At 68.1% G+C, this 112,794-nt stretch carries 100 protein-coding genes, 1 tRNA gene and 2 pseudogenes (1 of these 103 running past the window's edge); 62 read left to right on the top strand and 41 right to left on the bottom strand.

What is annotated here, in order from left to right:
* The 6 genes from miaB to modA form a co-directional block, all read right to left on the bottom strand.
* Window positions 1–1,282, bottom strand: partial view of a tRNA (N6-isopentenyl adenosine(37)-C2)-methylthiotransferase MiaB gene (gene miaB / locus A4F85_RS16605; RefSeq protein WP_012203445.1) — the 5' portion only. It extends 47 nt beyond the left edge of the window; the window shows 1,282 of its 1,329 coding nt (coding positions 1–1,282); its start codon is at window positions 1,280–1,282; its stop codon lies off the left edge, out of view.
* 167 nt (window positions 1,283–1,449) lie between these two features.
* A complete protein-coding gene (locus A4F85_RS16600; protein WP_063328008.1) occupies window positions 1,450–1,848 on the bottom strand; it encodes a hypothetical protein in 399 nt (132 codons plus the stop codon).
* A gap of 73 nt (window positions 1,849–1,921) precedes the next feature.
* Window positions 1,922–2,854: a formate dehydrogenase accessory sulfurtransferase FdhD gene (gene fdhD, locus A4F85_RS16595; RefSeq protein WP_063327202.1), complete on the bottom strand. Its 933-nt coding sequence runs from the start codon at window positions 2,852–2,854 to the stop codon at window positions 1,922–1,924.
* Between the two features lie 52 nt (window positions 2,855–2,906).
* On the bottom strand, window positions 2,907–4,037 hold the full coding sequence (gene modC / locus A4F85_RS16590; protein WP_063327201.1) for a molybdenum ABC transporter ATP-binding protein: 1,131 nt from the start codon (window positions 4,035–4,037) through the stop codon (window positions 2,907–2,909).
* On the bottom strand, window positions 4,034–4,714 hold the full coding sequence (gene modB / locus A4F85_RS16585; protein WP_013804076.1) for a molybdate ABC transporter permease subunit: 681 nt from the start codon (window positions 4,712–4,714) through the stop codon (window positions 4,034–4,036). Before modB ends, modC begins: the two co-directional genes overlap by 4 nt.
* Before the next feature lie 151 nt (window positions 4,715–4,865).
* Complete coding sequence (modA, locus tag A4F85_RS16580; RefSeq protein WP_063327200.1) at window positions 4,866–5,627, bottom strand: molybdate ABC transporter substrate-binding protein; 762 nt, start codon at window positions 5,625–5,627, stop codon at window positions 4,866–4,868.
* Between the two features lie 103 nt (window positions 5,628–5,730).
* Here modA and A4F85_RS16575 point away from each other — a divergent pair, with 103 nt between their 5' ends.
* The 3 genes from A4F85_RS16575 to A4F85_RS16565 all read left to right on the top strand — a co-directional run bounded on the left by A4F85_RS16575 (window position 5,731) and on the right by A4F85_RS16565 (window position 7,560).
* Complete coding sequence (locus A4F85_RS16575; protein ID WP_063327199.1) at window positions 5,731–6,558, top strand: TOBE domain-containing protein; 828 nt, start codon at window positions 5,731–5,733, stop codon at window positions 6,556–6,558.
* Between the two features lie 199 nt (window positions 6,559–6,757).
* Window positions 6,758–7,033 carry a hypothetical protein gene (locus tag A4F85_RS16570; protein ID WP_063327198.1) on the top strand — a complete coding sequence of 92 codons (276 nt, stop codon included), beginning with the start codon at window positions 6,758–6,760 and terminating at the stop codon, window positions 7,031–7,033.
* A 116-nt stretch (window positions 7,034–7,149) separates the two neighbouring features.
* Window positions 7,150–7,560: a hypothetical protein gene (locus A4F85_RS16565; RefSeq protein ID WP_063327197.1), complete on the top strand. Its 411-nt coding sequence runs from the start codon at window positions 7,150–7,152 to the stop codon at window positions 7,558–7,560.
* 94 nt (window positions 7,561–7,654) lie between these two features.
* On the opposite strand, the gene A4F85_RS16560 is transcribed toward A4F85_RS16565, so the two are convergent.
* On the bottom strand, window positions 7,655–8,812 hold the full coding sequence (locus A4F85_RS16560) for an MFS transporter (protein WP_224986381.1): 1,158 nt from the start codon (window positions 8,810–8,812) through the stop codon (window positions 7,655–7,657).
* Window positions 8,813–9,539: 727 nt separating this feature from the next.
* On the opposite strand from A4F85_RS16560, the gene A4F85_RS16555 reads away from it, so the two are divergent.
* The 4 genes from A4F85_RS16555 to A4F85_RS16540 all read left to right on the top strand — a co-directional run bounded on the left by A4F85_RS16555 (window position 9,540) and on the right by A4F85_RS16540 (window position 14,620).
* Window positions 9,540–10,736 carry an imelysin family protein gene (locus A4F85_RS16555; protein ID WP_013804069.1) on the top strand — a complete coding sequence of 399 codons (1,197 nt, stop codon included), beginning with the start codon at window positions 9,540–9,542 and terminating at the stop codon, window positions 10,734–10,736.
* Window positions 10,737–10,840: 104 nt separating this feature from the next.
* Complete coding sequence (locus A4F85_RS16550) at window positions 10,841–12,352, top strand: di-heme oxidoreductase family protein (protein ID WP_063327196.1); 1,512 nt, start codon at window positions 10,841–10,843, stop codon at window positions 12,350–12,352.
* A complete protein-coding gene (locus tag A4F85_RS16545; RefSeq protein ID WP_063327195.1) occupies window positions 12,352–13,437 on the top strand; it encodes an imelysin family protein in 1,086 nt (361 codons plus the stop codon). Before A4F85_RS16550 ends, A4F85_RS16545 begins: the two co-directional genes overlap by 1 nt.
* Window positions 13,421–14,620 carry a DUF1513 domain-containing protein gene (locus A4F85_RS16540; protein ID WP_063327194.1) on the top strand — a complete coding sequence of 400 codons (1,200 nt, stop codon included), beginning with the start codon at window positions 13,421–13,423 and terminating at the stop codon, window positions 14,618–14,620. The genes A4F85_RS16545 and A4F85_RS16540 overlap by 17 nt, the downstream gene beginning before the upstream one ends.
* Window positions 14,621–14,910: 290 nt before the next feature.
* Here A4F85_RS16540 and A4F85_RS29775 read toward each other — a convergent pair whose 3' ends face one another.
* From A4F85_RS29775 to A4F85_RS16515, 6 genes are all read right to left on the bottom strand, one after another.
* Window positions 14,911–15,075: a hypothetical protein gene (locus A4F85_RS29775; RefSeq protein ID WP_162269877.1), complete on the bottom strand. Its 165-nt coding sequence runs from the start codon at window positions 15,073–15,075 to the stop codon at window positions 14,911–14,913.
* A gap of 482 nt (window positions 15,076–15,557) precedes the next feature.
* Window positions 15,558–15,634: transfer RNA gene (locus A4F85_RS16535), tRNA-Met, on the bottom strand.
* A gap of 129 nt (window positions 15,635–15,763) precedes the next feature.
* Window positions 15,764–16,543: an enoyl-CoA hydratase gene (locus tag A4F85_RS16530; RefSeq protein WP_012203459.1), complete on the bottom strand. Its 780-nt coding sequence runs from the start codon at window positions 16,541–16,543 to the stop codon at window positions 15,764–15,766.
* 74 nt (window positions 16,544–16,617) lie between these two features.
* On the bottom strand, window positions 16,618–18,567 hold the full coding sequence (locus A4F85_RS16525) for a M61 family metallopeptidase (RefSeq protein ID WP_063327193.1): 1,950 nt from the start codon (window positions 18,565–18,567) through the stop codon (window positions 16,618–16,620).
* 130 nt (window positions 18,568–18,697) lie between these two features.
* Window positions 18,698–19,414 (bottom strand): DsbC family protein, encoded by a 717-nt coding sequence (locus A4F85_RS16520; protein WP_034390564.1) that lies wholly within the window; start codon window positions 19,412–19,414, stop codon window positions 18,698–18,700.
* A 146-nt stretch (window positions 19,415–19,560) separates the two neighbouring features.
* Window positions 19,561–20,706, bottom strand: coding sequence for an FAD-dependent monooxygenase (locus A4F85_RS16515; RefSeq protein WP_172642969.1), 1,146 nt, complete (start codon window positions 20,704–20,706; stop codon window positions 19,561–19,563).
* Window positions 20,707–20,881: 175 nt separating this feature from the next.
* Here A4F85_RS16515 and A4F85_RS16510 point away from each other — a divergent pair, with 175 nt between their 5' ends.
* From A4F85_RS16510 to A4F85_RS16495, 4 genes are all read left to right on the top strand, one after another.
* Window positions 20,882–21,748: an MOSC domain-containing protein gene (locus A4F85_RS16510; protein WP_063327192.1), complete on the top strand. Its 867-nt coding sequence runs from the start codon at window positions 20,882–20,884 to the stop codon at window positions 21,746–21,748.
* Window positions 21,749–21,817: 69 nt separating this feature from the next.
* On the top strand, window positions 21,818–22,912 hold the full coding sequence (gene ychF, locus A4F85_RS16505; protein WP_012203464.1) for a redox-regulated ATPase YchF: 1,095 nt from the start codon (window positions 21,818–21,820) through the stop codon (window positions 22,910–22,912).
* Window positions 22,913–23,071: 159 nt separating this feature from the next.
* Complete coding sequence (locus A4F85_RS16500; RefSeq protein WP_063327191.1) at window positions 23,072–23,614, top strand: CbrC family protein; 543 nt, start codon at window positions 23,072–23,074, stop codon at window positions 23,612–23,614.
* A gap of 5 nt (window positions 23,615–23,619) precedes the next feature.
* On the top strand, window positions 23,620–24,495 hold the full coding sequence (locus A4F85_RS16495; protein ID WP_063327190.1) for an SMI1/KNR4 family protein: 876 nt from the start codon (window positions 23,620–23,622) through the stop codon (window positions 24,493–24,495).
* 142 nt (window positions 24,496–24,637) lie between these two features.
* Here A4F85_RS16495 and A4F85_RS16490 read toward each other — a convergent pair whose 3' ends face one another.
* From A4F85_RS16490 to A4F85_RS16480, 3 genes are all read right to left on the bottom strand, one after another.
* Window positions 24,638–25,408: an IclR family transcriptional regulator gene (locus tag A4F85_RS16490; RefSeq protein ID WP_063327189.1), complete on the bottom strand. Its 771-nt coding sequence runs from the start codon at window positions 25,406–25,408 to the stop codon at window positions 24,638–24,640.
* A gap of 97 nt (window positions 25,409–25,505) precedes the next feature.
* A complete protein-coding gene (locus A4F85_RS16485) occupies window positions 25,506–27,038 on the bottom strand; it encodes an FAD/NAD(P)-binding protein (protein ID WP_269447123.1) in 1,533 nt (510 codons plus the stop codon).
* Between the two features lie 25 nt (window positions 27,039–27,063).
* Entirely contained in the window at window positions 27,064–28,029 is a 966-nt protein-coding gene (locus A4F85_RS16480; RefSeq protein ID WP_063327187.1) for a Bug family tripartite tricarboxylate transporter substrate binding protein, read from the bottom strand.
* A 212-nt stretch (window positions 28,030–28,241) separates the two neighbouring features.
* On the opposite strand from A4F85_RS16480, the gene A4F85_RS16475 reads away from it, so the two are divergent.
* The 8 genes from A4F85_RS16475 (at window position 28,242) to A4F85_RS16440 (ending at window position 36,289) form a co-directional block, all read left to right on the top strand.
* Complete coding sequence (locus A4F85_RS16475; RefSeq protein WP_063327186.1) at window positions 28,242–29,408, top strand: CaiB/BaiF CoA transferase family protein; 1,167 nt, start codon at window positions 28,242–28,244, stop codon at window positions 29,406–29,408.
* Window positions 29,405–30,124 (top strand): enoyl-CoA hydratase/isomerase family protein, encoded by a 720-nt coding sequence (locus tag A4F85_RS16470; RefSeq protein WP_063327185.1) that lies wholly within the window; start codon window positions 29,405–29,407, stop codon window positions 30,122–30,124. Before A4F85_RS16475 ends, A4F85_RS16470 begins: the two co-directional genes overlap by 4 nt.
* A gap of 27 nt (window positions 30,125–30,151) precedes the next feature.
* The gene (locus A4F85_RS16465) at window positions 30,152–30,991 is read left to right on the top strand and encodes a CoA transferase subunit A (protein ID WP_063327184.1); all 840 of its coding nucleotides are present in this window, start codon (window positions 30,152–30,154) and stop codon (window positions 30,989–30,991) included.
* Window positions 30,988–31,722, top strand: coding sequence for a CoA-transferase subunit beta (locus A4F85_RS16460; RefSeq protein WP_063327183.1), 735 nt, complete (start codon window positions 30,988–30,990; stop codon window positions 31,720–31,722). The genes A4F85_RS16465 and A4F85_RS16460 overlap by 4 nt, the downstream gene beginning before the upstream one ends.
* A gap of 23 nt (window positions 31,723–31,745) precedes the next feature.
* On the top strand, window positions 31,746–33,239 hold the full coding sequence (locus tag A4F85_RS16455) for a class I adenylate-forming enzyme family protein (protein ID WP_063327182.1): 1,494 nt from the start codon (window positions 31,746–31,748) through the stop codon (window positions 33,237–33,239).
* Window positions 33,240–33,326: 87 nt separating this feature from the next.
* Window positions 33,327–34,277 (top strand): NUDIX hydrolase, encoded by a 951-nt coding sequence (locus A4F85_RS16450; RefSeq protein ID WP_034390572.1) that lies wholly within the window; start codon window positions 33,327–33,329, stop codon window positions 34,275–34,277.
* A 124-nt stretch (window positions 34,278–34,401) separates the two neighbouring features.
* Window positions 34,402–35,283, top strand: coding sequence for a carboxylating nicotinate-nucleotide diphosphorylase (nadC, locus tag A4F85_RS16445; RefSeq protein ID WP_016447964.1), 882 nt, complete (start codon window positions 34,402–34,404; stop codon window positions 35,281–35,283).
* A gap of 10 nt (window positions 35,284–35,293) precedes the next feature.
* Window positions 35,294–36,289, top strand: a complete 996-nt coding sequence (locus A4F85_RS16440; protein WP_063327181.1) for a tripartite tricarboxylate transporter substrate-binding protein — start codon at window positions 35,294–35,296, stop codon at window positions 36,287–36,289.
* Between the two features lie 49 nt (window positions 36,290–36,338).
* On the opposite strand, the gene A4F85_RS16435 is transcribed toward A4F85_RS16440, so the two are convergent.
* A complete protein-coding gene (locus A4F85_RS16435) occupies window positions 36,339–37,121 on the bottom strand; it encodes a 3-hydroxybutyrate dehydrogenase (RefSeq protein WP_012203473.1) in 783 nt (260 codons plus the stop codon).
* 157 nt (window positions 37,122–37,278) lie between these two features.
* Window positions 37,279–38,208, bottom strand: coding sequence for a LysR family transcriptional regulator (locus tag A4F85_RS16430; RefSeq protein WP_063327180.1), 930 nt, complete (start codon window positions 38,206–38,208; stop codon window positions 37,279–37,281).
* A 130-nt stretch (window positions 38,209–38,338) separates the two neighbouring features.
* Between A4F85_RS16430 and mdlC the strand changes: the two genes are divergently transcribed.
* The 9 genes from mdlC (at window position 38,339) to A4F85_RS16385 (ending at window position 50,992) form a co-directional block, all read left to right on the top strand.
* The gene (gene mdlC / locus A4F85_RS16425; protein ID WP_197485496.1) at window positions 38,339–39,973 is read left to right on the top strand and encodes a benzoylformate decarboxylase; all 1,635 of its coding nucleotides are present in this window, start codon (window positions 38,339–38,341) and stop codon (window positions 39,971–39,973) included.
* Between the two features lie 28 nt (window positions 39,974–40,001).
* Window positions 40,002–40,940, top strand: coding sequence for a ketopantoate reductase family protein (locus A4F85_RS16420; RefSeq protein ID WP_063327179.1), 939 nt, complete (start codon window positions 40,002–40,004; stop codon window positions 40,938–40,940).
* 42 nt (window positions 40,941–40,982) lie between these two features.
* Window positions 40,983–41,957, top strand: a complete 975-nt coding sequence (locus tag A4F85_RS16415; RefSeq protein WP_063327178.1) for a Bug family tripartite tricarboxylate transporter substrate binding protein — start codon at window positions 40,983–40,985, stop codon at window positions 41,955–41,957.
* A 70-nt stretch (window positions 41,958–42,027) separates the two neighbouring features.
* A complete protein-coding gene (locus A4F85_RS16410; RefSeq protein WP_012203478.1) occupies window positions 42,028–43,026 on the top strand; it encodes a Bug family tripartite tricarboxylate transporter substrate binding protein in 999 nt (332 codons plus the stop codon).
* Between the two features lie 447 nt (window positions 43,027–43,473).
* Window positions 43,474–44,697, top strand: a complete 1,224-nt coding sequence (locus A4F85_RS16405) for an efflux RND transporter periplasmic adaptor subunit (protein WP_063327177.1) — start codon at window positions 43,474–43,476, stop codon at window positions 44,695–44,697.
* Window positions 44,694–47,867 (top strand): efflux RND transporter permease subunit, encoded by a 3,174-nt coding sequence (locus A4F85_RS16400; RefSeq protein WP_063327176.1) that lies wholly within the window; start codon window positions 44,694–44,696, stop codon window positions 47,865–47,867. Before A4F85_RS16405 ends, A4F85_RS16400 begins: the two co-directional genes overlap by 4 nt.
* A gap of 11 nt (window positions 47,868–47,878) precedes the next feature.
* Window positions 47,879–49,198, top strand: coding sequence for a TolC family protein (locus tag A4F85_RS16395; RefSeq protein WP_063327175.1), 1,320 nt, complete (start codon window positions 47,879–47,881; stop codon window positions 49,196–49,198).
* A 62-nt stretch (window positions 49,199–49,260) separates the two neighbouring features.
* A complete protein-coding gene (locus A4F85_RS16390) occupies window positions 49,261–50,361 on the top strand; it encodes a sensor histidine kinase (RefSeq protein ID WP_063327174.1) in 1,101 nt (366 codons plus the stop codon).
* Window positions 50,354–50,992, top strand: a complete 639-nt coding sequence (locus A4F85_RS16385; protein WP_013804046.1) for a response regulator transcription factor — start codon at window positions 50,354–50,356, stop codon at window positions 50,990–50,992. The genes A4F85_RS16390 and A4F85_RS16385 overlap by 8 nt, the downstream gene beginning before the upstream one ends.
* A gap of 50 nt (window positions 50,993–51,042) precedes the next feature.
* Here the strand turns inward: A4F85_RS16385 and A4F85_RS16380 are convergent, their stop codons facing one another.
* The 6 genes from A4F85_RS16380 to A4F85_RS16355 form a co-directional block, all read right to left on the bottom strand.
* On the bottom strand, window positions 51,043–52,704 hold the full coding sequence (locus A4F85_RS16380) for an MFS transporter (protein WP_063328006.1): 1,662 nt from the start codon (window positions 52,702–52,704) through the stop codon (window positions 51,043–51,045).
* Window positions 52,694–53,137 (bottom strand): DoxX family protein, encoded by a 444-nt coding sequence (locus A4F85_RS16375; RefSeq protein WP_174549386.1) that lies wholly within the window; start codon window positions 53,135–53,137, stop codon window positions 52,694–52,696. The genes A4F85_RS16380 and A4F85_RS16375 overlap by 11 nt, the downstream gene beginning before the upstream one ends.
* A 23-nt stretch (window positions 53,138–53,160) precedes the next feature.
* The gene (locus A4F85_RS16370; protein WP_063327173.1) at window positions 53,161–55,059 is read right to left on the bottom strand and encodes an amidohydrolase; all 1,899 of its coding nucleotides are present in this window, start codon (window positions 55,057–55,059) and stop codon (window positions 53,161–53,163) included.
* A 124-nt stretch (window positions 55,060–55,183) separates the two neighbouring features.
* Window positions 55,184–55,456, bottom strand: a complete 273-nt coding sequence (locus tag A4F85_RS16365) for a XapX domain-containing protein (RefSeq protein WP_012203487.1) — start codon at window positions 55,454–55,456, stop codon at window positions 55,184–55,186.
* Window positions 55,457–55,492: 36 nt separating this feature from the next.
* Window positions 55,493–56,191, bottom strand: a complete 699-nt coding sequence (locus A4F85_RS16360; RefSeq protein ID WP_063327172.1) for a hydrolase — start codon at window positions 56,189–56,191, stop codon at window positions 55,493–55,495.
* Between the two features lie 69 nt (window positions 56,192–56,260).
* Window positions 56,261–56,965: a pirin family protein gene (locus A4F85_RS16355; protein ID WP_063327171.1), complete on the bottom strand. Its 705-nt coding sequence runs from the start codon at window positions 56,963–56,965 to the stop codon at window positions 56,261–56,263.
* A 102-nt stretch (window positions 56,966–57,067) separates the two neighbouring features.
* Here A4F85_RS16355 and A4F85_RS16350 point away from each other — a divergent pair, with 102 nt between their 5' ends.
* The gene (locus A4F85_RS16350) at window positions 57,068–57,991 is read left to right on the top strand and encodes a LysR family transcriptional regulator (RefSeq protein WP_063327170.1); all 924 of its coding nucleotides are present in this window, start codon (window positions 57,068–57,070) and stop codon (window positions 57,989–57,991) included.
* Window positions 57,992–58,031: 40 nt separating this feature from the next.
* Here A4F85_RS16350 and A4F85_RS16345 read toward each other — a convergent pair whose 3' ends face one another.
* Window positions 58,032–58,556, bottom strand: a complete 525-nt coding sequence (locus A4F85_RS16345; RefSeq protein WP_013804040.1) for a YqaA family protein — start codon at window positions 58,554–58,556, stop codon at window positions 58,032–58,034.
* A 105-nt stretch (window positions 58,557–58,661) separates the two neighbouring features.
* Here A4F85_RS16345 and A4F85_RS16340 point away from each other — a divergent pair, with 105 nt between their 5' ends.
* The 7 genes from A4F85_RS16340 to A4F85_RS16310 all read left to right on the top strand — a co-directional run bounded on the left by A4F85_RS16340 (window position 58,662) and on the right by A4F85_RS16310 (window position 64,555).
* Window positions 58,662–59,276 (top strand): hypothetical protein, encoded by a 615-nt coding sequence (locus A4F85_RS16340; RefSeq protein ID WP_063327169.1) that lies wholly within the window; start codon window positions 58,662–58,664, stop codon window positions 59,274–59,276.
* Window positions 59,277–59,419: 143 nt separating this feature from the next.
* Entirely contained in the window at window positions 59,420–60,490 is a 1,071-nt protein-coding gene (dusB, locus tag A4F85_RS16335) for a tRNA dihydrouridine synthase DusB (RefSeq protein ID WP_013804038.1), read from the top strand.
* Complete coding sequence (locus tag A4F85_RS16330) at window positions 60,487–60,720, top strand: Fis family transcriptional regulator (protein ID WP_013804037.1); 234 nt, start codon at window positions 60,487–60,489, stop codon at window positions 60,718–60,720. Before dusB ends, A4F85_RS16330 begins: the two co-directional genes overlap by 4 nt.
* Window positions 60,721–60,764: 44 nt before the next feature.
* Window positions 60,765–62,363: a bifunctional phosphoribosylaminoimidazolecarboxamide formyltransferase/IMP cyclohydrolase gene (gene purH / locus A4F85_RS16325; RefSeq protein ID WP_063327168.1), complete on the top strand. Its 1,599-nt coding sequence runs from the start codon at window positions 60,765–60,767 to the stop codon at window positions 62,361–62,363.
* On the top strand, window positions 62,363–62,908 hold the full coding sequence (locus A4F85_RS16320; RefSeq protein ID WP_063327167.1) for a c-type cytochrome: 546 nt from the start codon (window positions 62,363–62,365) through the stop codon (window positions 62,906–62,908). Before purH ends, A4F85_RS16320 begins: the two co-directional genes overlap by 1 nt.
* A 2-nt stretch (window positions 62,909–62,910) precedes the next feature.
* Window positions 62,911–63,510, top strand: a complete 600-nt coding sequence (locus A4F85_RS16315; protein WP_063327166.1) for a DNA-3-methyladenine glycosylase I — start codon at window positions 62,911–62,913, stop codon at window positions 63,508–63,510.
* Between the two features lie 646 nt (window positions 63,511–64,156).
* Entirely contained in the window at window positions 64,157–64,555 is a 399-nt protein-coding gene (locus A4F85_RS16310; RefSeq protein WP_063327165.1) for a hypothetical protein, read from the top strand.
* 71 nt (window positions 64,556–64,626) lie between these two features.
* Here the strand turns inward: A4F85_RS16310 and hemL are convergent, their stop codons facing one another.
* On the bottom strand, window positions 64,627–65,943 hold the full coding sequence (gene hemL, locus A4F85_RS16305) for a glutamate-1-semialdehyde 2,1-aminomutase (protein ID WP_373681038.1): 1,317 nt from the start codon (window positions 65,941–65,943) through the stop codon (window positions 64,627–64,629).
* Window positions 65,944–66,002: 59 nt separating this feature from the next.
* Window positions 66,003–66,959, bottom strand: coding sequence for a bifunctional hydroxymethylpyrimidine kinase/phosphomethylpyrimidine kinase (gene thiD, locus A4F85_RS16300; RefSeq protein WP_012203499.1), 957 nt, complete (start codon window positions 66,957–66,959; stop codon window positions 66,003–66,005).
* 115 nt (window positions 66,960–67,074) lie between these two features.
* On the opposite strand from thiD, the gene A4F85_RS29770 reads away from it, so the two are divergent.
* Genes A4F85_RS29770 through A4F85_RS16275 form a run of 6 tightly spaced genes read left to right on the top strand, consistent with a single transcriptional unit; the run spans window position 67,075 to window position 77,274 of the window.
* Window positions 67,075–67,227: a rubredoxin gene (locus A4F85_RS29770; protein ID WP_013804031.1), complete on the top strand. Its 153-nt coding sequence runs from the start codon at window positions 67,075–67,077 to the stop codon at window positions 67,225–67,227.
* Window positions 67,228–67,274: 47 nt separating this feature from the next.
* On the top strand, window positions 67,275–67,673 hold the full coding sequence (locus A4F85_RS16295; protein WP_012203501.1) for a response regulator: 399 nt from the start codon (window positions 67,275–67,277) through the stop codon (window positions 67,671–67,673).
* A complete protein-coding gene (locus A4F85_RS16290) occupies window positions 67,673–68,038 on the top strand; it encodes a response regulator (RefSeq protein WP_012203502.1) in 366 nt (121 codons plus the stop codon). Before A4F85_RS16295 ends, A4F85_RS16290 begins: the two co-directional genes overlap by 1 nt.
* 15 nt (window positions 68,039–68,053) lie before the next feature.
* Window positions 68,054–68,581: a chemotaxis protein CheW gene (locus A4F85_RS16285; RefSeq protein WP_012203503.1), complete on the top strand. Its 528-nt coding sequence runs from the start codon at window positions 68,054–68,056 to the stop codon at window positions 68,579–68,581.
* A gap of 18 nt (window positions 68,582–68,599) precedes the next feature.
* Entirely contained in the window at window positions 68,600–70,849 is a 2,250-nt protein-coding gene (locus tag A4F85_RS16280) for a methyl-accepting chemotaxis protein (protein WP_012203504.1), read from the top strand.
* Window positions 70,850–70,899: 50 nt separating this feature from the next.
* Window positions 70,900–77,274: an Hpt domain-containing protein gene (locus tag A4F85_RS16275; protein ID WP_063327164.1), complete on the top strand. Its 6,375-nt coding sequence runs from the start codon at window positions 70,900–70,902 to the stop codon at window positions 77,272–77,274.
* Between the two features lie 63 nt (window positions 77,275–77,337).
* Here A4F85_RS16275 and A4F85_RS16270 read toward each other — a convergent pair whose 3' ends face one another.
* Entirely contained in the window at window positions 77,338–78,819 is a 1,482-nt protein-coding gene (locus A4F85_RS16270; RefSeq protein ID WP_063327163.1) for a cryptochrome/photolyase family protein, read from the bottom strand.
* A gap of 24 nt (window positions 78,820–78,843) precedes the next feature.
* Here A4F85_RS16270 and A4F85_RS16265 point away from each other — a divergent pair, with 24 nt between their 5' ends.
* From A4F85_RS16265 to A4F85_RS16235, 7 genes are all read left to right on the top strand, one after another.
* A complete protein-coding gene (locus tag A4F85_RS16265; protein WP_012203507.1) occupies window positions 78,844–79,443 on the top strand; it encodes a YqgE/AlgH family protein in 600 nt (199 codons plus the stop codon).
* The gene (gene ruvX, locus A4F85_RS16260; protein WP_012203508.1) at window positions 79,440–79,898 is read left to right on the top strand and encodes a Holliday junction resolvase RuvX; all 459 of its coding nucleotides are present in this window, start codon (window positions 79,440–79,442) and stop codon (window positions 79,896–79,898) included. Before A4F85_RS16265 ends, ruvX begins: the two co-directional genes overlap by 4 nt.
* Window positions 79,895–80,413 carry a bifunctional pyr operon transcriptional regulator/uracil phosphoribosyltransferase PyrR gene (pyrR, locus tag A4F85_RS16255; RefSeq protein WP_013804027.1) on the top strand — a complete coding sequence of 173 codons (519 nt, stop codon included), beginning with the start codon at window positions 79,895–79,897 and terminating at the stop codon, window positions 80,411–80,413. The genes ruvX and pyrR overlap by 4 nt, the downstream gene beginning before the upstream one ends.
* A 2-nt stretch (window positions 80,414–80,415) precedes the next feature.
* Window positions 80,416–81,378, top strand: a complete 963-nt coding sequence (locus A4F85_RS16250; RefSeq protein ID WP_012203510.1) for an aspartate carbamoyltransferase catalytic subunit — start codon at window positions 80,416–80,418, stop codon at window positions 81,376–81,378.
* A 243-nt stretch (window positions 81,379–81,621) separates the two neighbouring features.
* Window positions 81,622–82,917: a dihydroorotase gene (locus A4F85_RS16245; RefSeq protein WP_063327162.1), complete on the top strand. Its 1,296-nt coding sequence runs from the start codon at window positions 81,622–81,624 to the stop codon at window positions 82,915–82,917.
* Between the two features lie 2 nt (window positions 82,918–82,919).
* Window positions 82,920–83,669, top strand: a complete 750-nt coding sequence (locus tag A4F85_RS16240) for a lysophospholipid acyltransferase family protein (RefSeq protein ID WP_063327161.1) — start codon at window positions 82,920–82,922, stop codon at window positions 83,667–83,669.
* A 14-nt stretch (window positions 83,670–83,683) separates the two neighbouring features.
* Entirely contained in the window at window positions 83,684–84,172 is a 489-nt protein-coding gene (locus A4F85_RS16235; RefSeq protein WP_063327160.1) for a GNAT family N-acetyltransferase, read from the top strand.
* 25 nt (window positions 84,173–84,197) lie between these two features.
* Here A4F85_RS16235 and A4F85_RS16230 read toward each other — a convergent pair whose 3' ends face one another.
* The 4 genes from A4F85_RS16230 to A4F85_RS16215 form a co-directional block, all read right to left on the bottom strand.
* Entirely contained in the window at window positions 84,198–84,584 is a 387-nt protein-coding gene (locus A4F85_RS16230) for a DUF1987 domain-containing protein (protein ID WP_012203514.1), read from the bottom strand.
* A 37-nt stretch (window positions 84,585–84,621) separates the two neighbouring features.
* Entirely contained in the window at window positions 84,622–85,254 is a 633-nt protein-coding gene (locus tag A4F85_RS16225; RefSeq protein WP_063327159.1) for a DUF6272 family protein, read from the bottom strand.
* Complete coding sequence (locus tag A4F85_RS16220) at window positions 85,251–86,630, bottom strand: SpoIIE family protein phosphatase (RefSeq protein WP_063327158.1); 1,380 nt, start codon at window positions 86,628–86,630, stop codon at window positions 85,251–85,253. Before A4F85_RS16220 ends, A4F85_RS16225 begins: the two co-directional genes overlap by 4 nt.
* 97 nt (window positions 86,631–86,727) lie before the next feature.
* Window positions 86,728–87,825, bottom strand: a complete 1,098-nt coding sequence (locus A4F85_RS16215) for an ABC transporter ATP-binding protein (RefSeq protein WP_013804019.1) — start codon at window positions 87,823–87,825, stop codon at window positions 86,728–86,730.
* A gap of 212 nt (window positions 87,826–88,037) precedes the next feature.
* Between A4F85_RS16215 and A4F85_RS16210 the strand changes: the two genes are divergently transcribed.
* The 5 genes from A4F85_RS16210 (at window position 88,038) to arsC (ending at window position 94,071) form a co-directional block, all read left to right on the top strand.
* Complete coding sequence (locus tag A4F85_RS16210) at window positions 88,038–89,684, top strand: ABC transporter permease (RefSeq protein WP_063327157.1); 1,647 nt, start codon at window positions 88,038–88,040, stop codon at window positions 89,682–89,684.
* Window positions 89,685–89,741: 57 nt separating this feature from the next.
* On the top strand, window positions 89,742–90,650 hold the full coding sequence (locus tag A4F85_RS16205) for a LysR family transcriptional regulator (RefSeq protein ID WP_012203519.1): 909 nt from the start codon (window positions 89,742–89,744) through the stop codon (window positions 90,648–90,650).
* 112 nt (window positions 90,651–90,762) lie between these two features.
* The gene (locus A4F85_RS16200; RefSeq protein ID WP_063327156.1) at window positions 90,763–92,148 is read left to right on the top strand and encodes an 8-oxoguanine deaminase; all 1,386 of its coding nucleotides are present in this window, start codon (window positions 90,763–90,765) and stop codon (window positions 92,146–92,148) included.
* Window positions 92,149–92,354: 206 nt separating this feature from the next.
* Window positions 92,355–93,671, top strand: a complete 1,317-nt coding sequence (locus A4F85_RS16195) for a nucleobase:cation symporter-2 family protein (RefSeq protein WP_013804016.1) — start codon at window positions 92,355–92,357, stop codon at window positions 93,669–93,671.
* 31 nt (window positions 93,672–93,702) lie between these two features.
* Complete coding sequence (gene arsC, locus A4F85_RS16190; protein ID WP_063327155.1) at window positions 93,703–94,071, top strand: arsenate reductase (glutaredoxin); 369 nt, start codon at window positions 93,703–93,705, stop codon at window positions 94,069–94,071.
* Window positions 94,072–94,100: 29 nt separating this feature from the next.
* On the opposite strand, the pseudogene iaaH reads toward arsC, so the two are convergent.
* From iaaH to A4F85_RS16165, 6 genes and pseudogenes are all read right to left on the bottom strand, one after another.
* Window positions 94,101–95,585: pseudogene (iaaH, locus tag A4F85_RS16185) on the bottom strand (indoleacetamide hydrolase).
* A gap of 8 nt (window positions 95,586–95,593) precedes the next feature.
* Window positions 95,594–96,985, bottom strand: a complete 1,392-nt coding sequence (locus A4F85_RS16180) for a purine-cytosine permease family protein (protein ID WP_063327154.1) — start codon at window positions 96,983–96,985, stop codon at window positions 95,594–95,596.
* A gap of 118 nt (window positions 96,986–97,103) precedes the next feature.
* Complete coding sequence (argE, locus tag A4F85_RS16175) at window positions 97,104–98,321, bottom strand: acetylornithine deacetylase (protein ID WP_063328005.1); 1,218 nt, start codon at window positions 98,319–98,321, stop codon at window positions 97,104–97,106.
* Window positions 98,314–98,410, bottom strand: a pseudogene (locus A4F85_RS30675) (DUF1028 domain-containing protein); the annotation flags it as partial. The pseudogene A4F85_RS30675 and the gene argE, both read right to left, overlap by 8 nt.
* Before the next feature lie 25 nt (window positions 98,411–98,435).
* Window positions 98,436–98,885 carry a RidA family protein gene (locus A4F85_RS16170; RefSeq protein ID WP_063328004.1) on the bottom strand — a complete coding sequence of 150 codons (450 nt, stop codon included), beginning with the start codon at window positions 98,883–98,885 and terminating at the stop codon, window positions 98,436–98,438.
* Window positions 98,885–100,201, bottom strand: coding sequence for a flavin-containing monooxygenase (locus A4F85_RS16165; protein WP_063327153.1), 1,317 nt, complete (start codon window positions 100,199–100,201; stop codon window positions 98,885–98,887). Before A4F85_RS16165 ends, A4F85_RS16170 begins: the two co-directional genes overlap by 1 nt.
* A 202-nt stretch (window positions 100,202–100,403) precedes the next feature.
* On the opposite strand from A4F85_RS16165, the gene A4F85_RS16160 reads away from it, so the two are divergent.
* The 7 genes from A4F85_RS16160 to A4F85_RS16130 all read left to right on the top strand — a co-directional run bounded on the left by A4F85_RS16160 (window position 100,404) and on the right by A4F85_RS16130 (window position 108,747).
* Window positions 100,404–101,339, top strand: a complete 936-nt coding sequence (locus tag A4F85_RS16160; RefSeq protein WP_063327152.1) for a LysR family transcriptional regulator — start codon at window positions 100,404–100,406, stop codon at window positions 101,337–101,339.
* Window positions 101,340–101,402: 63 nt separating this feature from the next.
* Window positions 101,403–102,956 carry a Do family serine endopeptidase gene (locus A4F85_RS16155; protein WP_063327151.1) on the top strand — a complete coding sequence of 518 codons (1,554 nt, stop codon included), beginning with the start codon at window positions 101,403–101,405 and terminating at the stop codon, window positions 102,954–102,956.
* A gap of 307 nt (window positions 102,957–103,263) precedes the next feature.
* A complete protein-coding gene (locus tag A4F85_RS16150) occupies window positions 103,264–104,769 on the top strand; it encodes a phosphatase domain-containing putative toxin (protein WP_063327150.1) in 1,506 nt (501 codons plus the stop codon).
* A gap of 36 nt (window positions 104,770–104,805) precedes the next feature.
* The gene (locus A4F85_RS16145) at window positions 104,806–105,210 is read left to right on the top strand and encodes a hypothetical protein (protein ID WP_012203525.1); all 405 of its coding nucleotides are present in this window, start codon (window positions 104,806–104,808) and stop codon (window positions 105,208–105,210) included.
* 182 nt (window positions 105,211–105,392) lie between these two features.
* Window positions 105,393–106,067: a response regulator gene (locus A4F85_RS16140; protein ID WP_012203526.1), complete on the top strand. Its 675-nt coding sequence runs from the start codon at window positions 105,393–105,395 to the stop codon at window positions 106,065–106,067.
* A complete protein-coding gene (locus A4F85_RS16135) occupies window positions 106,064–107,545 on the top strand; it encodes an ATP-binding protein (RefSeq protein ID WP_063327149.1) in 1,482 nt (493 codons plus the stop codon). The genes A4F85_RS16140 and A4F85_RS16135 overlap by 4 nt, the downstream gene beginning before the upstream one ends.
* Before the next feature lie 170 nt (window positions 107,546–107,715).
* Entirely contained in the window at window positions 107,716–108,747 is a 1,032-nt protein-coding gene (locus tag A4F85_RS16130) for a GGDEF domain-containing protein (RefSeq protein ID WP_063327148.1), read from the top strand.
* A gap of 95 nt (window positions 108,748–108,842) precedes the next feature.
* Here A4F85_RS16130 and A4F85_RS16125 read toward each other — a convergent pair whose 3' ends face one another.
* A complete protein-coding gene (locus A4F85_RS16125) occupies window positions 108,843–110,450 on the bottom strand; it encodes a methyl-accepting chemotaxis protein (RefSeq protein ID WP_063327147.1) in 1,608 nt (535 codons plus the stop codon).
* Window positions 110,451–110,926: 476 nt separating this feature from the next.
* Between A4F85_RS16125 and A4F85_RS16120 the strand changes: the two genes are divergently transcribed.
* Complete coding sequence (locus tag A4F85_RS16120; RefSeq protein ID WP_063327146.1) at window positions 110,927–111,460, top strand: DUF2939 domain-containing protein; 534 nt, start codon at window positions 110,927–110,929, stop codon at window positions 111,458–111,460.
* A 33-nt stretch (window positions 111,461–111,493) separates the two neighbouring features.
* Here the strand turns inward: A4F85_RS16120 and A4F85_RS16115 are convergent, their stop codons facing one another.
* Together A4F85_RS16115 and yfcF are read right to left on the bottom strand one after the other, a co-directional pair.
* A complete protein-coding gene (locus tag A4F85_RS16115; RefSeq protein WP_063327145.1) occupies window positions 111,494–111,718 on the bottom strand; it encodes a hypothetical protein in 225 nt (74 codons plus the stop codon).
* Window positions 111,719–111,739: 21 nt separating this feature from the next.
* On the bottom strand, window positions 111,740–112,363 hold the full coding sequence (yfcF, locus tag A4F85_RS16110; RefSeq protein WP_063327144.1) for a glutathione transferase: 624 nt from the start codon (window positions 112,361–112,363) through the stop codon (window positions 111,740–111,742).
* Window positions 112,364–112,794 lie beyond the last annotated feature (431 nt).

Below are 112,794 nucleotides of genomic sequence, written 5' to 3'. Positions count from 1 at the left end.
CGGTGATCTTCACATCGATCATCTGGCCGATCAGGCGTTCGTTGCCCGGGAAGTTGACCACGCGGTTGCACTCGGTGCGGCCCATGAGTTCGCTGCCATCGCGCTTGGACAGGCCTTCCACCAGCAGGCGCTGCACCGTGCCCACGCGCTCGTCGCTGATGTCCTTGATGTTGTTGTTGATCACGGCCTGCAGCTCCTGCAGGCGGCGCAGCTTGACTTCGTGCGGCGTGTCGTCGTGCAGGTTGGCGGCCGGCGTGCCGGGGCGGGGGCTGAAGATGAAGCTGAAGCTGTTGTCGAAGCGCACGTCGTGGATGAGCTTCATCATCTTCTGGAAGTCTTCCTCGGTCTCGCCGGGGAAGCCCACGATGAAGTCGCTGCTCATGGCCATCTCGGGCCGGATGGCACGCAGCTTGCGGATGGTGCTCTTGTATTCCATGGCCGTGTAGCCGCGCTTCATGGCCATGAGGATCTTGTCGCTGCCGTGCTGCACGGGCAGGTGCAGGTGGCTGACCAGCTTGGGCAGCCGAGCGTAGGCCTCGATCAGGCGCGGCGTGAACTCGTTGGGGTGGCTGGTGGTGTAGCGGATGCGCTCGATGCCGGGGATCTCGGACACGTATTCCAGCAGCAGGGCAAAGTCGGCGATCTCGGCCGTGTCACCCATCTTGCCCAGGTAGGCGTTGACGTTCTGGCCCAGCAGCGTGACTTCCTTCACGCCCTGATCGGCCAGGCCGGCGACCTCGATCAGCACGTCCTCGAACGGGCGGCTGACTTCCTCGCCGCGCGTATAGGGCACGACGCAGTAGCTGCAGTACTTGGAGCAGCCTTCCATGATGGAGACGAAGGCCGAGGAGCCTTCCACGCGCGCGGGCGGCAGGTGGTCGAATTTCTCGATCTCGGGAAAGCTGATATCGACCTGGGGCTTGTGCTTGGCGGCGCGTGCATTGAGCAGCTCGGGCAGGCGGTGCAGGGTCTGCGGGCCGAAGACCACGTCCACATAGGGCGCGCGCTTGATGATTTCCTCGCCCTCCTGGCTGGCCACGCAGCCGCCCACGCCGATGAGCACGCCGCGTTCCTTCAGGTGCTTGTAGCGGCCCAGGTCGCTGAATACCTTCTCCTGCGCCTTCTCGCGCACCGAGCAGGTGTTGAACAGGATCAGGTCGGCCTGCTCCGGGTCATCGGTGGATTCGTAGCCCTGGGCTGCGCCCAGCACATCGGCCATCTTGTCCGAGTCGTACTCGTTCATCTGGCAGCCGAAGGTTTTGATAAAGACTTTCTTGGACATGGTGGGGTTCCGTCAGGCAGCCGCCGCACTGCAAGCGGCGGTCTGCAAAAAATGAAGGTGGCTCGGCCAGGCGGCGGCATGCCCCATGGCCGGGCCGCTGCGCCCTGCGAGGCGCGGGCCGCGTCAGCCGTGTACGTGCTGTGCGCTTGCTGTGGTGTGCGCGGTGCTCAGTTGAAGATGCGCTGCAGCATCGACTTGGGCTTGTAGTGCTTGTCGGCCTCGGCCTTGGTCAGGATCCAGGCCTGGTGCAGCCACTGCGTCTGCGGCTCGATCACATAGCCCACCACGAGCTTGCTGCCCTGGTAATTGATGGCCTGCACCAGCGTGCGTTCAGGGCTGAACAGGCGAAAGCCCGGACTGGTGCGAATGGTCTTGCCGTCGATCTCCACCTCGGGGAACTGGGTCACGACCAGCTCGCCGAACTGGGCCTGCGGCGGGAAATTGCGCGTCTCGTTGGACGGCAGGCCCTGCGCGGCCACGCCCAGGCTGGCGCAGGCCAGGCCGGCGAGCAGGGCGCCGGCACACAGGCGACGGACGGTAGAGAAATGGGGCTTGCAGCGGTTCATGGTGTACATCCAGGGGCTGAACCCGCGATTCTACGAACTTGCCGCCGCGCAGGCGCGGCACTCGGGCATTGGGTCAGGTGCGGCCCGGCGCATACAGCACCGCCTTGGGCGGGCGGCACAGGCCCCAGAAGCGCAGGCCGATCAGTTCGGCCATCTGCACGCCCATGGCCGTGGGCGCGGAGATGGTGGCCAGGGCGGCGATGCCGACCTTGGCGCATTTGCGCACCAGCTCATGGCTGCCGCGGCTGGAGAGCACGACAAAGCCGGCCTCGCCCAGGCGGCCCGAGCGGGAGAGGCGGCCGACCAGCTTGTCCAGTGCGTTGTGGCGGCCCACGTCTTCGAGTACATCCGTCAGTTGCCCGTCCAGCCCTGCCCAGCCTGCGGCATGCACGGCGCCGGCTTCGGCGTTGAGCAACTGCAGCGGCGGCAGTGCCGCGATGGCTGCGCAGACGGTGTCGGCATCGACACGGGCGATCCAGTCGTGCGCGGGCAGGGGGTCGAAGGACAGGTCCAGCGCCGCGAAGCTGTCCACGCCGCAGACACCGCAGCCCGTGCGCCCGCTCATGCTGCGGCGCCGGTCCTTGAGGCGGGCGAAGCAGCGCGAGGCCACGTCCAGCTGCACCTCGATGCCGTCCATGCCGGACGGAAGGCCTGCGGCCTGTGCAGCCACGGTGCGCACCTCGATGCCGTAGCAGTCGGCAGCGCTGTCCAGAATGCCTTCGGTGAGCGCAAAGCCCAGCGCAAAGTCTTCCAGGTCCGAGGGCGTGCCCATCATCACGGCGTGAGAGATGCCATTGAACACCAGGGCGATGGGGACTTCGCTGGCCAGCACCTGCGGCTCGGCCTGGATGCTGACGGAGCCGCCTTCACCGAGCCGATGGCGCGCCACCGCATGCGTGCGCAGCGCGGCAATGGCAGGCGGGGCGGCGCATGCAGCATCTGCTGCGCCGGGGCCTTCGTCTGGGGCGGGGACGGGGGCGGGGGCGTGTTCGGTGGTGGCGTTCATGGCGTGGGCCGCGCAGGCGGCTTCCGCATGATATCGGCGCCGCCGCGCGTGCTCAGTCCAGCAATGCCATGCCCTTGATCTGGGCGAAGACATGCATGCCCGGCGCAATGCCCAGTTGCCGGGCGGAATGCAGGGTGATGCGCGCCAGCAGGCGGGACGGGCCCAGCTGCAGCGAGACCATGACCTGGCCCGGGCCGTCCTCGCGCAGCTCCTGCACGGTGGCCGGGAGGATGTTGAGGATGCTGCTGTCTTGCGGGTGCTGCAGGCTCAGGCTCACATCGCGTGCCTGCACGCGCAACTGCACGGTTTCGCCGACGGGGCGCGGGGAGGCCATGACAAGGCGCAGGCGCCCGCCATCGAAGCACAGCGTGCTCAGGTGTGCATCGGGATCGTGCTGCTGGACCTGTGCGCTGACCATGGCCGCTGCCGTGTCGCCCATGCTCAGGGGCAGGTCCAGCCGTGCCAGCAGCTCGCTGGTGGCGCCGGCCGCGACGATGCCGCCGGCCTTGAGCAGCACCAGGTGCTGGGCCAGGCGAGCGACCTCGTCGATGGAGTGGCTGACGTAGAGGACGGGAATGTCGAGTTCACGGCGCAGCTGGTCCAGGTAGGGCAGGACCTCGGCCTTGCGCTGGGCGTCCAGCGCGGCCAGGGGCTCGTCCATCAGCAGCACCCGCGGGCTGGTGGCCAGCGCCCGCGCAATGGCCACGCGCTGGCGCTCGCCGCCCGACAGGGTGGAGGGCATGCGGTCCATCAGGTGGCCTATGCCCAGCAGGGACACGGCCTGGTCCTGGGATACCTTGCGCCGCGCGGCCGGCGTGCGCCGCATGCCGTAGTCGATGTTGCGCCGCACGGTCAGGTGCGGGAACAGGCTGGCTTCCTGGAACACATAGCCCAGCGCACGGCGGTGCGTGGGCAGCCATTGGCTGGCCGCATCGTCCTGCCAGACCTCGCCGTTGACGGCGACGCGGCCGCGCGCGCGCTCCAGTCCTGCCAGGGCGCGCAGGCAGGTGGTCTTGCCGCAGCCCGAGGGGCCGAACAGGGCGGTGACGCCGCGCCCGGGCAACTGCAGCTGCACATCAAGGCGGAAGTCTGCACGCTCCAGCGCCAGGTTTGCGATGATTTCCGAGGAGGGAAGGGAGTGCGCGGCGTCGGACATCAGGGAGGGAGAGAAGGCGGTCATCATGCGCGGCGCTCCTCACGCGGCTGCAACAGGTGCAGGGCCAGAAGAACCAGGAAAGAGAACACCACCATGCCACCCGCCAGCCAGTGGGCGTGGGCGTACTCCATGGCCTCCACATGGTCGTAGATCTGTACCGAGACCACGCGAGTCACGCCGGGAATATTGCCGCCCAGCATCAGCACCACGCCGAACTCGCCCACGGTGTGCGCAAAGGTCAGCACGGCCGCCGTGATGAAGCCCGGGCGCGCCAGCGGCAGCGCCACGGTGAAGAAGCGGTCCAGCGGCCCCGCGCCCAGGCTGGCCGCAGCCTCCATGGGCCGCGTGCCCAGGGATTCGAAGGCGCGCTGCAGCGGCTGCACCGTGAACGGCATGGAATAGACCAGCGAACCGATGACCAGGCCCGGAAAAGTGAAGGGCAGGGTGCTCAGCCCCAGCGCCTGCGTCAGCTGCCCCACGGGGCCGTTGGGACCCATGGTCACCAGCAGGTAAAAACCGATCACCGTGGGCGGCAGCACCAGGGGCAGCGCCACCACGGCGCCAATCGGGCCGCGCCAGCGCGAGCGCGTATGCGCCAGCCACCAGGCCAGCGGCGTGCACAGCGTCAGCAGCAGCACCGTGGTCACGCTGGCAAGTTTCAGCGTCAGCCGTATGGCGGCGTAGTCGTCGGCGGTAAGAATCATGCGGGAAGAATTCAGTGGTTCGCAGCGCTGTTGGATCTCACTCAACGCACGAAACCGGCGCGGCCCGGCTCAGCGACGCTGAGCACGGGCCCATGCCGGCCGCCCCCTCCCCAGGAGAGAGGGAAGGCGCGCAAGCGCGCCTCAACAGGTGTCAGAAGCTATAGCCGTAGGAGCGGATGATGGCACGGGCCTTGTCGGCGCGCAGGTACTTCATCAGCTCGGCGGCGGCTTCGTTGTCCTTGCCGCTGTTGAGCACGATGGCGTCCTGGCGGATGGGCTCGTGCATGGAGCCGGGCACCTGCCATGCCGAGCCTTCGCGCAGCTTGCCGTTTTCCATCACCTGCGACAGGGCCACGAAGCCCAGCTGGGCATTGCCCGTGGCCGCGAACTGGTAGGTCTGGGCAATGTTCTCGCCCATGACGATGCGCGGCTGCACCTGGGCCGTGATGCCCAGCTTGTTCAGCACTTCCATGGCGGCCGTGCCGTAGGGCGCCAGCTTGGGATTGGCCACGGCGATGTGCTTGTAGTCGCCGGTCTTGAGGACCTCGCCCTTGTCGTCCACATAACCGGCCTTGGGGCTCCACAGCACCAGCTGGCCGATGGCGTAGGTGAAGCGCGAATCGGGCAGGCCGCGGCCTTCCTTGGCGATCTTCTCGGGCGTGGTGTCGTCGGCGGCCAGCAGGATCTGGAAGGGCGCGCCGTTGACGATCTGCGCATAGAACTTGCCCGTGGCGCCGAAGGACAGCAGGGCCTTGTGGCCGGTGTCCTTCTCGAACTCGGCGGCGATCTTCTGCATGGGCGCCGTGAAGTTGGCGGCGACGGCCACCGACACTTCGGCGGCCTGCGCGGCGGCCCAGCCGAACAGGGCAAGGGCGGCGAAGGCGGTGGCACGCAGGGGCTGGTTCACGTTCATGGGTCTCTCGCTATTCCGTTGGTGAATAGCGCAGTGTAACGACCTGAAAATGCGCATGCAGGGTGCAGGCGTTTTGCTTGGCGGGAAATAACGCTTGGCGGGCATGATGCTGCGCATGACAGCCGCAACCCCCGCTTCTCCCTCAGACCTGGTGCCCGCGCTGGGCCATGACCTGGCCGACCGGCGCATCGCCATCCTGCGGCATATCGCGGCAGGGCATTCGATTTCCCAGGCCGCGCGCGAGGCGGGTGTCAGCTACAAGGCGGCCTGGCAGGCGCTGGATGTGCTGACCAATCTGGCGGGCCGTGCCCTGGTGGAGCGCTCGGTGGGCGGTGCCGGCGGTGGTGGCGCGCGCATCACCGAGGCCGGGCAGTCCCTGCTGGCCATGGCCGATGCGCTGGAGCAGGCGCGCGCGCAGGTGCTGCAGCGCTTTGGCAGGCCCGCCGGCGTTTCTTCGACGCCTCCCGGGCTGGGGCTGGGCCTGCGCACCAGCATGCGCAATCTGTGGCCTTGCCGGGTTGGTGCCCTGCAGGCGCAGGGCGCCCAGGTCCGCGTCTGGCTGCTGCCCGATGGCGGCGGGGATGCATCAGGCATTGCCGCACGCATCACCGAAGAAAGCGCCCAGTTGCTGGGCCTGGCGCCGGGCCTGCCCCTGATGGCGCTGTGCAAGGCCGCAGCCGTGCAGGTGCTGCCTTCAGCGCCACGCTCCGATGTGCATGCCCAGGCCAATGCCTGGCCCGCCCAGGTGCAGCGCGTGGCCCGGGCCGACAGGGCGGGGCCGCGTGAAGTAGTGGCACAACTGCCTTGGGGCGGTAGCGGCGTGGGCTACGCGGCCGAGCCGGCCGAGGGCGAGTCCTGGACCTTGCGCGCAGGGCGCAAGGTCTGGCTGACGGTGCCGGAGGCCGCCGTGGTGCTGGCCGTGGCCGATTGAGCGGATGGAGCGGGTGGAGCGGATGGAGCGTTGAAGGAGCAGCAGCGCGTTGCGCATGCGCAGCAGTGGCTGCAGATTCGGACGGGTCTGATGGCGCATTCAGGGCGGTATACGAAGAATTGCGCCGCTGTGAAACCTGCGCGCTCTGGCGGCGCGGGCTTTTCTGGCGACCGAATCATCGAAACCTCCCTGGCCCTCCATGAGCATCCTGAAATTGCGCAGGCAAGAGAAAGTGGCGGTCTACACCGCCCTGCTGTGTTCCTTCATTGCAGCGTTCATCTTCTTCGCGTCAGAAGGTGTTGCTGACAGTTTTCAGCAGCGGTTGGATGCGCTGGCCATCTGCGCCGTCATCGGTGCGCTGGTGACCTGGTTCAATCACTGGTGGTTCCGGATCTGGGGCTGGCATCTGGTGCCTGTGACCCTGCTGCTGTTTTATGCCGGCACGCTGGCCGCAGGGTGGCTGTTTGGCGGATGAAGGCGGTGAAAGCGGTGAAAGCGGTGAAAGCGGTGGTGTGGGAACCTGCTGCCACGCTTTGCATCGAAGATCCTTTTCGACTGCCTCACCAGGCCATCCACGGCCTTGCCCCTGCCATGAAGACCACCCTGTCCGCCGCCCTGATCTGCCTGTTCCTGTCCACCCCGGCCATGTCCCGTCCGCTGGACCCGGCGCCGCTGGACGCCTCGCAGTTCAACCTGGGGCTGGTCGGGTTCGCGGGCGAGATCTCGCCTGCGGAGCGGCACCTGGAGGCCATGCTCAGGCGGCCCGAGGCCAATGCCGTCCTGCTGTCGGTGATCGACGATCCGCGCCGATCTCCCGTGGCCAAGCTCTATGCGCTGTGCGGGCTCAAGCGCATGGGCAGCGGCGGCTACGAGGCAGCGCTGGTCAAGCTGCGCGGCTTTGAGGGCCAGGTCTCCGTGATGCTGGGAGACCAGATGTTCCAGGAAGACATCCGCGAGGCGGCAGACCGCATCGAAAACCTGGAGTGCAGCGAAGGCGGCTGAGCCTGGGCACGCCGGTTGCCGGACAAAAAAAGAGCTGCCATCGGCAGCTCTTTGCATTGTGGGGCATCGTTCCGAGCCGGAGGATCTGAGCCGCTCAGGACAGCTCGCGTCCCTTGAGTTCGGGGATCAGGAAGGCCGTGGCCAGCATGTCCAGCACATAGATGGCCGCCAGCAGGGCGATCGCCACCTGGAACGAATAGCTCATGGCCAGTGCACCGATCACCACCGGGCCCAGTCCGCCCACGGCGCGGCCGATGTTGAACAGCACGTTCTGCGCGGTGGCGCGCGCCTCGGTGGGGTAGGCCTCGCTCATCACGGCGCCGTAGCCGCCCATCATGCCGTTGACGAACAGGCCCATGAGGGCCCCCGCCCAGAGCATGGCCGTGGGGTCGGACAGCTGCGAATAGAGCACGACCATGATGACCGAGCCCAGCTGGAAGATCAGGAAGCTGGGCTTGCGGCCGATGCGGTCGGCCAGCTGGCCGAAGACCCAGATGCCGACCATCATTCCCACCACGGTCACGGCAGTCCAGATCGAAGACTTGGTCAGGCTGAAGCCCAGTTGCTTGGACAGGAAGCTGGGCATCCAGATCATGATGCCGTAGTAGCCGAAGTTCTGGACCGAGGTCAGCACGATCACGCCCAGGCTGACCTTGGTCGTGGCGCGGTCCTTCACCAGCAGCTTCAGGCTTTGCAGCACCGGCACGCGGGCCGAGGGCGTGGCGGACTGCTGGCGCTTCACGAAGACTTCGGGCTCGTGCAGCTTGTTGCGGATCACCCAGGCCACCACGGCCGGTATCACGCCCACCAGGAACATGCCGCGCCAGCCGATGAGGGGCAGCAGCAGCGGCGTCAGCAGCGCCGCACCCAGCACGCCCATTTGCCAGCCCAAGGCCACGTAGGACGAGACGCGGGCGCGGTGGCGTGCGGGCCAGGCCTCGGCGGCCAGTGCCATGCCGATGCCGAACTCGCCGCCCAGGCCGATGCCCGCAATCGTGCGGTAGGCCAGCAGATCCCAGTAGCCCTGCGCGAAGGCGCACAGGCCCGTGAAGACTGCGAACAGCATGATGGTCCAGGTCAGCACGCGGATGCGCCCGTAGCGGTCGCTGAGCAGGCCGAAGAAGATGCCGCCGAACACGGCACCGATCAGCGTCCAGGTCACCAGCGAGCCGGCCTGGCCCGGCGTGAGGTGCAGGTCGGCCGAAATGGCCGACAGCATGAAGCCCAGGATCAGCAGGTCGAAGCCGTCCATGGCATAGCCCACGGCCGAGCCGGCCAGGGCCTTCCAGCTGTAGCCATTGACCTGGGTGGCATGTGTGCCGACATGCGTGTCTGTGCTGGCGCCGGCAGCAGTGGCTGCGAGCGCCCCGGAGGAAGTGGTGGTCACGTGAAAATCCTTGAAAGCCAGGACGGCGCGCGCTCTCGCTGGGGTGCGGCACCACGCAAAACGCCTGCGCCGCCGGCTGGGCCGGCGTGCGGGCACGCTGCGCGTGTGCGGCATCCTGGAGTGGCGATGGGCACGGGAAATCCTGGTGGGAAAACAAGCTGGGCGGCCGGCATGCCGGAGCATGGCAGGGGCTGCGCGCAAAGACAGAGCGCAAGGTGCAGCGCCAAAAGACCGCTTCTGCAAAAAGCGAAAGCCCTGAAATCGGCCGGGCGATCAGGGCTTGGAGGCGGTGGGCAGGCCCTGCGAGGAGAGGGCGGCCCATGCGAGCGGGCGCAATGGTAAGGCAAGTCGCCAGCCAAGGCAAGTTGCGGGGCTTATGCCAGGGCGCTGGGTCTTTGGCCGGGGCGCCAAGGGTGCTCGTGCTAGGCTGGCGCCCGCTGCGGCCATTGCGCCGCTGGCGCGCCCCATTACTGCCCGGGTCCGTCTATGACCTTGCGGTGCAGTGCGGCGATATCTCGCAGGTTTTGCCAATAAAAACAATTCTCATTACAGTTTGGCATTCCGAGTTCTCCAACCTCCGATCCTTTCTGCCATGCATCCCATCCTGATTGCAGCCGCCCTGGCCCTGGGCGCGGCCGCCCCGATGAGCCAGGCCGCAGCCGCCGGCACCGTTCAACAGCCCGTGAAGAAGAGCCTCTCCGTTGCGGAGGTGGTCAAGCATTACGGCACCCTGGTGCACGCCAATTACTCGGACTCCATCAGCTCCGCCAAGACCATGCAGAAAGCCATTGCGGCCTTTCTGGCGGCGCCCAGCGAGCAGGGCCTGAACCAGGCACGCAAGGCCTGGCTGGATGCCCGGGAGTACTACGGCCAGACCGAGGCCTTCCGCTTCTACGCCGGTCCCATCGACAACGATGAAGGACCCGAAGGCCAGATCAACGCCTGGCCCATGGACGAGTCCTATGTGGACTATGTGGAAGGCAATCCCAACGCCGGCATCATCAACAACCGCAAGGAAGCCATCACCAAGAAGCGCCTGGCCGAGCTCAACGAGCATGACGGCGAGGAGAACGTTTCCACCGGCTGGCACGCCATCGAGTTCATGCTCTGGGGCCAGGACCTGAACGACAAGGGGCCGGGCGCGCGTCCGTACACCGACTTTGTCGATGGCAAGAAGTCCAATGCCGACCGCCGCCGCGAGTACCTGAAGGTGGTGACCGCTCTGCTGATCGAGGACCTGCAATCCGTGGCCGACCAGTGGAAGCCCGGCTCGCCCAAGAACTTCCGCGCCCAGTTCGAGAAAAAGCCCGATGACGCGCTGCGCCGCATCTTCGTGGGCCTGGGTTCGCTGTCGCGCGGCGAGCTGGCCGGCGAGCGCCTGGAAGTGGCCCTGGCCAGCCGCGACCAGGAAGACGAGCACTCCTGCTTCTCGGACAACACGCACCGCGATGCGGTGACCAATGCCCAGGGCATCCTCAACGTCTGGCAGGGCAGCTACAAGCGCCTGGATGGCAGCGAGCTGCAAGGCCCGGGCATCAAGGACTGGGTGGCCTCCAAGGACAGCGCGCTGGCCGACAGGACCACGCGCCAGATCACGCAGTCGGTGCAGGCGGCCCAGGCCATTCCCGCGCCGTTCGACCAGGCCATACAGGGCGCGCGCGACTCGGCCTCGCGCGCCAAGATCCAGGCCACCATCGACAGCCTGGTCCAGCAGAGCAAGGATCTGGTGGAGGCGGCCAATGCCGTCGGCATCACCCAGCTCAACCTGGTGGACCCCAAGGCCAACTAAAAGAACATCCACGCCAGCGTCCATCCATTCCTGCGCCCATGTGCCAAGGCCGCCGCCCCCGAAAGGGTTCGGCGGCCCTGGCTTTTCCAGGGACGTCCCCACCCATGAATCTCTCCCCCTCGCTGCTGGTCGCTGCCTCCCTGGTCCTGATGGGCTGCTCGGCCCAACAGCAGGACACGGTGGCTGCCGCTCCAGCGCGCGCGCCAGTACCGCAGCCTGCTCCCGATCCAGCTCCCGATCCAGCTCTTTTGTTCGCGGCACCCGGCGAGCCCCTGCCCCCGGGCGGCCAGACCACGGTCCACGCCACGGGCCGCAACGCCTTCTCGCTGCCCGCCGCCAACCTGGAGGATGCAGAGCGCACGCGCTTCGTCATCGGCAACTCCTTCTTCAAGCGCAACTGGGTGCAGGCGCCGGCCTCCACAACGGCGCGCGATGGCCTGGGCCCGCACTTCCTGGCGCGCTCCTGCGGCGGCTGCCATGTGCAGGACGGCCGTGCCCAGCCGCCCGACTTCCACAACCCGCTCAAGCCCCAGCCCTTCGCGGGCCTGCTCATGCGGCTGTCCATTCCGGGCGAAGGCCCGCACGGCAGCCCGGTGCCGGACCCGGTCTATGGCGACCAGTTCAATACCGAGGGCGTGCTGGGCGTCAAGGGCGAGGGCCAGCTGCGCATCCGCTATGAACAGGTGCACGGCCGCTTTGCCGACGGCACGGCCTACACACTGGAAAAGCCGGTCTACGAGCTGGCTGCGCTCAACTACGGCCCCCTGGCTGTCAACCTGATGACCAGCCCGCGCATTGCGCCCCAGGTCATCGGCCTGGGCCTGCTGGAGCACATCCCGGAGTCCGAGATCCTGGCCAACGCTGCCGCCCAGGCGGCCCTGGGCGGCCCCATCAAGGGCCAGCCCAACTATGTCTGGGATGCCTACGGCGAACGCATGATGCTGGGCCGCTTCGGCTGGAAGGCCAACGTGGCCTCCATTGCCCACCAGACGGCCTCGGCCTTCCTGGGCGATATCGGCATCACATCGAAGCGTTTCCCGCACCAGACCTGCACGCCCGCACAAAAGGACTGCCTGGCCGCGCCCGACGGCAACGGCGCCGAGGGCGTGGAGATCGAGGACCGCGTGCTGGACGACGTGATCTTCTACCAGGCCACGCTGGCGCCGCCTGCACGGCGCAACGCCAGCGACCTGGCCGTGCGCCGTGGCGAGGCACTGTTCCACCAGGCCCAGTGCGCACAGTGCCACCGGCCCTCGTACAAGACCGGCGGTGAGCTGTTCCCCGCGCTGTCGCCGGCACTCAGCAGCAAGGGGTTGTCGGGCCAGACCATTGCGCCCTACACCGACCTGCTGCTGCACGACATGGGCGATGCGCTGGCCGATGGCCGGCCCGACTTCAAGGCCTCAGGCCGCCAGTGGCGCACGCCGCCGCTGTGGGGCATAGGCCTGCTGCCCGATGTCAACAACCACCAGCGCCTGCTGCACGACGGCCGTGCGCGCGGCGTGCTCGAAGCCATCCTCTGGCACGGCGGCGAGGCCGAAGCCGCGCGCGAACAGGTGCGCCAGTTCAGCGCCGAAGACCGTGAAGCCCTGGTCAAATTTGTGGAGTCCCTCTGATGCAAGACATGCGCATGACCCCTCGCCAAATCCTTTGCGCCGCAGCCCTGGCGCTGCTGGCCGCCGCCCCGGTCCATGCCCAGGAAGTGGATGCCAACATGGCCATTCCCTTCTACAACACGGCCCACGCCGTGCAGGGGCTGTACGGTCAATGGTTCTCGCCCCAGGCCAAGGCCGCGCAGGCATCCGCCCAGGCGCTGAGCCAGGCGCTGCGCGCGCACTGCACGGCACCTGCGGCACCTGCGGGATCGGCTGCCGCCACGCTGCAGACGGCGCGCCAGGCCTATGTGCAATCGTCGCGGCAGTGGAGCAGCCTCTCGGCCGTGGCCCTGGGGCCGCTGGTGGAGCGCCGCTCGGCACGTCTGGTGGACTTTCGCCCCATGCGCCCGGCCCTGCTCAAGAAGGCCATACAGTCGGCCCCCGCCGACTTGGCTGCCATGGAGCGCATCGGCGCACCCGCCAAGGGATACCCGGCGCTCGAGAACCTGCTGTGGACCCAGCCCGTGGAGCCGCAGACGCCGGCCTGCGCCTATGCCACCCTGGTGGCCGAGGAAATCGGCGCCGAGATGGGCATTCTCAGCAACGGCTTTGCCAAGCTCGCGGCCCAGGATTGGTCCGAGGACGGCGATGCCACCACCGAAGCCATGGCCGAGTTCATCAACCAGTGGGTGGGCGGCCTGGAGCGCCTGCGCTGGGCGGACATGGAAAAGCCTTTGCGCAGTGCGGGCAGCAAACCGCCTGCCTGGGAGCATCTCGCCAGCGGCAGCACCCTGGAGATCTGGCGCGCGCACTGGCAGGGCCTGCGCACGTTGGCCGTGAGCGTGGACCGCAAGGTGCCCCAGCCCGGCGTGGACATCGTGCCCATCGAGTCCTACCTGCGCGGCCGTGGCCTCAACCCGCTGGCCGACCGCTGGCTCAAGGCCGTCAACGAGGCCGATGCCGGCATGCGCGCCCTGACCGAGCCGACCGCCAAGGCCGTCGATGCCGCGACCAAGCCGCTGTCGCGCCTCAAGCGCCTCATGGAAGGCGAGGTGGCGCCTGCGCTGGAAGTCAACATCGGGTTCTCGGATGCCGACGGGGATTGAGCAGGCGCTGAATCGCCGCCGCTGGCTGCAGGGCATGGGGCTGCTGGCTGCCATGCCGCTGGCAACTTCCCATGCGGCCAGGCCGTCCGGACCGGCACGGTCGCTGGCTGCGGCCTGGATGCAGGGCGAGCAGATGCGTGTCGGTATCGTGCAGGCCAGTGCGCAGGTGGACAGGCCGCTGCAGGTGCTGCAGGCCCTGGATGTGCCCACGCGCGCCCATGGCATGGCCGCGCTGCGCGACGGCTCCGTGGTCTTCGCCAGCCGCCGCCCCGGTGACTGGCTGGTGCGCCTGAAGCCGGGACAGGCCACCGAGGATGCGCAGTGGCAGTGGATAGAGCCCGACCGCTTCTTCAACGGCCATGTCATCGAAAGCGCCGATGGCCGCCATCTCTACACCACCGAGACCGACCTGGAAGATGCCCAGGGCCTGATCGGCGTGCGCGATGCCATCACCTTGGAGAAGATCGCCGAATGGCGCACGGGCGGCATGGACCCGCACCAGTTGCTGCTGGACGCCGACGGCACGCTGATGGTCGCCAACGGCGGCATTCCCACGCAGTCCGAAACCGGCCGACGCAAGCTGCAGCTGGACCACATGGATTCGTCCATCGCACGGCTGCTGCCGGCCGAAGGCGGCGCCCGTGCCGGCCTGTGGAAGCTGGACGACAACCGCCTGAGCCTGCGCCACCTGGCCTGGGGCCCGCAGGTCGCCCACGCGCCCGCGCGCCGCTGGCTGGGCATTGCGCTGCAGGCCGAGCACCGCGACACCGAAGCGCGCGCCGCTGCGCCCGTGCTGGCCCTGTTCGATGGCCACCGTTTGCATGCCGTGCCCCTGCCCGAAGGGCGCGAGCCCCTGGCAGGCTATGGCGGCGATATCGGTTGCGACGGCCAGCTCTTCGCCGTCAGCTGCCCGCGCGTGAACACCGTCACCTGGTGGCAGGTGCCCGACAGCAGCCAGGCCAGCGGACGCTGGCTGCGTGGCGATGCCATGCCGGGCGTGTACTGCGTGGCCAACGCAAGTGTCTCGCTGGATGCCAAGGGCCGGCCCCTGCCTGCCGAGCCCGCGCTGTGGATGGGCGGTGCACGCCAGGCCCAATTGCGCCAGCGCGGCCAGGTGCTGCGCACGGTGCCGGTGCCTGGAATGGCGTTGGATAATCACTGGATTGCGCTCATGCGTCATTGACGCAGTTTGGTGCAATCTCATATTTGATATTCAAGCGGGCGTCACATGACGGCCGCTTGAATTTTACTATGCCTGGATATCTTGCAAGAATTCACGGATTCCATGCTTCATCCTGTTTTTCAGATGCCGATCCTGTTGAAATCAACTTCTGGTTGATATTCAATGAATGTGGGCTCAGCTCCCGGTACTGAATCCCTATGAAATTGATTCAAGTCCATTGAATCAATTTCCTGATCGTCGCTGCCATGACTACTGCCATGACTACTGCCATGGCAGCGTGCCAGATGGCCTCAGGTCTTCTGGATCAACTTCCATGTGACAGCATGACCATTGTGCGGTGGCATGGTGTTGCCCTTTGCAATGGGTGCTGTGGTCGAAGGTTTGTCCTGGGACTCCCAGGTGCCACTTTCTGGACAATTTTCACCTGTTTTGGCGAGTGTGCCGATTTCTGCCATTGAAATACTCCTTGAAAAAGCAGCAAAAGACTGCATTGAGATTAGATCAAATTAATGCGTGCCGCACAAAGGAGGTTAATTTTGTGGCTAGGAATGATCTTAGTGATATTTTCTGATTTCTGGGAATAGTCCGATGGATTTTTCGCGTTGCTCGAAAAATACGAGTGCCTGGCATGTTTTTCCGTTGAAAATCACAGTGAATCCATATTTCTAGGATTTTTCTGATTTTTGGGGAGAGTGCAGCGCAGCACAGGTTGTGCTTGTTGCGACCGCCGAGCCACGCAGTTGCGTGGGGCCTGGCTGGGCTGGTGCAAGTGCCGAAAGAAATGTTGTTCATCCCGCGTTGCTGGCTGGCAGCAGGCATCCCGGGATGCGCTGCTGACCGGGGGCAAGAGGGCGTGTCGTCGCAGTTGTCCGGCGCGGACGCATGCGATGGGCAAGAAAAAAGGGTCTACGTTTGCACGTAGACCCTTTTCTTTGTTTGGTGGCGCTTCACGGATTCGAACCGCGGACCTGTGGATTATGATTCCATCGCTCTAACCGACTGAGCTAAAGCGCCGTAAGACCTAAATTATATGCAGAATTTTCGGCCCGTCCGGCAAGTTGTGCAAATTTCTCGAAATTTCTTTGCGAGAGGCTTGCTGCGCCTTGCCGGAAGACGCGCATTGTAGCGCGACTTTCAGCCCGCTCAGAGATGCTTGAAGCTGGCGGGACGCTTGTTGACGAAGGCGTCCATGCCTTCCTTCTGGTCCTGGGTGGCGAACAGCGCGTGGAACAGGCGGCGCTCGAACATGACGCCGTCGGCCAGCGAGCCCTCGAAGGCGCGGTTCACCGATTCCTTGGCCGCCATGACGGCAATCTGCGAGAAGCCGCTGATGATGATGGCGGCGCCCAGCGCCTCGTCCATGAGCTTGTCGAAGGGCACGACACGGCTGACCAGGCCGGCGCGCTCGGCCTCGGTGGCGTCCATCATGCGGGCCGTGAGGGCCATGTCCATGGCCTTGGACTTGCCCACGGCGCGCGGCAGGCGTTGCGTGCCGCCGGCGCCGGGGATCACGCCCAGCTTGATTTCCGGCTGGCCGAACTTCGCGTTGTCGGCGGCGATGATGAAGTCGCACATCATGGCCAGCTCGCAGCCGCCGCCGAGGGCAAAGCCGCTGACGGCGGCGATCACGGGCTTGCGGATGGAACGGATGGCTTCCCAGTTGCGCGTGATGTAGTCGCCCTTGTAGGCGTCGGCAAAGCTGTACTTGGCCATGGCGCCGATGTCGGCGCCAGCCGCAAAGGCTTTCTCGCTGCCGGTGATGATCATGCAGCCGATGGCCTCATCGGCATCGAAGGCCTGCAGGGCCTGGCCCAGCTCGTCCATGAGCTGGTCATTGAGCGCGTTGAGCTGCTTGGGGCGGTTGAGCGTGATGATGCCGACCTTGTCGGCTTCGACGCGAACTTCAATCATTTCGTAGGCCAAGGGAGTCTCCTGCTGGGGTTGTCGTCGTGATCCTCAAGAATAACCGGCCGGCGGCGCGGGGCGGCCTGCGCCGTTCAGGGCATGGCGGGCGCCTGCGCGCTGCCCGTGTGCCCGGCCAGCCAGCGTCCAGCGGTCTCCTCGTCCGTGATTTCCAGTCCGAGATTGCTGGGGGCGGGCGCCGCCAGGGTGCCGGATGTGGCAGCTTTTGCATCGCCGTTGTCCGTTTTCTCCACCATGGCGGCGGCCTCGGACAGCAGGCCCGAGCCCCAGGGCAGGGTCAAGGCCAGGATCTGCCGGTCGCGGGCCACCCAGGCGACGATGTCCAGGGCCGTGCCTGCATAAAGCGCCACGTCGTCCAGCCGGGTGATGCGCCAGCGCGCGGGCTGTGAATCCTCGGCGCCGGTGGGCAGCTCGATGGCCAGCCATTCGTCGCCCGCCATGAAGCCTGCGCGCTCGGCCATGCTGCCGCGCAGCACGGTCTTGATGGTGATGCCCTGGCTTTCCTGCACGCGCAGGCCCAGGCGCTGGGCAGTCTGCGCCGGTTCGGCCTTGGCCTGCACGCCGTGCGCGGCCAGCAGCTCGGCCAGTGGCAGGTCGTCGGTGCCGTGCACCCATTGCGTGATCTCGGGCGCGAAGCTGCGCCCGCCCAGGTCCTGCAGCACGGCCAGCACGTCGGCCTCGCGCATGGGGCCGCCCTGGCAGCGCTGCCACAGCGCGCGCATCACGTCGTCCAGCGTGCTGCGGCCTTCGCGGCGCAGTTGCAGGTCCAGGGCCAGTGCGACCAGGCAGCCCTTGGTGTAGTAGCTGACGGTCTGGTTGGGCGTGTTCTCGTCCTGGCGGTAGTACTTGACCCAGGCGTCATAGCTGGCCTGGGCCACGGACTGCAGGTGTCGGCCCGGCGTCTGCAGCACCTGGTTGATGGTGCGCGTGATGAGCTTGAGGTACTGGGCGTTGTCGATCAGGCCGGCGCGGCGCAGCAGCAGGTCGTCGTAGTAGCTGGTGAAGCCCTCGAAGAACCACAGCAGCTCGGTGTAGTTCTCCTGCCCGTAGTCGTAGCGCGCGAATTCGGCCGGGCGCAGGCGCTTGACGTTCCAGGTGTGGAAGTACTCGTGGCTGATCAGGCCCAGCAAGGTGGTGTAGCCCTCGGCGGCCTTGCGCTCGCCCACGCGCGGCAGGTCGCGCCGGCCGCAGATCAGGGCCGTGGAATTGCGGTGCTCCAGGCCCCCATAGCCGTCATCGACCACGTTGAGCATGAACACGTAGCGCTGCATGGGCGCGGGCGTGGCCTGCTCGCCCGTACCGTGCCAGAAGGCCAGCACGGTCTCGCAGATCCTGCGTGCATCGGCAATCAGGCGCGCGCCGTCGAAGCTGGGCGCGGCGCCCGCCACGATGAAGCTGTGCGGCACGCCCGCGGCCACGAAGTCGCCACGCCAGAAGCTGCCCATCTCCACGGGGCAGTCCACCAATTCGTCGTAGTGGGCGGCGCGGTACAGGCCCCAGCCGCGCGCATCGGTGTCCACGGCGTCCAGGCCGGTCGCCACCTGCCACGATGCGGTGGCGTCCGACGCAAGCAGCTGCAGCGTGTGCGGCGTGTCTTCCTGGCCGTGCACGCGCAGGCACAGGCTGGTGCCGTTGAAAAAGCCGCGGCGGCGGTCCAGCCAGGCCGTGCGCACGGAGCTGTCATAGGCGCAGAACTGGTAGCTGAGCACCAGGGGCGTGTTGGCGTCGCAATCGGCCTGCCAGAGGTTCTTGCCCTGCTGGGCCAGCGCGACGGGGCGGCCGTCCTGCTCGGCAGACAGGCCCTGGAGGTTCTTGGAGAATTCCCGCACCAGATAGCTGCCGGGAATCCAGACCGGCAGCGACAGGGTCTGGCCAGCGGCCGGACGGGCGATGTGCAGTTGCACGCTGAACAGGTGCGCGTCCACATCAAGGGCCTGCACGCGGTAGTGGATGTCCGCTGCGGCAGTGGCAGCGGCAGCGGCAGCGGCGGTGGCGGTGGCGGTGGCGGCGAGGGGAGAGGTCATTCGGGCTCCTGCAGGTGTGGCCTGGAGGCTGCCCGGGCCCGCTGCGGCGGGCTGGAGCCGGGAAGCTCCGGCTAAGGGGGATCAGGTGGGCGGGCCCGGCGTCCATGGCGCCGGGCCCGCCCGGTGGCGGTCAGCGCGCGGCTGCGGCTGCGGCCAGGTTCTTCTCGACTTCCTGGGCGCTGATGGCGCCAGGCACGCGGGTGTTGTTGGTGAAGATGACGGTGGGCGTTCCCGTGATCTTGTACTTGCGCCCAAAGGCCAGGTTGCGCTGCACGGCCGAGGTGTCGCACTGGGCGGCGGCCGGCACCTTGTCGCGCAGCATGTGGTCAGCCCATGCACCGGCCTGGTCCTTGGCGCACCAGATGTTGCGCGACTTCTCGGCCGAGTCGGGGCTCAGGATGGGGTACAGGAACAGGTAGATGGTGACGTTGTCCACGGTCTGCAGGTCGCGCTCGAAACGCTTGCAGTAGCCGCAGTTGGGGTCTTCGAACACGGCCATCTTGCGCTCGCCCTTGCCGTGGACGATGGTCACGGCGTCCTTGAGCGGCAGCTGCTTGAAGTCCACCGCCGTCAGCTGGTTCATGCGGTCTTCGGTGAGATTGCGGCGCGCCTTGGTGTCGATCAGCTCGCCCTGGATCAGGTAGTTGCCCTTGGCGTCCGTATAGAACAGGTCCGTGCCGATGCGCACCTCGAAGAGGCCGGACATGGGCGTGGGGCGGATTTCGTCGATCTTTTCCAGCTGGGGAATGCGCTCGGTCAGCGTCTTGCGCAGGTTGGCGTCCTGGGCATGGACACCGAGGCTCCAGGTCAGGCTGGCGGCCGTCAGCAGGCAGGCGAAGAGTTTCATGGCAATGCGATGGGTGGGCGGGGCCGCGTTCAGGCCGGCCGCGCCGTGGTTGAGGGGGATTGCGCGGCGCGGGGCGCCACGGAGCAGGGGTACGAGTCGCAAAACGGCAAAGGGTTCAACGGCACGGAATCGGCTTGGCTCCAGGCTCAGGCGCCGCTGCGCGGGTCCAGGCCCATGGCCTGGCGCGCCATCCAGTCCTTGAGCGGGCCGAAGCGCTCGAAGCCCTTCATGCCCCAGTTGCGCAGCATCTGCACCGGAACCTCGGAGCGGCTGAACAGCTGCTGCAGCCCGTCCATGGCCAGGCCCATGGGCGCCAGCGCGGCCTTGCGCTCGCGTTCATAGCGGCGCAGCAGGCGCAGATCGCCGGTGCTGCGCCAGTAGCCGCGCTCCTGCAGCACGCGTGCCAGCGCCTGCACATCGCCCAGGCCCAGGTTCAGGCCCTGGCCTGCCAGCGGATGCACGTTGTGGGCGGCGTCGCCCACCAGCACCCAGCTGCGGGCCGAGCGTGCATCGCCGTCGGGCATGGAGCCGCACCAGTGGTCGGCCACGGCCTGCTGCAGCGGCCACGCCATGCGCGGTGCGCTCAGCTCCAGCCGCCCCAGCGCTCCCTGGCTGATGGCTTCCAGCCGCGCGGTGAAATCCTGTGTGTCGGCGGCCAGCCAGCCGTCGGCCAGTTCACGGGCGATGGACCAGACCACGGCCACGCTGTGGCCTTGCGGGCCGTCCAGTGGCAGCAGGGCCAGGATGCCTTCGGGCGTGAACCACTGTCGCGCCACCTGTCCGTGCGGCAGCTCGCAGTGCAGCCGGGTGGCGATGGCGTGCTGTGCATAGGGCGTGACGGCGAAGTCCACGCCGAACTCGCTGCGCGTGCGGCTGGCGCGGCCCTCGCAGATGGCCGTCAGCGGCGCGGCCACCGGCTGGTCCACCACCTCGACCATGGGCTGGTAGCGCACGGCCTCGGCCAGGCGCTGCTCCAGCGCGGGCACATCGACGATCCAGGTCAGGGCCTCGACATCCTGGCTGGCTGCGTCGAACAGCACATGGCCGTCCAGGTCGCCAAAGACCTCCATTTGCGTCACGGGCGTGGCGTGCTGGTCATCGGGCCAGCAACGCAGGCTGTCCAGCAGGCCGCGTGCGCTGGCATTGAGCGCGTAGGCGCGCACATCGGGCGCGTTGCCGGTCGGCGCGGCCACCACCAGGGCCACGCGCAGCCGTTCCCGGGCCAGCAGGAGAGCCAGGGTCCGGCCTGCAATGCCGGCCCCGCGTATACATACATCAAAGGTTTGCGCCATGGCCGGCATTGTAGGAGTCCGGGCCATGCCGGGGATTCCAACTGGCGCAAACTCCGGCATTGGCATGACCTGCCGCAGCCTGCGTCGCCATCTGGCATATTGCCGCCCATCGCATGGCGCCATTCGCACCATGGATGGCATACACACTCCAGATTTCCCCAAAAAGAGCTATCCGATGTTTGACCAAGAAAGAGACGTGCAGGGCCGCATTGCCCAGTTGTGGGTATATCCCGTCAAATCCTGCGCGGGCATCGCGCTGCAAAGCAGCGGCGTCGGCGCCACCGGCCTGGCCTGGGACCGCCACTGGATGGTGGTCGATGCGCAGGGCGAATTCCTGACCCAGCGCGACCATCCGCGCATGGCCTGGGTACGCCCCGAGCTGGAGGCCGGGCACCTGGTGCTGCACTTTCCCCAGCAGCCGCCGCTGCGCATCGCGCTGCAGGCCACGGGGCCGGAGCGCCGGGCGCGCGTCTGGTCGGACTGGGTGCAGGCCTGGGACATGGGCCCCGAGGCCGCCCACTGGCTGACGCAGGCCCTGGGCGCGGATTGCGCCCTGGTGCGCTTCGACCCGGCGGCGCCGCGCCGCACCAGCGAGCGCTGGACCGGGGGTGAGGCAGCGCCCGTGCACTTTGCGGACGGCTATCCGCTGCTGGTACTGAGCCAGGCGGCCGTGGATGAACTCAACCAGCGCCTGCAGGCGGCCGGCCACGCCGCGGTGGACGCACGGCGCTTTCGCCCCAACATCGTGATCGAAGGCCTGGAGGCCCATGACGAGGACCGGGTCGACGGGCTCGACGTGCTCGATGCCCAGGGCCTGCGGCTGCGCATGGCCAAGCCCTGCACACGCTGCCCCATTCCCGACATCGACCCCGTCACGGCCGTGCAGGGCACCGCCGTGGGTGACGCCATCCGTACCTACCGCCAGGACGACCGTGTCGATGGCGCCATCACCTTCGGCATGAATGCCGTGCTGGAAGGCCTGCACGACGGGGCCGAACTGGTCGTTGGCCAGTCCGTGGCCGGCGACTGGCAGTTCGCCTGAAACGACAGGAAATGCCCGGTTGACTAAAATACGGGGTTTGTCCCCAGAATCCCTGTAGAAAGCCCTGCCATGAGCCTCAAATGCGGCATCGTGGGCCTGCCCAATGTGGGCAAGTCCACTCTCTTCAACGCGCTGACGAAGGCCGGCATCGCCGCCGAGAACTATCCCTTCTGCACCATCGAGCCGAACACCGGCGTGGTGGAAGTGCCCGATCCGCGCCTGCAGAAGCTGGCCGACATCATCACGCCCGAGCGCATCGTCCCGGCCATCGTCGAATTCGTGGACATCGCCGGCCTGGTGGCCGGCGCCTCCAAGGGTGAAGGCCTGGGCAACCAGTTCCTGGCCCACATCCGCGAGACCGACGCCATCGTCAACGTGGTGCGCTGCTTCGAAGACCCGAACGTCATCCACGTGGCCAACAAGGTGGACCCCATCGCCGACATCGAGGTCATCCAGACCGAGCTGTGCCTGGCCGACCTGGCCACCGTCGAGAAGGCGCTGAACCGCTACAGCAAGGCCGCCAAGTCGGGCAACGACAAGGAAGCCGCCAAGGTGGTGGCGCTGCTGACCCCCATCCAGGCTGCCCTGGACCAGGGCAAGCCCGCACGCACGGTGCCCGTCTCCAAGGAAGACGCGCCCCTGCTCAAGCAGTTCTGCCTGATCACCGCCAAGCCCGCCATGTTCGTGGGCAACGTCAGCGAAGACGGCTTCGAGAACAACCCGCTGCTCGACAGCCTCAAGGCCTATGCCGAGGCACAAGGCGCTCCCGTCGTGGCCATCTGCGCCAAGATCGAGGCTGAAATGGCCGAGATGAGCGACGAGGACCGCGACATGTTCCTGCAGGAACTGGGCCTGGAAGAACCCGGCCTGAACCGCCTGATCCGCGCCGGCTTCGGCCTGCTGGGCCTGCAGACCTACTTCACGGCCGGCGTCAAGGAAGTGCGTGCCTGGACCATCAAGGTCGGCGACACCGCCCCCCAGGCCGCAGGCGTCATCCACGGCGACTTCGAGCGCGGCTTCATCCGTGCCCAGACCATCGCCTTCGACGACTTCATCGCCTTCAAGGGCGAGCAAGGCGCCAAGGACGCGGGCAAGATGCGCGCCGAAGGCAAGGAATATGTCGTCAAGGATGGCGACGTGATGAACTTCCTGTTCAACGTCTGAGGCAACGGATGCCGCGGCAGAACTGCTGAAAAGCAGTTCTCGCCCACCTCAGGAAACCGCGCTTGTGCGCGGTTTTTTCATGCCTGGATCGATTCGGTCCCGCGCACCGAACGTCCATGGACAATGGCGCCTTTCCATTGGGGAAAGAGAGACCTTGAAATGGACCGCCCGCATTTCAGATTCCATCCCGGCGCCTACGAAACCGTCTTCGAGCAGGAAGAGGGTGTGTGTTCCTGCTGCGGACAAAACCGCAGCCTCAAGTACGAGGGCCCGTTCTACAGCCAGCAAAGCCCCGACTACCTGTGTCCCTGGTGCATTGCCAGCGGGCAGGCTTGCGAGACATACGACGGCGAACTTGTGGGATACACCGATATCGAAGGCGTGTCGCCTGATCCGGCCGACCCCGAGCCCACCATCGCCAGGGAACTGCTGCTGGAAATAGCGCAGCGCACGCCCGGCTACAGGGCCTGGCAGCAGCCCGTGTGGCTCACGCACTGCAACGCACCCTGTGTCTTCCTGGGTCACGCCGACAGGCAGGCCGTCGAGCCTTTCCTCGCTGAAGTCCTGCCCGACATCGAAGGCAGCTACAGGAACGATGCGCAGTGGATGCTGGAGCGCATGTCCACGGACGGCATGATTTCCGGCTGCCTTTTCCGGTGCGTGCATTGCGGCAGGCATCGGCTGCATATGGACGTGGGATGAATCCAATGACTACCTACGCCGACCTCTCCACCCAGACCGGCATTGCGCTGCCGCCGCTGTTGAGCGACCTCCTGGCATCGGGAAAGACCGTCTACGGTCCGGATTGGGCTGCCACCTGGCGCCAGCGCTGCCTGCAGGACCCGCCCCTGTTCATGAGTTGGCAGGACTTCGAATGGATAGACGCCGAAGCCAGCCGGGAAATCATCGAGGGCTGGCTTCATCCTGGCGCACAGAACGGCCGGAGCTTTCTGCCATTCGCCCAGTCGGGCGCCGGCGATGCCTGGTGCCTGACGCCGCTGGACACGCATGGCGTGGGCGTGGCGCTGGTGTTGCACGATGACGAGGCCAGCAGTCTTTCGCACGCCTGCTTCGATGACTTTGTCTGCGCGGGATTTCTGCAGGCCTTTGCGGACCTGAGCGATCAGCTGGATGACTTCTCGCAGCCGGAGGCCTTGCAACTGTTGCGGGCCGATGTCGCACAGACCGCGCGCTTCATGACGCAGGAGTTGGGCGACTATCTGCAGGATTTCTGCCGGCGTCCCTTGGAGATCAGGCCTTGGCGCGACGGGCCCCGGGCGCGTGTTCGCCAGGTGGCTTCATTGATTTCACAGGATGAATTGGCGGCCGAACTGGGCCGGCTGCCTGCCGTGGACCTTTCCTTTCCCGTCGTGGCGCGCTGGGAGGTGCGTTCGGTGGAGGAGGGAGACGCGCTGCACGGCCCTGCGCCAGAGCCCGCAAAGATCGACTGGCGCACCCTTGCCGCCGACCCCCTGCAGAAGATGGCGGCCATCAGGGCCTGCCAGAGCGAGCATGGCTGCAGCCTGGGACAGGCCAAGGCCATGGTGGACCAGTACATCGGAAGCTTGGACCGCCATGCCTGAACGCGGGCGGACCGGCCCCTGCAACCCACCATAATCACCCATCCCGCCAACCGACCGCCCCGACCTCGAGCGTGAACTGGGATGCAGGGATGATCAAACGGCCAAGCCTCCAGGCCACGGGTCAGTGGATCTATGAGTCCGTTCAGACCGATTCGCCGAAATACCCGCGCGTATACCCCAGGGCCTTCGAGAGTTGCGCGGCGGCGTCGATGACGCGCGGCGCCATCTCCTTCATGCGGGCCACGCTCAGGCGGTCCAGCGGTCCCGAAATGCCGATGGCGGCCACGGGACGCTCGAAGGCGTCGTAAACGGCTGCGGCCAGGCCGCCAACGCCTTCGCGCCATTCCCCGCGATTGACCGCATATCCGACGCGAAGCGCCTTGGCGCATTCGGCCTTCAGAAGCTCCTTGCTCACGATCGTGTTTGGCGTGAACCTCGGCAAAGGGTCAGGTAGCCGGTCAAGGTACTGCGCGGGCTGCGCCGCCAGCAGGGCCTTGCCCGTGGCCACGGCGTAGGCGGGAGCGCGGCCACCGATCATCGAGTAGGCGCGTATGGGCTGGATGCTGTCTATCTTGTCCACGTAGATGACATCCTGCCCTTCAAGCACCGACAGATGGACCGTCTCCGCGCTTTCCTCGGCCAGTACCGCCATGAAAGAGGGAGCGATCTTGCGCAGGTCGAGCTGCCCCAGCTGGCGCACGCCCAGTGCATACATCTTGGTCGTGCTGCGAAAGCCCCCGCCTGCCGGGTCGCGCTCCACGTATCCGGCGTGGATGAGGGTCTGCAGTGTCCTGTGCGCATTGCTTCGGGTGAGGCCCACGCGGGCCGCCACGTCGTCGATGACGCGTGCCTCGCCCTGCATCTCGGCAATGGCCTCCAGCACTGCCAGGCCCTTGAGTAGCGTTTTGTCCATGCAATGAATCCCAAATGTTGGGATGAGCTTAGCACGCATGGCGTCGCTCACGGCCCGGACAGCATCTTTGCGAGCCCGCTCGCGCCGTGCCCGGGGATCAGATGGGGCAGGTTCGCTCGGCCCGAGTTTCCGATGCGCACAACTCCTGGACCAGTCGGCCGGCCACTCCCCGTGCGAGCCGTGCGTTGACATCCATGGAGTTGGTCCAGAAGTAGGTTCCTGCCGCCATGGTGCCCAGCACGCTGATGTCCGCATTGATGCTGCCGTCGGACCGCATCAGATTTCCGGTCGCGAAATCCACGCACAAGCCGCCGAAGCGGTGAGGGCAGGCTTCGCCCCGGTCCAGCAGGTTGCGCAGCAATGGCAGGTCCGAGTGCCTGGCGTCCGCGGAAAAGCTCGTGGCATTGATGACCACGTCCGCTTGCAGCTCGGCCCTGTCCCGGGCCTGAATGCGGAACCGGTGGTGCTGGCCGGGGACCGGGTCGACGGACTGCAGGCCCGGCATCACCTGCAGGCGCCCCGCACGAAGCAGTGCCTGCAGCCTGCGTGCATTCTCGATGGGGAAGGTCACGCGGCGAGCCATCCAGATGCTGCGCAGCGTGGCGTCGAAGCGCTCGCGCCCGGCGTCGTCGAGCTGCTGCCAGATGGCGTCCACGACGGCGTTGAGCGCATTGCCCAGCGACTGCCATTGCCGTGGACGCGATGAGGACAGCGTGATTTCCTCTTGCAGATAGTCCGTGGCAGGGGGCGGTGCAGCCTGCAGGTCCAGGAGTTCGTCGAACGCTATGCCCTGGTGCGCCAGTTCGTCTGCGAGCAGACCCATTGCCTCTCGCAGTGTCAGGCGGCGGCCTTGGGCGACCCCTTCGGCAAGGGTGGCCACAAGGCGCGGACTCAGTGTGACGGGCTGGTTCTTCAGGCCCCTGACCGACGGAAGTCTGCCGTTGCGGGACATGCAGTACATCGGCCCCGTGTGGCCGGCTTCGGCAAGCGCCACCACGGCGTCGATGGCGCTCAGGCTCGTGCCCAGCACGCATACCGTCGCATCGCGAGGGATGCCACAGGCCAGTGCCCGGACCGGGTACGGGCTGTCGAAGTAGCCGGCGTGGCCGCGCAAGTCCTCGAACGCGGCCGAGCTCAGGTTGCCTATGGCGAGGATCACCCGTTGCGCGATGTGCTCTGCCTGCTGTGTCACGAGCCGGTAGCCGGCCGGCGGGTCTGCCCTGACATCGTGCACGGCCTCCCGGACGTGGCGGATGTCCACGCCCAACGTGGCCCCCGTGGCACAGGTTTCGCGGTAGACATCTTCCAGATAGCGGCCGAAAAGCGGGCGCGGCAGAAACGAGTCGTGCGTGATCTGCTCGCCCTGGAAATGGGTGATTGCCTGGCGGTGGAGCCAGCGCAGAAAGTGTTGCCGGTCATCTTCGGCGACGGACATGCTGCCGGCCGTGACGTTCAGAAGATTGGTGGGTGCGTCGTCGGCATAGGCCGCTCCACTGCCGACGGCAGGGGCCGGCTCGAAGACCAGCACCTGCAGCCGAGGGAGGGCGCTTTGTGCCTGCACTCGCGCACGCACCAGATGGAACAGGAAGGATGTGGCCACGGAGCCGCCTCCCACGACGGCAATTCGCATGCTTTGCATGAGGGTGCCGTTGCGTTCACTGCACCTGGGCAGTCTTTTGAACCTGGCCCCACTTGGCCAGCTCGGCCTCGATGAGCCGGGTGGTGTGTTCGGGACTGCTTGCGTAGGCATCGGCGCCCTGCTTTTGCAGCGTCTGGCGTACTTCGCGCATCTTTGCGATCTCCTGCATGGCCTTCGAGAGCTGGCCCACGATGGCCGGTGGTGTGGCCTTGGGCGCGAGCAGCCCGTAGTAGGTCGTGACTTCGAAATCCGGGAAGCCCGATTCCTTGAGCGTGGGCACGTCGGGCAGCATGTCGCTGCGCCTGGCGCTGGTCACGGCCAGGATGCGCAGCTTGCCACTGCCGATCTGCGAGGCCAGTGCCGGCAGCGTCTCGAAGACCAGGTCGATCTGGCCACCCAGCAGATCGGCGACAGCGGGCGCGCTTCCCTTGTAGGGGATGTGCACCAGCTTCATGCCGGCCGCCTGCTGGAAGTACTCCCCCGTCATGTGCTGGGTGGAACCATTGCCTGCGGAACCATAGGTCAGGCCTTTGCCGCCGGCCTTGCCGAGCTTGACCAGCTCGGCCACGGAATGGGCGGGCAGGTCGCTGCGCACCGCGATGGCCAGAGGCACCGAGCTGCCCATGGAGACGCCGGTCAATGCCGTCATCAGGTCGTAGGGAGGCTTTTGCGTGGGGATGACCGCGTGGATGGCCAGGCTGCCAATCGCTCCGAACAACAGGCTGTAGCCGTCGCCGGCGCTGTTGGCCACGGCCGTGGCGCCGATTTCGCCTCCGGCGCCTGCCCGGTTTTCGATGACGAAGGGCTGGCCCAGCCATTGACCCAGGTACTGCGCATAGACGCGTGCCGTGATGTCGGTCGCGCCGCCGGGCGGGTAGGGCGTGACGACGCGCACGGGCTTTGCCGGCCATTGCTGTGCGAGCAACGGCCCCGAGCAGGCCATGCCTGCGATGCCTGCCAGGATTTGGCGTCTGTGAATCATCTTTTGTCTCCTTTTGCCCTTGGGGTCGATGGGTTTCTGATCGCTGTCGGCTTGAATTCAGTTCTTTGTTTATTCCCAAAAATTAGGATTGATGTCTCATAATTTGTTGACATCATGGGCGCCGCTGGTAGGATTTGTCAACGCGGCAACACCTTGGCGATAACCCCAGCCAACCGCACACGCCGACCACGCCCCTCGTTTCTGGAGACAACATGAGCCATCAACTGCCGCTGGACGGCATCAAAGTGATCGAGATCTGCAACGTGGCGGCTGGGCCTTTTTGCGGAATGCTCCTGGCGGACCTGGGGGCCGAGCTGATCAAGGTGGAGAACCCGCAAGGCGGTGACACCCTGCGCAGCTGGCCACCCATCAGTGACGGTTACAGCGAGAACTTCGCCTCGCTCAATCGCAATAAGAAGTCGGTCACCCTCAACCTCAAGGAGGCCGGCGATGTGCAACTGCTGCGCGAGCTGGTCCGGGGTGCCGATGTGCTCATCGAGAACAATCGCCCCGGTGTCATGGACCGCCTGGGGCTGGGCTACAAGGACCTGCAGGCCCTGAACCGGCGCCTGGTCTACTGCTCCATCTCGGCCTACGGACAGTCGGGGCCGCGGTCCGGGGAAGGCGGGTTCGATCTCACCGTCCAGGCCATGAGCGGCATCATGAGCATCACCGGGGAGGAGGGCGGCGCTCCCGTGAAGTGCGGCGTGCCGCTGGCCGATTTCTCCGCGGGCCTGTATGCCGCTTTCTCCATTGCGGCGGCATTGCGTGCGGCGCAGGCCAGCGGACAGGGTGTACATCTGGATGTGCCAATGCTGGGCGCCACGCTGGGTATCGCGGCGCTACAGACATCGGAGTACTTCGGCAGCGGGCGTGACCCGCGCGCGCTGGGCTCGGCCCATCCCCGCAACGCGCCGTACCGCGTCTTTCGCTCGTCCGATGGCTACTTCGGCATGGCCGCCGGCAACAACGCGCTGTGGCGTTCGGTCTGCGAAGTGGTCGGCAAGATGGCGCTGCTGGATGATGCCCGTTTCCTGACGCCGACGCTGCGTGCCCAGCACCAGGATGCTCTGCTGGAGATCCTTGAAGAGGAGTTCGTGCGCGCCGACACGGCGACCTGGCTGCAGCGCTTTCGCGACGCGGGGGTTCCCTGCGCGCCCATCAATCGGTACTCGGAGGTGCTCGCCGACCCGCAGGTCGAGCACATGCAGTGGGTGCAACCGCTGGAGCTGCCCAACGGCGTGAAGACCAGGACCTTTGTCTCGCCCGTCCGCTTCGATGACCGCACGCTGGCGGTGCGGCTGCGGCCGCCTTCGCTGGGCGAGCACAACGAGCAGGTGCTGGGTCCGCTGCGCGATGGCGCAAAGGAGACGGTATGAGCGGCGTCCTGGATATCCAGGTCAGCGGCCACCGCTGGACTTTCACCCTCAACCGCCCCGACAAGCTCAATGCCCTCAACGCGGAGCTGGTCGACGCATTGCTGGAGGGGGTACGGCATGCCCATGCCCAGGGTGCTCGCCTGCTGGTCCTGCGGGGCGCTGGAAAGAGCCTGTGCGCCGGCTTCGATCTGTCCGACCTGGAGGCACAGAGCGAAGGCGATCTCGTCCTGCGCTTCATCCGCATCGAACAGCTGCTTCAGGCGCTTGCAACGTCGCCGGCATACACCGTCGCCCTGGCGCATGGCAAGGTGTACGGGGCTGGCGTCGACCTGTTCGCCGCATGCCGCCGGCGTATTGCCAGCGCACAGGGCATGTTCCGCATGCCCGGCCTGAAGTTCGGCCTGGTGCTCGGAACCCGGCGCTTCGCCGACCTGGTGGGAACGCAGAAGGCCTTGGACATCCTCGGCGCAAGCCGGCCGTTTTCCACGGACGAGGCCGTGCAGATGGGATTCGTCCAGCAGGTCCTGGCCCAGGAGGATTGGCCGGGCGTGGTGCAGGAATGCGAAGCGCTGGTCGTTGAACTCGAGGACGAGGCCCGGGCCTCGCTGTATCGCGCGCTCGATACGGTACAGGCGGATGCCGACCTGGCGCATCTGGTGCGTTCCGCCGCGCGGCCAGGGTTGAAAGACCGGCTGCGCAAGTATCTGGGCCAGTAGTGGAGCAATTTTCACAAGGACCAACCCATGCCTTCTGGATTCGTCGGAAAAAACAAATGTGTTCCCCTGCAGGAACTCGTCTCGCGCGTACCGGACGGGGCCTCCCTGGCCATCGGCGGGAGCTTTCTTCACCGTGGCCCGTTCGCCTTCGTGCGCGAACTGATCCGCCAGGGCAGGACCGGCCTTGAAATCATCAAGCAGTCTCCCGGCTACGACATCGACATTCTTTGCCGGGCCGGGGCCGTCAGAAAGGTGCGGGCCGGCATCGTCGCGATGGAGGGCAACTTCGGCCTGGCGCCCTGGTACCGCCGGGCCGTCGAGCGCCAGGAAGTCGTTCTTGAAGAGCATGCCTGCGCGAGCCTGACCGCCGGGCTGCGCGCGGCGGCGTACGGCATCCCCTTTCAGCCGTGCGCTGGCTTGCACGGAAGCGACCTGCCCGCCTTGAACGGCTGGGTGAGCCTGCCGGACCCGTACTCGGATCGCGCACCGGTGTACGCCATCCCGGCCATCGAGCCGGACTATGCGGTGCTGCTTGCCTCGGAGATCGACCGGCAGGGGAACGTGCGCATTGCGGGAACACCGCATTGGGACCGCATCATGAGCCGTGCCTCACGCAGTGTGCTGGTGGTGGCGGAAAAGCTGGTGGACACGCAGATATTCCAGGACAACCCGGAGTCCACCGTCGTGCCGTATTTCATGGTCGAAGCCTTCTCCGTCGTCCCCGGCGGCGCCTGGCCAGGCTCATGCTGGCCCAGCTATCCGATCGATTACCCCGCGGTCGAAAGCTATCTGGCCGAGGGCGACGAAGCCCTGGCCGCGCACCTGGCGAAAGCGCCCGAGGCAGCAACACAGGAGAAGGCACGATGAGCGCGAACTGGTCCGGTTTTTCATACATCGCCATCAACCTGGCCCGGTTCATCCGGCCCGGCGAGATCACGTTCAGCGGCGTCAATTCCACCTTGCCCATGCTGGCCTGCCTGCTGGCCAAAAAGACGCTGGATGAGGACTTCATCTACATCAACGTCGCGGGCGGCGTGGACCCCGAGCCGTCCAGCGTCCCGCTGTCGAGCTCGGACCCCGTGCTCGCGCAGCGCAGCGCGTCCATCTTCGCCAACGAGGACTTCTACGACCTGTGCTGCCGCGGGCGCATGGATTTGACGTTTCTTGGCGCGGCGCAGATCGACGGCGAGGGGTGCGCCAACAACTCGGCGATCGGCGACTGGCACAGGCCCAAGGTGCGCCTTCCCGGTGGAGGCGGCGGCGCCGTCATGCTTCCCACCGCCTTGCGTGCGTGCACCTGGCGTACCGAGCATTCGACGCGCACCCTGGTGAACAAGCTCGACTTTCGCACCTCGTGGGGAGGCTTTCATGGAGTGGTCACTCCGATCGCGACCTTCATCAAGCGCGACGGACGCCTGGCGCTGGATTCATGGCACCCGCAGGCTTCCCTCGAAGAAGTGCGCGAGCGCACGGGTTTCGAGTTTGACGCCAGCACGGCGCATCCCACCGACCCGCCAACGCAGCGCGAGCTCCAGGCCCTGGCCTCGCTGGACCCTGACGGGCAGTTCGAGCGCGATGCACGCGTGAGCCTGCGCTGAGCCGCACCGGACAGGAGCTGCCAATGACCGACGAATTCGAATCCCTGGTCGCGGCCTTTCATCGCCGCTGGCAGTCGCCAGGGTGGGCCGCAAGGCCCGCGCTGGTGGCGCAGGGCGGTGTCCTGAGCTACGGAGCCCTCGCGCAGCGGGTGGGCGTGCTGGCCGGTGGCCTGCGGGCTGCCGGGATACGCGAGGGCGACCGTGTGGCCATTGCCGTGCCGCGGTCGCTGGACCTGGCCTGCGCACTGCTTGCGACCCTGGTGGCCGGCGCCTGTCCCTGCGTGCTGGAGCCCGGGCTTGGCGCCGAGGAGACCGCAAGGCGTTTTGCGGCGACGGCCATGACCTGGCTGGTGCATGACCGGAGCCACCATGACGACCCGTGTCTGGCGGCCGTTGCGCAGGTACGGCGCATTGCATTGGAAAGCCTTGCTCCCGATGTGCAGCCGTACTGGGCTTGCACATCGGGCCCCCGGGACTGTGCCTACCTGCTGTTCACTTCCGGCAGCAGCGGCAAGCCCAAGGGCGTGCTGCAAAGCCACCTGGGGTTGCGGGTCAACGCGGACGGCATCGTCCGGCACACGGGGCTCGGCCCGCAGGACCGGCTGCTGCACACCATGCCGCTGCACCACACCAATGGCGTCAACAACCAATTGCTGGCCCCACTGCTGGCGGGCTCGACCGTCGTGCTGGCGGAGCGCTTCAAGGCGCAGGACATGCCGGCGCTGATGGAGCGGCATCGGCCCACCGTGATCACGGGAGTGCCGACCATGTACTCGCGCATGCTCGCGTTCGAGTTTCCGCCAGCCTCGCTGGCCGCCTTGCGCATGGCGCGCTGCGGCTCGGCCCCCATCACCGAGGAGCTGCACAGGCGGGTCGAGGAAAAGTTGGGCGTGCCCCTGGTCGTGTCGTACGGGCTCTCGGAAGCGACCTGCACCTCTGCGATGAATCCGCCGCTCGCGCGCAGGGTAGGCTCCGTGGGCACGGTGCTGCCGGGGCAGCGGGTCTTTCTTGCCAGGCCGGGCGGTGCCGAGATCGAAGATCCCCTGCAAGAAGGAGAAATCTGCATCAGCGGACCCACCCTCATGCTGGGCTATCTCGAAGAGGGGACCGCAGGCGCGCCCGCCGACCCCGGGCCGGCACTGCGCACCGGAGACCTGGGGCGCTTCGATGCCCAGGGGTATCTGTACATCACCGGCCGCATCAAGGATGTGATCATCCGCGGCGGCGAGAACCTCTCTCCCAACCTCATCGAAGGCGTGCTTGCGAAGGTGCCGGGCGTACGCGCCTGCTGTGTCGTGGGCCGGCCCGATGCCGACCTGGGCGAGGTGCCGTGCGCCTTCGTCGTGAGAACCGGCGACGAAACGGGACGTGCACTCACGGAGCAGCACCTGGCCGCTGCGGTGCTGGGCGAGCTCTCGCGGATGCATGCACCCGTCGCCTACCACTACGTTGACGCCCTTCCGGAAAATTCCGTAGGGAAGGTGGACAGGAAGATCCTCAAGGCCGCGCTGGCCTGAGTGGCCGGGCGGGCAGGGCGGCAGCCGGCCGCAGCGGCGGCAACCCACCATAATCACCCATCCCGCCAACCGACCTCCCTCACCTTCGTGCCCCACCCCACCAGTCCCGCAGCCTCTCCCATCCATGCCGAACTCGTTGCCGTGCTGGCCGCGGTGACTCAGGGCACACCGCGCGTGCTGACCACGGCGGACGGGCAGTTGCTGCCGGCGGGGCCGTTCGAGGTGGGGCACCGTTCGCTGCAGGCCGGCCTGCGCGCCTGGGTGGAGGAGCAGACCCATCACCCGCTGGGCTACATGGAGCAGCTCTACACCTTTGCCGATGGCGATCGCACCGATGCCAGCGGGGCGCGCGTGATCTCGGTCAGCTACCTGGGGCTGACGCGCGAATCCGCGGACCGCAGCGCGGGGCAGGCCGTCTGGCAGGACTGGTACCGCTACTTTCCCTGGGAAGACTGGCGCAGCGGCGAGCCGGCCCTGCTGCGCTCCCACATCGCTCCGCGCCTGCATGCCTGGATGGCCGAGGCGCGCGGCGCCCAGCGTGCGCTGCGGCGCCAGCGCGCGGACATCGCCTTCGGCCTGGACGGCGGGCCCTGGAACGAGGACATGGTGCTGCAGCGCTACGAGCTGCTGTACGAGGCCGGACTGGTGCAGGAGGCGGCCCACCGCGTCCATGGCGCGGCCGCCATGCTGCCCGGCGAGGCCATGCACCACGACCACCGCCGCATCCTGGCCACGGGCATGGCGCGGCTGCGCGCCAAGATCAAGTACCGGCCCGTGGTGTTCGAGCTGATGCCGCCCGAGTTCACGCTGCTGCAGCTGCAGCAGACGGTGGAGGCCCTGGCCGGGCGCGGGCTGCACAAGCAGAACTTCCGCCGCCTGATCGAGCAGCAGGATCTGGTCGAGGAAACCGGCCAGCTCACGGTGGGCTCGGCGGGCCGGCCGGCCAAGCTGTTCCGCTTTCGCAGCGATGTGCTGCTGGAGCGGGCCATCTCCGGCAGCAAGCTGCCCCTGGCCAAGGGCATCGACGGTTCCCCCTGAGCCGCACGGCACTTGCCCGATTGTGACAATGGCTTGACAGCACTTATGCTCGTATCTAGCATAAGTTCCTCGCTCAAGCCCGCAAGGCCGCGCGCCACATTTTTTTGACCTACATATACTCAAAATGAGCATTAATATTGCCAATGCCCTCAGTGCCCGCCTGCCGGTACCGCCGCTGCCCGACCTGATGCTGGAGCCGCTGGTGCGCTCGGCCCTGCTGGAAGACCTGGGCCGCGCGGGCGACCTGACCACGGATGCCATTGTTCCTGCCGACGCACAGGCCGAACTGCGCCTGGTGGCGCGCCAGGAGGGCGTGCTGGCCGGGCTGGACATGGCGCGGCTGGCGTTCCGTGCGCTGGATGCGCAGTCGCGCTTCGAGCCGGTGCTGCGCGATGGCAGCGAACTGGCGCCAGGCCAGGAGATCGCGCGCATCCACGGCAGCGCGCGCGCCATCCTCACGGCCGAGCGCGTGGCGCTCAACTACCTGTGCCACCTGAGCGGCGTGGCCACGGCCACGGCATCGATCGCGCGGGCCATCGCCGACACGGGCGCACGCGTGACCTGCACGCGCAAGACCATGCCAGGCTTGCGCGCGCTGCAGAAGTACGCGGTGCGCGTGGGCGGCGGCAGCAACCACCGCTTCGGCCTGGACGATGCCGTGCTGATCAAGGACAACCACATCGCGCTGGCAGGCGGCGTGGCCGAGGCCCTGGCCCGGGCGCGCGCAGGCGTGGGCCACATGGTGCAGATCCAGCTGGAGGTGGACACGCTGGAGCAGCTGGAGGTGGCGCTGTCCCTGGGCGTGGAAGTGGTGCTGCTGGACAACATGGACCTGGACACGCTGCGCACGGCCGTCTCCATGGCGCGCGGGCGCGCGGTGACCGAAGCCTCGGGCCGCATCACGCCCGAGACGGCGCGCGCCGTGGCCGAGACTGGCGTGGACCAGATCGCCGTGGGCTGGATCACGCACAGCGCCCGGGTTCTCGACATCGGCCTCGACACCTGAGGACTCGGCCATGGCATTTTCTTTGCGCGGGCGGGGACTCTGGACGCTGGCGGCCTGCGCGCTGCTGGCGGGCGCATCGGGGCTTTGGCTGGCGGCGCCGGGCAAGGCCGGCACGCGCCTGGAGCGGCCCATCACCATCGTCGTGACCTTTCCGCCGGGCGGCGGCACGGACCTGCTGGCGCGGCGCCTGGGCGAGCAGCTGCAGCAGCGCCTGGGCCAACCCGTGGTGGTGGAGAACCGGCCCGGCGCCAGCGGCAACATCGGCGCCCATGCCGTGGCCCAGGCCGCGGCGGACGGCAGCACCTTGCTGATGGCCAACAGCTCGTTCGCCATCAACCCCGGTGTGTACGAGCGCCTGGACTTCGATCCGCGCAAGGACTTCACGGCGGTGTTCAACGCGGGCTCCATCGCCTCGGTGCTGGTCGTGCCTGCGGACAGCGCGCTGCAGACGCTGGAGGATGCGCTGGCCCAGGCGCGCCAGGAACGGCCTCTGCTGTTCGCCTCCTGCGGCAATGGCACGCCCCAGCACCTGGCCGGCGAGATGCTGGCCCGGGAGGCGAAGCGCTTTGTGCAGCATGTGCCCTACAAGGGCTGCGGCCCGGCCATCACGGCCGTGGCGGCAGGCCAGGTGGCGGCGGGCATGGTCACGGCCAGCAGTGCTGCGGCCATGATCGCTGCAGGCCGCGTGCGCGCCCTGGCCGTCACGGCGCCGCATCGACTGCCGCAGCTGGCCGGCGTTCCCACGGTGGCCGAGCGCGGCCTGCCGGGCTTTGCGGTGGAGCAGTGGCACGGCCTGCTGGCACCTGCCGCCACGCCCCGGGCCACGGTGCAGGCATTGCATGACACGCTGGAACAGGCGCTGGCCGATCCCGCCGTCAGCGCTGGCTTGCGCGACCAGGGCTACACCCTGGCGCGGCAGACACCGGGCCAATTCCAGGCGCTGATCGCGGCCGACATCGACCGCTATGCCGCCGTGACGCGTGCGCTGGGCCTGAAGGCCGATTGAGGGCCGATTGAGGGCCGATTGAGGGCCGATTGGGTGGCCGACTGGCGACTTACTGCATGAACCAGCCGTGGCTGACCACCAGCGACTGGCCGGTCAGCGCATTGCTGGGGAAGCCCGCGAACAGCAGGGCCACGCGGGCCACGTCCTCGGTGGTGGTGAACTCGCCGTCCACGGTTTCCTTGAGCATCACGTTCTTGATGACCTCGTCCTCGCTGATGCCCAGCGTGCGGGCCTGCTCGGGAATCTGCTTGTCCACCAGCGGCGTGCGCACGAAGCCCGGGCAGATCACATTGGCGCGCACGCCGTGCTTGGCGCCTTCCTTGGCCACGGTCTTGGCCAGCCCGATCAGGCCGTGCTTGGCCGTGACATAGGGCGCCTTGAGCAGCGAGGCCTCCTTGGAGTGCACCGATCCCATGTAGATCACGCTGCCGCCCCGGCCCTGCGCATACATGTGCTTGAGGCAGGCGCGCGTGGTGAGGAAGGCGCCGTCCAGGTGGATGGCCAGCATCTTCTTCCAGTCGGCAAAGCTGAATTCCTCCACCGGATGCACGATCTGTATCCCGGCATTGCTGACCAGGATGTCGATGCCGCCGAAGGCCCGGGCGGCCTCCTCGACCGAGGCGTTGACCTGGGCCTCGTCGGTCACGTCCACGGCCACGCCCATGGCCTGCGCTCCCGTGGCGCGCAGCTCGGCCGCCGTGGCGTCGGCTGCCTCCTTGTTGAGGTCGGCAATGACGATGCGCGCGCCTTCGCTGGCGAACAGCGTGGCGATCTCCTTGCCGATGCCGCTGGCCGAGCCGGTGATGAAGGCGACCTTGTCCTTGAGTTGCATGGTGAGTCTTTCCTGGAGAGTGGATGAAACAGGCCGGTGTCCATCTTCGGCGCGGCCGGCCGCGTGCCCTTGTCGGCGCAGGGACCAGTCTGGCGCCGGTTTCTTAGACGAAACTGAGTCGGCAGGCCCGCAAGTCATGGCTGTGACGGCCGGCCCTTTAGGGCGCGGCGGCCTCGCGGTGCCGGGGCTGCTGGAACAGCTCGCAGACCAGTTCGCGCAGCCAGCGCTTGGCCGGTTCCTGCTCGAAGCGCCAGCTCCAGTGCAGCGACACGTCAAAGCGGTGATCGGGCAGGTCGGCGTCGCGCACCGCATAGCCACCGCGCTCGACAAAGCCGGCCGCGATCTCGGCCGGCATGATCACCGCCAGGTCGGTCTTGCCCACGATGGAGGGCACGGCCATGAAATGTGCGGCCGACAGGCGGATGCGCTCATCGAGCCGCAGCGCCTGCAGGATGCGCAGCGTCTCCGAATGCGAGCGCACGGCCGCGAAATCCAGCTGGCGCAGCGTGGCCAGCGCCAGTGGCGCGCCTTCGGGCAGGTGCGCCAGCGCGGGGTGGCCGCTGCGCAGCAGCACGCCGTAATGGTCGGACAGCAGCACGGTCTGCCGGGTCCGCGTGCCACCCGGCAGAAAGCCGATGGCGATGTCCAGCGTGCCCCGGTCCAGCGCATCGGCAATGCCGTCCAGCGGCATGGGCAGGGTCTCCAGCTGCACATGCGGGGCGCGCTGGTGCAGCGCCTGCATCAGCGGCGGCAGAAAGCGCGCCTCGCCGATGTCGCTCAGGTGGATGCGAAAGCGCTGGCGCGCCTGCAGTGGCTCGAAGCTCTGGGCCTCGGACATGGCGACTTCGAGCACCTCCAGCGCCTGGCGCACGGCCAGCGCCAGGCGCTCGGCACGCGGCGTGGGGCGCACGCCTGCGTGCGCGCGCTCGAACAGCGGGTTGCCCAGCAGCAGGCGCAGCCGCGTTACGGCCTGGCTGGCGGCGGGCTGGGACATGCCCAGCTCCTCGGCCGCGCGGCTGACGCTGCAGTGGCGGTACACGGCGTCAAAGACGCGCAGCAGGTTGAGGTCCAGGTTCTTGATATCCATTTGGTGAATATCTCTTAGATAGTTTATTCAATTGCTGGAAATCATAAGCGCCTGCACCATGGGCACCGACTTCCATGGCCACCGCTCGGCACGCACCGGGCGGCCGGCCCATTCCCCAGGAGCCCCCATCTTGCAAGCACCCACCACCCCCCGCAGCCAGCCCGCCCAGACTTCCCCCTCCACCGCGACCTACACCGTGCGCCATGCCGTGATCGCCATGCTGCGCGAGCTGGGCATGACGCGCATCTTCGGCAACCCGGGCTCGACCGAGCTGCCGCTGTTCCGCGACTACCCCGAAGACTTCTCCTATGTGCTGGGCCTGCAGGAAACCGTGGTCGTGGGCATGGCCGACGGCCACGCCCAGGCCACGCGCAATGCCAGCTTCGTGAACCTGCATTCGGCTGCGGGCGTGGGCCATGCCATGGCCAACATCTTCACGGCCTTCAAGAACCGCACGCCCCTGGTGATCACGGCGGGCCAGCAGGCGCGCTCGCTGCTGCAGTTCGACCCCTTCCTGCATTCCAGCCAGGCCGCCGAGCTGCCCAAGCCCTATGTGAAGTGGAGCTGCGAGCCCGCGCGCGCCGAAGACGTGCCCCAGGCGCTGGCGCGCGCCTACTACATCGCCATGCAGGAGCCGCGCGGCCCCGTGCTGGTCTCCATTCCCGCCGATGACTGGGACAAGCCGGCCGAGCCCGTCACGCTGCGCCATGTGGGCTTCGAGACGCGGCCCGATCCGCGCACGCTGGACCTCATCGGCCAGGCGCTGGACGCCGCGCGTGCCCCGGCCCTGGTCGTGGGCGCGGCCGTGGACCGGGCCCAGGGCTGGGATGCCGTGGTCGCGCTGGCCGAGCGCCACCAGGCCCGCGTCTTCGTGGCCCCCATGAGCGGGCGCTGCAGCTTCCCCGAGGACCATCCCCTGTTCGCCGGCTTCCTGCCCGCCATGCGTGAGCGCATCGTGCAGCTGCTGTCCGGCCATGACGTGGTCTTCGCCGTGGGCGCGTCCGCCTTCACCTACCACGTGGAAGGCGAGGGCCCGCACATCCCCGAAGGCACGGCGCTCTACCAGCTGATCGAGGACCCGGCCATTGCCGCCTGGGCCCCCGTGGGCACGGCCGCCGTGGGCAATGTGCGCATGGGCGTGGAGGAGCTGCTGCAGCGCCCCGCACCCGCACCGCGCCAGGCGCCCGCACCCCGGCCCGCAGCGCCCGTGCCGGCCGCGCCCGCCGCAGGCGAGCGCATGTCGGTGGCCTTTGCCATGCACACGCTGGCCCAGGTGCGCGACCGCCACAGCATCGTGGTGGAAGAGGCGCCCAGCTCGCGCTCCACCATCCAGACCTACCTGCCCATCTTCCACTCGGGCACCTTCTACACCATGTGCAGCGGCGGCCTGGGCCACAGCATGCCGGCCGCCGTGGGCGTGGCGCTGGCAAAGCCCGAGGCCAAGGTGGTCGCCGTCATCGGCGACGGCTCGGCCATGTACGCCATCCAGGCCCTCTGGAGTGCAGCCCAGCTGCGCCTGCCCATCAGCTTCGTGATCCTCAAGAACCGCCGCTATGCGGCGCTGCAGGACTTCGCCCATGTCTTCGGCTACCGCGAGGGCGAGAAGGTCGAGGGCACGGAACTGCCCGACATCGACTTCGTGGCGCTGGCCCGTGGCCAGGGCTGCGACGGCGTGCATGTGGAGAACGCGGCCGAGCTGGCCGATGTGCTGGAGCGCGCGCTGGCCCATCCCAAGCCCATCGTGGTTGAGGTCGAGGTCGCCTGAGGCGAAGCCCCCTGCAGGAGACACGGCAATGGAAAACACAAGAAGCATAGGCATCCTCGGCGCAGGCGCCATGGGCACCCTGTTCGGCGCGCGGCTGGCCCGCATCGGCCTGGACGTGACCCTGGTCGATGTGAACGACGAGCTGCTGCAGGCCCTGAACCGCGATGGCGCGCGCTGCCACACCGATGAGGGGCGGCTGCAGGCCCGCGTGCATGCGGCGCGGGCCGAGCAGCTCACGGCAGGGCCCGCGCTGTGGCTGGTCTTCACCAAGTCGGCCCATACGCGGGCCGCACTGCAGGGCATTGCCCACCTCATCGGGCCGGACACGCATTTCCTGAGCCTGCAAAACGGCATAGGCCATGCCGACGTGCTGCGCGAGCGGGTGCCGGCCGAACGCATCGCCGTGGGCGTGACCACCTGGCCTGCGCGCGTGATGTCGCCGGGCGAGGTGAGCTCCATGGGGCAGGGCGGTATCCGCTTCATGCCTTGCGATGGCCAGCGCAGCGCGGTCTTCGACTTGCTGGCGGAAGACCTCAACCGCGCAGGCATGCATTGCAGCATCGACCCGCAGGTGCAGGAGGCCATCTGGGAGAAGCTGGCCTTCAATGCCGCCTTCAACGGCGTGTGCGCCGTGACGCGCCAGACCGTGGAAGGACTGGCCAATCCGCAGGGCGAGGCCCTGCTGCAGCGCGTGCTGGACGAGGTGTTGTCCGTCGCCCATGCCCATGGCGTCGCTGCCAGCGCCGAGCGCGTGGGCGCGGCCGTGTGCGATGCGCTGGACCACCACCGGGGCCACCAGCCCTCGATGCTGCAGGACCTGCTGGCCGGCCGTGCCACCGAGACGGGCGCCATCCATGGCGCCGTGCTGCAGGTGGCCGACCGCCTGGGCATTGCCGTGCCGGTGACGCGCACGCTGCACGCACTGGTCAGCCTGTCCGAGAACGCGGGCGCCGTCGCACCGCGCTGAACGCGCTCAAGGCAAAACGAGCCACTACAAGAAGGAGACAAGATGCTGCGCAGACAAGCACTCAAGGCCGCACTGGCCATAGGCGCCCCGCCCCTGCTGGGCATGGGCACGGCACACGCCCAGACCGGCAAGCCCGTCGAATGGGTGGTGGGCTTTGCCGCAGGCGGCGGCTCGGACGCCGTGGCGCGCACCGTGGGCGAGTCCTTTGGCAAGGCCCTGGGCCGCACCGTGGTCGTCATGAACAAGCCCGGGGCCGGCACCAACATCGCCGCCGAATACGCGGCGCGCACGCGCGAGCTGGGCAGCCTGGTCTTCACGGCCGACTTCGCCACGCTGGCGGCCAACCCCCACCTGTTTCGCAAGCTGGCCTACAACGCCGAGAAGGACTTCGTGCCCATCGGCCTGCTGGCGCGCTTTCCGCTGTTCCTTGTGGTCGGCAACCAGCTGCCGGTGCACAACCTGCAGGAGTTCACGCAGTGGATGAAGGCCCAGCCAGGCCCCGTCAGCTACGGCAGCCCGGGCCTAGGCACGCCGCACCACCTGGCCACCGAACTGCTGTCCCAGCGCCTGGGCGTGAAGATGTCCCATGTGCCCTACCGCGGCGCGGGGCCGGCGCTGATCGATGTGATCGGCGGCCAGATCCCCTTCATGCTGGCCGACAGCGCGGCGGCGGCCCAGCACATTGCGGCCGGCAAGCTGCGCGTCATCGGCGTGGCCAGCGCCGAACGTCTCAAGAGCCACCCGGGCGTGCCCACGCTGGCCGAGCAGGGCGTGAAGGATTTCGAGGCCCATGCATGGCAGGGCCTGGTGGCACCCGCAGGCACGGACGACGCCACCGTACAGGCCTGGTCCGTGGCGCTGCAGCAGGCGCTGCGCTCGCCTGCCGTGCTGGCGCGCTTCGAGGCGCTGTCGCTGGAGCCGCTGCCCGGCACGCCCGCCCAGATGCGTGACTACTGGCGCAGCGAAAGCCGGCGCTGGGGCCAGGTCATCGAGTCGGCGGGCATACGGCTGGATTGACCGTAGCGCCGCTGCTGCTTCAGGCGCCCTCACCGTTTTCAAGAACTCATAACCCAAGGAGACATAGCTCATGCACAAGACAACCCCCTTCAGCCGCTGGCGCCGCCTGGGCCTGCTGGCCCTGCTGGGCGCGACGGCCTCGGTCCCTGCGCTGGCGCAGAAGGCCGGCGACAAATGGCCCGAGCGCCCCGTGCGCCTGGTCGTGAACTTCGCGCCCGGCGGCGCGGCCGATGTGCTGGCGCGCGCCATCACGCCCACCATGTCCCAGGTGCTGGGCCAGTCGGTGGTGGTGGACAACAAGCCCGGTGCGGGCGGCAACATCGGCATCAGCGAAACCGTGCGCGCGCCCAAGGATGGCTACACGCTGCTGCTCAGCTCGGGCGGGGCCATCACCATCAACCCGATGATCTACAGCAAGCTGGCCTTCAATCCCGAAAAGGACCTGACGCCCGTGGCTGCCGTGGCGCGCGTGCATGTGTTCCTGGAGACCAATCCCGCCGTGCCCGCCACCAACGTGGCCGACTTCATCAAGCACCTGAAGGCCAACCCCGGCAAGCTGTCCTACGGCTCGCCGGGCCAGGGCAGCTCGCCCCATTTGGCCGGCGAGATGTTCAAGCGCATGGCCGGTGTCGATGCCGTGCACGCCCCCTACAAGGGCGCGGGCCCGGCGCTCAGCGACGTGCTCAGCGGGCAGCTGCAGTTCTGGTTCGACCCGGGTCCGGGCCTCAAGCAGGTCGAGGCCGGCAAGCTGCGCCTGCTGGCCATCGGCAGCCCGCACCGCTCGCCGCAGTACCCCAACGTGCCCACGCTGGCCGAAAGCGGCCTGCCGGGCTTTGACGCCGACACGCTGTTCGGCATCTACGCGCCCACGGGCACGCCCGAATCCGTGATCGAGGCCGTTCGCACTGCCGTGGCCAAGGCGCTGGAGCAAAAGAACGTCAACGACGTCATCCTCACCCTGGGCGCCACGCCCGCGCCGCTGAGCCGCAAGGCCTTCATCGACCACCACGCCACCGAGCGCGAGCGCTTCGGCGAACTGGTGAAAGCCATCGGCCTGAAAGTGGACTGACCTTTCCCGCAGGCCATCGCCCGCAAGCCGCCCGCTCCGCGCTGGCGGCTTTTTGCTTTCCGGGCGGGGCCTATGTGGCCGGGCCGATCGGGCCAGGTGCCGGCCATCTTCTATACGAAGGTATATCCCGCATCCACCAATGAACAGGCCAGCCTTCCCAACAAAGGCTGGCCGCAGGCACTTTCGCCTTTGATAATTCCGGGCACATATTGCACTGCAGCAAACAGGGCTCCCGGCCTGCACGGGGACTGCGCCACCCACACGCAAAGGAGTACCCCATGGACCCCGATCCTGATTCCGATCCCGATCCTGCCAGGCGCTGCCGCGCCGCCCCTTTCCGTCTTTCCCTTCTTCCATTTCTTGATCTGCCCGGACCCGGGCGGAGGCCTGTGATCGCCTGAAGGGGCGAGAGGTCTGCGCGGGTCCGTGGCACCCGGAGACCTCAGGATGACCCGCTTTCTCGCTTCCGAACGACCAGGCCGACCCCATGGCCACCCACATGGCCGACCCCATGGCCTGCACCAGCGCCATCCCTTGCTGGCGGCTGCCTGGCCTGTGGGCGGGCTGCTGATCAGCGTGGCCATGGCCGCCTGCAACGGCCCGGCCGAAACCCAGGCTGCAGTAGCAACCCCCGCCACCGCCGCCCCGCAGCCGGCTCCCGTGCGCCGCGAAGGCAACCTCATCGTGGTGCCCGAAGGCTCGCCGCTGCGCCAGCGCCTGCAGGTGGCCGAGATCGCCCTGCAGCCGCTGCAGACCCGCCTGTCGGCCCCCGCCACCATCGAGGCCGAGCCTGAAAAGCTGGTCCGCATCACGCCGCCCGTGGTGGGCCGCCTGGTGCGCCTGCACCACCAGCTGGGCGATGCGGTGAAGGCCGGCGATGCGCTGATCACCATGGACTCCTCCGAGATCTCCAGCGTGCGTGCCGAGCACGCCAAGTCTCAGGCCGCGCTGCTGCACGCGCGCCAGGAATTCGACCGCCAGAAGCTGCTGTTCGATGCCGAGATCGCCGCGCGCAAGGACTACGAGGCCGCGCAGCAGTCGCTGGCCGCAGCAGGTGCCGATGCGCGCGCCGCCTCCGACCACCTGTCCCAGCTGGGTGCGGCCGTGCAGGAAGGCTCGCGCGGCAGCTACGTGGTCAAGTCGCCCATCAGCGGGCGCGTGGTGGAGATGGCAGGCTCGCAGGGCGGCTACTGGAACGATGTGAATGCCTCCGTCATGACCGTGGCCGACCTGCGCAAGGTCTGGCTCAGCGCCAGCGTCAGCGAGCGCGACCTGGCCCATGTGGACGTGGGCCAGCAGGCCCACATCGCGCTGGCCGCCTATCCCGACCTGCAGCTGCAGGGCCGCGTGCAGTACGTGGGCGAGCTGGTGGACACCGCCACGCGCAGCGTCAAGGTGCGCGTGGCCGTGGACAACCCCGAAGGGCGGCTGCGCCCCGGCATGTTTGCGCGCGTGGGCTTCGACGCCCCGGCGCGCCAGGCCGTGATGGTGCCGGCCGCAGCCCTGCTGCAGGGCCAGGTCAGCACGCGCGTCTTCGTGGACAAGGGCGGCTGGCGCTTCGAGCCGCGTGACGTGCAGGTCGGCGCGCAGCAGGACGGCCAGGCCGAGATCCTCTCGGGCCTGGCGGCCGGCGAGCGCGTGGTGGTCAACGGGGGAGTGCTGCTGCAATGATCGAGCGCATCGTCAACATCGGTTTTTCCCGCCGCGGCGTGGTCTGGCTGGTCTTTTGCTTCGCGGCCCTGTATGGCGTGTTCAGCTGGAAGCAGCTGCCGCTGGAGGCCTATCCCGACATTGCCGACGTGACCTCGCAGATCGTCACCCAGGTGCCAGGCCTGGCGGCCGAGGAGATCGAGCAGCAGATCACCATTCCGCTGGAGCGCGCCCTGCTGGCCACGCCCGGCATGCACGTGCTGCGCTCGCGCAGCCTGTTCGCGCTGTCCCTGATCACCGTGGTCTTCGAGGACGGCGTGGACGGCTACTGGGCGCGCCAGCGCCTGAAGGAGCGCATCGACGAGGTCACGCTGCCCTATGGCGCCCGCGCCGGGCTGGACCCCTACAGCTCGCCCACGGGCGAGGTCTACCGCTACACGCTGGAAAGCCCCGTGCGCAGCCTGCGCGAGCTGTCCGAGCTGCAGCAATGGGTGGTGATCCCGCGCCTGAAAAAGGCCCAGTCCGTGGTGGACGTGACCAACTTCGGCGGCCTGACCACGCAGTTCATGCTGGAGCTGGACCCGGCGCGGCTGCTGCAGTACGGGCTGGCGCTGTCCCAGGTGATCGAGGCCATCAATGCCAACAACGCCAGCGGCGGCGGCAGCGTCATCGACCGGGGCGATGTTTCCTATGTGGTGCGCGGCGTGGGCCTGCTGGGCTCGCTGGACGACATGGGCAACGTGGTCGTCAAGACCACGGACAGCGGCACGCCCGTGCTGGTCAAGGACCTGGGGCGGCTGACCTACGGCAACGTGGAGCGGCGCGGCATCCTGGGCAAGGACGGCAACTCCGACACCCTGCAGGGCATCGTGCTGCTGCTCAAGGGCTCCAACCCCTCGCAGGCGCTGGAGGGCATCCACGCCGCCGTGGAGGAGCTCAACGGCAAGCTGCTGCCGCCCGACGTGAAGGTCGTGCCCTACCTGGACCGCACCACGCTGATCGAGCGCACCACCCACACCGTGGGCAAGACCCTGGCCGAAGGTCTGATCGTCGTCACCCTGGTGCTGCTGGTCTTCCTGGGCAGCCCGCGCGCGGCGCTGATCGTGGCGCTGACCATTCCCATGGCGCTGCTGCTGGCCTTCATCTTCATGCACCACGCGAAGATTCCGGCCAACCTGCTGTCGCTGGGCGCCATCGACTTCGGCATCCTGGTGGATGGCGCCGTGGTCGTGGTCGAGAACATCCTGCGGCGCCGCGAGGCCGACCAGAACCGGCCGCTCACGCCCAGGGATGCCATCACGGCCACGCTGCAGGTGGCGCGGCCCATCTTCTTCGGCATGTGCGTGATCGCGGCCGCCTACCTGCCGCTGTTCGCCTTCGAGCGCATCGAGTACAAGCTGTTCTCGCCCATGGCCAGCGCCGTGGGCGCGGCCCTGGTCGGGGCGCTGGCCGTGGCCCTGCTGCTCACGCCGGCCCTGGCCTGGCTGGCCTTCCGCAGGCCGCGCAAGATCTTCCACAACCCCGTGCTGCACCGGCTGGGCGTGGGCTATGACCGCTTCCTGGGCGTGGCCGTGGGCCGCGTGCGCTGGCTGGCGGGGGCCGTGGCGGCCTCGCTGCTGGCGCTGGGCGTGCTGGCGGGCACCATGGGCCGCGACTTCCTGCCGTACCTGGACGAAGGCTCCATCTGGCTGCAGGTGCAGATGCCGCCCGGCATCACGCTGGACAAGGCGCGCGACATGGCCGACGCGCTGCGCAGCGCCGCGCTGGAGTTCCCCGAGGTCTCCTACATCGTCACCCAGACCGGGCGCAACGATGACGGCACGGACTACTGGACGCCCTCGCACATCGAGGCCAGCGTGGGCCTGCATCCCTATGGCGAATGGAAGTCGGGCCTGACCAAGCAGCAGCTGATCGCGAAGATGGCCGCGCGCTTCGACCAGTTGCCCGGCTACTCCGTGGGCTTCATGCAGCCCATGATCGACGGCGTGCAGGACAAGCTGTCGGGCGCGCACAGCGACCTCACGGTGAAGGTCTTCGGCCAGGATCTGGCCGAGGACCGGCGCGTGGCCGATGCCCTGGTGGCCGTGCTGGAGAAAGTGCCCGGCGCGGCCGACGTGGCCGTGGACGTGGAGCCGCCGCTGCCCAACCTGCGCATTGCGCTGGACCGCGCGGCTGCCGCGCGCTACGGCATCAATGCCTCCGAGGTGGCGCAGCTCATCTCCACCGGCGTGGGCGGGGCCTCCATCGGCCAGCTCTACGTGGGCGAGCGCAGCTACGACATGGCCGTGCGCTTCACGCCCGACACGCGCAGCAGCCCCGAGGCCATCGGCGCGCTGCGCCTGTCGGCGGCCAATGGCGCCCAGGTGCCGCTGGCCGACGTGGCGCGCATCACCACCACCGTGGGCCAGAGCGTCATCGTGCGCGAGGGCGGCGAGCGCCACATCCTCGTCAAGCTCAATGTGCGCGGCCGCGACCTGGCGGGTTTCCTCAAGGATGCGCACACCGCCATCGACCAGCACCTGGACTACGACCGCCAGAAGCTGCACATCGAGTGGGGCGGGCAGTTCGAGAACCTGCAGCGTGCCGAGGCGCGGCTGCTCATGATCCTGCCGCTGACGCTGGGCATCATGCTGGTGCTGCTGTTCGGCGAGTTCGGCAACCTGCGCCAGCCGCTGCTGGTGCTGGGCGTGGTGCCGCTGGCCATGATCGGCGGCTTTGCGGGCCTGCATTTGCGCGGCATGACGCTCAACGTCTCCAGCGCCGTAGGCTTCATCGCGCTGTTCGGCGTGGCCGTGCTCTCGGGCGTGCTCATGGTCTCGCAGATCAACCGGCTGCGCCGCGAGGACGGCCTGGGCCTGCGCGAAGCCGTGCTCGAAGGCGCCTCCAGCCGCATGCGCCCCGTGCTGATGACGGCCACCGTCGCGGCCTTCGGCCTCACGCCGGCCATGCTGGCCACGGGCCTGGGCAGCGACGTGCAGCGGCCCCTGGCCACGGTCGTGGTCTGCGGCCTGTTCAGCGCCACCTTGCTGACCCTGCTGCTGCTGCCCAACCTCTACTACGTGATCGAGGCCCGTGCCGCCCGCGCGGCCGAGCGCCGCCAGCGCCGTGCCGCTGAACGCGGTGAGAGCGGCGATCCGGATGCCGCCAAGGACGAGGGCGGGCATCGCACCGCAACGAGCCAACCCCATTGATGCGAGTCGCCATGCAAACGACCCCTTTCTTCCCCAGGCAGGCCCTGGCCCTGCTGCTGTGCCTTGGCGCCGCAGCCCAGGCGCAGACGGCGCCGTCCGCCGGCCTGCGCTTTTCCGACTACCTCAACGCCGTGGAGCAGCACAGCCCCCTGCTGCGCTCGGAGGAGCAGGGCGTGGAATCCGCGCGTGCCGGCATCGGCATCGCCGGCATACGCCCCGACCCCAGCCTCACGCTGGGCGCCTCGCGCGAGCAGGTGCGCACGGGTCAGCCCCGGCCCACCACGCGCAACTACGAGATCAGCATGGAGCTGGAGACGGGCGGCAAGCGCGCCGCACGCATCCAGTCCGCACGCAGCCAGGTGCGCCTGTCCGAGGCCGGCCTTGAAGGCGTGCGCAGCCAGCTGTTCTCCGATGCCGCCCAGGACTACACCCAGGCCTGCCGCGACTCGCTGGCGCTGGAGCGCAAGCAGCAGACGCTGAAGGCGCTGGGCGACGTGGTGCAGGCCAACGAGCTGCGGCGCAAGGCCGGCGACATCGGCGGCGTGGAATGGCTGCAGTCGCGCGTGGAGCGCGACCGCTTCCAGGCCGAGGTGGTGCAGGCGCGCGCCGAGGCGCAGACCGCGCGGCTGGCGCTGTCCGTCCCGCTGGGGCGCCGCCTGTCCGAAGTCTTTGCCAGCGACACGCTGCAATGCGGCTTCATGGAATTGGCCGAAGACTCGGGGCTGGAGGATGCCGATGCCCTGGTCGCCCAGGCGCTGCAGTCGCGCGCCGAGGTGCGCATCGCCCAGGCGGCGCTGGAGCATGCACGCGACAACGCGGGCCTGGCCCAGGCCAACCGCTGGGTCAATCCCACGCTGGCCGTGGGCATGGCCGCCGTGCCGTCCACGGCGGCCGGCACCGATGCCCAGGGCAATCCCTTCGATGGCGGCGGGCGCTCGCGCACGCTGTCGGTCTCGGTCAGCGTGCCGCTGCCGCTGTCGCGCCTGGACCGGGGCGATCTGGTGCAGGCCGAGGCGGCCGTGACCCAGGCCATGCTGGCCCTGCAGCAGGCCCAGAACCGGGCCGAGGCCGATGTGCGCGGCGCGCGCTTTCGCCTGAGCGCCGCGCGCGAGAACGTGCAGCGCTACCGAGACGGCGTGCTGCGCGATGCGCAGCGCGTGCTCGAAGGCATACGCCTGTCCTACCGGCATGGCGAAGCTTCGCTGCTAGAGCTGCTGTCCGCCCAGCGCTCAGCCGACGAGGCCTACCTGGGATCGCTGGAGGCCGAGACCGAGCTGGCCAAGGCCACGGTGGAGCTCCAACTGAGCGTGGGCCGGCGCCCCGCCCTCTGATCGCGGGAGGGCAGGGCATCTTGCGACACAATCGACACGCCCTCATCGCAGCCCTGCACGCCATGACCACCGCTCTGCGCCGCTTTCCCCATTGGCCCCGGGCCCTGATCCTGGCGGCCATGGGCGTCGCCATGGCCGCGATCTTCGCGCTGGACACGCTGACCGACTACGCCGTGGCGGCCGCCGTGTTCCATACCGCCATCATCCTGGTGGCGGTGCGCTGGTTCAGCCCGCGCGTGGTCATCGGCCTCACGGCGCTGTGCATCGTGCTGACCCTGGCCAGCTTTGCGCTCACGCCTGCCGGTGCCTATCGCACCGGACTGATCAACATGGTGATCAGCATCCTGGCCATTGCCATCACGGCCTATCTGGGCCTGAAGATGGTGGCGGCCCAGAACGCCGCCCATGAGGCGCGCACCCAGCTGATGCGCATCACCCAGGCCACCAGCCTGGGGCAGTTGACGGCCTCCATCGCCCATGAGGTCAACCAGCCGCTGGCGGCCATCGTCACCAGCGGCAATGCCTGCCAGCGCTGGCTGGCCCAGGACCCACCCAATCTGGCCAAGGCCGGCCAGGCGCTGGAGCGCATCCTGGGCGATGCGCAGCGCGCCAGCGATGTCATTGCCCGCATCCGCAGCATGGCGCGCGGCGAGGCGCCCAGCCGCCAGTCCTTCGACCTCAACGACGCCGTGCGCGAGATGGCGCGCCTGTCGGACGCCGAGCTGGACCGGCGCGGCGTGGCCCTGGACCTGCAACTGGCGCCCGCGCTGCAGCCGGCCTGGGCCGACCGCGTGCACATCCAGCAGGTGCTGGCCAACCTGCTGATCAATGCCATGGATGCCATGCAGGGCACGCCCGCCGCGCAGCGGCGCATCACCGTCACCACCCAGGCCCTGGGCCAGCAACTGGTGCTGACCGTGGCCGATGCGGGCGAAGGCCTGTCGCCCCTGGCCCGCACCCACCTGTTCGATGCCTTCTGGACCACCAAGCCCGACGGCATGGGCCTGGGCCTGAACATCTGCCGCCACATGGCCGAGGCCAACGGCGGCCGCATCTGGGCCACGGACCGCGAGGACATGCGCGGCGGCACGGTCTTTCACATCACCATTGCCTGCGCCCCGGCCATGGGCGACAGGTCTTCCACGGGATTGCGCCATGGCTGAACCCTCCACGGCCGAAGCCGAGGCACTTGTCTACATCGTCGATGACGACGCCTCGGTGCGTGCCGCCATCGAGGACCTGCTGGCCTCGGTGGGCCTGTGCGTGCGCGCCTTCGGCGCCACGCGCGAGTTTCTGGACCACTGGCAGCGGCAGCCGCCCGCGGGGCCTGCATGCCTGGTGCTGGACATCCGCATGCCGGGCCAAAGCGGCATGGACTTCCGGCGCCAGATGCTGGAGATGGGCCTGAAGCTGCCCACCATCTTCATCACCGGCCATGGCGACATTCCCATGAGCGTGGAGGCCATGAAGACCGGCGCCATCGAGTTCCTGACCAAGCCCTTCCGCGACCAGGACCTGCTGGACGCCATCCAGCAGGGCATTGCCCTGGACCGCCAGCGCCGCGCGCTGGAGGCCGGCGAACAGGCGCTGCGCGCCTGCTGGCAATCGCTGTCGCCGGGCGAGCAGGAAGTGGTCGTGGGCGTGGTGCGCGGCCTGCTGAACAAGCAGATCGCGGCAGACCTGGGCGTGAGCGAGATCACGGTGAAGGTGCGGCGTGGCCAGGCCATGCGCAAGATGCAGGTGCGCACGCTGGCCGACCTGGTGCGTGCGCTGGAGCGGCTGGATATCCGCTGAGGTGTCCTGGCAGGCCGGGCGCAGGCCAGGGGCCGGCCTGCCGCAACGCTTCAGTGGGCGTGGCCGTGCGCCGGTGCCTGCGCAGGCCCGCTTGCGGCACTGGCGGCACTGGCGGCATCCAGCGCCAGGAAGTGGTGGACCACGGGCCGCTCGGGGCCGATGTGAAAGCGCAGCGCCTGGGCCTGCAGATCGGCATCGGCCCTGGACACGCGCTGGTGCTGGCGCAGATGCTCGGCCCAGGACTCCACCAGGAACCACTCGATCACCCGGCCCGGCTCGCCCGTGTGCTCGGCAATGCCCCAGGCATAGGCGCCGTCGCGGCGGCGTTCGCGTGCGACATGCTGCATGGCCTCGATGAAGGCTGGCAGGTCGTCGCGGCGCACCTGGTACTCCACCTGGATCATCACGGGGCCACGGTCATGGGCCACGGGCTCGGCCAGCAGCGGCTCGGGCCAGTGGTTGGAGGCCTGCAGGTCCGCCTCGCCCGTGGGCAGCTTGATGCGGTGGAACACCAGCGAGATGGCCACCAGGCCCGCCGCGCCGATCAGCAGCGCCGTGGGAATGCCCACGCCCTGCGCGAACAGCCCCCAGGCCAGGCTGCCGCCCGCCATGGCGCCGTTGAACACCATCAGGTAGATGGCCAGCCCGCGGCCGCGCACCCAGTTGGGCAGCACCGCCTGGGCCACGCCGTTGAGCGTGGTCAGCGCAATGATCCAGCCCAGGCCCAGCACCAGCATCAGCAGCACGGCGGCCCATTGCGGCGGCGCCGTGGACAGCGCGGCCATCACGGCGGCGCTGAGCACGGAGGACAGCAGCACCAGGCCATCGGCATCCAGCCTTTTGCGCAGGCGCGGCAGCACCAGCGCTCCCAGGATGGCGCCTGCGCCCACGGCGCCCAGCATCACACCGTAAAAGCCTGCTGAGCCGCCCAGCATGCGCCGCGCCACCAGCGGCAGCAGGGCCCACACCGAGCTGGCGAAGAGGAAGAACACGGCGGCGCGCAGCAGCACCACATGCAGCTCGCGGCTGGAGCGCGCATAGCGCAGGCCTGCGCGGAAGGCGCCGAAGAACTGTTCGTTCAGGGCCGAGGCCTCTGCCTTGGGGCGCTTCCACCAGACCAGCGCGGCGATCACGAATACATAGCTGGCCACGTCCGCGCCATAGGCCGCCGCCGCGCCGAAGCTGGCCAGCAGCAGGCCGCCGGCCGCAGGGCCCAGGGCGCGTGCGATGTTGATGCCCAGCGAGTTCAGCGCCACCGCGTTCTTGAGGTCGCTGCGCGGCACCAGCTCGGGCACGATGGACTGCCAGGTCGGCCCCATCAGCGCCGCGCCTATGCCGCCCACGAAGGTCAGCGCCACCAGGTACTCCACGGTCAGCGTGTTGGTGCGTGCCAGCAGCAGCAGGCTGGCGCTGACGGCGGCCAGCAGGATCTGGATGCCGATCAGGAAACGGCGGCGGTCCAGGATGTCGGACAGCACGCCGGCCGGAATCGCCAGCAGGAAGATGGGCAGCGTGGCCGCCGTCTGGATCAGGGCCACGGCGGCCGGGCTGGCCGACAGCTCGGTCACCATCCAGGAGCTGGCCACATCGCGCATGAAGCTGCCGATGTTGCCCAGCACCGTGGCCGCCCACAGCACCGCGAACACGGGCTGGCGCAGCGGCGCGAAGCTGCCGGAGGCAGTGGCTGCGGGCCGGGTCGAATCAGCGGTCATGGCGCTCTCCCAGGTCATGCCAGGCGACGAACAGAAAGCCGCCGACCAGGCCCAGATGCTCGAAGAAGGAATTGGCCGCCATGAAGCGCTCCTGCCCTGCGGGAAGCTCCCAGAAGCGCAGCGCGACGAAGGTGGCCAGCAGCGTGAACGCGGCCAGCGCCAGGGCGCCCAGCCAGCGCAGCCGGCCGGTGATGATCATGGCCGAGGCGCCCAGCTCCAGCGCGATCACCAGGACCGCGAACAGCGGTGCCGGCGACAGGCCGAAGTGGGCCATCTCGCCCAGCGCGCCGGGAAAGTCGGTGAGCTTGACCAGGCCGCCCTGCAGATAGGCGGCGCACAGGCCCAGGTAGGCCACCAGGCGCACGGCCTGGCTGCCGAACACCGGGCGTGCGGTGGCCGCAAGGCGGCCGGAGAACGTACTGGCTTGGGTCATGGCGGGTGTCATGCGTGTGCTCCTCAGGCCATCCAGCAGGAGCAGCCCAGCGCGCCGAAGAAGCTCTTGGGGTCCGAGGTCGGCACGTTCGATGCCCATGCGTCGGCATGGCTGTGGCCGTGCATGCCGCAGCTGGTGCCGCAGCCGCAGGCCGCCGCCAGGCTGCGGTAGCGCGCGGGGTTGAGCGAGTTCCTGCCCGCGCCCTCGGGCTCGCCCCAGGCGCCGTAGCCGCCAAAGCGCCGCACGGGCGACCAGTCGGGCATGGCCGGCGGCAGCGGGTTGTCGTCATGCTGCTGGAAGGGGCCTGCGCCATAGACCACGCGGCCGCCCACCACGGTGAGGTCGGAGGTGAGAAAGGAGATCTCGTCCTCGGGCACGGCGAAGTAGTCCTTGCTGGGCACGATCATGTCGGCCAGCTGGCCCACCTGGATGCGGCCGCGCAGGCCTTCCTCGTTGGAGAACCAGGCCACGTTCTCGGTCCACATGCGCAGCGCGGTCTCGCGGTCCAGCAGGTTGCGCTGGGGGTACATCTGCAGGCCGCCCACGGTCTTGCCCGTCACCATCCACGACAGAGACACCCAGGGGTTGTAGGAGGCCACGCGCGTGGCGTCCGTGCCGGCCGAGGTCTTCACGCCGCGCTCCAGGATCTTCTTGACGGGCGGCGTGGCCTCGGTGGCGCGTGCGCCGTAGCGTTCGGTGAAATATTCGCCCTGGTAGGCCATGCGGTGCTGCACGGCCACGCCGCCGCCCAGCGCCGCAATGCGGTCGATGGACTTGTCCGAAATGGTCTCGGCATGGTCGAAGAACCAGTTCAGGCCGTCGATGGGCGTGTCGCGGTGCACCTTCTCGAACACATCGAGCGCGCGCGAGATGGTCTCGTCATAGGTGGCATGCAGGCGCCACGGCCATTGGTTCTGCACCAGCACGCGCACCACTTCCTCCAGGTCGCCCTCCATGCTGGGCGGCATGTCGGGGCGCGGCTGGCGGAAGTCCTCGAAGTCGGCGGCCGAGTACACCAGCATCTCGCCCGCGCCGTTGTGGCGGAAATAGTCGTTGCCCTGCTTGTACTTCACGCTTTGCGTCCAGTTGAGGAAGTCGGCCTTCTCCTCCTTGGGCTTTTGCGTGAACAGGTTGTAGGCCAGGCGCACGGTGATCTGGTTGGCGTCGCTGAGCTTCTGGATCACGTCGTAGTCGTCGGGGTAGTTCTGAAAGCCCCCGCCCGCATCGATGACGCCGGTCACGCCCAGGCGGTTGAGTTCGCGCATGAAGTGGCGCGTGGAATTGACCTGGTAGTCCAGCGGCAGCTTGGGGCCCTTGGCCAGCGTGCTGTAGAGGATGGTGGCGTTGGGCTTGGCCAGCAGCAGGCCCGTGGGGTTGCCGTTGGCATCGCGCGTGATCTCGCCGCCTGCAGGCTGGGGCGTGTCGCGGGTGTAGCCCACGGCGCGCAGGGCGGCGGCGTTGAGCAGGGCGCGGTCATACAGGTGCAGCAGAAAGACCGGGGTATCGGGCGCGATGGCGTTGATCTCGTCGATGGTGGGCAGGCGCTTTTCCACGAACTGGTGCTCGGTGAAACCGCCGACCACGCGCACCCACTGCGGCGCAGGCGTGATGGCCACCTGGCGCTTGAGCATGTCCAGCGCGTCGGCCAGCGAGCGCACGCCGTCCCAGCGCAGCTCCAGGTTGAAGTTCAGGCCGCCACGGATCACGTGCGTGTGGTTGTCGAACAGGCCGGGCAGCACACTGCGGCGCTGCAGATCGATGCGGCGCGTGCCGCTGCCGGCCAGGGCCAGCACCTCGGCGTCCGAGCCCACGGCGATGAACCGGCCGTCCTTCACGGCCACGGCGGTGGCGGTGGGCTGGGCCTTGTTCAGCGTGGTGAAGCGGCCGTTGTGGAAGATGACTTCCGGCGTGGAATCGGACATGGAGGCTCCTTGGCGAGCGTTGGTGGTGCAACCCAGCAGTCCACCCATGGCAAGGGTGGCGGCGGAGCCCAGGACTTTTCTGCGCGTGGTCATGGTGCAGTTTTCTTGGAGAGAGGGGGAGGGGTCAGCCGTGGTGCCGATCGGCATCGGCATCGGCGTTCTTGCGGCCGGGCAACTGGCCCAGCACATGCTCGGTGGCCTGCGTTTTGCTGCAGGCGCTGCGCAGGTCCATGCCCTGCAGCAGATGCCGGCCCACGGGCACGATCTGCTCGCCGGCCAGGATGCCCAGCAGGCCGACCAGGGCCACCAGCGGCGGTGCGGGCGAGCGCACCTGCAGCAGGCTGTAGACCACGCCGACCAGCAGGCCGGCCCCCAGGGAAAGTGCATAGAGCTTCATGGCGAGACTCCTTTGGCGGGCCGGCGGCGCTGGTGCTCAGGCCTTGGCGGGGTTCGGGCCCACGGTCTCGCCGTGCTGCACGCGCTCGGTGGCCTTGTGCACCATGGTGTAGGCATAGTCCACGCCCATGCCGTAGGCGCCGGAATGCTCGCGCACGATGTCCATCACCGCGTCGTAGGTCTCGCGGCGGGCCCAGTCGCGCTGCCATTCCAGCAGCACCTGCTGCCAGGTCACGGGCACCACGCCGGCCTGCACCATGCGGTCCATGGCGTAGTTGTGCGCGTCCAGCGACGTGCCGCCCGAGGCGTCGGCCACCATGTAGATCTCGTAGTCCGTGTCATGCAGGGCCGACAGGGCGAAGGTGGTGTTGCACACCTCGGTCCACAGGCCGGAGACCACGATCTTCTTGCGGCCCTGGGCGGCGTTCCTGGCCAGTGCGTCCCGCACGTTCTGGTCGTCCCAGGAATTCATGGAGCTGCGCTCCAGCAGTTGGTGCTCGGGGAACACGGCCAGCAGTTCGGGATAGGTGTGGCCGGAGAAGCTGCCCGTCTCCACCGTGGTGATGGTGGCGGGGATGCCGAAGGCCTTGGCCGCCTTGGCCAGGCCCACCACGTTGTTCTTGAGCACCTGGCGGTCGATGGACTGCACGCCGAAGGCCATCTGGGGCTGCTGGTCGATGAAGATGATCTGGCTGTTGGCGGGCGTCAGGACTTCGAGGTACTTGCGGTCGGTCATGGTGATCTCCTGTGAGGGGTTGGACGGGGTACGGGAAATGTTTTCTTGGGAAGAGGCGGGCAGGACGCTTCAGCGCGCCGTGTCGACGAGCACCAGCTCGGTGTCGGCCAGGGCCGTCACACGGAAGCTGTCCACATCGCTGATGGCGGCGCCGTCGCGCTCCTGCAGCGTCACGCCGTCGATCTGCACCGAGCCGCTGGCCGGCACCAGGTAGCCCAGGCGTTCGCGGCCGATGCGGTACTCCGTGCTCTCGCCGGCCTTCAGCGTGGCGCCCAGCACCCGGGCGGCGGTGCGGATGGGCAGGGCGTCCTCGTCACCGGGCAGGCCGCTGGCCAGGGCCACGAAGCTGCCCGAGCGCTCGCCCTTGGGGAAGGGCTTGGCACCCCAGGACGGGGGCTGCTGGCCGCGCTCGTCGGGCATGATCCAGATCTGGAAGATCCGCGTCGTGTCCTTTTCCTGGTTGTATTCCGAGTGGCGGATGCCGGTGCCCGCGCTCATTACCTGCACGTCGCCCGCTTCGGTGCGGCCCTTGTTGCCCAGGCTGTCCTGGTGGGTGATGGCGCCTTCACGGACGTAGGTAATGATTTCCATGTTGGCGTGGGCATGGGGCGGGAAGCCCGTGCCGGCGGCGATGGTGTCGTCGTTCCACACCCGCAGCGCGCCCCAGCCCATGCGGGCCGGATCGTGGTAGCCGGCGAAGGAAAAGTGATGCTTGGCATCGAGCCAGCCGTGGTTGGCACCGCCAAGGGCTTGGAAGGGACGGCGTTCGATCATGGTGTTCTCCTGCTGCGTTGTGTGTTGCGATGGATGAACTTTATGTTTTGCCGATCAAGAAGAGAATAGAAAATATGCAAAGACATCTATTCCAAAACTTTCATGCCAAGACTTCCTGACCTCGAAGCCTGGGCCGTCTTCGCCAAGGTGGCCGAGACGGGCTCCTTCGCCAAGGCCGCCGCCGACCTGGGCGTCTCCCAGCCCACCATCTCCAAGGCCATCACGCGGCTGGAGACGCGGCTCAAGACCAGCCTGTTCCACCGCACCTCGCGGCGCATGTCGCTGACGGCCAGCGGCCAGGCCTCGCTGGAGCGCGCCGCGCGCATCCTGGCCGAGGGCGAGGCCGTGGAGGCCGAGATCAGCGAGCAGTCCAAAAGCCTGCGCGGCCCCATCCGCATTGCGGCGCCCATGTCGTTCGGCATCTCGCACCTGGCGCCGGCCGTGCCCGCCTTCATGGCCGAGCACCCGGAAGTCACGCTGGACCTGCACTTCAGCGACGAGCTGATCGACGTCGTGGCCCAGGGCTTCGACATCGCGCTGCGCATCTCCTCGCTGCCCGACTCCAGCCTGCTGGCGCGGCGCCTGTGCACGGTGCGCCTGCTGCTGGTGGGATCACCCGAATACTTCGAGCGCCACGGCCGCCCCTCCCATCCGCGCGAGCTGGCTCAGCACCGCGCGCTGCGCTATGTGCACAGCCGCCTGGGCGAGGCCTGGCGCTTCGTGCATGCGCGCCGCGGCGAGTTCGCCCAGGTCGTTCCCACGGCCATGCGCGTGAACAATGCCGAGGGCCTGGCGCCGGCCCTGCGCGCCGGGCTGGGCCTGGCCCTGCAGCCCGAATTCCTGGCCTGGGAAGATTTGCAATCGGGTGCGCTGCAGACCTGCATGGATGACTGGCAGGTGCCCTCCATCGCCCTGCACATCGTCACGCCGCCCGGGCGCGCCCGGCCGGCGCGCGTGCAGGCGCTGATCGATTTCCTGGCTGCGCACTTCGCGCTGGCGCCCTGGGCGCGCGAGCCGCAGGCGTAGATCGCAAAAAGGGGAGGGCTTCGGTGGGAGGGCTTCGGCCTCAGCTGGCCCAGGAGGCCGGCAGCAGCTGCAGCAGCACCACCGTCATCACCACATAGCGCAGGAACTTGCCGATGGCCATGTAGAACACGCAGGGCCAGAACGGCAGGCGCAGCCAGCCGGCCACGGCGCACAGCGGATCGCCCACCACGGGCAGCCAGCTCAGCAGGCAGGCCTTGGCGCCCAGGCGGCGCAGCCACACGCGGGCGCGGCGCTCGTGGCGGGACAGGGCGCGGGGCGGCTTGGCCCGCAGATCCTCGGGCAGTCCGGCGCGCCGCCGCTCGCGGGCCGCACGCCAGGCCTTGTGCGCACCCAGGCCCATCCACCAGCTGATGGCGCCGCCCAGCGTATTGCCGGCCGTGGCCACGAAGACCGTTTGCCAGAACAGATCGGGGTTGAGCTGCAGCAGGCCCACCACCGCAGGCTCGGAGCCCAGCGGCAGCAGCGTGGCCGAAATCAGGGCCACGATGAACACGGTGCTGAGGCCGAACTGCGGCAGCGCCAGCCAGCCCAGCAGTTGATGCATCCAGACTTCCATAGGTGCTGTAAGTGTAGGTCTGCGCTGGCTGACGCTTTGTCGGCCTGAAGCTATCGTGGGGCCTGTTCCAGAACCACAAGCACAGGGGGCGTCATGCAGACAGGGCGGATTGCAGGATGGGCGGGATGGGCGGCATTGGGAATGGCAGCAGCCGGCTTGGCCGGCTGCGCTGCGTTGCAGCCATCGCCGGGCAAGGACACCACCGTGGTGGCTCAGGCCGCTGCCCAGGCGCCGCCCACCCAGGCTGCACCGCCCTCCGCCTGGAGCAAGGCGCTGCAGGCCAAGGGCTGCACCCTGCCGGACCCGGCCGTGGGCGACAGGCTGGAGCAGCTGCAGCGCGAGCTGGAGCCGCTGGGCCTGGAGCCGCGTCTGCAAGGCTGCGTGAGCCTGGCCGGGTCCGAGCCCGGCCCGGCCCTGGTGCTGGACGCCTGGGTGACCGACGGGCGCAAGGCCATGGCCGTGGTGCGCGGCCCGCTGGCCGACGGCGAGGCGCTGGACCTGGGACTGGAGGCTGGGCCGCAGGCAGCTGGGCTGCAGGCAGCCGGGCAGCCGAAAGCCGGGCTGCAGAAGGTCGGCCTGCGCCCCATGCCCGACGACCAGGTCTCTCCCGACGTGCAATTCAACCGCCGCTGGTGGCAGGGCCGGCTCGGTGCCTACGGGCTGCACGCCGTTCCGGGCCAGGTGCGCACCTTCGTGCCCACACCATGAAAACTGCGCACTGTCTTGTTTTCGCTGCTTGGCCGTCTTGACGGCCCGGTTTTAGCCCTGCTGAAAATTTGGGCAGGTACAATCTTGGTCCTTTGTTGCCGCCCGTTTTGTGCTCGGCGCGCGCGTTTTCTCCGGCTTTTCCGATGTCCTCCCCACCCCTGTCCATAGGCCCCCATGCCCTGGCCAATCGCCTGTTCGTCGCCCCCATGGCCGGGGTGACGGATCGGCCGTTCCGCCAGCTGTGCAAGGCCCTGGGCGCGGGCTACGCGGTCAGCGAGATGGTGACATCGCGCAAGGACCTGTGGAACAGCCTCAAGACCTCGCGCCGCGCCAACCATGAAGGCGAGCCCGGCCCCATCGCGGTGCAGATCGCGGGCACGGACGCCGAGATGATGGCCGAGGCCGCGCGCTACAACCTGGACCGCGGCGCCCAGATCATCGACATCAACATGGGCTGCCCGGCCAAGAAGGTCTGCAACAAATGGGCCGGCTCGGCCCTGATGCAGAACGAGGCCCTGGCCGTGGAGATTGCCCAGGCTGTTGTAGAGGCCTGCGCCCCGCACGGCGTGCCCGTCACGCTGAAGATGCGCACCGGCTGGTGCGACGCGCACAGGAACGCCGTGGTGCTGGCCCGCCGCTTCGAGGAGGTGGGCATACAGATGCTCACCGTGCACGGCCGCACGCGCGAGCAGGGTTACAAGGGCTTTGCCGAGTACGACACCATCGCTGCCGTCAAGGCGGCGGTGCGCGTGCCCGTGGTGGCCAACGGCGACATCACCAGCCCCGAGAAGGCGCGCGACGTGCTCGCCTACACGGGCGCCGATGCCGTGATGATCGGCCGCGCGGCCCAGGGCCGGCCGTGGATCTTCCGCGAGATCGCGCACTTCATGGCCACGGGCGAGCACATGGCCCCGCCCCTGGTGGCCGAGCTGCGCCGGCTGCTGCTGGACCACCTGCAGGACCACTACAGCCTGTACGGCGAGGGCACCGGCGTGCGCAGCGCGCGCAAGCACATCGCCTGGTACCTGCGCAGCCTGCCGGGCGGTGAAGCATTCAGACAACACATCAACACCATCGAGGACTGCGCGGTGCAATGGCAGGCCGTGGCCGACTATCTGGACGCCCTGGGCGCACAGATGGACCGGATACCGGCCGCCATCGATGCCGGCGCCACAAGCGCCGAATTCGGAGAGCCCGCAGGAATGACAGTATGAGCAACCAGAACATCGAACAATGCGTGCGTGAAAGCCTGGAGGGGTATTTCCGCGATCTCGACGGCGAAAAGCCCAACGGCATGTACGACATGCTGATCCACCTGGTCGAAAAGCCGCTGCTGGAAGTGGTGATGACCCAGGCCGACAACAACCAGTCCCGCGCTGCCGATTGGCTGGGCCTGAACCGCAACACGCTGCGCAAGAAGCTGCTCGAGCACGACATGCTCTGAGCGGCACGAATCTCCATTTCTTCAAACTCCCTGCACTGACGCCCATGAACGCCCTGCTCTCCGTCTCTGACAAGACCGGTATCGTCGAATTCGCCCAAGGCCTGCACGCCCTGGGCATCAAGCTGCTGTCCACCGGCGGCACCGCCAAGCTGCTGGCCGAGGCCGGCCTGCCCGTGACCGAGGTCGCCGAAGTCACCCAGTTCCCCGAGATGCTGGACGGCCGCGTCAAGACCCTGCACCCCAAGGTCCACGGCGGCCTGCTGGCGCGCCGCGAGCTGCCCGCCCACATGGCGGCCCTCAAGGAGCACGGCATCGACACCATCGACCTGCTGGTGGTGAACCTCTACCCCTTCGAGGCCACCGTGGCCAAGGCCGGCTGCACGCTGGCCGACGCCATCGAGAACATCGACATCGGCGGCCCGGCCATGGTGCGCTCTGCCGCCAAGAACTGGGCCGACGTGGGCGTGATCACCGACGCCGGCCAGTACGAGGCCGTGCTGGGTGAACTCAAGGCCAACGGAAAGCTGTCCGACAAGCTGCGCTTTGCGCTGTCCGTGGCCGCCTTCAACCGCATCGCTCAGTACGACGGCGCCATCAGCGACTACCTGTCCAGCGTGAAGTTCGAGGACGAGAAGCTGTCCGAAGCCTACGTGCCCGAGCGCAGCCCCTTCCCCGGCCAGAGCAACGGCCACTTCACCAAGGTGCAGGACCTGCGCTACGGCGAAAACAGCCACCAGCAGGCCGCCCTGTACCGCGACCTGTATCCGGCTCCCGGCTCCCTGGTCACGGGCGAGCAGCTGCAGGGCAAGGAGCTGTCGTACAACAACATCGCCGACGCCGACGCCGCCTGGGAATGCGTCAAGAGCTTCGAGCAGCCTGCCTGCGTGATCGTCAAGCACGCCAACCCCTGCGGCGTGGCCGTGGGCAAGGACGCGCACGAAGCCTATGCCAAGGCCTTCCAGACCGACCCCACCAGCGCCTTCGGCGGCATCATCGCCTTCAACCGCACGGTGGACAAGGCAGCGGCCGAGGCCGTGGTCAAGCAGTTCGTCGAGGTGCTGATGGCCCCCGACTTCACGGCCGAGGCGCTGGAAATCTTCAAGCCCAAGGTCAATGTGCGCCTGATGAAGATCGCCCTGCCGGCCGGTGGAGAGCGCGCCTGGGACCAGGGCCGCAACGCCATGGACGCCAAGCGCGTCGGCTCGGGCCTGCTGCTGCAGACCGCCGACAACCATGAGCTGGCCCTGGCCGACCTCAAGGTCGTCACCGTCAAGCAGCCTAGCCCCGAAGAACTGCAGGACCTGCTGTTCGCCTGGAAGGTCGCCAAGTACGTCAAGAGCAATGCCATCGTGTTCTGCAAGAACGGCATGACCATGGGCGTGGGCGCAGGCCAGATGAGCCGCCTGGACTCGGCACGCATCGCCTCCATCAAGGCCGAGGCCGCCAAGCTGAGCCTGCAGGGCACGGTCGTGGCCAGCGATGCCTTCTTCCCCTTCCGCGACGGCCTGGACGTGGTCGTTGACGCAGGCGCCACCTGCGTGGCCCAGCCCGGTGGCTCCATGCGCGACCAGGAAGTCATTGATGCCGCCAACGAGCGCGGCGTCGCCATGGTCTTCACCGGCGTGCGCCACTTCCGCCACTGATGGCCGGCCAACTGCCTCCTGGCGCAGACGACGAGGGCGACGACGCCCCCCACCGGCCCCGCTGGCTGGGCTGGGCGCTCGTGGTCTTCATGCTGCTGGTGGCGCTGGGTGTCTTCAACATCGGCTGGCGCATCATGCGCGGGCCGGCTGTTGCGCCCGTTGCACCTGCTGCTGGCCTGCCGGCGGCTGCCGTGGCGGCAGCTGCAGATCCAAATGCAGGTGCAGGCGCAGGCGCAGGTACAGAGGCCGGTACGGATGCAGGCCCCCGGCTGCTTGCCGGCAAGGCCCTGGTCGAGGGCAATGACTGCCTGCGCTGCCACGGCATGGTGCGCCACTACGTGGGCCCGTCCTTCCAGCAGATCGCCGAGCGCTACCGGGCCCGCGAAGATGCCGCCGACTACCTGGCGCGCAAGATCCGCGAGGGCGGGGCCGGCGAATGGGGCCGCGCCATCATGCCGCGCCACCCGCACCTCGATACGGCGCAATCCCTGCAGATGGCGGCCTGGCTGCTGTCCCTCCCCTCTCCCGAGCCCGGGAAATCCTGACCATGTCCCGCCTGTTCACCGCCCCTGACGGCCGGCCGCGCTGCCACTGGTGCGCCGCCACGGACGGCTACCTGGCCTACCACGACCGTGAATGGGGCTTTCCCGTCACCGACGACCGGCGCCTGTTCGAGAAGCTCAGCCTCGAAGGCTTCCAGTCCGGCCTGAGCTGGCTGACCATCCTCAACAAGCGCGAGAACTTCCGCGCGGCCTTTGCGGGCTTCGACTTCCACCAGGTCGCGCGCTTCACCGAAGACGACGTGCTGCGGCTGCTGGGCGATGCGGGCATCGTGCGGCATCGCGGCAAGATCGAGGCCGTGATCAACAACGCGCAGCGGGCGCTGGAGATGGTGGAGGCGCAAGGCTCGCTGTCGGCCTTCTTCTGGCGCCATGCGCCTGCACCCGTGACCGGTGACGGGCCCGTGTCCGAGACGGCCGAGTCTCGGGCGCTGTCCAAGGAGTTGAAGAAGCTCGGGTGGAAGTTCGTGGGGCCTACGACTGTCTACTCGTTCATGCAGGCCATGGGGTTGGTCAATGACCATGTTTTGGGGTGTGTGGTGAGGGGTGAGGTGGAGCGGGCACGGGGTGCGTTTCGCTTGGGCTGAACGGGCCTTCGCTTTGGTAAGGGCTGGGTTTCGTTTTTGACCCTGCCGGGTGGTTGTTTTTCGAGGCCGGGTTTCGGCCCGGCGGCCGACCTCCTTTTCTTTGATTCGTCAAAGAAAAGGAGGCAAAAGAAAGACGACCCGGATGTCCGCGACCCCTTCGCTGCGCTGCGGGGCAACCTGCGTCGGGCCGCCTGCGGGGTTCGCCGTGAAACTCACTTCGCGCTACGCGCTCCGTTCAAACAATCACGGCGAGTCAGATGACGAGGCAGTCCTGTCCTTCGGCAGGACTGCAACCCCGCAGGCGGCCCGACGCAGGCGCTGACATACGGGGGGTGGAGGCGGGCCGTCGCTGCGCTCGGCCTGGTTTTGAAGTACTCAGCTATTACACTTGCGGCAGGCCGAAAGGCCCGGTGTGTCGAAGCATCTTTTCAACAGCGTTTGTGACCCCCAGCGAAAAGCGGGGTTCTGTCATGTCCAGATCTTTGGGACTGGCGCGTTCGTGCGCGCGAGTCCTGTCGGTTACGGGCGGGATGGGGCTACCCGTAAGGGCGTCCGCACGGCTGTTGACGTGCTTCGAACATCCCGTCCACCTGTTTCCGTGTCGAAGCGGCGCGGGTGGTTCCTTGATTCCAACAGGAGCCAAGACATGCACCCTCTCACCGCCGTACAGGCGAACTCTCCCCAACCACCCCTTCTTCCCACCTGGCAGCAGGCCATGCATGCTTCGCTGGGCCTGGTGCACAGCACGCTGCAGCAGTTGATCGAGCTGATGACCGACGATCCCGACAGGGACGACAGTGAAATCGATGTGGACTGCGTCGTGGAGCTGGCGCTGGAACACATCAAGCGCATGAGTGTCCAGCAGCACGCGGACCGCTATGCCTTCGAGGTGGAATGGGTCAAGGCAACGGCGGCGCTGCGGCTGGCGCAGGGCGCCTTCGGGCGGCCTCAGTCACGCTTTGGCCTGCGGCTCAAGGACGCTATCCAGCAGCTGGAGATGCTGCCGGAGCTGGTGGAGTTCGTGGACCAGGGCGACGACGAGTGATGTGACCTGCACGCCAGCGCCGGATCACGGCGTTGGTGGCGTTGGCGTGCAAGGGAAGATATCTGCGGATATCAGAGCGTCTTGAACACTTCGCGCGCGGCTTCGATGGTTTTGTCGATGTCCGCGTCCGTGTGCGCGGCGCTCACGAAGCCGGCCTCGTACAGGGCGGGCGCAAAGTAGTGGCCGCGCTCCAGCATGCCGTGGAAGAAGCGGTTGAAGCGTGCGCCATCGGTCTTCATGACCTCGGTCCAGGTGCTGGGCAGCTCGGGCAGCAGGTAGAAGCCGAACAGGCCGCCCTGGTGGTCCACGCTGAAGGGCACGCCGGCGGCGTCGGCCTCGGCCTTGAAGCCGGCCATCAGGCGGCCGGTCTTCGCGTGCAGGGCGTCGTGGAAGCCCGGCTCGCTGATCAGCTCCAGCGTCTTGAGGCCGCAGGCCGTGGCAATGGGGTTGCCCGACAGCGTGCCGGCCTGGTAGACCGGGCCCAGGGGCGAGAGCTTTTCCATGATCTCGCGGCGCGCGCCGAAGGCCGCCATGGGCATGCCGCCGCCGATGACCTTGCCCAGCACGGTGATGTCGGGCGCAAAGCCTTCGATCTGCTGGGCGTACAGGCTCTGGGCGCTGCCCAGGGCCACGCGAAAGCCGGTCATCACCTCGTCGTAGACCATCAGCGCGCCATGCTCGCGCGTGAGTTCGCGGATGCGGCGCGTGAAGGGCACGCTGGCGCGCACGAAGTTCATGTTGCCGGCAATGGGCTCCATGATCACGCAGGCGATCTGGTCGCCGAACTGGGCGAAGGCCTCTTCGAGTTGGCCCACGTCGTTGTATTCCAGCACCACGGTGTCCTTGACCACGTCCTGCGGCACGCCGGCCGAGGAGGAGGCGCCAAACGTCGCCAGGCCCGAGCCGGCCTTGACCAGCAGCGCGTCGGCATGGCCGTGGTAGCAGCCGTTGAACTTGATGATCTTGTTGCGGCCCGTGAAGCCGCGCGCCAGGCGCAGCGCGCTCATGCCGGCCTCGGTGCCCGAGCTGACCATGCGCACCATGTCCATGGAGGGCATGAGCGAGAGGATCTTCTCGGCCAGCACGACCTCGCGCTCCGTGGGTGCGCCGAAGGAGAAGCCTTCCAGCGCGGCGGCCTGCACGGCGGCCATCACCTCGGGGTGGCCGTGGCCCAGGATCATCGGACCCCAGGAGCCGATGTAGTCGGTGAACTGCTGGGCGTTCTCGTCCCAGAAATGCGCGCCCTGCGCACGGCGCACGAAGCGCGGCGTGCCGCCCACGGCGTTGAAGGCGCGCACGGGTGAATTCACGCCGCCGGGGATCACGGCCTTGGCGCGTTCGAACAGGGGAATATTCAGGTCAGTGGTCATAGTGCAGGAGTCTGCCATGTGCGGGGTACAAGCCAGAGGCGCCAAGCAAGGGCGCAGCCGCTCAGGGGCGGCCTGCCTCAATGCTTGGTGTCATGGGGCGGCATCACGAAGCCTTCGATGGCCTGGGTGTCGGCGTCAAGCTCGGTGAGCGGCTCGGCCGCCTCGGCGTCTTCGTCCTCGGGTTCGGGCTGGGCCCAGAACATGCGGTCCGGGATGAAGTGGCCCATGCCGGGGCGAAAGCCGCTGTCCAGGCTGCGGTCCAGGTACTCCAGCGCCTCCTGCGTGGCCAGCCCCAGGTCGTTGCCGCTGGCCACCAGGGCCGCCAGCGCGGCCGACAGGGTGTCACCCGAGCCGGTGAACGTGGCGTCGAACATCTCGTACTTGCTGTTGCCCAGCACGGACTGCGCCGTGGCCAGCACGTTGTCCACGAACTGGTCGGGCAGGGGGATGCCGGTGACCAGCACGTAGGGCACTTCCAGGGCCTCGGCCGCCATGGCGATGTCGCGCGCCGTGGGGCTGCGGCTGTTGCTCCAGTCGGGCAGCAGCCAGCGGCACAGCGTACTGTGGCTTCCAACCAACACCGAGGTTTGCGGCAGCACAAGCTCCTTGAGCGCGTCCATGTACTGGTCGAGCGGGTCTTCCTCCCACCACGACAGGTCCGGCATGTAGCAGACGATGGGGATGTCGGGATAGTCGGAAGCTATCTCGGCGATCGCCGCCAGGTTGCCCGGGCTGCCCACGAAGCCGACCTTGATGGCGGACACGGGTATGTCCTCCAGCACGGCGCGCGCCTGCTCGGCCACGGCCTCGTCGTCAAAGGGAAAATGCTCGAAGATCTTGGCCGAATCGCGTGCGTAGGCACCCGTGACCACGGGCAGCGGATGACCGCCGACCGAGGCGATGGTGGCGATGTCGGCCGACAGGCCACCTGCTCCGCTGGGGTCGCTGGCGTTGAAGACCAGCACGCATACGGGAGCGGTTTCGTCCACCAATTCGGTGTCGGGACTGGGGGAGTTGGAGGGGTTCAATGCCATGGCTCAGCCCAGTTTGCGCCCCGCCAGCGAAGGCCGTGGCGGGTGGTTATGACTAGATACAATCGTTGCATTCTATGTGAAGGCCCTTTAAGCTGTGACCGACCCTAAAACTTGGATGTGCTTGATCTGCGGGTGGATCTATGACGAGGCGCAAGGCTGCCCCGAGCATGGCATCGCACCCCAGACGCGTTGGGATGACGTGCCCATGAATTGGACCTGTCCCGAATGCGGTGCACGTAAAGAAGACTTTGAGATGGTCGAAATCTGAGCGCGGGACCACCCGCGCCGACTCATACATTTCCGGGAGGTTTCTCAGTGACGACATCGGGCGCACCCTTGCGCGTACTCGTGGTGGATGACAGCAATACCATCCGCCGCAGCGCAGAAATCTTCCTCAAACAGGGCGGGCACGAAGTGCTCCTGGCCGACGACGGCTTCGACGCACTGTCCAAAGTCAACGACTATCAGCCCCAGCTGATCTTCTGCGACATCCTCATGCCCAAGCTGGACGGCTACCAGACCTGCGCCATCATCAAGCGCAACGCGCGCTTTTCCGATACGCCCGTGGTCATGCTCTCGTCCAAGGACGGCGTATTCGACAAGGCGCGCGGGCGCATGGTGGGCTGCCAGGACTACCTCACGAAACCCTTCACCAAAGACCAGCTGCTGCAGGCCGTGGAGCAGTTCGGCAAGCAAACCATAGGAGCACTTTGATGCCCATCCGCAAAGTCCTGGTCGTGGACGATTCCAAGACCGAACTGATGTTTCTGTCCGACATGCTGCAAAAGCAGGGACTGCAGGTACGTACGGCCGAGAACGGCGAGGAAGCCCTGCGCAGCCTGGCCGAAGAGCGGCCCGACCTGATCCTGATGGACGTGGTCATGCCCGGCCAGAACGGCTTTCAGCTCACGCGCGCCATCACGCGCGACCCGCTGTACGCGGACCTGCCCATCATCATGTGCACCAGCAAGAACCAGGAAACCGACCGGGTCTGGGGCATGCGCCAGGGCGCGCGTGACTACATCACCAAGCCGGTGGATGCAGGCGAGCTGCAGGCCAAGATCGCGGCGCTGAACTGACGCGGTGCGCTGGCCATGGCGAACCGTGAAGCACTGCGCGATCTGCAATCCCGTCTGGCCGGCCGTCTCCAGGCCGCACGCAGCGAAGGCGTCAAGGTGGCGGCCTGGCTGGCCGTCCAGGCCGGCGGGCGCAACTACCTGATGCCGCTGGGCCAGTCCGGCGAGATCTTTCCCTGGGCCGGCGTACAGCCCGTGCCCTATACAAAGCCCTGGTTCCTGGGCATTGCCAACCTGCGCGGCACCCTGGCCGGGGTGATCGACCTGGCCAGCCTGCTGGGCCATGGCGTGGCGCGCAGCGAACCGGCGCTGGCCGAGTCCAGCCTGCTGGCCTTCAATGCCGCGCTGGAAGTGAACGCCTCCCTGCTGGTGGACCGCCTGCAGGGCCTGCGCAGCGCCGACGCCTTTGTGCGCACCGAGCCCGCGCCCGAGCAATCCCCCGCCTTTTTCGGCCCCGTGCATATCGATGAAGCGGGCCACCGCTGGCAGGAGCTGCAATTGCAGCGCCTGTCCCAAACCTCCGAGTTTCTGAGCATTCGCGCCTGAGTTTCTGAAGGTCGTCCCATGTCATTCTTGCAACGTCTTGCAAATCGCTTCCAACGCAAGCCGGCCGACTCCGGCTCGGGCGCGGACAACAGCATGCTCGGAGACACCGTCTCCCAGGATATGTACGCACTCGATGCGTCCATGACCGTGCAGGGCGCGCCCGACGCCATGCCGGGCGATGCCGGCGCAGTCCTGGACCAGGAAACGGTGGTCCTGCCGCTGCTGGGCCGCGCGCCTGCCGCGCGCCACCAGCGCACGCTGTCCACGCTGCTGGGCGTTTCCGTGCTGGCCCTGGTGCTGGCGGCGGCATGGGCTCTGCGCCAGGCGGACGGCTCGGCACAGCAGCTGGCCGCCACCGGCCAGGCCCTGATGCAGTCGCAGCGCCTTGCCAAGTCGGTGTCGCAGGCGCTGACCGGCGCGGCACCTTCGTTTGCGGACGTGCAAGACAGTGCGGGCGTGCTGGCACGCAACGTGCGCGCCCTCACCTCGGGCGATGACTCCATGGGCGTGCGCCCGCTGGGCGGCGCCTACGCCGACGAGCTGGGCCAGATCATGCCGCTGATGGAGCGCGCCGAGCAAAGCGCCAAGGTGGTGATGGAGCAAAAGCAGATCCTGACCCAGGTCGGCGACGCGCTGCGCACCATCAACCGCCAGTCCTCGGACCTGCTGGAGATCGCCGAAACCATCTCCTCGCTCAAGCTGCAGCAGGGCGCCAGCCCCGCCGAGATCTCGGCCGCAGGCCAGCTGGTGATGTTGACCCAGCGTATCGGCAAGTCGGCCAACGAATTCCAGACCGCCGAAGGCGTGAGCCCCGAGGCCGTGTTCCTGCTGGGCAAGGACTTGAACTCGTTCAAGGAAATCTCCGAAAGCCTGCTGGGCGGCAGCAGCGAACTGCGCCTGCCCCCCACGCGCGACGCCCAGACCCGCGAGCAGATCGAGGCACTGATCAAGCTCTACGAAGAGACCCGCACCGAGGCCAGCGCCATTCTGGGCAACCTGCAGGGCCTGGTCTCCGCCCGCGAGGCACAGACCGCCATCAACGCCGACAGCGAACCGCTGCGCCGCCAGCTGGAAGACCTGCAGACCAAGCTGCAAAGCGGCGCCGGCATCGGCTCGCTGCCCATGGGCCTGCTGGCCCTGGCCACCGTGCTGGTGCTGCTGTGCGGTGTGGGCCTGTCCCGCGTGCAGCTGCTCGACAGCCGCCTGCGCCAGGAAGCTGCCGAACGCCGCCAGGAAGAGTCGCGCGTGCAGGAGCATGAAGCCAAGCGCATCAACGACGCCAACCAGGCCGCCATTTTGCGTTTGATGAACGAGTTGCAGTCGGTGGCCGAGGGCGATCTGACGCAGGAAGCGACCGTGACCGAGGACATCACCGGCGCCATCGCCGACTCGGTGAACTACACGGTGGAAGAGTTGCGCGCCCTGGTGGGCAGCGTGCAGAACACGGCAACGCGCGTGGCGCAGACCACGGCCGAGGTGGATGCCAACTCCACCGAGCTGCTGGCCGCATCGACCGAACAGCTGCGCGAGATCCGCGAAACCGGCCGCTCCGTGCTGGACATGGCCGGCCGCATCAACGAGGTCTCCACCCAGGCGCAGGAATCTGCCCAGGTGGCGCGCCAGTCGCTGGAAGCTGCCGACCTGGGCCTGAAGGCCGTGCAGAACGCCATCGGCGGCATGAACTCCATCCGCGACCAGATCCAGGAAACCTCCAAGCGCATCAAGCGGCTGGGCGAATCCTCGCAGGAGATCGGCGAAATCACCGAGCTGATTTCCGACATTACCGAGCAGACCAACGTGCTGGCGCTGAACGCCGCCATCCAGGCCGCATCGGCCGGTGAAGCCGGTCGCGGCTTCTCGGTGGTGGCCGAAGAAGTGCAGCGCCTGGCCGAACGCTCGGCCGACGCGACGCGCCAGATCGCGGCGCTGGTGAAGGCGATTCAGACCGACACCCAGGATGCCGTGGCCGCCATGGAGCGCTCCACCCAGGGTGTGGTCGAGGGGGCCCGCCTGTCCGACTCCGCCGGCACCGCGCTGACCGAGATCGACTCCGTGTCGCGCCATCTGGCCGAGCTGATCGAGCTGATCTCCTCGTCCACCTCGCGCGAAGCCGTTCTGGCCAACGACGTGGCCGAGAACATCCAGCACATTTTCGCGGTGACCGAGCAGACGGGCGAAGGTACGCGCACCACGGCACAGCAGGTGCGCGAACTCTCGCACATGGCCGAGGAACTGCGCCAGTCGGTGGCGCGTTTCAAGATTGCCTGACCCGGTCCAACATAGCTATGCACAGGCCCTAGGGGCTTGGGGAACTGTCCATGTCAGTGGTTGACGAATCGCAAACGGGCGCGGCGCAGGCCGCGCACACCGAACAGGACCTGGGCCCGCTGGCCTGGGTGCTCGATGAGCTGCGCAAGTCGCTGGAAGGGGCGAGCAAGGCGGTGGCCCGTTTCGTGCGCGATGCCGATGCGGCGCGCGCCTCGGACCTTGAGGAACTTGACACCTCGGCCCTGCGCATCGCCCGCCAGCAACTGCACCAGGCCTGCGGCGCCCTCGAAATGGTGGGCCTGGGCTCTCCGGCCCTGGTGCTGCGCGGCATGGAAAGTGCCGTGCAGCGCTTCGTGCAGCGCCCCGAGCTGTGCACCGACCAGGCTGCCGCCACGCTGGAGCGCGCCAGCTTCGCGCTCATCGAATACCTGGAAACCGTGCTGGCCGGCAAGACCGTCTCGGCCGTGGCCCTGTTTCCCCAATACCGCGACACCCAGGCGCTGGCCGGCAACGACAAGGTGCACCCGGCCGACCTGTGGCCTGCCGAGCGCCGCGCGCGCGAGCCCGAGTGGGCGCGCCAGCCCGAGCCGCTGGCCTACGGCCCCGATGCCCGGGCCCTGCTCGACGGCGTGGTGCTGCGCATGGTCAAGAGCGACGACCGCGAGGCCGCCGCCCAGATGCGCGACCTGTGCCTGCGCTTTGCCGTGGGCCAGACCGAGGATGTCACCGCGCGCAGCTTCTGGAAGGTGGCGGCCGGCTTCTTCGACGCGCAGTCGCGCGGGATGATCGTTGTCGACCTGTACGTCAAGCGAATGGCCTCGCGCGTGCTCATGCAGTACGCGGCCATGGCCAAGGGCGACCGCACGCCGCCTGCGCGGCTGCTGCAGGACCTGCTGTTCTTCTGCGCCCAGGCCCGCCCTGCCGAGCAGGCTGGCGCCGCCCTGCAGGCGGTGCGCCAGGCCTATGGCATGCAGGCCCAGCCCCAGGTGGACTACCAGCAGACACGCTTTGGCCGCTACGACCCGGCGGTGCTGGTGCAGGCGCGCAAGCGCATCACCACGGCAGCCGATACCTGGTCCGCCCTTGCCGGCGGCGACCGTGCCCGCACCAAGACCGTGGTGGACCAGTTCGCCCAGGTGGCCGAATCCCTGGTCAAGCTGCACCCGGCCAGCCATGGCCTGGCGCGCATGCTGATCAAGGTGGCCGAAACCGTGGCCCGCATCGGCGAGCCGCCACCGGCCGAACTGGCCATGGAAGTGGCCACCTCCGTGCTCTACCTGCAGGCGGCCTTTGCCACCATGGACATGGGCGACGAGGAACTGGCCGAGCAGTCCGCCAACCTGGTCCAGCGCCTGGAGGAATCCCTGCAGGGCGCGCCCGCGCGTCCGCTGGAGCCCTGGATGGAGGAGCTGTACCGCCAGGCCAGCGACCACCAGACCATGGGCTCGGTCGTGGGCGAGCTGCGTGCCACGCTGGCCGAGGCCGAGCGGCACCTGGACCAATATTTCCGCAATCCTGCCGATGCCACCGTGCTGGCACCCGTCTCGGGCCAGATGGCCCAGATGCGCGGCGTGCTGTCCGTGCTGGGCCTGGACCAGGCCACGCAGGCCATGCAGCGCATGCGCGAGACCGTGGAACGGCTGGTGTTGGGTGAGATCGACGACGCAGAACGTCCCCAGGTGTTCGAGAAACTGGGCAACAGCCTGGGCGCCATGGGCTTTCTGATCGACATGCTGAGCTACCAGCGCAGCATGGCGCGCAAGCTCTTCGTCTATGACGAGGCCGAAGGCGGCCTGCGCATCCTCATGGGCCGTCGCGGCCACCGGGCCGATGATGCGGGCAAGGCGCCCGAGCAACTGCCCGCCCTGGACACCGCCGCCGTGCCGCCGCAGCGCGAAGCCGTTGCCGTGGCCCAGCCGCTGCCCGTGCCGCAGGACGCCATCGCCGAGCCGCAATTTGCCGCGCCCTCCACGCCGCCCCCGCCGCCCCCGGCTCCCGTGGACATCGCGACTGAGCCGCTGGCCCAGCCCGCGGCCGCCGAGCAGGACGCGCTGGCCGATGCCGCGGAACTGGCGCAATTCGCCAAGGCCCTCGAAGCGCCGGCCGAGCCGGTCTTCCAGCTGGACCAGTCCCTGGTCGAGCCAGAGCCCGCAGCCGAATCTGCGCCTGAAACCGTCTCTGCATCCGTGTCCGAGCCCGTGCCCCCGCCGGCCGGCCTGTCGGTCTCGGAAGAAGACTCGGACGACGAACTGCTGGGCATCTTCCTGGAAGAGGCCCGCGAGGTGGTGGACAACGGCCTGCAGGCCCTGCGCGCCCTGGCCGACGAGCCGGGCAACCTCAGCGAGCAGACCACGCTGCGCCGCGCCTTCCATACGCTCAAGGGCAGTTCGCGCATGGTGGGCCTGGATGAATTCGGCGAAGCCGGCTGGGCCATGGAGCAGATGCTCAACGCCTGGCTGGCCGAGCAAAAGGCCATGCCCCAGCCCATGCAGGAGCTGGCCAGCGATGCGCTGCGCGCCTTTGGCGCCTGGGCCTCGGCCATAGAGCGCCACCAGGCCGACGCCTGGCAGGCCACGCCTTTCCGCGCTGCGGCCGATGCCATGCGCCTGGAAGGCCTGCGCGCCGACGTGGCCCTGGTGCCGCGCACACCGCGTGCCGAGCCCCTCGCACAGCCCGAACCCGAACTCGAGCCCGCACCCGCTACCGCCGCAATCGAGGAATTCGCGCCCGTGGCCCAGGAGCCGCAGGCAGAACACCTGGATGTGCTCGAGCAGGCCACGCCCGCCCAGCCCGTCCAGACCTCTGGCGAGCTGGACTTTGCGCTGGACTTCGACCTGCTGGAGCCGGACCCCAAGCCTTCGGCCGCCGCGCCGCAGGAGTCGCTGGAGACACTGACGCCGCAAGCCGCCGAGGCGCCTGCCGAACTGGCCACCGACGCCGTCGAGGAACTGGACTTTGCGGCCTTCGAAGCCGCCATGCGCGACAGCGAGCAGGAGGCCCTGGCCGTCGTCGCGGGCGACCCGCCCGCGCTGCCCGAGGCCGCCGCCATCGAAGCCGAAGCTGGAACTGAAACTGAAGCACCGCAAGCCGCCGTGCCCCTGGCACCTTTCGAAGGGCTGGACCTGGATCTGGGCCTGACACCGGCAGCGGCACCCGCCGAAGCGATCGAGATGATCGCGGTGCCAGAAACGGTTGAGGCGGTTGAAGCGGACGAAGCGCCAGAAACGGTTGAAGCGGTTGAAGCATCCGACGCAGTCGAGTCGGTCAAGGCGCCCGAGGTGCCCGAGGCAGAAACCCCGCAGGCCGAAGAGTCCGGCGACGAGGATCTGTCCGGCATCGACGCCGATGGCTTCAAGGTCGTGGATGGCCTGCGCATCAGCGCGCCGCTGTACAACGTCTACCTCAACGAGGCCGACGAATGGTCGCGCCGCCTGGACCTGACGCTGCAGCAATGGGCGACCGAGCCCGGCGAGCCCGTGCCCGACGACGCCGTCGCCTTTGCGCATTCGCTGGCCGGAAGCTCGGCCACCGTGGGCTTCAAGGCCTTGTCGGACCTGGCGCGCCTGCTGGAACATACGCTGACCCATCTGCAGCCGCAGCGCTGTGGCACGCCCGACCAGGTTGCCGCCTGCGTGGCGGCCTCCGACGAAGTGCAGCGCCTGCTGCACCAGTTCGCCGCCGGTTTCCTCAAGACGCCCCAGCCGGGCGTGGAAGAAGCCCTGCAGGCACTGCTGGCGCTGGACATCGAGGCCGCAGACGCGCCGGACAGCCGCCTGGACGCGCTGGAGCAGCTGGACCAATTGGACCAACTGGACCAGCTGGAGCCTCAGGACGGCAGCGATGGCACGGACGCCGTGCTCGACGCCGGTGCCCAGGCGCAGACACCGTCGGTGGCGCCCCTGGCCTACTCCATGCGTCCCCTGGTCAACGATGCGCGCCACGAAGCCGAGCTGCAGCGCCGCATCGACGAGGCCATCGCCCATGCCGTGGCCGTGGGCAGCGACCTGGACGATGACATCGATGCGCTGGACGAGGTCGATCCCGACCTGTTCCCCATCTTCGAGGAAGAGGCCATCGAGCTGCTGCCCCGCCTGGGCGCCGCGCTGCGCCGCTGGCATGGCCGGCCCTCGCTGGACGAGGCGCGCCACGAAACCCTGCGCGCCCTGCACACGCTCAAGGGCAGTGCCCGGCTGGCGGGCGCCATGCGCCTGGGCGAGATGGCCCACCGCCTTGAATCTGCCGTGGAGCGGGTCGATGGCGAATCTCCGACCGCCGAGCAGATCGAGCCCTTGCTGGGCAGCTTCGACGCGCTGCAGGCCGGCTTCGACGTGTTGCGCGTGGCCGGTGAGCAGGCGCAGGAAGCGCCGCTGGACCTGGGCGATGAAATCTCCCTCGACGAGCCTGCAGCGGCTGCGGCCTCCGACGCATCGGCAGCGGCTGGATCACCGGCGGCCGCGGCCCCTGTGCCAGCGCCTGTCACTGCGCCGCTGCGCGCCGGTGCCCAGCAGACGGTGCGCGTGCGCGCCCAGCTGCTGGACCGCCTGATCAGCCAGGCTGGCGAGGTGCTGATTGTGCGCTCGCGTGTCGATGCGCGCCTGGCCCAGGCCCGTGGCTCGCTGGACGAGCTGGCCGGCAACCTGGAGCGCCTGCGCATGCAGCTGCGCGACATCGAGGTCCAGGCCGAGAGCCAGATGCAGTCGCGCCTGGCCCTGTCCAAGGACTCGGCCGTGGGCTTCGACCCGCTGGAGTTCGACCGCTTCACGCGCGTGCAGGAACTCACCCGCATGATGGCCGAGTCGGTCAACGACGTGGCCACCGTGCAGCGCAACCTGCAGCGCGACATGGCCGGCGCCGAGGACGACCTGGTCGCCCAGGGCCGCCAGGCCCGCGAGTTGCAGCGCGACCTGCTGCGCACGCGCATGGTGGAGTTCGACTCCCTGGCCGAGCGCCTGTACGCCGTGGTCCGCCAAACCTCCAAGGAGATGGGCAAGCAGGTGCGGCTGAACATCCTGGGCGGCACCATTGAAATGGACCGGGGCATGCTGGACCGCATGATGCCGGCCTTCGAGCACTTGCTGCGCAACTGCGTGGCCCACGGCATCGAGTCGCCCGAGCAGCGTGCCGCCGCAGGCAAGCCCGCCATGGGCACCATTGAAATCATCCTGAGCCAGGAGCGCAACGACGTGGCGCTGTCGGTGGAGGACGATGGCGCCGGCCTGAACCTGCAGCGCATCCGCGACAAGGCCGTGGCCCAGGGCCTGTGGCCCGAGGACCAGACGCTGACGGAGCAGGACGCAGGCCGCCTGATCTTCGAGCCCGGCTTCACCACGGCCACCGAGGTGACCGGCGTGGCCGGGCGCGGCATCGGCATGGACGTGGTGCGCTCCGAAGTCAACGCGCTGGGCGGCCGCATCGAAACCCACAGCGAGGCGGGCCGGGGCAGTGCCTTCCGCCTCGTGCTGCCGCTGACGACCGCCGTCACCCAGGTGGTCATGCTGCGCGCGGGCCAGTTGCTGGTCGGCGTGCCCGCCAGCCTGGTGGAAATCGTGCGCCGCGCGCCGCTGGAGCTGCTGCAGCAGGCCTATGCCAGCCACAGCTTCGAAGACGGCAGCGAGACCCTGCCGTTCTACTGGGCCGGCGCGCTGTGGCAGTCCTCGCTGCGCAGCGAGGAAACCGTGGGCCGCACCCGGCCCGTGGTCATCCTGCGCAGCGCGGCGCAGCGCATTGCGCTGCACGTGGACGAAGTGCTGGGCAACCAGGAAGTGGTGATCAAGAACCTCGGCCCCCAGCTGGCCCGCCTGCCCGGCCTGACCGGCATGTCGGTGCTGGCCTCGGGCGCCGTGGTGCAGATCTACAACCCCGTGGCGCTGGCCAACGTCTATGGCGACGAGGTGCGCGCCCGGACCGAAGAGGCCGAGCGCGCCGCAGGCCAGGGCGACGGCGAAGCCGTGCTGGCCAGCGCAGGGCCGGCCTCGGTGCCGCTGGTGCTGGTGGTGGACGACTCCATCACCGTGCGCCGCGTCACCCAGCGCCTGCTGCAGCGCGAAGGCTACCGCGTGGCCCTGGCGGCCGACGGCCTGCAGGCCATGGAGCGCCTGGCCGAGGAACGCCCGACCCTGGTGCTGTCCGACATCGAGATGCCGCGCATGGACGGCTTCGACCTGCTGCGCAACATCCGCGCCGACGAGGCCCTGCGCGACCTGCCCGTGGTCATGATCACCTCGCGCATCGCCCAGAAGCATCGCGAGATGGCGCGCCAGCTGGGCGCCAACCACTACCTGGGCAAGCCCTACTCGGACGAGGAACTGCTGGGCCTGATCCAGCACTACTCCCTGCAGGGCGGCAGCATCAGCGGCGGCCCGCTGGCGCCGCAGTCGCTGCAGGCGCTGCAGGCGGATAGCGAGCCCCTGGGCGAAGGGGCCTGAAGGCTGGTGGCCTGAACAAAAAAGAGCAGCATCCGCTGCTCTTTTTTTATTCCAGCAGGTTTTTCAGCTGGCCTGCTTGACCACGCCATAGCGGGTCAGAGTGCGCTCGCGCGCGGCTGCGTGGTCCACCACGGGATGGGGGTAGTCCGTGCCCAGCACCACGCCGGCCTCGGCCAGCTCCAGCGGCCGGGCCTGCCAGGGTGCGTGGCGCAGCGCGGCGGGCAGGCGGGCCAGCTCGGGCACGTAGCGCTCGATGAAGCGCGCATCGGCATCGAACTTCTGGCTTTGCGTGATGGGGTTGAAGATGCGGAACCAGGGCTGGGCGTCGCAGCCCGTGGAGGCCGCCCACTGCCAGCCACCGTTGTTGGCCGCCAGGTCGAAGTCGTTGAGCTGGCGCGCAAACCAGGCCTCGCCCCGGCGCCAGTCTATGCCCAGATCCTTGACCAGAAAGCTGGCCGCCACCATGCGCAGCCGGTTGTGCATGTAGCCCGTGGTGTTGAGCTGGCGCATGGCGGCATCGACCAGCGGATAGCCGGTGCGGCCCTCGCACCAGGCGGCGTACAGCGCATCGGCCTCGGGGCCGGTATCCCACACGATGGCGTCGTAGGCGGGCTTGAAGCTGGCGTGCACCACGTGCGGATGGTGGACCAGGATCTGGAAATAGAAGTCGCGCCAGATCAGCTCGGACAGCCAGGTGGCGGCGCCCTCGGCATCATGGGGCTGGCTCTGCGTTTGCTCCCAGGCCAGCCTTGCCAGGCGGCGGATGGAGACCGTGCCAAAGCGCAGGTGCACGCTCAGGTAGCTGGTGCCCTTGACGGCGGGAAAGTCGCGCGCCTGCTTGTAGCGCGGCAGGCGCGGCAGGAAGTCGGCCAGCAGTTCCTCGGCGCCAGCGCAGCCCGTGGGCAGTCGCAGGCCGTCCAGCGTGCCGGCCTCAAAGCCCAGGTCGGCTGCGGTGGGCACGGGGCGGCGCTCGCCTTCGGGGCGCGGGGCCAGGCGCTCGGGCAGGTCGCGCTCGCTGGGATAGGCGGACAGGAAGAAGGGCGTGATCTGGCGCAGCCAGGCGTTCTTGTACGGGGTGAACACCGAGAACGGTGCGCCGGCCTGGGTCAGCACCTCGTCGCGCGCAAAGACCATGTGGTCCTTGAAGCTGTGCAGGGCCACGCCCTCGGCGGCCAGGGCCTGGCGCACGCGGGCGTCGCGGGCCAGGGCGTCGGGCTCGTCGTCCCAGTTGCAGAACACGGCCTGGGCGCCGAGCTGCCGGGCCAGGTCCGGGATCTGCTCAGCGGGCCGGCCGCGGCGCACGATGAGGCCGGTGTCGGCGCGGCCCGAGGCCTCGCGCAGCGCATCGTCCAGCCCGCTCAGGCTCTGGCAGATGAACTCCACGCGCCGGTCTGCACGGGGCAGGGGGGCGAGGATGTCGTCGTCGAAGATGAACACGCAATGCACCTGCCGACATTGGCGCAGCGCATGGTAGAGGGCAGCATGGTCGGCCAGGCGCAGGTCGCGCCGCAGCCAGACCAAGCCCACAGGGTAAGAAGGTGGCATGGATCGCCGGTAAAATCCGTGGTTATGTCTGCTGAAACTGCGCCTATCAATCTGACGCACCACTTCCTGATTGCCATGCCTGGCCTGGAAGACGAAGCGTTCTCGCGCAGTGTGATCTACCTGTGCGAACACAGCGAGCGCGGTGCGCTCGGTCTGATTATCAACAAGCCCTCGCAGCTTACGCTGGAAGGCTTGCTGGAAAAGGTGGATCTGGCCCTGGGCCGCGAGGACCTTCGCGGCAACCGTGTCTTCAACGGCGGACCCGTGCAGACCGATCGCGGCTTCGTGCTGCACGACCCCATGGTCATCGAAGGCGCGCCCGACGACGAGTCCGCCTACGCCTCGACCATGACCATTCCCGGTGGCCTGGAGATGACCACCTCCAAGGACGTGCTCGAAGCCCTGTCCGACGGCGCAGGCCCCAAGCGCCTGCTGGTCACCCTGGGCTATGCGTCCTGGGGCGAGGGACAGCTGGAGTCGGAGCTGGCCGAAAACGCCTGGCTCACGGTGGGCGCCGACGCCAACGTCATCTTCGACACCCCGGTCGACGACCGCTATGACCGCGCCCTGGGCCTGCTGGGCCTGCAGCGCTGGATGATCTCGCCCGAGGCGGGGCGCGCATGAGCCTGCCCGCTCCCGAGTCCCAGGCAGCAGCGGCAGCCGGCACGGCCGTGCCGCCCACCGTTCCCTCCCATTTTCAGAGTTTCGTGGCCTTCGATTTCGGGGCCAAGCGCACGGGCTGTGCCGTGGGCACGCGCATGCTGCGCTCGGCCAACCCGCTGCCCACCATCCGCGCCGAGGCCGGCGAGGCCCGCTTGGCCCAGGCCGGCGAGCGCATCAAGGAGTGGCAGCCCGATGCGCTGGTCATCGGCGTGCCCTACCACCCCGACGGCAATGCGCACGAGAACACGGCGCGGGCGAAGAAGTTCGGCCGCCAGCTCAAGAGCCGCTTCGGCCTGCCTGTCTACGAGGTGGACGAGCGCTACAGCACCACCGAGGCCCTGGCCGGTGGCGCAAGGGATGCCGATGCGGCCTCGGCCTGCATCATTCTTGAACAGTTTTTGAGGAGTCTTCCATGAGTGAATCCATTGCGGGAGCCGGCAGCCTGGTGCTGGACGCCGAGGCCCTGTACCGCGAACTGCTGCGCGGCGTGCGCAGCCTCATGGGGCCTGAAACCCGCCTGGCCGGCATCACCTCGGGCGGCGCCTGGCTGGTGGAGCGCCTGCACAAGGACCTGAACCTGCCCGGCAACCCCAGCGTGCTGTCCTCGGCCCTGCACCGCGACGACTTCGCGCAGCGCGGCATGGCCACCAGCGCCCAGACGCAGATCGACTTTGACGTCAACGGCGCCGACATCCTGGTGCTGGACGACGTGCTCTACACCGGCCGCACCGTGCGCGCCGTGCTCAACGAACTCTATGACTACGGCCGCCCGGCCTGCGTGCGCCTGGCGGTGCTGGTGGACCGGGGCGGGCGCGAGTTGCCCTTCCAGGCCGACTTTGCCGCGGCGCGCATCGCGCTGCCGGCCGACCGCCTGCTGTCGCTGGCGCGCGATGACGCCGGCGTCTTCCAATTCCGCATCCAAGAGGCCTGACCGTGCTGTACAAGCGCAATCCCCAGCTCAACAAGAACGGCGAACTGATCCACCTGCTGTCCACCGAAGGACTGTCCAAGGACATCCTCACCCACATCCTGGACACGGCGGCCAACTTCGTCAGCGTCAATGACCGCGAGGTCAAGAAGGTGCCGCTGCTGCGCGGCAAGAGCGTGTTCAACCTGTTCTTCGAGAACAGCACGCGCACGCGCACCACGTTCGAGATCGCGGCCAAGCGCCTGTCGGCCGACGTGTTCAACCTGGACATCGCGCGCAGCTCGGCCAGCAAGGGCGAGTCGCTGCTGGACACCATCGCCAACCTCTCGGCCATGGCCGCCGACATCTTCGTCGTGCGCCACAGCGAGTCGGGTGCGCCCTACCTCATCGCCCAGCATGTGGCGCCCCATGTCCACGTGGTCAATGCCGGCGACGGCCGCCACGCCCACCCCACGCAGGGGCTGCTGGACATGTACACCATCCGCCACTACAAGAAGGACTTCGCCAACCTGCGCGTGGCCATCGTGGGCGATGTGCTGCATTCGCGCGTGGCGCGCTCCGACATCCATGCGCTGACCACGCTGGGCGCGGCCGAAGTGCGCGTCGTCGGCCCGCGCACCCTGGTGCCGCCGGACCTGGCGCAGATGGGCGTGCGCGTCTTCCACACGCTGGAAGAGGGCATCCGGGACTGCGACGTGATCATCATGCTGCGCCTGCAGAACGAGCGCATGAGCGGCGCCCTGCTGCCGTCCAGCCAGGAATACTTCAAGAGCTTCGGCCTCACGGCCGAGAAGCTGCGCCTGGCCAAGCCGGACGCCATCGTCATGCACCCGGGCCCCATCAACCGCGGCGTGGAGATCGACTCCGAAGTGGTCGATGGCCCGCAGGCCGTGATCCTGTCGCAGGTCTCGTTCGGCATCGCCGTGCGCATGGCCGTCATGTCGATAGTGGCCGGCAACGAGGCTTGAAATGAAGCACCCCCTGAGCGACTGCGTCGCTTCCCCCTCTCTCGCTACGCGGGAGGGGGCGTACGGGCAGCCGGCGACGCCCTCGCTGCAGGGCGGCCTTTGCTCGGCGTCCCTGAGATGGGCCATGCTTTTTCCATGCCCGGTGTCCTGGACTGAGTCCAGGCGCTTTTTGTGAATGCAAATGTTTTTGATCGCCGCAGGCCGCAGCCCATGCGCCGCCTGCGGTCTACGGGGTAGCAAACCATGAAGATACTCATCCGCAACGGCCGAGTGATGGACCCGGCACGGGGCCTGGACCAGCAGGCCGACGTGGCCATCGACGGCGGCAAGGTGCTGGCCATCGGCAAGGCGCCCGAGGGATTTGCCGCAGAACGCGAGATCGATGCCGCCGGCTGCTGGGTGCTGCCGGGCCTGGTCGATCTGGCCGTGCGCCTGCGCGAGCCCGGCCACGAGCACGAAGGCATGCTGCAGTCCGAGATGGCTGCATCGGTGGCCGGTGGCGTGACCAGCCTGGTCTGCCCGCCCGACACCGACCCCGTGCTCGACGAGCAGGGCCTGGTGGAGATGCTCAAGTTCCGCGCCGAGAAGCTGCACCAGTCGCGCCTGTTCCCGCTGGGCGCGCTGACGCTGGGCCTCAAGGGCGAAGTGCTGACCGAGATGGCCGAGCTGACCGAGTCCGGCTGCATCGGCTTCAGCCAGGCCGAAGTGCCCATGACCAGCACCCAGACCCTGCAGCGCGCGCTGGCGTATGCGGCCACCTACGGCTACACCGTGTGGCTGCGCCCGCAGGAGCTGTACCTGGGCAAGGGCGTGGCCGCCAGCGGCCCGCTGGCCACGCGCATGGGCCTGTCCGGCGTGCCCGTGGCGGCCGAGACGATTGCCCTGCACACCATTTTCGAGCTGATGCGCGGCACCCAGGCGCGCGTGCACCTGTGCCGCCTGTCCAGCGCCGCAGGCGTGGAACTGGTGCGCCGGGCCAAGGCCGAAGGCCTGCAGGTCACGGCCGACGTGTCCATCAACTCGCTGCACCTGACCGATACCGATATCGGCTACTTCGACAGCAGCGCACGCGTCACGCCCCCGCTGCGCCAGCAGCGCGACCGCGATGCGCTGTCTGCCGCGCTGGCCGATGGCACCATCGACGCCCTGGTCTCCGACCACACGCCCGTCGATGAAGACGCCAAGGTCCTGCCCTTTGCCGAGGCCGAGCCCGGCGCCACGGGCGTGGAGCTGCTGCTGTCGCTGGCCGTCAAGTGGTCGCAGGAAAGCGGTGTGCCCCTGAGCCGCGCACTGGCCGCCATCACGGCATCGCCCGTGCAGGTGCTGGGATCGGCGCTGGGCGAGCTGCAGGAGCAACTGGGCCGTCTGGCCGAGGGCGGCGTGGCCGACCTGTGCATCGTCGATCCGCAGGCGGCCTGGACCGTGAAGCCCCAGGAGCTGGCCAGCCAGGGCAAGAGCACGCCCTTCGGCGGCTACGAGCTGCCGGCCCGTGTGCGCTGCACGCTGGTCGACGGCCGCGTGGCATTCGAACGCCGCTGAACATGAGCCGTCTGCGCAGGGGAGGGCGCGCCACGCTGCGCGCAGCGCGCCTGTTCGGCCATGTGTGCAAGGGGCTGTGGATCGTGGCCCTGCGCTTTCCGCAGCTGCCCGAGGCGCGCCAGCACGCCCATGTGCAGGCCTGGGCCCTGCAGTTGCTGGCCCATGCGGGCGTGCGACTGGAGATCCAGGGCGAGCCGCCGCGCCAGGGCCCCATGCTCATGGTCAGCAACCATATTTCCTGGCTCGACATTCCCGTGCTGCATGCGGCGCGGCACTGCCGCTTCATCTCCAAGTCCGACGTCAAGGGCTGGCCGCTGATCGGCACGCTGGCCACGGCGGCGGGCACGCTGTACATCGAGCGCACCTCGCGCCGCGATGCCCGGCGCATGGTGCAGAGCATGGAGGAATCCCTGCAGCGCCGCGAGATCCTGGCCATCTTCCCGGAAGGCACGACGGGCGACGGCCGCAAGCTGCTGCCCTTTCATGCCAATTTGCTGCAGGCGGCCGTGCAGATCGATGCGCCCGTGCTGCCCGTGGGCCTGCGCTTCATCGACGGCGCCACCGGGCAGATCAGCCACGCACCCAGCTACGAGGGCGACGAAACCCTGCTGGGCTCCATCTGGCGCACGCTGTGCGCCGACGACCTGGTGGCCGTCGTCCACTATGGGCAGCCTCAGAAGGCCGAAGGCCGCGACCGCCGCGTCTGGGCCCAGGACCTGCATGCCGAGGTGGACCGGCTGCGCCAGGCCTGAACCTTGCCCGCGACATGACAGACGCTCTTTCCTGCGCTCCCACGCTCCGGCTCGCGCGGCCTGATGACACCGCTGCCCTGAACGCCGTTCTCTGGGCCACCTACGACAGCACCTGGAAGCCCCAGCTGACGGCGGACAAGCATGCGCAGTTCTGCGCCTCCGGCAAGACCGCGCAGTACGTGCAGTCGCGCGGCCACCTGTTCTGGGTGGCCGAGTGCGGCGGCGTGGTCGCCGGCTTCGTGGACTGGGTGGATGACTTCATCGGCGCCCTGCATGTGCTGCCGGCCTGGCAGGGGCGCGGCGTGGGCCGTGCGCTGCTGGCCCATGCCGAGCAGGCTCTGCGCGCCGCCGGCCACGCCCAGGTGCGCCTGGAGACCGACAGCTTCAACACCCAGGCCCTGGGCTTTTACACGGCGCAGGGCTACGCCACGCTGGACACCTATCCCGACGAGGAATGGGATTGCGGCCTGACCACGGTGCTCATGGGCAAGCCGCTGGCCTGAAGGCCAGGGCGGAGCAGGCCCGCCCTCAGTTGCTGTAGGGCTGTCGCTCCAGCACCAGATTGGCGAAGTCCTCCACCAGGTCGGCGCCCAGTTCCTCGATGGCGTCGTCTTCCTCGTCGAAGGCCCAGAGCACGCGGATGTCCGTGCCCTTGCTGCCTGCATGGTCGAGCAGCTCGAACAGCGAGCGCAGCCCCATGGTCGATGCGCTGTTGATGTACTGCAGCTTCACCTCGGCCACGAAGCGTGCGGGCTGGCTGGCCTCGAAGTACTGGCCCAGCATGGCCAGCAGGGGGTTGAAGAAGGGCAGCGGGTTTTCGGGGTAGCACTCGCCTTCGATGCGCAAAAGCTGCTCGGCCGGCGAGAAGACCACTTCGGGCGTGACGGAAGTGCGTTCGGATTTCAGTGCTTGCATGGCGGCGTCATTCGGATTCGGGAAGGGGTCCCGGCGCTCAGATCAGCGCCTTGACGTGGAACACGGCATGGGGCGCGGTATCTGCGGCGTCCTCTCCCGTGGCGATGTGGTACTGCAGCGGTGCCGAGGCGTCGCGCGCAATGGTCAGCCAGCCCAGGCCCGCGCCGCGGCTGATGTCATCGCTGGCGCTGTGGTCGGTGTTGTGCAGCTGGGCCTTGTAGGCGGCCTTGATTTCGGGGTGGCTCATGGCGCGCACGGCATCCAGCTTGGCGGCCAGGCGCGGCACATGTTCGCGGCGCACGGCGTTGCTGCAGGCAATCCAGAAGCGCGCCTGTGCCTGATCGGCCCCCGCGTCCGGGGCACCGGCCGGTGCATCGATGCGGCCCACGCCGATGGCGCCCTGTGCCACGGGTTCGCCGAATGCCTGGCTGGCTCCGGCGTCAGAGGCAGGCAGCGGCGCCGCGTAGTGCAGCACGTTCTGCGCCATCTCGATGAAGGTGGAAAACAGCTTGCGCTTGGCGCTGCTGGATCCGTCCTCGCTGGCCAGCCGGCACTTGAGCGTGTCGGCTGCCGCCTGGATCACGTTGGGGTTGAAGGTGCCCGCGTAGTACAGCAGCAGACCGTTGTGCTCGGCCTGGGCGCGCAGGTGCGCGAATTCGGACGGGCTCATGACTGCAGGGCCTGGTTGCGCCACACCAGCAGCGAGACATCGTCGCGGCGGCGCTGCGTGCCCTGCCACTGGGCAAAGGCCTGCCGGAATTCGGCGCAGGCCTGGGCGGCGGGGCGGTCGTGCTGCTCGTGCAGGAAGCGCGCCAGGCGCTTTCTGCCATGGGCGATCTGGCGCGGGCCGCCCAATTGGTCGATGACGCCATCGGTGGCCACCATCAGCAGCGAGCCGGGCGCGACCTCCAGCTCCTGCGTGCTCCAGGCCGCGTCGTCGGGCGTGGTCGCATAGCCTATGCCCAGCTTGTCGCCGGCATGGATCTGTACCTGGGCCGCCTCCTGCACGCCGGGCGGCGCCACCAGCAGGTCCAGCCGGGCCGAGGCAAAGCGCAGTTGCGTGCCGCAGGGAGACTGCAGGAACAGCGCGGCGTCCAGGCCGTCGCTGGAGGATTTTTCGGCGGGCAGGCCATCGGCGGGCGCTGCCGGTGCGCCCCAGGCGGGCTGGACGTCGCGGCTGCGCTGCTGCAGCACGCGCTTGATGTAGCGGTTCATCTGGCCCAGCAGGGCGCCGGGGTCGATGGCGGCGCCGGTGCCGGTGCCGATACCTGCAGGCGCCACGGCCTGTTCGAGAAAGGACAGTGCAATCAGCGTCATGAAGGCGCCCGGCACGCCGTGGCCCGTGCAGTCGAACATGCAGCCCAGCAGGCCCTGCGGAGTGGCGCGGAAGAAGTACGCATCGCCGCCCACCACGTCGCGCGGCTCCCACAGCAGGCCGTGGTCGGCCAGCTGGCCGGCGAGCACGCGGTCGGATTCGACCAGGTGCGAGCGCTGGATCAGGCTGGCGTAGTCGATGCTGGCCATGAGCTGGCGCGTCTTGTCGGCCTCGATGTCGGACATGGCGGCCATCAGCGCGTGGCCCGTGCCTATGCCTGCGTAGCGGCCTTCCTCCACGGTGATGAAGCCGTCCTTGAGCACGCGGCTGCCGCTGGCCAGCGCCTGCTGCACCAGCTGGTCGATGGGCAGGCCGGCCGCCACCACCATGGGCGCGGTGTCGGTGAATACCAGGCAGCTGCGGCGGCCGAACACGTCGCGCGCAAAGGGCCGCGCGTACTGCTCCATGAAGCGCTGGCGGTTGATCAGGCCCAGCGGCCGGTCGTCGGCCACCACGGCCAGGGTTTCGAGCAGGGGCTGCTCGCTGAACAGCCGGTGCACATCCTCGTTGCTGGCCTCGGGCGCGATCGGTGCCGTGGGCTGGCTGAGCTGGCCTGCGCGGGCCACAAGGCGCGGCGCGGCGGGCGCCGGGGCCAGCGCGGGAACGGGTGCAGGGTCGGGTAGCTGATCCGCTGCAGGGTGCTGCGTGGAGGAGGGGTCCAGAGCAAACATGGGGTGGCCTTGAATTGTCACAAGATGTGACTGATTCTGGGTTCCACCCGTGACCGTCGAATGACAAAGCCCGGACGGCGCGGCGGACGCCGCTGGTTCAGGCTGCAGCGGACTGCGGGGCGCCCTGTGTTTCTCGCGGGAAGGCGACCACGTGATTCATGTCGAGCCGGATTCCCACCCACTCGCCCACCGCATGGTCGTGGTGGCTTGGCACATGGGCCATCACGCTGTGGCCGCTGGCCAGCTCCAGCGTGTAGAGGAACTCCGAGCCGCGAAACGCCTTGCGCAGGATGCGTGCCTGCACGGGCGAGGCATCGTCGTGCACCACATCGTCGGCGCGCAGCAGCACATCGCATTCGCCGCCCGGGAACTGCGCGGGCAGCGGGCAGGTGGCCGGATCGACCAGATCGCCCAGCGCCGTGCGCGCCACCACGCCGCCGGCCCCGGAAGGCGCCAGCGTGGCCGGCACGAAGACGCCGTGGCCGATGAAGTCCGCCACGAAGCGCGTGGCCGGGCGGTGGTAGAGCGAATAGGCGTCGTCCCACTGCTGCAGCTGCCCCTGGTGGACCACGCCGATCATGTCGCCGATGGCAAAGGCCTCCAGCTGGTCGTGCGTGACGAACAGGGCCGTGGCGCCTGCAGCCTTGAGGATGCCGCGCACCTCATGCGCCAGGCGCTCGCGCAGGTCCACGTCGAGGTTGGAGAAGGGCTCGTCCAGCAGCATCAGCTGCGGGCTGGGCGCCAGTGCGCGGGCCAGCGCCACGCGCTGCTGCTGGCCGCCCGACAGCTCATGCGGAAACCTACCTGCACTGCCGGCCAGGCCCACCAGCTCCAGCACCTCGGCCACGCGCTCGGCCTGGCGCGCCTTGGGCAGATGGTGGATGCCGAAGGCCACGTTGCGGCCCACGTTCAGATGGGGGAACAGCGCATAGTCCTGGAACACCATGCCGATGCGCCGCTGCTCGGGAGGGAGCGAGAAATCCGCGCTGCCCACGAGCTGGCCGTCGATGCGGATCTCGCCGCCGCTCACGGGCTCCAGGCCCGCCACGGCACGCAGCAGCGTGGTCTTGCCGCAGCCCGAGGGGCCGATGAGCACGCCGATGTCGCCAGCGGCCAGATTCAGCGTGACGCCCTGCACGGCAGGCCTGTCGCGGCCCGGGTAGCGCACCTCGAGTTGGGAGACGGTCAAAAACATGCGGCGATTGTAGAACCGCGCAAATGAATAGAATTCGCATTTGCATTGGCGGGCCAAGGGCATGCCCGGAGCCCGCCGACTCCAGCAGCCCGCAGGCACGTCCGGTCTCGGCGGCACATCGGCCCACAGGCCGGCGGCAGCCGCAGATCCCGGTCCGTTCCATAGCCCGGCAGCCAGATCCTCCCCCTCATCCTCTAGCCGAGACCTCCGCTTTGCGCCGTCTGTCGTCCGTACTCCGCTCCCTTCCCCTGCTATTGCTGGCCCTGGTGCTGATGCTGCCCGTGCTGGCCGTGCTCGGCTCCTGGCTGCCCGTGGGGCAGGGCGATGCCCTGGCCGGCTCCATCCTGCGCGAGATGGCGGCCACCGTGCTGCCCGGCTACCTGTGGACCACGGTCTGGCTGGGCCTGCTGGTGGCGCTGGGCGCGGCCATCGTGGGCACGGGCACGGCGGCGGCCGTGACGCTGTTCGACTTCCGGGGCCGGCGCCAACTGGAATGGCTGCTGCTGCTGCCGCTGGCCATGCCGGCCTATGTCACGGCCTATGCCTATACCGACTTCCTGCAGTTCAGCGGCCCGCTGCAGACCTGGCTGCGCGATACCTATGGCCTGGAAGGCCGGCTCCTGCCCGAGGTGCGCAGCCTGGGCGGCGCGGTCTGGGTCTTCATCTTCTCGCTCTACCCGTATGTCTACCTGCTGGCGCGCACCGCGCTGGGCGAGCGCGCCGCGCACCTGATGGAGGCCGCGCGCCTGATGGGCGCGCCGCTGTCGCGGCGCATCTGGTCGGTGGCGCTGCCGCTGGCGCGCCCGGCCGTGGCCGCTGGCGTGGCCCTGGTGGTGATGGAGACGCTGGCCGACTTCGGCGTGGTCAGCTACTTCGGCATACAGACCTTCACCACGGGCATCTACAAGGCCTGGCTGTCCATGGACAACCGCATTGCCGCCGCGCAGCTGGCCACCTTCCTGCTGGTGCTGGTGGTGCTGCTGCTGCAGCTGGAGCTGCGCGCCCAGCGGCGCATGCGCTTCGTCACCGGCAGCACGGGCCGCGCCAGCTCGGCCGAGGCGCAGCCGCTGCGCCTGCGCGGCTGGCGCTGCGCGCTGGCCTGGCTGGCGTGCCTGCTGCCCGTGCTCATGGGCTTTGTCGCGCCCGTGTTCTTCATGCTGCGCCCGCTGGCGGCCGACTGGTCGGTGCTGCCCTGGGACCGCTTCCTCGACTGGGCGCTCAACAGCGTGCGCCTGGGCACCATCACCTCGGTGCTGGCCGTCATCATCGCCGTGGCCCTGGCGTTTGCCGTGCGCCGCCACAAGGAGTCGGCCGTCACGCGCGGCGTGGTGCAACTGGCCAGCCTGGGCTATGCGGTGCCGGGCGCCGTCGTCGTCGTCGGCCTGCTGCTGCCCGTGGGCTGGGTGCAGCAGGTGCGGCCCGAATGGGGCTTTGCCGGCCTGGTCACGGCCACCGCCGTGGGCATTGTCTGGGCCTACCTGGTGCGCTTTTGCGCCGTGGCCCTGCAGTCCATGCAAAGCGGCTATGCGCGCATCGCGCCCAGCCTGGACGACTCGGCCCGCATGCTGGGCACGGGCGCCTGGGGCATGCTGTCGCGCGTGCACTGGCCGCTGCTCAGGCGCTCCACGGCGGCGGCGGCGCTGCTGGTCTTCGTCGATGTGATGAAGGAGCTGCCCGCCACCATGGTGCTGCGCCCCTTCAACAGCGACACCCTGGCCGTCGTGGCCTACCAGCTCGCGCGCGACGAACGCCTGGGCGAGGCGGCCCTGCCGTCGCTGGCCCTGGTGCTGGTGGGCCTGATCCCCGTGATCATGCTCAGCCGCACGCTGCGCGCCGAGCGCCTGGGCACGGCCCGCTGAGCCTGCGCTGCCGGGTGCTGCAAAGCGCGGCCCGGCAAACCCCGCTACGCTCGCGCCATGCACGCCAGAGTCCTGCGCTATCTCGACGAAGTGGTCCGCCGCGGTTCCATCCGCAAGGCGGCCGAACATCTGCACGTGGCCCCCACGGCCGTCAACCGCCAGATCCTCGACCTGGAGGCCGAGCTGGGAACGCCCCTGTTCGAGCGAATCCACAAGCGCCTGCGCCTCACCCCGACGGGCGAGATGGTCCTGGCCCATGTGCGCGCCACGCTGCGCGAGCATGCGGCGCTGCGCGAGCGCATTGCCGAACTGCAGGGTGCGCGCAGCGGCGAGATCACCGTGGCCGCGACCACGGGGCTGGCCGGCTCGCTGCTACCCTCGCTGGTGCATGAATTCCGTCAGCGCCACCCGGGCATCGTGGTGCGCATCATCGACCTGCCCCTGAGCGACATCGCGGCCGCCGTGGAAGGCGGCGACGCCGACCTGGGCCTGGCCTACGACCTGTCCGAACGCCCCGCGCTGCGCGCGCTGGCCACCAGCGAATGGCAGATCGGCGCCATCGTGCCGCCCCGGCATGCGCTGGCGCGCCAATCGTCCGTGCTGCTCAGCGAGTGCATAGGCCATCCGCTCATCCTGCCCGCGCCGCCGCTGTCCATCCGCAGCCTGCTGGACGAAGCCTTTGCGCGCAACGCCATCGAGGTCACGCCCGTGGCCGAATCCACCTCCATGGCGCTGATCCAGCGCCTGGTCATGCTGGGCGAGGGCATTGCCCTGCTCAACCCGCTGGACGTGATGGAAGAGCGCAGCCGCAATGCCCTGGTCTTCGTGCCTTTGCGCGATGCGCATCTGCGGCGGCAGACGCTGGTGCTGACCGGCCGGGCCAGGGGGCAGTTGAGCGCGGCGGGGGAGCTGATGGCCCAGTCCATCGGCCAGGCGCTGGCAAGGCTGTTTGCCGGGGGGCGGTGAGTCTTAGTCACTTGTCCACTTTTTGTGGACACATCGGGCGGAATTCAGCGCTATCGGCAATGGCTTGTCCTTCCTAGACTGGCGGCTTTTCCATTTCGAAGAAGAGAACGCCATGACCTTGATTGCCCTGAACGCCGATGTACTCGTCACCATGGATGCGCAGCGCCGCGAGATCCGCGACGGCGCCCTGGTGGCCGACGGCCCGGCCGTGCAATGGGTGGGCGCCACGGCCGATCTGCCGCCGCAGTACCGCCGCATGGTGGACGACGGCACGGCCCAGGTGCTGGACATGCGCGGCCACGTGCTCATGCCGGGCCTGGTCAACACGCACCACCACATGTACCAGAGCCTCACGCGCGCCGTGCCGGCCGCGCAGGATGCGGAGCTGTTCTCGTGGCTGACCAACCTGTACATGCTGTGGTCGCACCTCACGCCGGAGATGATCCACGTCTCCACCCAGACCGCCATGGCCGAGCTGATGCTGTCGGGCTGCACCACCACCAGCGACCACCTGTACCTGTATCCGAATGGCGCTCGGCTGGACGACTCCATTGCCGCGGCGCAGCAGATGGGCATGCGCTTTCATGCGGCGCGCGGCTCCATGAGCCTGGGCCGCAGCAAGGGCGGCCTGCCGCCTGACGCGGTGGTGGAGGAAGAGGAAGCCATCCTGCGCGACAGCCTGCGCCTGATCCAGCAGTACCACGACAGCGCACGCCACTCCATGCTGCGCGTGGTGCTGGCGCCATGCTCGCCGTTCTCGGTGACGCGCGAGCTGATGCGCGAGTCCGCCGTGCTGGCGCGTGCGCACGGCGTGTCGCTGCACACCCACCTGGCCGAGAACGACAACGACGTCGCCTTCTCTCGCGAGAAATTCGGCCTCACTCCCGCGCAGTACGCAGAAAGCCTGGGCTGGGTCGGCCCCGATGTCTGGCATGCCCACTGCGTCAAGCTCGATGCCGAGGGCATTGCGCTGTTCGCGCGCACGGGCACGGGCGTGGCGCATTGCCCGTGCTCCAACATGCGCCTGGCTTCGGGCATTGCACCCGTGCGCACCATGCGCGATGCGGGCGTGCCCGTGGGCCTGGGCGTGGACGGCAGCGCCTCCAACGACGGCGCCCACATGCTGGGCGAGGCGCGCCAGGCCCTGCTGCTGCAGCGCGTGGGCCACGGCCCTGCCGCCATGGGCGCGCGCGAGGCGCTGGAGATCGCCACGCTGGGCGGCGCGCGCGTGCTGGGGCGCGACGACATCGGCGCGCTGGCGCCGGGCATGTCGGCCGACTTCGTGGCCTTCGACATGTCGGGCGTGGGTTACGCGGGCGCAGGCCATGACCCCGTGGCCGCGCTGGTGTTCTGCACGCCCACCGACGTGTCCACCAGCGTCATCAACGGCCGCGTCGTGGTGCGTGACGGCCACCTGCTCACGGCCGACCTGCCGCGCGTGCTGACACGCCACCGCGAACTGGCCCGCACGCTGTTCGAGCGCGCAGCGGGCCACTGACATAACCCTGCAGCGCGGCAGGCCGGCACCCAGGCCATCGCGGGTGCCAGCGTGCCGCGCTGCGCCGTTCCCCCGAAGCATCTCCAGGAGGCTCGAAGACCCGGACAGCACTTTCAGAACCCCCACCCTTTTCCGGCACCACTGCCCCGACATACATACAAGCGCCTCTGAAGAGGCCAACGGCCAGGACACAAGGAGACAAGACAATGGAACAACTGCTTTACAAGGTGGAAGACCGACCGCCAATGCTCATCACCACGGTCCTTCTGTCGCTGCAGCACCTGCTGGCGGCGCTGGGCGGCATCATCGCCGTGCCCCTGGTCTTCGGCGGGGCGCTCAAGCTGCCGGCCGACCAGATCGTGGCGCTGGTGAATGCAGCGCTGCTGGGCTCGGGCGTGGTCACCATCGTCCAGTGCAGGGGGGTGGGGCCCGTGGGCATACGGCTGCCCTGCGTCATGGGCACAAGCTTCGCCTTCGTGGGCGCGGGCATCAGCGTGGGGCTGGAGCATGGCGTGGCCGGCATCCTGGGCTCCTCGCTGGTAGGGTCGCTGGTGATGATCGTGGGCAGCTACTTCATGCCCGTGATCCGCCGCTTCTTTCCGCACACCGTGACCAGCGTGGTCGTGACCATGATCGGCCTGTCGCTGACTCCCGTCGCCGTGGACTGGGCTGCGGGCGGCGTGGGCCGCAGCGACTACGGCGCGATCGGCCACCTGGCCATCGCCGGCTTCGTGCTGGTGCTGGTGATCGGCTTCGTGCAGTGGGGCAGGGGCATCGTCTCTGCCTCGGCCGTGGTGCTGGGCATCGCCTGCGGCTATGTGCTGTGCCTGGCGCTGGGCCTGATCGACTTCACCCAGGTGAGCGAGGCCGCGGTCTTCGCCATCCCGCAGCCGCTGACCTTCGGCATGACGTTCCCGGTGGCCGGTATCGTCGCCATGTCCATCGCCTTTCTGGTGACCATCGTCGAGACCACGGGCACTTTCATGGCCCTGGGCGCGGCCACGCAGACGCGCATCGACGGCAAGCGCCTGTCCAGCGGCATGCTGTGCGACGGCGTGGGCTCGGCCTTCGCCGCCGTGATGTCCAGCCCTCCGCTGTCCACCTTCGCCCAGAACGTGGGCGTGGTCTCGCTGACCGGCGTGGCCAGCCGCCACGTGGTCATGCTGACGGGCGTCATGCTGCTGCTGGCCGGACTCTTTCCCGTGCTGGGCGCACTGGTGGTGACGATTCCGCAGCCCGTGCTCGGCGGCGCGGGGCTGATGATGTTTGCCATGATCATTTCTGCCGGCATCCGCATGCTCAGCGGCGCCGAGCACTCGCGGCGCGCCAGCCTGATCATCGCGGTCTCGCTGGGCTGCGGCCTGGCGGTCACGGTGCGCCCGGACCTGCTGGCCCGCATGCCTGCCTTCGTGCGCGAAGTCTTCGGCTCGGGCATCACCGTCGGCGCCCTGGTCGCTGTGGGGTTGAACCTGCTGCTGCCCGGCCGCGAGGTCGATGCCCATCCCGAGGAAGCCGTGGCCTGATGCGCATTTTCATGGGCCTACACTGCGGCCCATGAACACCACCGCACCTCGCACCGACATCACCATCTACCACAACAACCGCTGCAGCAACTCGCGCGGCGCGCTGGCCCTGCTGCGCGACAACGGCGTGGAGCCGACCATCGTCGACTACATCGCCCAGCCCCTGGACGCTGCGCAACTGCAGGCCCTGGTCCGGCGGCTGGGCGTGCCCGTGCGCGAGCTGCTGCGCAGCAAGGAAGCCGTCTACACCGAGCTGGGCCTGGGCGATGCATCCGTCAGCGATGCGCAGCTCATCGCCGCCGTGGCCGAGCACCCCGTGCTGCTCAACCGCCCCATCGTCGTCACCCCCAAGGGCGCAGCGCTGTGCCGCCCGCCGGAGAAGGTGCTGGCGCTGATCTGAGCGGCGCCGCCGCAGGCTGTGCCTGTGACTCAGGGCCGCGGCGCGGCCAGCAGGCCCAGCACCTGCTCGAAGGCCACCCCTATCGCCAGCAGGCGGCGGTCGCTGCCTTCGGGGCCGTCCAGCTCGATGCCCACCGGCAGCCCCTGTGGCGTCAGGCCGGCCGGCAGCGAAAGGCCAGGCAGACCGGCATTGCTGGCCGGATCGGTATTGCGCAGAAAGGCCTCGAAGGTGCTGACCGCCTCCGCTCCTTGTATCGACACTGTCGAGGAGCCGTTCACCTCGTCCAGCGGCACGGCCGCAAGCCGCGTGGTCGGGAACAGCAGCGCATCGATCCGGTGCGTGGCAAAGGCCGTGGCGTAGTACTGCTGCAGCCGGGGCCGCCAGACCGTCATGGCCTCTTCGTACTGGTCTGCGGCCTCGTCCGCGAGCACGGCCTGGTACATGTCACGCACATCGGGACTGGCAATGCGCGCGGCGATGTCGGCCACGGTACGGACCGGCGCTTCGTTGGCAGCAAGCCATGCCGGCAGGTCTTCGGCCGACTCATGCAGCGCCAGCGGTGCGCCGATATGCCTGTTGATGTCCAGAAGGTCGGGCATGGCCATATCCACCCAGTCCACGCCAGCGGCCTGGAGCCGCAGCAGCGCTGCGCGCGTCACGGCCTCGACCTACGGCTCCAGGCCTTCCCACAGGGGGGAGGGCAGGCCAACGCGCAGGCCCCGCAGGTCCAGGGTCACCAGGGGGGCGCTGTCCGTGATCACCTGGTCCAGCAGGGCGATGTCGGCCACGCTGCGCGCCATGGGACCCACGGTATCGCGCGTGTGGCTGATGGGGACGACCGCATTCGGGTCGTGGTAGCGCCGGCTGGCGCCGCCGTTGCCCACCGAGGGGCGAAAGCCCGCAATGCCGGTCAGCGCCGCAGGAATGCGCGTAGAGCCTCCGGTATCCGTGCCCAGCCCTGCAGGCACGATGCGCGCGGCAATGGCGGCGGCCGTGCCGCCCGACGAGCCGCCCGGGATGCGGCTGGGGTCGTAGGGGTTGCGCACAGGCCCCGCATGCGGCGCCAGATTCGTGCTGGTGATGCCGAAGGCCAGCTCATGCATATTGGCCTTGCCCAGGACAATGGCCCCCGCATCCAGCAGGCGCTGCACAGAGGGCGCGTTGTCCCGGGGGATGAAGTGTTCCAGCGCCGGTGTTCCTGCCGTGTTCGGCAGGCCTCGCGTGTTGATGTTGTCCTTCACAACGATGGGAAGGCCGGCCAGCGGCAATTGCGCCCGGGCGTCGGCGGGCAGTGCGTCGATGCGCCGCGCAGCCGCCAGCGCGCCCTGCACGTCCAGCGCCGTCAGCGCATTGAGCCCCGACATGGCCTGCGCATGCGCGAGCAGGGTGGCCAAATAGTCGCTCGCCGCAAGCCGGCCCTGCTGTATGGCCGCAATGGCTTCGATGGACGTGAGGGCCCGCTGTGTCTGGGCGCTCGGGGGCAGGTACGGCTGCTGCAGGGTTGTCCTGGTCATGGCGGATGTCATGGCAGGGCCATGGGGGCGGGGATCGGTGCAAAGCGCTTCTGGCACACGTAGTACACCACCGATGTCAGTATCAGCCCGACGATCCAGGAAATGTCCGCGCCGTCCAGCATCTTCGCAACGGGGCCGGTGTACAGATCGGTGGCGACGAAAGGCAGTTGCACGGCAATGCCAAAGGCGTACGAAAAGATGGCCACGCCGTTGAAGCGCCCATAGATGCCGCCGTCCTGGCGGAAGAAGGAATCCACGTCGTACTGGCCGTGGCGGACGAGGTAGTAGTCCACCAGATTCACCGCAGTCCAGGGCACCATTACGCACAACAGCAACAAAATGAAGTGGGTATAGGTGGCCAGGAAGTTGTCCTGGCCGGCCAGCGCAATCGTCAAGGCGATGCCGAACAGCAGGCAGGCACAGGCCGCGCGCGCCGCCGCCTTGGCCGACCAGGAAGGCCGCAGCGTCTGCACGATGGTGATCGTGGACAGCGCGCCGCAGTACAGGTTCATGGCGTTGGTGGCCGCGATGCCCAGCGTCAGCACGATGATCACCAGCGGACTGATGCCCTGCGTCAGCGTGCTCAGGCTTTTTACGATGTCATCGCCCTCCACCGTCAGGCCCACGAGCGCGCCCAGCACCATCGGAAAGATGGAGCCCAGGGTGCAGCCGCCATAGCTGGCCCAGAAGGCCACGCGCGGGCCGGTGTCCGCCGGCAGGTAGCGCGAGTAGTCGGACACATAGGGCGCATAGGCGATCTGCCAGAGCGCGGCGATGGACATGCTGCCCAGAAATCCCGTCAGGCTGGGTGCGTTCTTCGACAGCAGATCGGCCGGCAGCCCGTGCACGAAGATGATCCAGGCGAAGGCCAGCACCAGCACCGCGCCTGCGCACCAGGTCAGCAGCCGCGTGTAGATGTGGATCAGCCGGTAGCCAAAGATGGTGGCCACCAGGCTCAGCAGGCCCACCGCGACCACGCCCTGGTTGACCGTCACGGCACTGCTCAGACTGTGCAGCGACTGCCCGCCCAGCACGAGGTTGGAGGCGAAGAAGCCCACATACATGACCACCACCAGGCCCACCACCAGCAAAGAGCCCAGCGAGCCGAACTGCCCGCGCGTCTGCACCATCTGGGGCACCCCCAACTGAGGGCCCTGCGCCGCATGCAGCGCCATGAATACCGCGCCGACCAGATTGCCGACGACGATGGCCAGCGTGCCCCACCAGAACGGCTGCTTGAACACCGTGACGACCAGCGCCCCGGTGACCACGGTCAGCAGCATGACGTTGGTGCCGAACCAGATGGTGAACAGGTCGCTGGCCTTGCCATGCCGTTCATGGGCGGGAATGGGTTGGATGGTGCTGTCTTCCAGCCGCAGGGTGTTGTCGTTGTGTTCCATGGTGTCTCCTCCAGATAGTGGAGTTGCGGTTGCGTGACGTCCGTGTGCTTGTGCATTGGCACGTTGGGTGCGTCCGATGTTTTATGTAGGTGGAAAATCGCGGCATCTGCCGCTGCGGTCACTGTGGATGGCGGCTGTCCTCCGCTTGTGGCCGGGCCGGGTCCTGGGTGGCACCGTCAACTTGCGTCAGGTGGGCCGCCAGGCGGGCCAGCATGGCATCACAGGCCTGCAGTTGTTCCACGGTGATGAACTCATCGGGCTTGTGCCCCTGGTCCATGCTGGCCGGCCCGCACACCACCGTGGGGATGCCCGCCTGGTCGAACAGTCCGCCTTCCGTACCGAAGGCCACCGTGCCGAAATCCCTGCGCCCGCTCAGCAGGGTCAGCAGTTGCGCAGCCTCGCTCTCGGGCGGTGTGGCCAGTCCCGGGTAGGCGCTCAGCGGCTGCAAGCGGATGCCGGTGCCGGGCTGCACCGCTTGCATGAGTGGTTGCAGATCGGTCTCGGCATAGTCCTGCAGTTCGTACGCCACTTCATGCGCATCGAAGCCTGGCAGGGCGCGAACCTCGAAATCGAACTCGCACTCGGCAGGCACGATGTTCAGCGCGCGGCCGCCCTGGATGACGCCGACCTGCACCGTCGAGAACGGCGGATCGAAGCGCGGGTCGTGGTGCTCGGGCCGCGACAGCCTTGCGCCGATCTCGTCCAGCTTGCGGATCACGCGCGCCGCGTATCCGATGGCATTGACGCCGCGCGGCGCATGGGCCGAATGACAGGCCGCGCCCTGGATGCGGCATCGCATCGCCAGCTTGCCCTTGTGTCCCAGCACCGGCTGCAGTTCCGTAGGCTCGCCGATCAGGCACAGGCGTGGCCTGTGGGGGCGGTTTTGCAGTTCCGACAGCAGGGACCGCACGCCCAGGCAGCCCACCTCCTCGTCGTAGGAAAAAGCCAGGTGCACGGGCATGGAAAGGGGCTGGCGCAGGAAAAGCGGCACTGCGGCCAGCACTGATGCGATGAATCCCTTCATGTCGGCCGTGCCCCGGCCATACAGGCGGCCATGCGCCTCGGTGAGGCGGAAAGGCTCCATGGTCCAGGCCTGCCCGTCCACGGGAACCACGTCCGTATGCCCGGACAGGACGATGCCGCCACGGTCGCGTGGGCCGATGGTGGCGAACAGATTGGCCTTGGTGCCCTCGGCGTTGTGCAGCAGTTCGCTTTGCACCCCCAGGTCGGCCAGGTAGCGCTGGATGAAGCCGATCAGTGCCAGATTGGAGTCCCGGCTGACGGTCGGAAATCCCACCAGCGACCTGAGCAGATCGCGACTTGTCGGCTTATTCATCGCCAGGCACTCCATAGCTGGGTGCGGCCGTGGGGTCCAGGGGCGCGCGTCAGGTAGTCCTTCATCTGCGGCCGATACGCCTGCCAGAGGATGGAGAAGGTCATGTCCTGCTCCTCACTGCGCGCCGGGCTGCCAGCCCTCGGGGATGACCGCGATCACGTCGATCTCCATCAGCCACTGCGGCTGCCCCAGAGCCGATATGCAAAGCCCCGTGGAGATGGGAAACACGCCCTTGAGCCACTTGCCCACTTCCCGGTAGACGGGCTCGCGGTAGCGCGGGTCGACGATGTAGGTGGTGGTCTTGACGATGTGCGACAGGTCGCTGCCCGCCTCCTCCAGCAGCTGCTTGACGTTCTTCATCGCCTGCTCGGCCTGCTTTTGCGGATCGCCCAGGCCGACCAGATTGCCCTCGAAATCGGTGCCGATCTGGCCGCGCACATAGACGGTGTTGCCGGCGCGCACGGCCTGGCACAGGTCGTTGTCCAGCGACTGGTTGGGATAGGTGTCCTTGGTGTTGAACATCCGGATGCGCGTGTGGGTAGGGGGCTGTGTGTGGGCGGGCATCATTGCGCTCCTGTGGGATGGGCGGCCTGGGTGGGTGCCCCGTGCGAGGGCGTGCGGTGGGCTGCATCGCGGTAGGCGAGGTACTGGCGCTGTATGGCGATGTGGTCTGCGATATGCCGGGCGTCGTGCCAGACGCCCCAGATGAAGCTGGAGCCGCGCCGCGACAGCCAGGGCAGGCCCAGGAAATAGATGCCGGGCTCGGACGAAACCCCGCGCTGGTGTCGCGGCTTGCCACTGGCATCGAAGGCATCGACCTGCAGCCAGCGGTAGTCCACCGCGTAGCCGGTCGCCCAGACGATGGAGGACACGCCGGCCTGCACCAGGTCCAGCGACGCCAGCGGCTGCGTGACGCAAGGCGGATCGGGCAGCATGCGCCGCGCCTCGGGCTCCTCTGGAAGGTCCAGGCCGTTGCGTGCCACATAGGCGTCCGCTGCGTCCAGCAGCGACAGGTAGTTCTCGTCGCCGCGCGTCAGATGGGTGATCAGGTCTGGCGCGAAGGACACGACACCATCATCGAAGACCCGGGTCACGCCCACCAGCGTGATCCCTTCATGGGCGAGACGGCGAAAATCGATGGTCTGGCCGCCGCGCGCCCCGCTGACGGCAATGGTCACATGCTCCTTGCCCGGTGCAGCCGTCTCCTTGTCCCATTCTCCGAGCACGCCCAGCCACCAGCAGAAATCGCGGTTGCGGTAAGAGCGCGGTGGCCGGTCATGCGGGCCCACCGACAGATAGACCTTTCGGCCGGCGCGCCGCAGTTCATCGGCGATCTGCACGCCCGATGAACCAGCCCCCACCACCAGCACGGCGCCTTCGGGCAATTGCCCGGGGTGGCGATAGTGCGCGGAATGGATTTGTGTGAACCGCTTGTCTTCAGGGGCTAGCGCGGGGATCACCGGGCGCTGGAACGGCCCGGTTGCCACTACCACGCGGCGAGCGTGGACCAGGCCCTCGGAGGTCTCTGCGGTAAAACCTTCGACGCCCGTATTGCGTACCACCCGGGTCACTTCCACGCCGGTGCGTATGGGGGCGCCGAACTTTCTGGCATAGGCCTCGAAATACTCGGCCACCCGGTCCTTGGGTGCGAAGGCATCCGCGTCCAGATCGTCGAACTCCAAGCCGGGAAAGCGGTCATGCCAGGCGGGGCCGTTGGCCACCAGCGAATCCCAGCGGCCCGTGCGCCAGCGTTCGGCAATGCGCTCGCGCTCCAGGACCAGGTGGGGCACGCCGATGCGGCCCAGATGCTCGCTCATGGCCACGCCGGCTTGGCCCGCGCCGACCACCAGTGTGTCGATGGAAATGGGATTGGCTGTCATGGGGCACTGTCTCCCCGCGCCCTGTTCGGGGCCTGGGCAAAGTGCCCCTGGTCTGCTGTCTGCATGTCGTCCTCCGTGGGTCAGATGGGTCTGTCTGGGGAGGAAATTTAGGGAGAAAGTGGCTATTTATAAAGAATATTAATAAGATGCATTGCATAGTTTTGTTTTATGTAGAGCCTTCGTTGCCGCTGGAGCCAAGCCCGTGGAAAACCTATCGCTGCGGTACTCGCTTCGCCAGCTGCGCTATTTCGTCGCCACGGCCCAGGCGCTGTCTTTCACTGCCGCATCGCGGCTGCTGCATGTCTCGCAGCCGTCGATCTCCACGGCGATCGCCGAGCTGGAGGAATCCTTTGGCGTGCAACTGTTCATTCGCCACCATGCGGCCGGGCTGTCCCTGACCCAGGCCGGGCGCGAAATACTGGGCATGGCCCGAAGCCTGCTCAAGAACGCGGAAGAATTGCAAGGCGTTGCGCGCAGCTTGGATTCGGGTATGTCGGGCAGCATTGCGCTGGGCTGCCTCACTTCGCTGGCCCCGCCGCTGCTGGCCGGGCTCATCAGCCGTTTCGTGGCGGAGCATGCGGGCATCACCTTCCGCACGGCCGAAGCCCACCAGGAGGACTTGTTCACCAGCCTGCGCGACGGATCGCTGGACCTGGCCCTCACCTATGACATAGACCTCACCGACGACATCGCCTTCCAGCCGCTGCGCACGCTGCCTCCCTACGCCATCCTGCCGGCGCGGCACCGACTGGCCCGCCAGCGCGCCGTCACGCTCAAGAGCCTGCTTGCAGAGCCCTATGTCATGCTCGACCTGCCCCACAGCCGGGAGTATTTCGCGCGGCTGTTCGACGCCGTGGGCGAGCGGCCCGTGCCTGCCTTCCGCTCCGCCCAGCCCGAGGTCGTGCGCGGCATGGTGGCCAATGGACTGGGATTCAGCATCCTGAACTTTCCCCTGCAGTCCACGCGCACGGTGGATGGAGTGGACTTCATCATCCGGCCCTTCAAGGACGAGGTGGCGGTTGTCACCCTGGGCATTGCTCAGTCCCGCAGCCTCAAGCCCAGGCAGGTCGTGCAGCGCTTTGCTGGGTTTTGCGCAGAGTGGATGGGTGAGGGCCAGCGCCCTCTAAGCCTCGCCTAAGTCTGCCCCTTCAGACTTCTCCCCAACGCAGCAAGGAACGCTGCTTTTGAGGAAAGGTCTGCGATGAACAAGATTCTGTCCACTCCCCGCCGTCTGGTGCTGGCCCTGGTGGCCGCAGGTGCCATCGGCGCCCTGGGCGCCACGGGCGCCGGTCTGGTTGGTGTGGTGCATGGCGATGCGCGTGCCGCCACGTCGCTGTTTGCGCCTGCAGCACAGCCTGCTTCTCCAGCTTCCCCCGCCGCCGCCGTGGCGGCGCCCAACTTTGCCGACATCACGGCGCGCAACGGCGCGGCCGTGGTCAACATCAGCGTGGTCGGCAGCTCGCGCGCCATGGGCGAGGATGGCGACGAGGCCGCTGCACGGCAGGGCCAGGGCCAAGGTCAGGGCCTGCAGGGCATGGACCCCAACGATCCGTTCTTTGAATTCTTCCGCCGCTTCGGCGTGCCCGGCATGCCGGGCATGGGCCAGGGCCAGCCGCAGCGCGATGTGCCCACGCGCGGCGAAGGCTCGGGCTTCATCGTCTCCAGCGACGGCCTGATCCTGACCAACGCCCACGTGGTGCGCGGCGCCAAGGAAGTCACTGTCAAGCTCACCGACCGGCGCGAGTTCAGCGCCAAGGTGCTGGGCGCCGATCCCAAGACCGACGTGGCCGTGCTGCGCATCGAGGCGAAGAACCTGCCCACCGTATCGCTGGGCAAGACGGCCGATCTGCGCGTGGGCGACTGGGTGCTGGCCATCGGCTCGCCCTTCGGCTTCGAGAGCAGCGTGACGGCCGGCGTGGTCAGCGCCAAGGGCCGCACCCTGCCTGACGACAGCTTCGTGCCCTTCCTGCAGACCGACGTGGCCATCAACCCCGGCAACTCGGGCGGCCCGCTGTTCAATGCGCGCGGCGAGGTGGTGGGCATCAACAGCCAGATCTACTCGCGCTCGGGCGGCTACCAGGGTGTGTCCTTCGCCATTCCCATCGAGGTGGCCACGCGCGTGCAGCAGCAGATCGTGGCCACGGGCAAGGTACAGCATGCGCGGCTGGGCGTGGCCGTGCAGGAGGTGAACCAGGCCTTTGCCGACTCCTTCAAGCTCGACCGTCCCGAAGGCGCCCTGGTGTCCAGCGTGGACAAGAGCGGCCCCGCCGCCAAGGCGGGCCTGGAGCCCGGCGACGTGGTGCGCAAGATCGATGGCCAGCCCATCGTGGGCTCGGGCGATCTGCCGGCCTTTGTGGGCCAGGCGCTGCCGGGCCAGAAGGTCACGCTGGAGATATGGCGCAACGGCGAGGCCCGCACGCTCAGCGCCGTGCTGGGCGATGCCAGCGACAAGGCCGCCAAGGTGGCCAAGGACAAGCCCGACGCCGGCAAGGGCAAGCTGGGCCTGGCCCTGCGCCCGCTGCAGCCCGAGGAAAAGCAGCAGATCGGCGTGAAGGACGGCCTGGTTGTGGCCGACGCCGCAGGCCCGGCCGCCGAGGCCGGCATCACCCAGGGCGACGTGCTGCTGTCCATCAACGGCACGCCTGCCGGTGATATCGAGGCCGTGCGCGCCGCCATGGCCAAGGCCGGCAAGACCGTGGCCGTGCTGATCTGGCGCGATGGCAACAGGATCTTTGTCCCCGTACGTCTCGGGTAAGTGAAAGGAGGTAAGGGACCAGAAGCATCCACACACTTGATTGATCGCACGGCCCCGGCGTGAATGCGCCGGGGCTATCGCTTTGGAAAAACCAGAGAAAAATGCCAGCGGTCCAAGGAGCGGTACGCCAATGTGATGGTTGTATCGTGTGAAATGACGCCCGTTTGCGTTAGTAATGTTTCTTTTTGTGACGGATTGATGTAAGGGAAACCGCTTAGACTGCCGGCCCATCGAGGCGTGCGCTGACCGTCTTGATTCACGGAATACGGCCCCTGGGGGCGCAACGCATCACAGGAAAGGCACGGCTTTGAATCAGGACTACAGCTTGCAGGTGGCGGGTTTGGGCGCATCGTTCGGTGCGCGCGTCATCCTGGCTGAGGTGGACTTCGCACTGCCCGCCCGGGGCGTCACCGTTTTGCTGGGGCCTTCGGGATCGGGCAAATCCACCCTGCTGCGCACGCTGGCCGATCTCAATGCCGCCAACCCGCGTTTTCGCCGCTGGGGCAGCACGCGCTACGCGGGCCAGCCATGGCGCAGCGGCCTGCAGGCGCCGCGCCTGGTGCAGCAGCAGGCCAGGCTGATGATGGCCAGCACCTTCGACGCCATCGTGGAGCTGGCGCGCCCCCGTCTCAAGCTGGTGCCGCATGAGCTGCGCGACTGGTGCCGCGCCCAGGTGCAGGCCTTCGGCTTCCCCGAGCTTGCGCTGATGTTCGACCAGCCGGCGCTGCAGCTGTCCCCCGTGCAGCAGCGGGCCGTGGCCATCCTGCGCGAGGCGCTGGCCGAGCCGGCGCTGCTGATGGTGGACGAGCCCACGGCCGAGCTTGAAGGCTACGAGGCCTTCGTGCTGCTGGAACTGCTGCGCCAGGTGGCGCAGCGCACCGCCGTGCTGATGAGCACGCACCACCAGCAGCACGCACAGGCCGTGGCGCAGGACATGCTGCTGCTGGCCGGCGGCCGCATCGCCGAGGCGCAATCCATGGAAGCCTTTCTGCGTGCACCGCTGTCGCTGGCGGGCCAGCAGTTCTTGCGCACCGGCAGCTGTGCCGTGGCCTCTCCCGATGCGCGGGCCGAAGACCTGGAGGAGGGCGTGCCCCTGCCTCCTCCGCTGCCTGCAGCGGCCGTGGCCGCGATCTCCGAGTTTCTGTCGGATGCAGTGGCCGCCGAGCCTGCATCCGAGCCCATGCCTGCACCTGAGCCTGCGCCTGCCCCCGTGCCTGCATCCATGCCTGCGCCGGTATCCGCACCGACACCCGCTGCCGCTGCCCGGCCGCGCGCCGTCAATCCCGCCGTGCTGGTGGACTGGCAGCCGTTGGCGGCCGACCCGCAGGCCGTGCCCGCCAGCCGCGGCCCCAACGGTTTTGCCTGGCTGGTGCCGGGCCGGCTGGCCGGTGCGCCGCAGCCCGGCGTGGTGCAGTCCATGGACTTTGACCTGAAGGCCCTGCGCGGCTGCGGCGTCACCGTGCTGATCACGCTGACCGAAAACGACCTGCCACAAGAGCCGCTGCAGCGGCACGGCCTGCGCAACCTGCACCTGCCGGTGCGCGACCACGAATCACCCACGGTGGCCCAGATCCAGATGCTGCTGGCGCGCATGTCGGCCATGCTGCGCGCGGGCGAGGTGCTGGCCGTGCACTGCCTGGCCGGCCTGGGCCGCACGGGCACGGTGCTGGCCGCATGGCTGGTGCGCGAGGGCCTCACCGCCGACGAGGCGCTGCGCCGCGTGCGCCTCATCGACGCCCAGTACGTGCAGTCCCAGGCCCAGGAGGACCTGCTCTACGCGTACGAAGTGGCACTGCTGCTGAAGATGGGCTGACCGATCACATCCATTCACAAAAAAAGGAAAGCTGCAATGAGCCTGGATAACGTTTTGAGCGAGGTGGCCGGGTCCGTGCCCGAGTGCCTGGCCATCGGCTACGTGGATGCCGCCTCCGGCATGCTGCTGGCCATCCGCACGGTGGACTCGCATCCGCGCGAAGTCATCGACCTGGTGGCCGCGGCCACGGCCGACCTGTTCAACGGCCCCAATGTCTCGATGATCGAGAGCCTGTTCAAGAAGTCGCGCGGCCTCAAGGACGACGGCCACCACTACTTCCAGGAGCTCATCGTCAACAGCGACAACCTCATCCACGTCTTCCTGCGCGGCAAGCTCATGCCCGACTACGTGGCCGTCTTCGTGTGCCGCCGCACGGCCAACCTGGGCATGGCGCTGACCAAGGCCCGGATGGCCATGCCTAAGATTGAAGCGGCGGTGTGACCGCCGCTCACCCCCTGAGTCGCTGCGCGCCTTCCCCCTCTCTAATCGCTTCGCGAAGGAGGGGGACGACAGCCTCGCGGCGGGGCGGCCCTTGCTCGCTGTCCCTGACGTTTGAGCGCGCCAGTTTCGGGCGGCATGTGCCTCAGAACTGAGCCAGCCTTCCAGGGAGCTATTCTTCAACCATGCGCTTACTGCTTGTCGAAGATGACGCCATGATCGGCGAGGCCGTGCAGACCCTGCTGCGCGGCGAGGGCCATGCGGTGGACTGGGTCCGTGACGGCCTGCAGGCCGATGCGGCCCTGTGCCCCGGCCCGGGCGGCGGCCATGGCTATGACATGGTGCTGCTGGACCTGGGCCTGCCCGGGCAGGACGGATTGCAGGTGCTGCGCCATCTGCGCGGGCGCCGCGACCGCACGCCGGTGCTGGTGGCCACGGCGCGCGATGCCGTGCGCGACCGCATTGCCGGGCTGGATGCGGGGGCCGATGACTACGTGGTCAAACCCTATGACCTGGACGAGCTGCTCGCGCGGCTGCGCGCGCTGGCGCGGCGTGCCTCTGGCGGGTCCGACCCGCTGTACGAGCGCGAGGGCGTGCGGCTGAACCCCGCCACGCGCGAGGCCAGCGTCGATGGCCGCGACGTGGTGCTCTCCGGCCGCGAATGGGCGGTGCTGGAGACGCTGCTGGCACGCCCGGGCAGCACGCTGTCGCGCCAGCAGATCGAGGACAAGCTCTACGGCTGGGGCGACGAGGTCAGCAGCAACGCCATCGAGGTCTACATCCACGGCCTGCGCAAGAAGCTGGGCGCGGGGCTGATCCTCAATGTGCGCGGCGTGGGCTACATGGTGCCCAAGCCATGACGGCGCCGGCTTCCTCCCTTGTTTCCTCCCTTATCGCCCGGGCGCGCGGCCGCCTGCCCGGTGCACTGGGCACGCGGCTGCTCATGTTCCTGGGGGCGGCCATCGTGCTCACGGCGCTGCTGCAGGGCCTGCTGGCCTACCGCAATGCGCTGCTGCAGACCGACACCCTGTTCGACTACCAGATGCAGCAGACCGCCTTTGCGCTGCGCGCCGGCCTGCCGGTGGACGCGCGCGGCAGGCCCCAGGGCACGCCGCCCGAGGATGAGAACCACGAATTCATCGTCCAGGTCTGGACCAACGAAGGCCTGCGCATTTTTGAATCCGCCCTGGGCGCCGCCCTGCCGCAGATGGCCGTGCTGGGCTTTGCCGACGTGCCCGCGCGCGGCACGGTCTACCGCGTGTTCTCGCTGCAGACGCGCTCGCAGGTGATCCAGGTGGCGCAGGACATGCGCGTGCGCCGCACCCTGGCGCGCGATGCCGCCTGGCAAAGCCTGCTGCCCATTGCCCTGCTGGCGCCCGTGCTGGCGCTGGCCGTGTGGTGGGTGGTGCGCAGTTCGCTGGCGCCCGTGCAGCGCGTGCGCCGCGAACTGGCCACGCGCCGCCCGCAGGACCTTGCGCCCGTGCCTGCCGAGGGCCTGCCCGACGAGGTGCGGCCCCTGGTGGCCGAGCTCAATGCGCTGCTGCAGCGCGTGGGCCAGGCCTTCGAGGCGCAGCAGCACTTCGTGGCGGACGCCGCACACGAGCTGCGCTCTCCGCTGGCCGCGCTCAAGCTGCAACTGGTGGCCTTGCAGCGCGCGCCCGATGTGGCCGCGCATGACGAGGCCGTGCAGCGTCTTTCGGCCGGCATAGACCGGGCCACACGGCTCGTCGAACAATTGTTGACATTGGCGCGGCAGGAAGCCCAAGGCACGGTACAAGGCACGGCACAAGGCGTGCAAGGCATGCAGGGCCAGCACGGCGCTGCCGCGGCCGCACCTGCCGACGTGGACCTGCGCGAGGTGGTGGAGCAGGCCCTGGCGGACCAGGCCGTGGCGGCCCAGCAGCACGGCCTGGACATGGGCCTGAGCGAGTCCCCGCAACTGCGGCAGTCCTTTGCCGTGGCGGGCGACGCACAGTCCTTGCAGATGCTGGTGCGCAACCTGCTGGACAACGCCGTCAAGTACGTTCCGCAAGGCGGCCGCGTCGATGTCGGCTGGCGCAGCGATGCCCAGGGCCGCGCGCTGGTGGTCGAGGACTCGGGCCCCGGCATTGCCGAAAGCGAGCGCGAACTGGTGCTGCGGCGCTTTGTGCGTGGACCCTCTGCGGCTTCAGCGGCTTCAGCGGCTTCAGCGGGCCAGCAGGCGCAGGGCAGCGGACTGGGCCTGGCCATCGTGCAGACCATTGCCGAGCGCCACGGTGCTCGCCTGCTGCTGGACCGCTCGCCCACGCTGGGCGGCCTGCGCGTGCAGGTGATGTGGCCGCCTGTGTCGGGCCGCTGACAGCGGCGCGTGGCGCGCAGGCCTATCGGCGTGTAGCGCGCGGCGGGAATGCTTCCCGCCTGCGTCCGGCCGGGTCACAATCCCCAAATTGGTGCCCGCCCGCCTGCCTTGCCATTTCCTCATCAGCCGCGCGGGCAGTCTGCTTCCGTAGTCATTTCGAGAGGTATTTCATGGAGTCCCTTGTCCAGCGCCTGTCCCAGTCCGTGACCCAGGCGCATTCGTTGGAAGAGTTGACGCGGCCCCTGCTGCAAATGCTCGAAGAGAGCACGCAGCTGGAGTCCACCTATCTCACCACCATCAACGAAGAACAGGGCCAGCAGCGCGTGCTCTACGCGCGCAACGCCAGCGAGATGCAGATTCCCGAGGGCCTGGTCGTTCCCTGGGGCGACACGCTGTGCAAGCGCGCCCTGGACGAAGGCCGCATGTACACGCCCGATGTGGGCGACTGCTGGGGAGACTCCGAGGCCGCGCGTGAACTGGGCATACGCACCTACGCCAGCGCGCCCGTGCGTTTTTCGGATGGCCAGCTCTATGGCACGCTGTGCGCGGCCAGCAAGTCCTCGCAGGCCCTGAGCAGCGAGGCCGAAGGCATGCTGCGCCTGTTCGCCAACCTGATTGCCGAGCGCGTGGAGCGCGAGCAGCTCATCGCCAGCCTGAACCGGACCAACCGGGAGCTGGCGGCGCTGGCCTTGCTGGACCCGCTGACCGGCCTGCCCAACCGGCGCTGCCTCACCGACGAGCTGGGCCGGCTCATTGCCCGGTGCGCACGCAGCCAGGAATGCGTGGTGGTGGGCTTCATCGACCTGGACCGCTTCAAGAACGTCAACGACGAGTACGGCCACGAGGCCGGCGACGCGCTGCTGCGTGCCATGGGCGAACGCCTGTCCGCCCACCTGCGCAGCGCCGACATGCTGGCGCGCTTTGGCGGGGACGAGTTCGTCTTCATCGGCGTGGGGCCCTTGTTCGGCAGCGAGGCCGATGCCGTGGCGCGTGAACTGCAGCAGCGCCTGTCGGATGCCTCGGCCTTCCAGGTCGATCTGCCCGATGGCAAGACGCTGGACTACGGCGGCGCCAGCGTGGGCGTGGTCTGTCTCAGGCCCGAATCCATCGATGCCGACGACGCGCTGCAAAAGGCCGATGCGGCCATGTACCGCGTCAAGATGGCGCGCAGCCGCGAAGCCAGGGGCAACGCGCTGCATTGAGCCAGCCGCAGGCCTGGCCCGGTGGCCAAGACCTGCTGCTGCCTTGCTCCGGCCTGTCTCGCTGCTTCTCGCGCGCGCTCTTTTTTCTTGCCGTCTCAGCCTGCTGCCAGCATGGGCTGCCTGCGCTGCAGCTCCACGGCGACATGCTGATGGCCGCTTGCCGCCTCCAGCTTGAAGGCGCCCACCGTGCGCACCAGGTCGCCGGCCTGGCCGCGCAGGCTGGAAGCGGCGGCGGCCATCTCCTCCACCAGTGCCGAGTTCTGCTGGGTGGCCTGGTCCATCTGCGTGACCGCCTGGCCGATCTGGGCCACGCCCGAGCTTTGCTCGGAACTGGCGGCGCTGATCTCGCCCATCAGATCGGTCACGCGGCGTATGGCGTCCACCACCTCGGCCATGGTCGTGCCGGCCTGGTCGGCCAGCGCGCTGCCGTTGTGCACGCGGCTGGCGCTGTCGGTGATCAGTTGCTTGATCTGCTTGGCGGCCTCGGCACTGCGGCTGGCCAGGCCGCGCACCTCGGTGGCCACCACGGCAAAGCCCCGGCCCTGCTCGCCCGCACGCGCCGCTTCCACGGCCGCGTTCAGCGCGAGGATATTGGTCTGGAAGGCAATGCCGTCGATCACATTGATGATGTCGGCGATCTGCCGGCTGGAATCACTGATGCCGCGCATGGTGTCCACCACCTGCCGCACGACCTCGCCGCCCTGCTCGGCCACGGTGGAGGCACCCAGCGCCAGCTGATTGGCCATCTGCGCGTTGTCGGCGTTCTGGCGCACGGTGGAGCTGAGCTGCTCCATGGAGGCTGCCGTCTGCTGCAGCGCGCTGGCCTGGCTTTCCGTGCGTGATGACAGGTCCTGGTTGGCCTGCGCGATCTGCCCGCTGGCCGCTGCCACGCTGACCGATCCCTGGTGCACCTGGCGCACCACGCCGCGCAGCCCCTCCTGCATGGTCTGCAGGGCGCGCAGCAGCATGGACACCTCGTCCTTGCCGCGCACATCGATGTGCCGTGTCAAATCGCCCGCCGCCACGGCATCGGCCGTATGGATGGCCAGGCGCAGCGACCGCGCCATGTTGCGGATGATGGACCAGCCCAGCAACACCCCCAGCAGCACACCCGCGATGATGGAGCCCACGGCCACCGCAAAGATCACCTGGTAGAGCGACTGCGCGGCGTCGTATTCCTCCTTGGCGACGCGGGTCTGCAGCGCGGTCAGCTGCACGATCACATCACGCAGCGGCGCGTACAGGGCCTCGTCCTTGTCGATCAGCAGTTGCCGGGCCAGCTCCAGGTCGCCGGACTGCAGCGCCTGCTGGGCCGGCTTCAGAAAGCCCTGCAGGAACAGCGCGCGCACGGCCTCGAAGCGGTCGGCCAGCTGCGCCTCTTCCTCGGTCATCCGGGTCTGGCGGAACGAGGCCCAGGCCTTGTTCACGTCGTTGATGTTGATCTGTATCTCCTGCTGCTTTTGCTGCGTGTACTCGGGCAGGTGCACGGCAATGGCGCCCGAGACCGCATGGCGGTTGCGCAGCAGCAGGCGCTGCACTTCCAGCAGATCGCCCAGTGCGACCAGGCGCTCTTCATAGACCACCTTGAATCGGCGGTTGGACTCGCTGATTCCATATAGCCCGAAAGCGCCGATCACGATCATGAGCAGTGAGAGAAAACCAATCAAGGCGGTCAGGCGAGTCGATAACTTGAAATTATTCATACTGCGTCCTTTGCATGCATTGCGGATGGTTGGTGGGTACTTGCGTTGTCAGGCCGCCCCGTGATGGCTCGCATCTCTCATAACGGAATCGGTAATGAAAATGAGATTTCACTAACGGGAAATGCCCGGTCTGCACAAATGCTCACAGGCATCCGGAAACGGCGATGCTGGCTTGCCGATGGCCTGCGTGGCCAATGGCGATCCATGTTGTATTGATTTGTAAACTATTTGTTACAAACTATAGTATGAATCGAATGCTCCAGGCAATACCAGTTTTTCAGGTATTGGCCTTGGCCTGATAGGGGCTCTCTGCGTATTGCTTCGCTATTGTTTCGCTATGAAAAATACAGGCGGCAACGGCCCTGGCAGTGGCTGCGGCGCCGAACGGCCCGCCTAGAATCCGCCTTTATGCGCTGTGCATGCGCGTTCATCCACGCTTGCGCGAGGCCCCTGGCCTGCCTTCACGAAAGAGATCCATGAAACCCAAAACCCTTGCCCGCGCGCTGGCCGCCCTCTGCGTGGCTGCGGCCGGACTGCTCTACGCATCGCCCTACATCGCCCTGCACCAGATCGGCAAGGCCGTGGAGCGCCGCGATGCCCAGGCCCTGTCCGGCTACGTGGACTTTCCCGCGCTGCGCGAAAGCATCAAGGGCCAGATGATGGCCAGGCTGCAGTCCCAGATGGGCGGCTCGGGCGACAGCGCCTCCAACCCCCTGGCCGGCTTTGGCCAGCAACTGGCCCAGGGCCTGGTCAGCCAGTTCACCGAGGCGCTGGTCTCGCCTGACGGCGTCATGCTCATGCTGGAAAAAGGCAAGCCCGGCAAACCCACGGACGTGGCCGCCGCAGGCGTGGGCGTGGACACCCAGGGCGGGCCGCCGCGCAAGGACTACTCCGTGGAGTACCAGGGCTGGTCCAAGGTCTTCGTGCACCCGCGCGGCGAGCCGGGCGGCTTCGTCTTCAGGCGCGAAGGCCTGATGGGGTGGAGGCTGGTGGCCGTGAAGATGGATTGAGGGGCGGGGGCAGGCCGCCTGCACCCCGGTCCCTCAGCCTTGATGCAGCACCTTCATCACATGGCGCTTGCCCAGCCGCAGCGCGCGGGCATCGGCCTCCTGCTGCGTGTCGCAGCCCTGGTCTTCGGTGACTGCTCCCAGGGCCTTGCCGCTGGCCACCTCCAGCAGCGTGGCACGCGGCAGCCAGGCACCGGGCGTGACATCGCTGGGCAGTGATGCAGGCGTGATCCGCACGCCCATGTAGAGAAGGCTGTCCATGGCCTGCCGTATCCGTTCGGATCAGCCTGCCAGCGGCGGGCGGGGCAGGGCCAGCCACTGCTGGACGGCGGGGTGCTGCCACTGCCGGCGCGCATAGGCGGCCAGCGGCGCGGGCACGGCGTCGCCGTTGAGCACCAGGCGGTTGAGCATCAGCGCCAGATCCACATCGGCAATCGACCACGGGCCGGCAATGTGGTCATCTTCCGAGCGGATGAAGGCACCGGCCACCGAGAACAGCTTGCGCGCCGCCGCCTGGCCCGCATCCGACAGCGGCGTGGGCGTGGGGCGGTAGAACACCACTTCGGTGCTGCGCTCCGAGCGCAAGGCCATCAGATCGCTGCGCAGCCAGGCCTGGACCTGGCGCACGCGGGCACGCGCCTGCGCATCCTGGGGGTAGAGCGGGGCGCCGCCAAAGCGGTCCTGCAGGTACTCGCAAATCGCCGAAGACTCCGACAGGCTGAACTCACCATCCACCAGCGTGGGCACCCGTGCCGTCAGTGACGCGGCCACATAGTCCGCCCCGGTGTTCTGCCCCGCCGAAAGGTCCAGCGTGCGCAGCTCGAAGTCAATCCCCTTGACCTTCAGCGCAACGAACACGGACATGGCATAGGGAGAGGCGAATTGCGAATCGGCGTACAGCAGCATGAGGGCCTTTCGGGAGACTGCATGGGGATTGGGGCACTGATGGTAGCCGAGTGCCCGGTTCTATGGCTCAGTAGGCAGTCTGTCCCCTTGTGACTCTGGTTGTCCAAGCCAGGCTCGCCGACTTTTTTCCACGCCATGAGCTTTGACAGTTGACGCGTACTGCACATGGCTCGGCAGCATCGGTCGGAAGGCTAGGAAAACTCTTAAACTTACGATAGCTTATTTACATGGGTTTAATCAATCTATAGAATTTACGCATAACACATTGGGGTTCGCCCCTCAAAACCATCAGTAGCCATGTGCTGACTCCAGTTGCGCCGTTCCGCTCTCTGCGGATAGTCACGCCAGAAAAAAGCCGCCTATCCTGGGATTTGGATTTTGGTGAATTTGATTCTTTGGCTCTCAAATTTTTTAATCCGGATTTTCAGGGT

It is taken from the genome of Delftia sp. GW456-R20, assembly GCF_001622915.1.
Classification (GTDB): Bacteria; Pseudomonadota; Gammaproteobacteria; order Burkholderiales; family Burkholderiaceae_C; genus Comamonas; species Comamonas acidovorans.
This window is presented reverse-complemented; position numbering and strand designations above follow the sequence as displayed.

What these genes read in the sequence shown, in the direction of transcription:
- A4F85_RS16600 (WP_063328008.1), bottom strand. Translation starts at nt 1,848, where the DNA reads ATGAACCGCTGCAAGCCCCATTTCTCTACCGTCCGTCGCCTGTGTGCC.
- fdhD (WP_063327202.1), bottom strand. Translation starts at nt 2,854, where the DNA reads ATGAACGCCACCACCGAACACGCCCCCGCCCCCGTCCCCGCCCCAGAC.
- modC (WP_063327201.1), bottom strand. Translation starts at nt 4,037, where the DNA reads ATGATGACCGCCTTCTCTCCCTCCCTGATGTCCGACGCCGCGCACTCC.
- modB (WP_013804076.1), bottom strand. Translation starts at nt 4,714, where the DNA reads ATGATTCTTACCGCCGACGACTACGCCGCCATACGGCTGACGCTGAAA.
- modA (WP_063327200.1), bottom strand. Translation starts at nt 5,627, where the DNA reads ATGAACGTGAACCAGCCCCTGCGTGCCACCGCCTTCGCCGCCCTTGCC.
- A4F85_RS16575 (WP_063327199.1), top strand. Translation starts at nt 5,731, where the DNA reads ATGATGCTGCGCATGACAGCCGCAACCCCCGCTTCTCCCTCAGACCTG.
- A4F85_RS16570 (WP_063327198.1), top strand. Translation starts at nt 6,758, where the DNA reads ATGAGCATCCTGAAATTGCGCAGGCAAGAGAAAGTGGCGGTCTACACC.
- A4F85_RS16565 (WP_063327197.1), top strand. Translation starts at nt 7,150, where the DNA reads ATGAAGACCACCCTGTCCGCCGCCCTGATCTGCCTGTTCCTGTCCACC.
- A4F85_RS16560 (WP_224986381.1), bottom strand. Translation starts at nt 8,812, where the DNA reads ATGGACGGCTTCGACCTGCTGATCCTGGGCTTCATGCTGTCGGCCATT.
- A4F85_RS16555 (WP_013804069.1), top strand. Translation starts at nt 9,540, where the DNA reads ATGCATCCCATCCTGATTGCAGCCGCCCTGGCCCTGGGCGCGGCCGCC.
- A4F85_RS16550 (WP_063327196.1), top strand. Translation starts at nt 10,841, where the DNA reads ATGAATCTCTCCCCCTCGCTGCTGGTCGCTGCCTCCCTGGTCCTGATG.
- A4F85_RS16545 (WP_063327195.1), top strand. Translation starts at nt 12,352, where the DNA reads ATGCAAGACATGCGCATGACCCCTCGCCAAATCCTTTGCGCCGCAGCC.
- A4F85_RS16540 (WP_063327194.1), top strand. Translation starts at nt 13,421, where the DNA reads ATGCCGACGGGGATTGAGCAGGCGCTGAATCGCCGCCGCTGGCTGCAG.
- A4F85_RS29775 (WP_162269877.1), bottom strand. Translation starts at nt 15,075, where the DNA reads ATGGCAGAAATCGGCACACTCGCCAAAACAGGTGAAAATTGTCCAGAA.
- A4F85_RS16525 (WP_063327193.1), bottom strand. Translation starts at nt 18,567, where the DNA reads ATGACCTCTCCCCTCGCCGCCACCGCCACCGCCACCGCCGCTGCCGCT.
- A4F85_RS16520 (WP_034390564.1), bottom strand. Translation starts at nt 19,414, where the DNA reads ATGAAACTCTTCGCCTGCCTGCTGACGGCCGCCAGCCTGACCTGGAGC.
- A4F85_RS16515 (WP_172642969.1), bottom strand. Translation starts at nt 20,706, where the DNA reads ATGGCGCAAACCTTTGATGTATGTATACGCGGGGCCGGCATTGCAGGC.
- A4F85_RS16510 (WP_063327192.1), top strand. Translation starts at nt 20,882, where the DNA reads ATGTTTGACCAAGAAAGAGACGTGCAGGGCCGCATTGCCCAGTTGTGG.
- ychF (WP_012203464.1), top strand. Translation starts at nt 21,818, where the DNA reads ATGAGCCTCAAATGCGGCATCGTGGGCCTGCCCAATGTGGGCAAGTCC.
- A4F85_RS16500 (WP_063327191.1), top strand. Translation starts at nt 23,072, where the DNA reads ATGGACCGCCCGCATTTCAGATTCCATCCCGGCGCCTACGAAACCGTC.
- A4F85_RS16495 (WP_063327190.1), top strand. Translation starts at nt 23,620, where the DNA reads ATGACTACCTACGCCGACCTCTCCACCCAGACCGGCATTGCGCTGCCG.
- A4F85_RS16490 (WP_063327189.1), bottom strand. Translation starts at nt 25,408, where the DNA reads ATGGACAAAACGCTACTCAAGGGCCTGGCAGTGCTGGAGGCCATTGCC.
- A4F85_RS16485 (WP_269447123.1), bottom strand. Translation starts at nt 27,038, where the DNA reads ATGCGAATTGCCGTCGTGGGAGGCGGCTCCGTGGCCACATCCTTCCTG.
- A4F85_RS16480 (WP_063327187.1), bottom strand. Translation starts at nt 28,029, where the DNA reads ATGATTCACAGACGCCAAATCCTGGCAGGCATCGCAGGCATGGCCTGC.
- A4F85_RS16475 (WP_063327186.1), top strand. Translation starts at nt 28,242, where the DNA reads ATGAGCCATCAACTGCCGCTGGACGGCATCAAAGTGATCGAGATCTGC.
- A4F85_RS16470 (WP_063327185.1), top strand. Translation starts at nt 29,405, where the DNA reads ATGAGCGGCGTCCTGGATATCCAGGTCAGCGGCCACCGCTGGACTTTC.
- A4F85_RS16465 (WP_063327184.1), top strand. Translation starts at nt 30,152, where the DNA reads ATGCCTTCTGGATTCGTCGGAAAAAACAAATGTGTTCCCCTGCAGGAA.
- A4F85_RS16460 (WP_063327183.1), top strand. Translation starts at nt 30,988, where the DNA reads ATGAGCGCGAACTGGTCCGGTTTTTCATACATCGCCATCAACCTGGCC.
- A4F85_RS16455 (WP_063327182.1), top strand. Translation starts at nt 31,746, where the DNA reads ATGACCGACGAATTCGAATCCCTGGTCGCGGCCTTTCATCGCCGCTGG.
- nadC (WP_016447964.1), top strand. Translation starts at nt 34,402, where the DNA reads ATGAGCATTAATATTGCCAATGCCCTCAGTGCCCGCCTGCCGGTACCG.
- A4F85_RS16440 (WP_063327181.1), top strand. Translation starts at nt 35,294, where the DNA reads ATGGCATTTTCTTTGCGCGGGCGGGGACTCTGGACGCTGGCGGCCTGC.
- A4F85_RS16435 (WP_012203473.1), bottom strand. Translation starts at nt 37,121, where the DNA reads ATGCAACTCAAGGACAAGGTCGCCTTCATCACCGGCTCGGCCAGCGGC.
- A4F85_RS16430 (WP_063327180.1), bottom strand. Translation starts at nt 38,208, where the DNA reads ATGGATATCAAGAACCTGGACCTCAACCTGCTGCGCGTCTTTGACGCC.
- A4F85_RS16420 (WP_063327179.1), top strand. Translation starts at nt 40,002, where the DNA reads ATGGAAAACACAAGAAGCATAGGCATCCTCGGCGCAGGCGCCATGGGC.
- A4F85_RS16415 (WP_063327178.1), top strand. Translation starts at nt 40,983, where the DNA reads ATGCTGCGCAGACAAGCACTCAAGGCCGCACTGGCCATAGGCGCCCCG.
- A4F85_RS16410 (WP_012203478.1), top strand. Translation starts at nt 42,028, where the DNA reads ATGCACAAGACAACCCCCTTCAGCCGCTGGCGCCGCCTGGGCCTGCTG.
- A4F85_RS16405 (WP_063327177.1), top strand. Translation starts at nt 43,474, where the DNA reads ATGACCCGCTTTCTCGCTTCCGAACGACCAGGCCGACCCCATGGCCAC.
- A4F85_RS16400 (WP_063327176.1), top strand. Translation starts at nt 44,694, where the DNA reads ATGATCGAGCGCATCGTCAACATCGGTTTTTCCCGCCGCGGCGTGGTC.
- A4F85_RS16395 (WP_063327175.1), top strand. Translation starts at nt 47,879, where the DNA reads ATGCAAACGACCCCTTTCTTCCCCAGGCAGGCCCTGGCCCTGCTGCTG.
- A4F85_RS16390 (WP_063327174.1), top strand. Translation starts at nt 49,261, where the DNA reads ATGACCACCGCTCTGCGCCGCTTTCCCCATTGGCCCCGGGCCCTGATC.
- A4F85_RS16385 (WP_013804046.1), top strand. Translation starts at nt 50,354, where the DNA reads ATGGCTGAACCCTCCACGGCCGAAGCCGAGGCACTTGTCTACATCGTC.
- A4F85_RS16380 (WP_063328006.1), bottom strand. Translation starts at nt 52,704, where the DNA reads ATGACCGCTGATTCGACCCGGCCCGCAGCCACTGCCTCCGGCAGCTTC.
- A4F85_RS16375 (WP_174549386.1), bottom strand. Translation starts at nt 53,137, where the DNA reads ATGACCCAAGCCAGTACGTTCTCCGGCCGCCTTGCGGCCACCGCACGC.
- A4F85_RS16370 (WP_063327173.1), bottom strand. Translation starts at nt 55,059, where the DNA reads ATGTCCGATTCCACGCCGGAAGTCATCTTCCACAACGGCCGCTTCACC.
- A4F85_RS16365 (WP_012203487.1), bottom strand. Translation starts at nt 55,456, where the DNA reads ATGAAGCTCTATGCACTTTCCCTGGGGGCCGGCCTGCTGGTCGGCGTG.
- A4F85_RS16360 (WP_063327172.1), bottom strand. Translation starts at nt 56,191, where the DNA reads ATGACCGACCGCAAGTACCTCGAAGTCCTGACGCCCGCCAACAGCCAG.
- A4F85_RS16355 (WP_063327171.1), bottom strand. Translation starts at nt 56,965, where the DNA reads ATGATCGAACGCCGTCCCTTCCAAGCCCTTGGCGGTGCCAACCACGGC.
- A4F85_RS16350 (WP_063327170.1), top strand. Translation starts at nt 57,068, where the DNA reads ATGCCAAGACTTCCTGACCTCGAAGCCTGGGCCGTCTTCGCCAAGGTG.
- A4F85_RS16345 (WP_013804040.1), bottom strand. Translation starts at nt 58,556, where the DNA reads ATGCATCAACTGCTGGGCTGGCTGGCGCTGCCGCAGTTCGGCCTCAGC.
- A4F85_RS16340 (WP_063327169.1), top strand. Translation starts at nt 58,662, where the DNA reads ATGCAGACAGGGCGGATTGCAGGATGGGCGGGATGGGCGGCATTGGGA.
- dusB (WP_013804038.1), top strand. Translation starts at nt 59,420, where the DNA reads ATGTCCTCCCCACCCCTGTCCATAGGCCCCCATGCCCTGGCCAATCGC.
- A4F85_RS16330 (WP_013804037.1), top strand. Translation starts at nt 60,487, where the DNA reads ATGAGCAACCAGAACATCGAACAATGCGTGCGTGAAAGCCTGGAGGGG.
- purH (WP_063327168.1), top strand. Translation starts at nt 60,765, where the DNA reads ATGAACGCCCTGCTCTCCGTCTCTGACAAGACCGGTATCGTCGAATTC.
- A4F85_RS16320 (WP_063327167.1), top strand. Translation starts at nt 62,363, where the DNA reads ATGGCCGGCCAACTGCCTCCTGGCGCAGACGACGAGGGCGACGACGCC.
- A4F85_RS16315 (WP_063327166.1), top strand. Translation starts at nt 62,911, where the DNA reads ATGTCCCGCCTGTTCACCGCCCCTGACGGCCGGCCGCGCTGCCACTGG.
- A4F85_RS16310 (WP_063327165.1), top strand. Translation starts at nt 64,157, where the DNA reads ATGCACCCTCTCACCGCCGTACAGGCGAACTCTCCCCAACCACCCCTT.
- hemL (WP_373681038.1), bottom strand. Translation starts at nt 65,943, where the DNA reads ATGGCAGACTCCTGCACTATGACCACTGACCTGAATATTCCCCTGTTC.
- thiD (WP_012203499.1), bottom strand. Translation starts at nt 66,959, where the DNA reads ATGGCATTGAACCCCTCCAACTCCCCCAGTCCCGACACCGAATTGGTG.
- A4F85_RS29770 (WP_013804031.1), top strand. Translation starts at nt 67,075, where the DNA reads ATGTGCTTGATCTGCGGGTGGATCTATGACGAGGCGCAAGGCTGCCCC.
- A4F85_RS16290 (WP_012203502.1), top strand. Translation starts at nt 67,673, where the DNA reads ATGCCCATCCGCAAAGTCCTGGTCGTGGACGATTCCAAGACCGAACTG.
- A4F85_RS16285 (WP_012203503.1), top strand. Translation starts at nt 68,054, where the DNA reads ATGGCGAACCGTGAAGCACTGCGCGATCTGCAATCCCGTCTGGCCGGC.
- A4F85_RS16280 (WP_012203504.1), top strand. Translation starts at nt 68,600, where the DNA reads ATGTCATTCTTGCAACGTCTTGCAAATCGCTTCCAACGCAAGCCGGCC.
- A4F85_RS16275 (WP_063327164.1), top strand. Translation starts at nt 70,900, where the DNA reads ATGTCAGTGGTTGACGAATCGCAAACGGGCGCGGCGCAGGCCGCGCAC.
- A4F85_RS16270 (WP_063327163.1), bottom strand. Translation starts at nt 78,819, where the DNA reads ATGCCACCTTCTTACCCTGTGGGCTTGGTCTGGCTGCGGCGCGACCTG.
- A4F85_RS16265 (WP_012203507.1), top strand. Translation starts at nt 78,844, where the DNA reads ATGTCTGCTGAAACTGCGCCTATCAATCTGACGCACCACTTCCTGATT.
- ruvX (WP_012203508.1), top strand. Translation starts at nt 79,440, where the DNA reads ATGAGCCTGCCCGCTCCCGAGTCCCAGGCAGCAGCGGCAGCCGGCACG.
- pyrR (WP_013804027.1), top strand. Translation starts at nt 79,895, where the DNA reads ATGAGTGAATCCATTGCGGGAGCCGGCAGCCTGGTGCTGGACGCCGAG.
- A4F85_RS16245 (WP_063327162.1), top strand. Translation starts at nt 81,622, where the DNA reads ATGAAGATACTCATCCGCAACGGCCGAGTGATGGACCCGGCACGGGGC.
- A4F85_RS16240 (WP_063327161.1), top strand. Translation starts at nt 82,920, where the DNA reads ATGAGCCGTCTGCGCAGGGGAGGGCGCGCCACGCTGCGCGCAGCGCGC.
- A4F85_RS16235 (WP_063327160.1), top strand. Translation starts at nt 83,684, where the DNA reads ATGACAGACGCTCTTTCCTGCGCTCCCACGCTCCGGCTCGCGCGGCCT.
- A4F85_RS16230 (WP_012203514.1), bottom strand. Translation starts at nt 84,584, where the DNA reads ATGCAAGCACTGAAATCCGAACGCACTTCCGTCACGCCCGAAGTGGTC.
- A4F85_RS16225 (WP_063327159.1), bottom strand. Translation starts at nt 85,254, where the DNA reads ATGAGCCCGTCCGAATTCGCGCACCTGCGCGCCCAGGCCGAGCACAAC.
- A4F85_RS16220 (WP_063327158.1), bottom strand. Translation starts at nt 86,630, where the DNA reads ATGTTTGCTCTGGACCCCTCCTCCACGCAGCACCCTGCAGCGGATCAG.
- A4F85_RS16215 (WP_013804019.1), bottom strand. Translation starts at nt 87,825, where the DNA reads ATGTTTTTGACCGTCTCCCAACTCGAGGTGCGCTACCCGGGCCGCGAC.
- A4F85_RS16205 (WP_012203519.1), top strand. Translation starts at nt 89,742, where the DNA reads ATGCACGCCAGAGTCCTGCGCTATCTCGACGAAGTGGTCCGCCGCGGT.
- A4F85_RS16200 (WP_063327156.1), top strand. Translation starts at nt 90,763, where the DNA reads ATGACCTTGATTGCCCTGAACGCCGATGTACTCGTCACCATGGATGCG.
- A4F85_RS16195 (WP_013804016.1), top strand. Translation starts at nt 92,355, where the DNA reads ATGGAACAACTGCTTTACAAGGTGGAAGACCGACCGCCAATGCTCATC.
- arsC (WP_063327155.1), top strand. Translation starts at nt 93,703, where the DNA reads ATGAACACCACCGCACCTCGCACCGACATCACCATCTACCACAACAAC.
- A4F85_RS16180 (WP_063327154.1), bottom strand. Translation starts at nt 96,985, where the DNA reads ATGGAACACAACGACAACACCCTGCGGCTGGAAGACAGCACCATCCAA.
- argE (WP_063328005.1), bottom strand. Translation starts at nt 98,321, where the DNA reads ATGAATAAGCCGACAAGTCGCGATCTGCTCAGGTCGCTGGTGGGATTT.
- A4F85_RS16170 (WP_063328004.1), bottom strand. Translation starts at nt 98,885, where the DNA reads ATGCCCGCCCACACACAGCCCCCTACCCACACGCGCATCCGGATGTTC.
- A4F85_RS16165 (WP_063327153.1), bottom strand. Translation starts at nt 100,201, where the DNA reads ATGACAGCCAATCCCATTTCCATCGACACACTGGTGGTCGGCGCGGGC.
- A4F85_RS16155 (WP_063327151.1), top strand. Translation starts at nt 101,403, where the DNA reads ATGAACAAGATTCTGTCCACTCCCCGCCGTCTGGTGCTGGCCCTGGTG.
- A4F85_RS16145 (WP_012203525.1), top strand. Translation starts at nt 104,806, where the DNA reads ATGAGCCTGGATAACGTTTTGAGCGAGGTGGCCGGGTCCGTGCCCGAG.
- A4F85_RS16140 (WP_012203526.1), top strand. Translation starts at nt 105,393, where the DNA reads ATGCGCTTACTGCTTGTCGAAGATGACGCCATGATCGGCGAGGCCGTG.
- A4F85_RS16135 (WP_063327149.1), top strand. Translation starts at nt 106,064, where the DNA reads ATGACGGCGCCGGCTTCCTCCCTTGTTTCCTCCCTTATCGCCCGGGCG.
- A4F85_RS16130 (WP_063327148.1), top strand. Translation starts at nt 107,716, where the DNA reads ATGGAGTCCCTTGTCCAGCGCCTGTCCCAGTCCGTGACCCAGGCGCAT.
- A4F85_RS16125 (WP_063327147.1), bottom strand. Translation starts at nt 110,450, where the DNA reads ATGAATAATTTCAAGTTATCGACTCGCCTGACCGCCTTGATTGGTTTT.
- A4F85_RS16120 (WP_063327146.1), top strand. Translation starts at nt 110,927, where the DNA reads ATGAAACCCAAAACCCTTGCCCGCGCGCTGGCCGCCCTCTGCGTGGCT.
- A4F85_RS16115 (WP_063327145.1), bottom strand. Translation starts at nt 111,718, where the DNA reads ATGGACAGCCTTCTCTACATGGGCGTGCGGATCACGCCTGCATCACTG.
- yfcF (WP_063327144.1), bottom strand. Translation starts at nt 112,363, where the DNA reads ATGCTGCTGTACGCCGATTCGCAATTCGCCTCTCCCTATGCCATGTCC.